This window comes from Marinactinospora rubrisoli (assembly GCF_042664915.1).
In the GTDB taxonomy this organism is placed as follows: Bacteria; Actinomycetota; Actinomycetes; order Streptosporangiales; family Streptosporangiaceae; genus Marinitenerispora; species Marinitenerispora rubrisoli.
On sequence record NZ_JBHTBH010000003.1, the window covers coordinates 115,344 to 229,181 of the forward strand.

The following is a 113,838-nucleotide window of genomic DNA, read 5'->3' on the forward strand; positions in this document are numbered from 1 at the left end:
GCCAGGCCGGTGATCTGCGGCCCGACGTGGTGCTGATGGACGTGCGGATGCCGCGCACCAGCGGGATCGACGCCTGCACCGGCATCAAGGACGCCGTGCCCAGCGCCAAGATCGTCATGCTCACCATCAGCGACGAAGAGGAGGACCTCTTCGAGGCCATCAAGGCCGGCGCCACCGGCTACCTGCTCAAGGAGATCGCGGTGGACGAGCTTCCCGAGGCCGTGCGCGCGGTCTCCGGCGGGCAGTCCTTCATCAACCCGTCCATGGCCACCAAGCTCATCGGGGAGTTCGCCACGCTCGCCCGCAAGGACAAGGGCCGGTCCCAGCAGGTCCCGGCGCCGCGGCTGACCGAGCGCGAGATGGAGGTGCTCCGGCTGGTCGCGCGCGGACTGAACAACCGCGACATCGGCCAGAAGCTGTACATCTCGGAGAACACCGTGAAGAACCACGTGCGCAACATCCTGGAGAAGCTCCAGCTGCACTCGCGCATGGAGGCCGTGGTCTACGCCGTGCGGGAGAAGATCCTGGACGTCGACTGACATCCGGAGCGGCGAGCCGCCGAGCGTCCGGAGCCGTCGGTGTCAATGGCCGAAGGCTCGATCGCGCCGGCGGTGGAGGGGAGCGAGGTGGGGAGCGCGACCGGAAACACCTGCGGCGAGCCGCCGAGCGTCCGGAGCCGTCGGTGTCAATGGCCGAAGGCTCGATCGCGCCGGCGGTGGAGGGGAGCGAGGTGGGGAGCGCGACCAGAGGCACGGAGTCGGTCACGCGTCGCCGGAGAGTTCCCGCTGCCGCTCCTTGATCTTGTGCAGCGGCGTCGAGTGCATCTCCTCCTCGTCGTAGCGGGGGTCATCGAGCACCACGTCGGTGAAGATGTCGGCCGCCAGGCACACCAGGCCGCCCAGCGCCATGGCGATCAGACCGGCGCCCATCAGCCACCAGTCGGGTCCGAGCGGCAGCGACACGGCGGCGAGCGTGAACCCCGTGATGATCAGCGCCACCGCGATCCACGAGCCGACCCTGCCGCGGTGGCTGGTGGTCGGCGCCCACATTCCTCCCTCGGTGACATATCCGCGGACGTAGCGCGTTCCGTGTCTGCTGTGCGCCATGATCGCCGCCCTCCGGGCCGACGGGGTTCGCCGTTCACCGCTTCTTCCCGAGGGGATAACCCACGCCAAACGCGCTAAACACCCGGCCGCGACGCCCCGGGCGCCGCGCGATATACACGTATGCCCGCTGAGGCAATAGGCTCGCCTACGATGGAACGCTGGGGGTAATGGACCGTCCCGCCTCCGGACGCGGGCAACGATCTGCGAGGAGCGGATAGGAAGTGCCAGGCATACTCGACAAGGTCCTCCGCGCGGGCGAGGGCAAGATCCTGCGCAAACTGAAGAAGCTGAAGGACCAGATCAACTCGATCGAGGATGACTACGTCGATCTGAGTGACGCTGAGCTGCGCGAACTGACCGACGAGTACCGGCAACGCCATGAGGACGGCGAGTCGCTGGACGACCTGCTGCCCGAGGCCTTCGCCACGGTGCGGGAGGCGGCCAAGCGCACGCTGGGCCAGCGGCACTTCGACGTCCAGCTGATGGGCGGTGCGGCGCTGCACCTGGGCAACATCGCCGAGATGAAGACCGGTGAGGGCAAGACCCTGACCTCCACGCTCGCGGTGTACCTGAACGCGCTGGCCGGGCGTGGCGTGCACGTCGTCACGACCAACGACTACCTGGCCCGCCGCGACGCCGAGAACATGGGCCGTATCTACCAGTTCCTCGGCCTCGAAGTCGGCGTGATCGTGCCCGAGATGAGCCAGGCCGACCGCCGCCGCGCGTACCAGGCCGACATCACCTACGGAACGAACAACGAGTTCGGCTTCGACTACCTGCGCGACAACATGGCGCTGTCGATCGACGACTGCGTCCAGCGCGAGCACTACTTCGCGATCGTGGACGAGGTGGACTCCATCCTCATCGACGAGGCGCGGACCCCGCTGATCATCAGCGGCCCGGCCGAGCAGAACTCCCGCTGGTACGCGGAGTTCGCCAAGATCGCCCCGCGGCTGCGGCGTGACGTCGACTACGAGGTCGACGAGAAGAAGCGCACCGTCGGCATCACCGAGTCGGGCGTGGAGAAGGTCGAGGACTGGCTGGGCATCGAGAACCTGTACGAGTCCGTCAACACCCCGCTGATCAGCTTCCTCAACAACTCGCTGAAGGCCAAGGAGCTGTACCGCCGCGACAAGGAGTACATCGTCAAGGACGGCGAAGTGCTCATCGTGGACGAGTTCACCGGGCGGGTGCTGCGCGGCCGCCGGTACAACGAGGGGATGCACCAGGCCATCGAGGCCAAAGAGAAGGTGCGGATCAAGGACGAGAACCAGACGCTCGCCAAGGTCACCCTGCAGAACTACTTCCGGCTGTACGAGAAGCTGGCCGGCATGACCGGTACCGCCTCCACCGAGGCGGCCGAGTTCAACCAGACGTACGACATCGGCGTCGTGCCGATCCCGACCAACAAGCCGATGATCCGCTCCGACGAGCGCGACGTGGTGTACAAGTCGGAGGACGCCAAGTTCGCGGCGGTCGTGGACGACATCGCCGAGTGCTACGAAAAGGGCCAGCCGGTGCTGGTCGGCACCACCAGCGTCGAGAAGTCCGAGCTGCTGTCCAAGCTGCTCAAGCGGCGCGGCGTGGCGCACCAGGTGCTCAACGCGAAGAACCACGCCCGTGAGGCCGCCATCGTGGCCCGCGCCGGCAAGCTGAAGGCCGTCACCGTGGCCACCAACATGGCCGGCCGCGGTACCGACATCATGCTCGGTGGCAACCCGGACTTCATCGCCGACGAGGAGCTGCAGGCGCGCGGCCTCTCCCCGCTGGAGACGCCCGAGGAGTACGAGAAGGCCTGGCCCGAGGCGCTGGAGAAGGCCCGCAAGGAGGTCGAGAACGAGCACGACCAGGTCGTCGAGGCCGGCGGGCTCTACGTGCTCGGGACCGAGCGGCACGAGTCGCGGCGCATCGACAACCAGCTCCGCGGCCGTTCCGGCCGGCAGGGCGACCCGGGGCAGTCCCGGTTCTACCTGTCCCTGCAGGACGACCTGATGCGGCTGTTCAACAGCGCCCGGGTCGAGATCATCATGGACCGGCTGAACATTCCGGACGACCAGCCCATCGAGTCGGGCGTGGTCAGCAAGGCCATTCAGTCCGCCCAGGGGCAGGTCGAGCAGCAGAACTTCGAGATCCGCAAGAACGTCCTCAAGTACGACGAGGTCCTCAACCGGCAGCGCAAGGTCGTCTACGCCGAGCGCCGCAAGGTGCTGGAGGGCGCGGACCTCAAGGAGCAGGTCCAGTCGATGATCGACGACGTGCTTGAGGGGTACGTGCGGGTGGCCACCGCCGAGGGCGACCCGGAGGACTGGGACCTCGACCGGCTGTGGAAGGCGTTCAAGCAGGTCTACCCGATCAGCTTCAGCTCCGACGACCTCATCGAGGAGAACGGCGGCGAGCTGGGCACGCTCACCCCGGACATCATCAACCAGCGGGTGAGCGAGGACGCGCAGGCGGCCTACGAGCGCCGGGAGGAGGAGCTCGGCGCCGACACCATGCGCGAGGTCGAGCGCCGCGTCATCCTCCAGGTCATGGACCGCAAGTGGCGTGAGCACCTGTACGAGATGGACTACCTCCAGGAGGGCATCGGCCTGCGTGCCATGGCGCAGCGCAACCCGCTGATCGAGTACCAGCGGGAGGGCTACGACATGTTCCAGGAGATGCTCGAAGGCATCAAGGAGGAGTCGGTCGGCTTCCTGTTCAACGTCGAGGTCCAGGTCAAGGGCCGCCCGGCCGCCGAGGCGGGCGCGCTCACCGCGGCCAGCGCGGCGGCCACCGCCACCGCGGTGCCGACGGAGGCCGCCCCGGCCGCGGCCGCCACCGTGGAGCCGGAGGAGGCGGTCCAGGAGCCCGAGGAGGTCGCCGAACCCGCCGAGGCCGAGCCGGTCGAGGCGGCGGAGCACCGGCCCGATGTCGTGGTGCCCGGGTTCGGCGCCGGCCGGCCCAGCCACCTCCAGTACTCGGCGCCCGCCGAGGACGGCACGGTGGAGCGGCACAGCGAGACGACCGACGATGAGTTCGGCGACGTCCCGCGCAACGCTCCGTGCCCGTGCGGCTCGGGCAAGAAGTTCAAGAAGTGCCACGGGGACCCGGCCAGCCGGTAGTCACCCGCCACGCACGCAGAGGGGCCCCGCACACGCGGGGCCCCTCGCGCTATCCCGGAATGCCCGGTTTCCGGCAGCGCCCCTCGCGCCGGACGGCACCGAGGAAGGCGGCCCACTCGCTGGAGTAGAGGGTGAGGTGGCCACGGTGCGGGTTCTTGGAGTCGTGGAGCGTGACGAAGGCGGGCGCACTCGACGCAGGCGGCCGCACCGCCGGGCTCAAGCCGCGGTGCCGGATTCGGGTTGGAGCGCAGGGCCGAGCAGCAGGCCGCCGTCCAGGACGAATTCCGAGCCCGTAGCGAAAGATGCGTCCTGGGAGGTGATGAAGAGCAATAGGCGGGTGATGTCAGAGGGTTCGGCGAGGCGGGGGATGGCGAAGGGATCGGGCGAGTAGACGTCGGCGATGGCCGGCTGGCCAGCGACGGCGGGTTCGTTGATCAGCGGTGTGGAGACGACGCCGGGGTGGATGGAGTTGACCCGGATGTTGTCCCGCCCCAGCTCCAGCGCGGCCGTCTTGGTCAGCCCGCGCACGGCCCACTTGCTGGCGGTGTAGGGGGCGTAGTAGGCCGTGCCGACGTGGGCCATGGTCGAGGCGATGTTGACGATGGTTCCGCCACCGCCCCTGCGCATCGACGGAGCCACGGCCCTGATGCCGAGGAACTGGCCGGTGACGTTGACGCTGAAGCTGTGCTCCCAGGTGCGGAGTTCGGTGTGCTCGATAGGGGCCGCCGGGTTCTGGACTCCCGCGTTGTTCACCAGGATGGTGACCGGCCCGAAGTGGCCTTCGACTTCTCGCACCAGTGCCGCCCAGTCGTCCTCGCTGGCGACATCCAGGCGAACGGACAGCGCCCGCTGACCGAGCTGAGCAGCGAGATCGCGGCCGGCGTCGTCGTCGAGGCCGGCGATGACGACGTTCGCCCCCTCGGCGTGGTAGCCCCGCACATGACTGCTGCCCATACCCCCGCTGCCGCCCGTGACGACGACGGTCTGACCCGCAAAGCGTTCCATGATGCATCCTTCCCGGCTCACATAGAGGTGAGCCGAGTGACTCACCTCTTCTCTCAAGGTATGAGCAGGGATAGAGGTGAGTCAAGTGACCCACCTCGCAGTAGGGGGCATACTGGGGGACATGACGGCACAGCCTTCCGAATACCACCGGCGGGTGGCAGCGCAGAAGCGGACGTCCATCATCGAGGCGGCGACGAAGCTGTTCCTCGACTCCGGCTACGACGGCACCTCGCTGGCCCGCATCGCCGAGGCGGCCGGAGTGTCCAGGGCAACGCTGTTCAAGCAGTTCACCACCAAGGCGGCCCTGTTCGAGGCGATCGTCACCGAATACTGGAAGGTCGACGACGAGGAGGCGCCCCTCCCCGAGCCAGGGAACCTCCGCGCGGGGCTTGAGGCCATCGGACGCCGATACGCGGCCCTTCTCACCCAGCCCGGCATGGCCGCCCTCTTCCGCATCGTCATCGCCGAGGTACCGCGCTTCCCCGAGCTCGGCGAGACCCAGTTCAAGCTCGGCAAGCTGCCCTACTTCGAATCCGTCCGCCGCTACCTGGCGGCGGAGAACGCCGCTGGTACAGCCCGGCTCGACGATGCGGAGATGGCGGCGACCCAATTCCTCGGGATGATCTCCAACTACGTGTTCTGGCCGCGGATGCTGCTCGCACACTGGGAGCCCGACGACACCGCCATCTCCAACGCGGTCGACCAAGCGGTGCTGACCATGCTCGCCCGATACGGCGCGCCGGGGACCCACGGCGCCTGAGACACCAGGCCCCGAACCCCGGGACAGGGCCGGACGCATGCCCGGAGGCGGGCCGGGGTGATCCGACCCGCCTCGCTGGACCCCGGGAGGTCAGGTCCGGTCGGAGTCACCGTCCTTGCCGGAGGCGGCGCCCTCCGCCGGGGCCGTACCGTCCGCGCCGGGCGTGCCCGCCGCGGCTCCCTCAGCCGCGGGCTGGTCGTCGCCGGGCTCACGGCCCGGAGTCGGCAGGTTCAAGCGGGTGATCAGCAGGTAGAACACCAGGTAGTACACGGCGAAGTAGACCACGCCGAGGCCGAGGATCCAGATCAGACCCGTGGTGTTGTCCTTGGTCGCGTTCAGCAGCAGGTCGATCAGCCCCGCCGAGAACCCGAAGCCCAGGTGCGCGTCCAGCGCGTTCAGCAGCGCCATGGATATGCCGGTCAGCACCACGTGCACGGCGAACAGCACCGGCGCGATGAAGATGAACGCGTATTCGATCGGCTCGGTGATCCCCGTGACGAACGCCGTGAGCGCCGCCGAGATCATGATGCCGCCCACCACCGTGCGCTGGCTCGGGTGCGCCGCCCGCCACATGGCGAGCGCCGCCGCCGGCAGGCCGAACATCAGCACCGGGAAGAAGCCGGACAGGAAGCCGCCGGCGGTCGGGTCGCCGGCCAGGTAGCGGTTGATCTCGCCGTGCACCACGCCGTTCGGCCCCTCGTAGGAGCCGAACACGAACCAGACCACCGAGTTGACGATGTGGTGCAGGCCGAACGGCAGCAGCAGCCGGTTGACCATGCCGTACACGCCCGCGCCGACCGCGCCGGAGCCGATGATCCAGGCGCCCAGGCTGTCGATGGCGGCGCCGACCGCCGGCCAGACGAAGCCGAACACCACGCCGAGCAGCAGGCCCGCCAGCGCGGTGAGAATCGGCACGAACCGCCGCCCGCCGAAGAAGCCCAGCCAGGTGGGCAGCTTGATCCGGTAGAAGCGCTGCCAGAGCAGCGCCGCCACCAGGCCGATGACGATGCCGCCCAGCACGTCCGTGGGGTTCTTGGCTCCCCAGTTGACGACCGCGCCGTCCACGGTCTCCAGGGTCACCCGCTCGCCGACCGTGCCGCCCAGGTCGAAGAAGATCGTCTTGGTCACCCGGTCGAACACGAGGTAGCCCACGAGCGCCGCGAGAGCGGTGGAGCCGTCGGCGCGGCGCGCGAACCCGATGGCGACGCCCACCGCGAACAGCAGCGGCAGGTTCTCGAAGAGGGCGTTACCGGCCTGGCCGACCACGTCGGCGACCGGGACCAGCCACGACATACCGGGCCAGCCGGCCGCACCGTCGCTGCCGAGCAGGTCCGGCTGGCCGAGGCGCAGCAGGATCGCGGCGGCCGGCAGGACGGCGATCGGCATCATGAGGCTGCGGCCGATGCGTTGTAGTACCGCCAGCAGCGAGGCGGTGGGGGATGGGCCGTTCGCGACGGCCGTTGGGGCGTTCACCGTGAAACCTCCCGATGGTGTGCCACCCGGGGTGGCTGGTGGGTGTTCGTTCCGGCCGCGGACCGGTGGGGCCGGACTCCGGGGACGGGGCGGGGTACCGTCACCCGGCTCCGCGGCGGAGCGGTTCGAGGGTGGAACGCAGCTGGTAGCGGTCGGCGCGGTAGGTGGAGATGGCGACCTCCACGCACGCGCCGGCGGCGAAGCTGCGCCGCTGCAGCAGCAGGACGGCACTGCCGGGGGGCAGCCCCAGCAGCCGGGCGTCGGCCGGGTCGCACAGGCCGGCCTCGATCGTCTGCTCGCCCGAGTCGAGCAGGACGCCGTACTCCTCCTCCAGCAGCTCGTACAGCGACCGCCCGGCCAGTGGCCGCCCGGCCAGGCCGGGGGCGACGGCGACCGGGATGTTGGACCGCTCGATCGCCATGGGTTCGCCGTCGGCGGTGCGCAGCCGCTCGATGTGGTGGACGGGCGCGCCCGGCTGGACGCCGAACAGCCGGGCCAGGTGGCCGCTCGCCGGATCGACCCGGCGAGCGAGGTCGCGGGAACCGGGGACGAAGCCGCGGGCGCGCATGTCCTCGGTGAAGGAGGCCAGCCGCAGCGACATCTCGATCTTGGGCCGGGCGACGAAGGTCCCCTTGCCGGGGACGCGGTACAGCTTGCCTTCCGCCACCAGATGGTCGATGGTCTGGCGGACGGTCATCCTGGACAGCCCGTAGCGGACGCCCAGCTCCCGCTCGGAGGGGATGGCGTCGTCCACCGCGAGCCCGGAATCCTCGATCCAGTCGAGAAGGATCTCCCGCAGCTGGGAGTACTTGGGTACGGGGCTCATGGGGTCGATCGTCATGGGGGAGACCTGTTCGATTCCGGACGTGTCGGATAGGGTGCCGCTGGTATAGGCCGGACTAGACCACGCTGGCTCCCCCCGTGTCAATGCCCTGACCGGTCGGACCCCGCCTCTCGCGCGGGAGGTGCGGCCGGGCGCGAGGTCGGCGGGAGAGCTGCGGGCGGCCGACGCGATCCGCGACCGGAAGGGGCCGGGATGACGAGTAGACCGAGCGTGATGAGCCGTGAGATCGCCGAACAGCCCGCGGCGATCCACGACACCCTGGCGGAGCTGCTGCCCCGCCTGACCGAGATCGCCGACCTCGCCCGCCCCACCCGCCAGGTGCTGTTCATCGCGCGGGGCTCCTCCGACAACGCGGCGGTGTACGGCGGGTACCTGGCGCAGACGCACGCGGCCCGGCTGGCCACGCTGGCGTCGCCCTCCGTCGCCACGGCCTACGGGACGCGGCTCGACCTCTCCGGCGTGCTCGCGGTGGCTCTCTCGCAGTCCGGCCGCACCGAGGAGATCGTCGAGACCATGAACTGGGCCGCCGAGTGCGGCGCGCGCACCGTCGGCATCACCAACGACGCGGACTCGCCCGTGGCACGGCTCGCCGACCTCGCCATGGTGACCCGCGCCGGTGACGAGGTGGCCGTCCCCGCCACCAAGACCTACACCACCCAGCTCACTGCGCTGGCCGTCCTCGCCCTCGCGCTCGGCGCCCCCCTGGACGCCGGCGAGCTGCGCGAGGTCCCCGCCGCGATCGAGCGGCTGCTCGCCGGCCCCTCGGAACCGCTGGACGCCATCGCCGACCGGCTGGTCGGGGTGCAGGGCGCGGTCGTCTCGGGGCGCGGACTGGCGTTCTCCACGGCCCTGGAGGCCGCTCTCAAACTCAAGGAGGCGTGCTACCTGCACGCCATGGGGCTCTCTTACGCCGACCTGCTGCACGGCCCCATCGCCGTCGTGGACGCCGACACGCCCGCCCTGCTGGTCGCCGCCGACTCCGGGCCCACGCTGTCCGGCACGGTCGCGCTCGCCGAACGCGTATCGGCCGCCGGCGCCCCCGTCTACGGAATCGGCGGCGGAGCGGCGCTCGCCGGGGCCTGCGACCTCGCGGTCCCCGGCCCCGACCTGCCCGAGTGGCTGGCCCCGATCGGCCTCATCGTGCCGGCCCAGCAGCTCACCGAGCGCCTCGCTCGCGGCCTCGGATACGACCCCGACCGGCCGCGGGGGCTCGGCAAGGTGACCCAGACGTCCTGACCGCCGCTCCCGGCCGCGCGACCGCCCCGTCGCCAATCGGGGGAGGCGGCGCGGCCGGATACGTGACCGAGATTAAGCTCGGCTGTGATCGGCATCGCGCGGCGGTATGGCACGATCCCGTAAGCCCGACCTGGAGGTAGCAGATGGCAGACAAAGCGACCGCGATCGTGGCGGGACTGGGGGGTGCGGCCAACATCAAGGAGATCGAGGCGTGCATCACCCGGCTGCGCACCGAGGTCGTCGACCCGGGACGGGTGGATCAGGCCGCGCTGAAGGCGGCCGGCGCGCACGGTGTGCTCGTCTCCGGGACGGTCGTGCAGGTCGTGGTCGGCCCGGAGGCCGACACTCTCAGCGACGACATCGCCGACCTGCTCGACTGACGGCGTCGCCGTGCCGCGGTACAGCGTCCCGTGGCGCTTGAACGGGGGATCCGCCTCCCGTGGCGCTTGAACGGGGACACGCCTCCCGTGGCGCTCGGACGGGACCGCACCGCGGCACCGGCCGCCACGCCGCCATCTCCGCCCGCGCCCGACCACAGCCCCCCGGCTCCCGTAAGGGAACGAGAAAGGAGTAGGGCTCGTGCTGTCTGTTCTCTCCCCCGTCGCCGGCACCGCGGTGGGGCTGTCCGAGGTGCCCGACCCCGTCTTCGCCCAGGCCATGGTCGGTCCGGGCACCGCGATACGCCCGCACCCCGGACCGCAGGAGGCGGTGGCCCCGGTCGGCGGCCTGCTGGTCAAACTGCACGCGCACGCGTTCGTCGTCCTCGCCGAGGGGGACCGCGGTGTGCTCGTCCACCTGGGCATCGACACCGTGAAGCTCGGCGGCGCGGGGTTCGAACGCCTGGTGGCCGAGAAGACGGAGGTGAGCGCCGGACAGCCGCTCATCCGCTGGGACCCCGCGGACGTCACCGCGCGCGGGCTGTCCCCCATCGTGCCGGTGGTCGCGCTGGACGCCGTGGGGGACGTCATCTCCCGCGCCGTCACCGGGGCGGTCGACCGGGGCGCACCACTGTTCCGCTGGGCCTGACGGGAGAACACCACACATGCCCGACCTGACCGCGACCGACGGCTTCCCGGTACCGCGGGCCGCGCTGTTCGACCTCGACGGAACGCTGATCAACAGCGAGCCGCGCAGCCTCGCCACCTGGGCCAAGCTGCTGGACGCGCACAACGTCCCCTATGACGACAAGCTGCTGCACCGCTTCATGGGGCGCCGCGGACAGGACGTCTTCGCCGAGTACCCGGACCTCATCCCCGATGTCACGCTGGACGTCATCGTCGCCGAGTTGCGGATGTACAGCGACGCCCCCGACCTCCCGCCGATCGAGCACCTGCCGAACTCCGTGGAGTTCGTCCACCGGCTGCACGCCGCGGACGTGCCGTTCGGGCTCGTCACCTCCGCCGGGCGTGACTGGGCCGAGGCGGCCCTCACCGCGCTCGGCGTGCGGGAGCTGTTCGGCCCGGTCGTGACCGCGGGCGACGTCACCCAGGGCAAGCCCCACCCGCAGGGGTACCTGCGCGGCGCCGAACTGCTCGGGCACGCCCCCGAGCACATCGTCGTGTTCGAGGACACTCCCGCCGGGATCGAGGCCGGCCGGAGCGCCGGGATGCGCGTCGTCGGCATCACCACCACGCACGAGCCGGCGACGCTGTACCGGGCGCACCGCGTCGTCGAGCACCTGACCGAGATCGACTGGCCGGACGTGCTGCGCTGACCCGCGCCGTCCCGTCCCCACGCAAGGAGCATGCACCGTGCCCCAGCGCCGCCTGACCGTCCGGACCGAGGTGGGACTGCACGCCCGGCCGGCCGCGCAGTTCGTGCGGGCGGCGGCCGAACACCCCGGCGACGTGACCGTCGCCCGGGGCGACGGCGATCCGGTGCCCGCCAAGAGCATCCTGGCCGTCCTCGCGTTGGGCGTCCGCCACGGGGACGAGATCACCGTGACCGCGGAGGGCGAACGGGCCGAGGCAGTCCTGGACGCCCTTGCGGCGATCGTGGAGGCGGACTGATCGGAGGGCGAACACGGAACGGCGAGCCGCCGAGCGTCTGGAGGCGTCGGCACCCCCTGGGCGTAGCCCCTCTTGTGTCGGCGGTGGAGGGGAGTGAGGTGGTGAGCGTGACCAGGGAGTTTGGGTGGCGAGCCGCCGAGCGTCTGGAGGCGTCGGCACCCCCTGGGCGTAGCCCCTCTTGTGTCGGCGGTGGAAGGGAGTGAGGTGGTGAGCGTGACCAGGGAGTTTGGGCGGCGAGCCGCCGAGCGTCTGGAGGCGTCGGCACCCCCTGGGCGAAGCCCCTCTTGTGTCGGCGGTGGAAGGGAACGAGGTGGCGAGCGCGACCAGAAATACCCGACAGGGATAACCGCAACAGAAAGAACACCGGGCCCTCCCGGTCCGGCGAATAACAAGGAGGACCACTTGTCGGAGACGCTGACCGGTGTCGGAGTGAGTGCCGGCGTCGGCTACGGGCGCACGCTCCGGCTGGCACGATCGGTGCCAGAGCCCCCCGCCGGTGCCCGCCACGACGGCGACGTCGAGGCCGAGACGCGGCGGGCGATGGCGGCGATCGAGGAGACCGCCATCGACCTCACCGAGCGCGGCGAACGCGCCGGAGGCGAGGCCAAGGACGTCCTCACGGCGCAGGCGCTGATGGCACGCGACCCTGCGCTGGCCAGTGACATCGAGAACCGCATCGGCGCCGGCACCTCGGCCGCGCGGGCGGTCTTCGAGGCGTTCACCCAGTACCGCGACATGCTCGCCAACGCGGGCGCCTACCTCGCCGCGCGGGTCGCCGACCTCGACGACGTGCGGGACCGCATCGTCGCGCGGCTGCTCGGCGTCCCGGTTCCGGGTATCCCCGAATCCGGCGACCCCTTCGTGCTGCTGGCCCAGGACCTGGCGCCGGCGGACACCGCGCTGCTCGACCCCGAGCGGGTGCTGGCCTTCGTGACCCGCGAAGGCGGCCCCACCAGCCACACCGCCATCCTGGCACGCGCCCTCGGCCTCCCGGCCGTGGTCGCCTGCGAGGGGGCCGAGGGGATCGCCGACGGCACCCAGGTGCTGGTCGACGGCGCCACCGGCGACGTCGTGATCAGCCCGGACGCCGACGTCGTCGCGAGCGCCAAGGCGCGCGCCGCGGCCCGTGCCAGCGCCGCGGAACGCAGCCGCGGCCCCGGCCGGACCGCCGACGGCCACCACGTGCCGCTGCTCGCCAACGTCGGCGGCCCCAAGGACCTGCCGGCCGCCCTGGAGAACGGCGCGGAGGGCGTGGGCCTGTACCGCACCGAGTTCCTCTTCCTGGACCGCTCCGACGCCCCCACGCACGAAGAGCAGGTGGCCGCCTACCGCGCCGTGCTGGAGGCGTTCCCCGGCGCCAAGGTCGTGGTGCGCACCCTTGACTCCGGGGCGGACAAGCCGCTGGCGTTCCTGCCGGCGCCGGCCGAGGAGCCCAACCCGGCGCTCGGCGAGCGCGGGCTGCGCATGATGCGGCGCTTCCCGGAGATGCTGGACGCCCAGCTCGCCGCCCTCGCGGAGGCGCACCGCGACACCGAGGCCGACCTGCAGGTCATGGCGCCGATGGTGACCGACGTCGAGGACACCGAGTGGTTCGCGGCCACCGCCGCGCGGGCCGGCATCGAGCAGGCCGGGATCATGGTCGAGGTCCCGGCGGCGGCCCTGCGCGCCGCGCACCTCGCCGAGGCGGCGGCCTTCTTCAGCATCGGCACGAACGACCTCACCCAGTACGCCTGCGCCGCCGATCGCGAGATCGGCACGCTGAGCCGGTTCCAGGACCCCTGGCAGCCGGGCGTGCTGGAGCTGGTCGCCCTCACCGCGTCGGCCGCGGCGGACGCCGGGCGGCCGTGCGGGGTGTGCGGGGAGGCCGCGGCCGACCCCGCGCTGGCGTGCGTGCTCGTCGGTCTGGGCGTGACGACGCTCTCGATGGGCGCCGCGGCGCTGCCGATGGTGCGGGCGGCCCTGGCCGCGCACACCCTGGAGCAGTGCCAGGCGGCGGCCGCGGCGGTGCGCGCCGCCCGCACGACCGCCGACGCCCGCCGCGCGGCGCGGGACGCGCTGCCCGGCCTGGCGGACCTGGGGCTCTGACGCGACGCCGGGCGGCGCACCCGCGGGTGCGCCGCCCGGCGCGAGCGGGCGGACAAGTGCCGCGGAAGGGCCTAAGGTGATGACGGGCCGTGAGTCGCCCGTTCCCGCCTTCTCCCCGATTCCGGAAGTGCTCGTGCGCATGTCCCTCCGTCGTTTCCTGGCCCCGCTGGCCGCCGGCCTGCTGCTGACCACCGCCTGCGGAGCCGCCGGCGGCGGCCAGAGCGACCCGGGTTCGCCGCGGCCCTCGGAGGCCGACGCGGCGGCGGCCGCCGCCGAACTGCTCGCCGACATGAGCGTGGAGGAGAAGGTCGGCCAGCTCCTCGTCCTCACGGCGGCCGGCACCACCGCCGAGGAGAACGCCGAGCTGATCAGCGAGTACCACCCCGGCGGCTTCATCTACTTCCCGGAGAACCTCACCGACGTCGAGCAGATCACCGCGCTGTCCAACGGGCTGCAGGAGCGCGCCGCCGACGACTCCGGCATCCCGCTGTTCCTCGGGGTCGACCAGGAACAGGGGCTGGTGGCCCGGCTCCCCGTGGGCGCGCGGTTCCCCGACGCGATGGCGGTGGGCGCCACCCGCGACCCCGAGGCCGCCGCCAGCCTCGCGAGCACCACCGCGGCCGAGCTCGCCGCGCTCGGCATCAACCTGGACTACGCGCCGGTCGCCGACGTCAACGTCAACCCCGACAACCCGGTCATCGGCATCCGTTCCTTCGGCTCCGACCCCGAACTCGTCGGCGAGATGGCCGCCGCCGAGGCCGCCGCCTTCGCCGAGGCCGGGGTCGTCCCCGTCATCAAGCACTTCCCCGGTCACGGTGACACCGACGTCGACAGCCACACCGGTCTGCCCACCGTCACCAAGTCGCGCGAGGAGTGGGAGCGCGTGGACCTGCCCCCATTCCAGGCCGCCGTCGAGGCGGGCGCCGACATGATCATGACGGCGCACGTCTTCATGCCCGAACTGGACGATTCCGGGGAACCCTCCACGCTGTCGGAGAACGTGATCACCGGCATCCTGCGCGACGAACTCGGCTACGACGGCGTCGTCACCACCGACGCCCTCAACATGGAGGGCGTGCGGCAGACCCACGACGACGGCGAGATCGCGGTCCGCGCCGTCCTCGCCGGGGCCGACCAGCTGCTCATGCCGCCGGACCCGCGGACCGCCTACGACGCGGTGCTGGCCGCCGTGCAGGAGGACCGGATCACCGAGGAGCGGCTGGACGAGTCGGTCCTGCGGGTCCTCGAACTCAAGCTGCGCCGCGGCCTCTTCGACGCCGGTCCCGCCGACGCCGGGCAGGCGGCGGAGGTGGTGGGCAGCGCCGACCACACGGCAGCGGCCCAGCAGGTCGCCGACGCCTCGGTGACGCTGCTGCGCAACGAGAACGGCGTCCTGCCGCTCCGTGAGGGCGCCGCGGTGCGGGTCACCGGCTCTGGCGCCGACGGAATCGCCGCTGCGCTGCGCGATCTCGGCTACCGGACCACCGACTCGGCCGCCGACGCGGACGTGACCGTGGTAGGAACCAACGGCGCACGCGGCGACGCCGAACAGCGGGCCGTGGTCTCCGACGCCCGGTCCGGTGGCACGCCGGTCGTGGTGGTGGCCCAAGGCACCCCGTACGACATCGCGGCGCTGCCCGGCCTCGACGGTTACCTGGCGGTCTACTCGTCCGTGGATGTCTCGCTCACCGCCGCCGCCCGTGTCCTGGCGGGCGAGGTGAACCCGTCCGGCCGGCTGCCGGTGGACATCCCGGACACGGACCTGGCGTTCGGGGACGGGCTGGGGTACTGAGTCAGGCGCGGCTGCCCGTGGTCTCGCGACCACCCAAGTGGCTGCGCCAGTCGCCATCGGCGAGCAGCCATCGGGGGACCATCCGCACGGGGAAGGGATGGTCGGTCTCGAAGACCTCGGTGCCGGCCGCGTGCCGCACCTCGTGATAGTCCTCTCCGCGTCGTCGCAACTCGGTGATCGCGGTTTCGCCGGAGGCGATGTCCACGATCCAGTACGCCGGAATCCCGAAGCGCGCGTACTCCAGCGTTTTGAACTCGTAGTCGCGGATGCTGCTCGCCGGCGAGACGATCTCGACGGCGAGCAACGGTGGGTGGGTGAGGTAGTGGTAACCGTACGGATCGGGGCTGACCGGCTCGTCGCGTTTGACGCAGACGTCCGGGATGCGGTGGTGCTCCCCGCCACGCTTGAGGACGAGGCCCGGACCCGTCTGGACCTCGAAGCCACCGGACGCGGCAGTGCAGAGCAGCCAACAGAGCCGGGTCTGCATGCGGACGTGCGGCAGGGGCGGCGCCGGCGACACGTCGAGCTGGCCGGCCACGAGTTCGTACCTCTCGCCGTTGTCCGCAACGTCGGCCAGGTCGTCCACGGTCAGCTGGTGCCGTGCCGGCCGCCGCGGTATGGGGCGAAGCGCGATCACGCGGATACCTCCGTCCGCCGAATGTGGGGACGTGTCTGCAAAGTCATGTGCTGCATGTCGGCCAGCTTGCCGAATTTTCGCCGCCTTCGAACGTGTATTCGAGTATCCAAATCTTATTCGCGTTCGCTCTCAGCGGAACGACCAGGTCAGTCCGGGTGTGCCGGTTCTGGTGCGACACCGACCTGGAATTCCAGGACGGTCGCGATCACACCCGTCACCGTGGCCCCAGAGGTTCGGTGACTTCCGGCCCCCTTCGGCCGAGCGGTCGGCCCGCTGTCTCAGGCGACCTCGTACAGCCCGGCCGGACTCGGAGGATTCGAATCTCGCCGTACGGGGAAAACTCTCCGCCCCACCGGTGGAACGGGCGCCGCTGGGGCGCGGGCCACCCCGTGAACGGTCACCCGGAGCGGATGGAGGCGATTCCGTGTCTGTGCCGTCAATGCCGTGCCGAGGCGTCATCACCGACTGGGGCGGCGTTCTCACCTCGCCGCTGCTGGAGACCATCGATGCCTGGCTGGAAGCCGACCGTATCGACCACGAGCGGTACCGCACCGTGATGCACACCTGGGTCAACGGCGCCTACGGCGGCGCCGGTGCGGCTCTGGCCAACCCCATCCACGCCCTGGAGCGGGGCGAGGTCGAGCCGAGCGTCTTCGAACGCCGGCTCGCCGCGGAGCTCCGCTTGGTCGATGGCGGAGCCGTCCCCCACGAAGGGCTCCTGGAGCGGATGTTCGCCGGTTTCCTCCCGGTCGAGGAGATGTACGCCGCCCTGCGCCAGGCACGCCGCCAGGGGGTGCGGACCGGCCTGCTGTCCAACTCCTGGGGCAACGGCTACCCACGCGACCGGTTCGCCGACACCTTCGACGCCGTCGTCATCTCCGGCGAGGTCGGCATGCGCAAGCCCGAGCCCGAGATCTTCCGGCACGCCCTCGACCTCATCGGACTGGCACCCGAGGAGTGCGTCTTCATCGACGACATCGAGCACAACGTGGCCGCCGCCGTCGAACTCGGCATGACCGGCATCCTGCACCGCGACCCGGAGGAGACCCGCGTCCGGCTGGAGGAGAGCTGCGGGATCTCGCTGGACCCGATGCCGTCCTGACCAGGCGGTGGCGCGCGGAGCCGGCCGACTTTTGGCACACTCGGCGTGACACCCGACGCCCACGCCCCGAATGAGTCGACCGATGCGCATCTACCTGCCCAGCACTCTCCCGGCCCTCGCCGCCGCCCTGGCCGAGGGCCGGTTCGAGCCGGCCCCGCTCTCGGGCTACGGGGTCACCCCCGCACTGCGCGCGCGGCTCGGCGACGACGAGGAGGAGCTGGAGTACGAGGCGATGCGCGCCGCGGCCGACGCCTCGCTGCGGCTCCTCGCCGCCGACCCGGCCGCCCCCCGTCGCCGCGTGGTGATCGCCGCCGAGGTCCCCGAGACCGCCGTCGACCCCGCCACCGAGTCCGGCGAACCCGCCGCGCTGACCGTCCACGGCGCCGTCCCGCTGAAGCGGGTGGCCTCGGCGCACGTCGATGATGAGGCGGCCATGACCGACGTCGCCACCGCGGTGACCGAGGACGATCCGGCCCGCGCGGACGAGCACGAGCTGCTGTGGTACGCGACGCAGGAGTTCCGCTATCTCGTGGAGTAGCGGGTCACCCGCGCTGAGCGATTTTTTTCGGGGGTGTTGGTGGTTCTGGCCACGGTCCCCTCGGCCGGGGTGACCGGCATGGCGGGCGGGTAGGGGATTCATGGCGGTTCCCGCTGCGTCGTGTTCGGAGGTGTCGCATGGACGCCGTGACCAACGTTCCCGTCCCCGTCAACGAGCCCGTCCTGAGCTACGCCCCCGGCAGTGGTGAGCGGGCCGCGCTCACCGCCGAGATTCAGCGGCTCGGGGTCGGCGGGGCGGAGCTCGCGCAGACGATCGGTGGCGAGTTGCGGTTCGGCGCGGGGGCGTCGATTCCGCTCGTTGTGCCGCACAACCGCTTCCATGTCCTCGGGCGGATGCCCAACGCGACGCATGAGGACGCCGCTGCGGCGGTGGCGGCGGCGAAGGCGGCGGCGCCGGCGTGGCGGGCGATGTCGTTCGATGACCGGGCGGCGATCCTGTTGCGGGCGGCGGATCTGCTGGCGGGGCCGTGGCGGCAGGCGCTGAACGCGGCCACCATGCTCGGGCAGTCGAAGTCGGTGCAGCAGGCGGAGATCGACGCGGTGTGCGAACTGGCCGACTTCTGGCGGTTCAACGTGCACTTCGCCCGGCGGCTGTACGCCGAGCAGCCGCAGTCCGCGCGCGGAGTGTGGAATCGGCAGGAGTACCGGCCCTTAGAAGGGTTCGTGCTGGCCATCACGCCGTTCAACTTCACGGCGATCGCCGGCAATCTCCCCACGGCACCCGCCCTCATGGGCAACGTCGTCGTGTGGAAGCCCGCGCCGACCCAGACGTTCGCGGCCTACTGGCTGATGCGGTTGCTGGAGGAGGCGGGGTTGCCGCCGGGGGTGATCAACATGGTCACCGGTGATGGGCGTGCGGTGTCGGAGGTGGCGCTGGCGGATCCGGATCTGGCCGGGGTGCATTTCACGGGTTCCACAAGGACGTTCCAGCATCTGTGGCGGTCGGTGGGCGAGCGGATCGGGGAGTACCGGTCCTATCCGCGGATCGTGGGGGAGACGGGCGGTAAGGATTTCGTGGTGGCGCACGCCTCGGCGGATCCTGACGTGCTGCGCACGGCGCTGGTGCGGGGGGCGTTCGAGTACCAGGGCCAGAAGTGCTCCGCCGCCTCCCGCGCCTACCTGCCGCGGTCGGTGTGGTCCGCCATGCGCGACGACTTCCTCGGCGAGGTGGAGGCGCTCACCGTCGGCGACGTCACCGGCGACCTCTCCACCTTCATGGGCGCCGTCATCGACGAGCGGGCGTTCGCCAAGAACGTGGCCGCGCTGGACCGGGCCAAGGCCACCGACTCCATCACCGTGCTCGCCGGTGGGATGGCCGATGACTCCGAGGGCTGGTTCGTCCGTCCCACCGTTCTGGAATGCGACGATCCCGAGGACGAGGTCTTCCGCACCGAGTACTTCGGCCCGATCCTGGCCGTGCACGTCTACGACGATGACCGCTACGATGCCGTGCTCGCCCAGGCCGCCGATGTCGCGCCCTACGCGCTCACCGGTGCGGTGATCGCGCGGGACCGCGCGGCCGTGGCACGTGCGACCGAGGCGCTGCGGTTCACCGCCGGCAACTTCTACGTCAACGACAAGCCCACCGGCTCGGTCGTCGGCCAGCAGCCCTTCGGCGGCGCCCGCGCCTCCGGCACCAACGACAAGGCCGGATCCATCTTCAACCTGATGCGGTGGGCGAGCCCGCGCACCATCAAGGAGGCGTTCACCGCCCCCACGGACTGGCGCTACCCGCACATGGCGTGATCCGCGGCCCGGCGCCGCCGGCGACTTCCCCGGCCGCGGCACGCGGGCGCTGTGGGTGCGGCAAGATAGAACGCGAAGGGCGGAGTTGCCCCTCCCGTCGCTTCGGTCCGGCTTGTGCCGCCTTCGTCCCGTCTCCGGGGCGACCGGTGAACGTACTGGTGCACGTACTAAGGAGCCTCCCATCAGCCGGCTGGTGTTGTGGAACATCGACCTCACCCTCGTGGACGTCGCCCGGGTGACGCGGGCCGCCTACGCCGAGGCCTTCGAAAAGGTCACCGGCCAGCCGCTCGTCTACCTGGCGACCACCGCGGGGCGGACCGACTCCGAGATCTTCTTCGAGTTCCTGGCGCGCAACGACGTCGACCTCGACTCCGACGACGACCCGCTCCCCGACTTCGCCGAGGCGCTCAGTGACGCGTTCGCCCGCCGCCGCGACCAGCTCGCGGCGCAGGGCCGGGCCATGCCCGGCGCCGAGGCCGCGCTCGCCGCGGTCGGCCGGATGGACGACACCGTGCAGAGCGTGGTGACCGGGTCCATCATGTCCAACGCCGTGGCCAAGCTCGCCGCGTTCGGCCTCGACGGGCACCTCGACCTCAGCATCGGCGGCTTCGGCTCCGAGCACTACCCCAAGGCGAGCCTCATCCAGTTCACCCGGATGCGCGCGGAGCAGGCCTACGGCCGGCGGTTCCCCGAGCAGGCGACCTTCTACATCACCGAATCCGTCCGCGACGTGGAGGCCGCCCGGATCGGCCACGCCGTCCCGATCGCGGTGGTCAGCGGATCGGCCACCGAGGCCCAGTTGCGCGCCGCCGGTGCGGAACAGGTGGTGCGCGACCTCACCGACCCGCAGGCGCTGCTCGCCGCGATCAGGTCCGGGGGCGCGGACGGCGCCGCCTCCTGACCGCTCGGCCCGGCGGCCGCGCCCGCGCATCGTCGCGCGGCGCAATGGCTGGCCACACGCGGCCCGGTCATGGTGCCGCGCCGCCCGTCCGCGTAACGTCACGGATGACCGCATGTGTACCGCACCCGAACGGAACTGGTGAAACGCACTCTTAACGGTGTTGATCACTGTGACGTCCGGGGAGAAGCAGTAGCCTAAGGGGCAGACCGGCAGGGACAACGAGGTCCCTGCGGTGACAAAGGACCTGTGCGCCACGACATGATCCGCCACGTCGGACCGACCGGACCGGCCGTTCCCGGCCGCCCGATCGGCGTCCTCGGCGCGCCCACAGGTCGACATCACCCGACGTCTGGGCCGACCCCAGACGCCTGGCGCAACCCCCGACGACTCACAAGGGAGTGAGATCGCACATGTCCGGGCAGTCAGACGCCGTAACGGATCAGCTTCTGCACGACGCCGTGACCCACTGGCCCGAACTCTCCGACCGGTCGCCCGACGACGGCGACGAGGTCGAACGGTTTCTACGGCTGTACTACCGACACGTCGCGCCCGAGGAACTCACCGAGCGCGCACCGGCCGAGATCTGCGGAGCCGCCGCGGCCCACCGCCAGCTCGCCGGATTCCGGTCGCCGGGCCGCGCCCGGGTCCGGGTCTACACGCCCACCCAGGCCGAACACGGCTGGGACGTCGGGCACTCCGTCGTGGAGATCGTCACCGACGACGCCCCCTTCCTCGTCAACTCCGTCACCATGGAGCTGAACCGGCAGGGCGTCGGCGTGCAACTCGTCATCCACCCCCAGCTGCGCGTGGAGCGCGACCTCACCGGCCGGCTCATGGCGATCGAACCGGACTCCTACACGCTGAAGCCGCTCGCCGAGTCGTGGATGCACATCGAGATCGACCGGCAGAGCGACCCCGCCGTGCTCCGCCAGTTGGAGACCGACCTCGAACGCGTGCTCACCGACGTGCGGCACGTGGACGAGGACGCGGCCAAGATGCGGCACCGCGCCGCGTCGCTCGCCGAAGAGGTCGCCGAGAACACCGCGACGCTGGTGCGCGGCGGCGTCGAGGAGCGCGAGATCCTGGAGAGCGTCGAGTTCCTGCGCTGGGCCGCCGACCGGCACTTCACCTTCATGGGCTACCGCGAGTACCTGCTCGTCGCCGACGAGGAGGGCCGCGAGGGGCTGCGTGCGCAGGCCGGCAGCGGGCTGGGCCTGCTCCGGCTGGACGGCGCGATGTCGTCCAGCTTCGCCGCACTGCCGCCCGAGGCGCGCGCCCGGGCCCGCGAGCCGCACGTGCTGGTGCTGACCAAGGCCAACTCCCGCGCCACCGTGCACCGCCCCCGCTACCTGGACTACATCGGCGTCAAGAAGTTCGACGAGCAGGGCAACGTCATCGGGGAGCGGCGCTTCCTCGGCCTCTTCACCTACGAGGCCGACACCGCCAGCATCTCCCAGATCCCCATCCTCAAGCGCAAGCTCGCCGAGGTCCTCGACCTCGCCGGATTCGACGAGGACAGCTACGACGGCAAGGACCTCGTCGAGATCCTGGAGGGCTTCCCCCGCGAGGAGCTGTTCCAGACCTCCGTGCCCGAGCTGCACCGCATCGTGCGCGGCGTGCTCCGGCTGCGTGAGCGCCGCGGCAGCAAGCTGTTCCTGCGCCGCGACGTCTACGGCCGCTACATGTCCTGCCTGGTCTACATGCCGCGGGACCGGTTCAACACCAACGTCCGGCTGGAGATCCAGCGGGTCCTCGACCGCGCCTTCCACGGGGCCACCATGGACCACAGCGTCATGGTCGGCTCCGCGCCGCTGGCCCGCGTGCACATCATGGTGCGCGCCCGGCGCGGCGAGGCGCTGCCCGAGGTCGACCACGACGCCCTCGAAGCCGAGGTCGCGGAGGCGGCGCGATCCTGGGACGACGACCTCATCGCCGCGCTGACCGACCGGTTCGGGCCCGACCGCGCCACCGAGCTGCTGCACCGCTACGGGCAGGCGCTGCCCGAGGGCTACAAGGCCGATACCGACGCCGCCACCGCCGTGGACGACATCTCCCGCCTGGACGTGCTCGGCGCCGACGAGCTCACGGTCAACCTGTACCGCCCGGCCAGGTCCGCCGGCGACCTGCGGTTCAAGGTGTACCGCAGCGGCGAGCCCATCTCGCTGTCCCGGGTGCTCCCGTTGCTGGAGCACATGGGCGTGGAGGTCGTGGACGAGCGCCCCTACCGGGTCGGGCAGGGGGAGCTGTGGCTGTACGACTTCGGGCTCGCCCCCGTGCAGACCGCCGACCTGCCGCCCGCACGTCTCAAGCAGCTGTTCGAGGACGCCTTCGTCGCGCTCTGGCACGGCCACGGCGAGTCCGACCGCTTCAACGCCCTGGTGCTGCGCTGCGGCATGACCTGGCGCGAACTCACCATCCTGCGCGCCTACGCCAAGTACCTGCGGCAGACCGGCAGCACCTTCTCCCCGGCCTACATCGCCGACGTGCTCGTCGCCAACGTGCACATCGCCAACCTGCTGGTGCGGCTCTTCGAGTCCCGGTTCGACCCGCGGCTGGGGACCGGCCGGGAGGAGCGCAGCGAGGCCATCGCCGAGGAGATCCGCGGCGAGCTCGACCTCGTCGCGAGCCTCGACCACGACCGGATCCTGCGCGCCTTCCTCGCGCTCATCGAGGGCACGCTGCGCACCAACTTCTTCCAGCGCGACCCCGACTCCACCGCGCCCGACGAGGGCCGGCCGTACCTGGTGTACAAGCTCGACCCCGAGAACATCCCGGACCTGCCGGCGCCCCGGCCCAAGCGTGAGATGTTCGTCTACTCGCCGCGGATGGAGGGCGTGCACCTGCGGTTCGGCTCGGTCGCCCGCGGCGGCCTGCGCTGGTCCGACCGGCCGGAGGACTTCCGCACGGAGGTGCTCGGCCTGGTCAAGGCGCAGATGGTGAAGAACGCCGTCATCGTGCCCACCGGGGCCAAGGGCGGCTTCGTGTGCAAGCAGCTGCCGGTCGGCGCCGATCGTGACGTCGTCCAGGCCGAGGTGGTGGCCTGCTACCAGCAGTTCATCAGCGGCCTGCTGGACGTCACCGACAACCTCGTCAACGGCGACGTCGAGCACCCCGCCGACGTCGTGCGCTACGACGGCGACGACTCCTACCTCGTGGTCGCCGCGGACAAGGGCACCGCGACCTTCTCCGACATCGCCAACCGGATCGCCGCCGAGCGCGGCTTCTGGCTCGGCGACGCGTTCGCCTCGGGCGGCTCCGTCGGCTACGACCACAAGGCCATGGGCATCACCGCCCGCGGCGCGTGGGAGTCGGTGCGCTTCCACTTCCGCGAGATGGGGGTGGACGTCCAGAACGAGGACTTCACCGTGGTCGGCATCGGCGACATGTCCGGTGACGTCTTCGGCAACGGCATGCTGCTGTCCCCGCACATCCGGCTGCTCGCGGCGTTCGACCACCGGCACATCTTCCTGGACCCCGACCCGGACCCGAAGATCTCCTTCGCCGAGCGCCGCCGGCTGTTCGAGCTGCCGCGCAGCTCCTGGGCCGACTACGACCCCTCCCTGATCTCCGCCGGTGGCGGCGTGCACGCGCGCACCGCCAAGGCCATCCAGATCACGCCGCAGGTCCGCGCGGCCCTCGGCATCGACGACGGCGTCACCTCGCTGACCCCGTTCGAGCTGATCCGGTGCGTGCTCAGGGCCCCGGCCGACCTGCTGTGGAACGGCGGCATCGGCACGTACGTGAAGGCCACCGGCGAGACCAACGCGACGGTCGGCGACAAGACGAACGACCCGGTCCGGATCGACGCGCCCGAACTGCGCGTCAAGGTGGTCGGCGAGGGCGGCAACCTGGGGCTGACCCAGCTCGCCCGCATCGAGTACGCGCTCGGCGGCGGCCGGATCAACACCGACTTCATCGACAACTCCGCCGGTGTGGACACCTCCGACCACGAGGTCAACATCAAGATCCTGCTGGACCGCGAGACCCGCGCCGGCCGGCTCACCCGGGAGGAGCGCGACGAGCTCTTCCTCAGCATGACCGACGAGGTCGCCGGTCTGGTGCTGCGCAACAACGACGACCAGAACGTGGCGCTCGCGGCCGCGCGCACGCAGGCACCCAGCATGCTGCACGTCCACGCCCGCTACGTGCGCCGGCTGGAGCGCGCCAAGAAGCTCAAGCGCAAGATCGAGTTCCTGCCCGACGACAAGACGATCGCGGCGCGGCGCTCGGCCGGCCAGGGGTTCACCGGCCCGGAGTTCGCCACGATGCTCGCCTACGCCAAGATCACCCTCGGCGAGGAGATCCTGGCCTCGGACCTGCCGAACGACCCGTACCTGCGCACCACGCTCACCGCGTACTTCCCCACGGCGCTGCGCGAGCGGTTCGCCGAGGCGATGCCGCGGCACCCGCTGAGCCGGGAGATCATCACCACCCAGGTGGTGAACGACATGGTGAACCGGTCCGGCAGCACGTTCGCCTTCCGGCTGAACGAGGAGACCGGCGCCGGAGCCGAGGACATCGCGCGGGCCTACCTCGTGGTCCGCGAGGTGTTCGGGATGCGCGACTTCTGGCGGCAGGTCGAGGAGCTCGACCACCAGGTCGACGTCGACACCCAGCTCAAGATGCTGCTGGAGGGGCGCAAGCTCACCGAGCGCGCCTCCCGCTGGCTGCTGCGGAACCGGTCGGCGCCCTTCGACCTGGGACAGGAGATCGCCTTCTTCCGCGAGGGCGTGGCGGCCATCCTCCCGCAGCTGCCCACCCTGCTGCGCGGCGGTGACCTGGAGGCGTTCTCCGATCGCCGCGCGCAGTACGTGGGGCGCGGGGTGCCCGAGGACCTCGCCGAGCAGGTCGCCGGCATGGTGGCGGCGTACTCGACCTTCGACCTGGTCGATGTGGCGCACCAGACGGGCCGGGCGCTCCGAGAGGTCGCCGAAGTGTACTTCCACCTCGCCGAGGAGCTGCAGATCAGCCGGCTGCGCGAGCGGATCGTCGCCCTGCCGCGTGACGACCGGTGGAGCACGATGGCGCGCTCGGCCGTGCGGGAGGACCTGTACGCCGCGCACTCCGAGCTGGCCCGCAACGTGCTGGTGTCCGGCCGCCCCGGTGAGACACCGGACGACCTGCGCGCCCACTGGATCGAGCAGAACGTCAGCGCCGTGGGGCGTGCCCGTCAGACGCTCTCCGAGATCTGGGAGAGCGAGCGCTTCGACCTGGCGACGCTCTCGGTGGCCTTGCGGGCGATCCGCTCGCTGGTGACGTCCAGCGCGAGCTGAGCCGTTCCGTCCCGGTGGCCGCGGTCTCTCCGGAGGCCGCGGCCACCGGCGTTCCGGCGCCGTGCCCGGCCCGGTCCGTCCCCGGGCGGCCCGCCGGCCTCAGCCGCCGGTGTCGAACCAGTCGCGCCCGGCCGCCCAATGCCGCACCCAGCCCAGCAGGCCCGGCCCGGCGGTGCTGAACGGGCCTGCCAGTGGTTGCGCGCCGTCCTCGCAGAACCACCACACCCGGCCGCGCTGCGGCCCGGTGATCACCAGCCGCCAGTCCATCCCGCAGCCGTCGGTGCCCAGCGGCAGCGTGCCGCTCGTCCACGCCTCGGCCACCAGCGGCTCGACCACGGCGTCCGGCCGTGGGTCGTCGCGCCACGCCCATGTCTCGGTGAGCGGGAACGGCCGGGTCAGATCGATCCCCTCCGCGCGGACCGAGCCGTCGCCCCCGGTGAGGCTGTCGTCCAGCCGCAGCAGGCCGTAGAACGGCGGCCCGCCGGGGCAGCCGTCACCGATCACCGCGACCAGGCTCCGGTACGGCTCGGGCAGCGTGACGCCGAACGCCTCCTCCCGTTCGCGCACCCCGGCCGGGCCGAGGGGCGGGCCGAGCGGGACGTGGCCGAACGCCGCGCGCAACGCCGCGGGTTCGGTGTCAGAGGCATCGGGCCACATGCCGCGAGAGACTACCGATTCAGCGTCGAGTGCGGAGGAACTTCCGACGCCGGGCATTGTCGGACCCGTCCCGGTCTGCTGCAATGTGGGGGTGAACTCGGGCGTGCGGTCGGCAGGCCGCGACGAACTTGCGGAGCGGGTGGCCGGCGCCTGGCACGACCCCGAACGGCTCCGCGCGCTGGTACTGGGCGCGCTGGACGACGGCCTCGGGCGGGAGGTGCTTCCCGCGGCCGAACGCCTTCGCGACATCGACGGCGACCCCGAGCGCGGGACGCTCGTCCTCGCGCTCGCGCTGCGCGGCTGCGCCGAACACCGCCGGGCCGAGGACGTGCTGGTCCGGCACATCCGCGCGCACGGCGGCAGCGCCGACACCTGGTTCGCCCTCGCGCCGCTGGCCTCGTGGCGGGGCAGTACCGCCGACGTCGACACCGCCCTGGACAACGCCCTGCGGTACGACCCGAACCACGCCGACGCGCTCGCGTGGGGGTACAAGCACCAGGCGCGCCGGCACGACGACGCGCACGCGCTGCGGTGGCTGGAACAGCGGGCGCGGGACAGCTGGCGGGCGACCGTCATGCTCGGCGAGCTGGCCCTGCACCGTGGCGACGTCGACGCCGCCGTGGAGCGGTTCGCCGCCGCGTGCGCCCTGCATCCGCGCCGCCCCGGGCCGCTCGACGCCGCGGCCCGGGCGCTCGCCGCCGCCGGGTACGACGACGCCTGCGCCCGGCTCGTCGTGGCGCACTGGACCGGATCCTGCGGCCCCTGGCCACTGATCGAGGCCGTGGAGGCGTGCCTGCGCCGCGGCCGGGCCGCCGACGCGGCGCTGGCCCTGGCCCGGCTGCGCGGCGTCGAGCTGTCCCCCGAGGCCGCGGAGTGGACCGCGGACCTATCGCTGCGGGTGGACGCGGCCTGCCTCGCCGCGGGCATCTGACCGGACGGCGCGCCCGGGCCGCCGCCCGCTGCGGACGGCACCCGCCCAACAGGCCCTAGACTTGCGAACGTGGCAGAACTGGACCCCGCGGAACAGATCAAGGAACTCTCGTCGACCCTGGCGAGTGTGGCCTCCGTGCTCGACCTTGACGGCAAGCGCACGGAGATCGAACAGCTGCGCGAGCAGTCTGCCGACCCCGAGCTGTGGAACGACCAGGACAACGCCCAGCGGGTGACCCGCCGGCTGTCGTACCTGGAGTCCGAGGTGACCCGGGTGGAGAGCATCCAGCGGCGGCTGGAGGACCTGAGCGTGCTGTTCGAGCTGGCGGCGGCCGAGGACGATGCCGACACGCTGGCCGAGGCCCAGGGCGAACTCGCCGCGCTGCGCAAGGACGTCGGCGACCTGGAGGTCCGCACGCTGCTCTCCGGCCCCTACGACGAGCGTGAGGCGCTGGTCACCATCAACGCCCAGGCCGGCGGCGTGGACGCGGCCGACTGGACCCAGATGCTGCAGCGCATGTACCTGCGCTGGGCCGAGCGGCACGGCTACCCGACGGAGATCTACGACACGTCCTACGCCGAGGAGGCGGGGATCAAGTCCACGACCTTCGCGGTGAAGGCGCCGTTCGCCTACGGCACGCTGCGCGGCGAGCACGGCACCCACCGGCTGGTGCGCATCTCCCCGTTCGACAACCAGAGCCGCCGGCAGACCTCGTTCGCCGGAGTCGACATCGTGCCCGTGGTGGAGCAGAGCGACCACATCGACATCGACGAGGGCGACCTCCGCATCGACGTCTACCGGTCCAGCGGCCCCGGCGGCCAGGGCGTGAACACCACCGACTCCGCGGTGCGCATCACCCACCTGCCCACCGGCATCGTCGTCTCCTGCCAGAACGAGCGGTCGCAGCTGCAGAACCGGGCCACCGCGATGTCGGTGCTCCAGGCCAAGCTGCTGGAGCGCAAGCGCCAGGAGGAGCGCGCGGCGCTCGCCGAGTTGCGCGGTGAGGCGGCCAGCAGCTGGGGCACCCAGATGCGCAACTACGTGCTGCACCCGTACCAGAACGTCAAGGACGTGCGCACCAACGTCGAGACCGGCAACACCGGCGCGGTCCTGGACGGCGAGATCGACGATTTCATCGACGCCGAGATCCGCTGGCTGCGCAACCAGGAGCGTGACGAGGAGTAGCGGAAACCCCTCGGAGCGGGGTGTGGCGGTGACGACGGGTATATGTGACCGTTATGACCGGTTGACGGTTCCGATATGCTCTACCCTGCTGAAGCAGCCACCGCCGGTGAACGGCGTGGGGCGGGAGGCGCCCGGCCGCCGGACACGGTGCGGCGGGCGCGGTGCCGGGTCGCGGTCGGACGCGACCACCGTGCCGGCCGCGGACCTCACGGTCAACGCGGTCGCACGGCGGACGTGATCGCCGATCCCGGCCCGGAGCGATCCGGGCCCTCGGCGCATGCCGATCTGGACATTCCGGGTTGCATTCCCCCCTACACTGTCGATTGGCCCAGTGGCCGTACCGGCCCCGCGCGGATCGGAAGCCGCCTGGGCACCCCTACCTCCGAGAACCTTGTGATGCTCCTGTGATACACCTCGAAAACGTCACGAAGGTCTACCCGACCCAGAAACGCCCGGCCCTCGACGGCGTTTCCATCGACGTCGACAAGGGAGAGTTCGTCTTCCTGGTCGGCCCGTCCGGCTCGGGTAAGTCAACGTTCCTGCGGCTTGTCCTCAAGGAGGAGAAGCCCACCAAGGGCAGGGTGCACGTCGCGGGCAAGGACCTCGCGCGCCTGTCCAACTGGAAGGTGCCGCACCTTCGGCGCCGCATCGGCTGCGTGTTCCAGGACTTCCGGCTGCTGCCCAACAAGAACGTGTTCGAGAACGTCGCGTTCGCGCTGGAGGTCATCGGCAAGCCCCGCCGGTTCATCCGCAAGGTCGTCCCGGAGGTCGTGGAGCTCGTGGGCCTGGAGGGCAAGTCGACCCGGATGCCGGGCGAGCTCTCCGGCGGTGAGCAGCAGCGCGTGGCCATCGCGCGGGCCTTCGTCAACCGGCCGCAGATCCTGCTGGCCGACGAGCCCACCGGAAACATCGACCCCGCCACGTCGATCGGCATCATGAAGGTGCTCGACCGCATCAACAGGACCGGAACGACCGTCGTCATGGCGACCCACGATGCCGCCATCGTCGACTCGATGCGCAAGCGCGTCATTGAGCTCGAAGAGGGCCAGGTCGTGCGGGACCAGACGCGTGGCGTCTACGGCCAGGCCTACTGACGGCCCGGTCGGCTGCGCGTTCCAGCGCTGACCGAGCAGCGCGGCGAAGCCCGACAAGGATGGACCCTTAACACATCATGCGAGCACAGTTCGTACTTTCAGAGATCTGGATCGGCCTACGCCGCAACCTCACGATGACCATCGCGGTGATCACCACGGTGGCCATCTCGCTCGCGCTCTTCGGCGCCGGCCTGCTCATCAACCAGCAGGTCACGGAAATGCGCAGGACGTGGGATTCACAGATCTCGCTCACGATCTACCTGTGCACCGACAACTCGCCGAGCACAGTCTGCGAGGAGAACGGCGCGGCCACCGACGACGATCGTGCGGCGATCCAGGCCGACCTGGAGCAGATGTCGGAGGTCGCCAGCGTCGAGTACGTGACCGCGGCCGACGCGTACGCCGACTTCCAGCAGCGCTTCTCCAACCAGGAGGCGCTCGTCGAGGCCACCCAGGAAGGCGACATCCCGGACAACTTCCGGGTGAAGCTGGCCACCCCGGACGACTACGAGGCGGTGCAGAGCGCGGTCGAGGGGCGTCCCGGCATCGACACCATCTCCAACGACCAGGGCGTGCTGGACCGCTTCTTCGGGCTGCTCGACGGCCTCAAGTGGGCGGCGCTCACCGTCGCCATGGTGCAGCTCGTCGCCGCGGCGCTGCTCATCGGCAACACGATCCGGCTGTCGGCCTACAGCCGCCGCCGCGAGACCGGCATCATGCGGCTGGTCGGCGCGTCCAACTTCTACATCCAGCTGCCGTTCCTGCTGGAGGGCGCCATCTCCGGCCTGATCGGCGGTATCTTCGCCTCCGGATTCATCTTCGCCACGAAGTACTTCCTGCTCGACCGGATCCAGTCCTGGTTCCAGTTCAACGTGACGCTCGGGCTGGGTTCCGTCTTCTACGTGATCGGTGTTTCGATAATCCTGGGCGTGCTGCTCTGTACCATCGCATCGTTCCTCACGTTGCGCCGCTACCTGCGCGTCTGAGCCCGCGGCGGCCCGCGCGCGTGCGGCAGGAAGGGGAGATCCAGTGCCACGGGAGAAGGGGCAGAAGCCCATCGCCCAGAACCGTCGGGCCCGGCACGACTACCACATCGACGACACCTACGAGGCGGGGCTGGTCCTCACCGGCACCGAGGTGAAGTCGCTGCGGGCCGGCCGCGCCTCGCTGGTGGACGGATTCGCCCTGGTGAAGGACGGCGAGGTGTGGCTGGAGAACGTCCACATCCCCGAGTACTCGCAGGGCACGTGGACCAACCACGCCGCGCGCCGGCCGCGCAAGCTCCTGCTTCACCGTGAAGAGATCGCCAGGCTGATCGGCAAGACCCAGGAGCCGGGCCGCACTCTGGTCCCGCTGTCGCTGTACTTCCGCGACGGCAGGGCCAAGGTCGAGCTCGCGCTGGCGCGCGGTAAGCGCTCGTACGACAAGCGCCAGGCCATCGCGGAACGTGAGGCGGCGCGCGAGGTCGAACGGGCGCTCCGCCGCCGGCGCTGAGCCGAGAGCCGCCGGGCGCCCGGCCGCGGCACCGCGGCCGGGCCGCATCCCGCGCCGCTCCGCCGGTGTCCCGGGGCGGTTCCGCGCTCCGCGGCCGTTCGGCACGGAGCCAACGACAAGCGCACAGGCGCTGTGAAAGGACCATCGAGGGTGTCCCCCCGTCACCTCCGTCGAATCCTCGCCGCCGGCGCGAGTGTCGCCATGGCGGCCACCGTGACCGCGTGCGCGGCAGAGCCCAGCCCCGAGGTCGCCGTCCGGACCTTCCTGCTGGACTGGCAGGCCGGTGACTACGAGGCCGCGGCCCGCCAGACCGACGGCGACGTCGAGGACGTCGCCCAGGCGCTGCGGCAGGCGCGCGACCAGCTCGACATGGCCGCGCTGAGACTGGGCCTCGGTCCCATCTCCCGGGAGGGCGACTCCGCCACGGCCACCTTCGAGGTCCAGGCCGACCTGGGCATCGGGGACCCGGTGTGGAGCTACGAGGGCAGCATGCCGCTCGCCCGCAGCGGCTCCGGGTGGGCCATCCAGTGGTCGCCGGCGGTGATCCACCCCCGTCTGGGCGAGGGCGAGCGCCTTGCCGTCACCTATGACGTGCCCGACCGGGGCCAGATCTACGACCGGAACGAGAACCCGCTGGTGGGCGGCACCGACGTCGTGGCGTTCGGAGTCCGGCCGGCCCGGCTCGACGACGTGAGCGAGGGCGTCACCGCGCTCGCCGAGCTGCTGGACGAGGACCCCGAACCGCTGCTCAACCGGGTCCGCTCGGCGCCCCCGGAGGAGTTCCAGCCGCTGGTGCTGATGCGCGCGAACGACGTCGCGCCGTCGCTGCTCACCCGGGCCGGGCGCATCGCCGGTGTGGAGACCGCCGAGCTGACCATGCCGCTCAACCCGACGATGGCCGCCGGGGTGATCGGCGACGTCGCCGGGACCGCCGAGCACAAGGTCTCCTCGCGCGTCTCCGGGCCGTACCAGGCCGGCGACACCGTGGGGCTGGGCGGCCTGCAGAGCGTCTTCCAGCAGCAGCTCGCCGGCACCGCCACCACCAAGATCGTCACCCTCGACCAGCAGGGCCGGCAGACCGAGGTCCTGGAGGAGTGGCCGGGCGAGTCGAGCGGCTCGCTGACCACCACGCTGGACAGCGTGGTGCAGGAGGCCGCCGAAGGCTCCCTGGCCGGCATCAGCGCGATCGTGCGCAACGCCGCGGTCGTCGCGGTGGACGCGCGCACCGGCGAGGTCCTGGCCGCCGCCGACCAGCCGGACACCACCGACCACGCCGGCACCTTCACCAGCGAGTATCTGCCGGGCGAGGCGTTCACCATCGTCTCCGCCGCGGCGCTGCTCGGCACGGGGGAGGTCACGGCCGACACCCCCGTCGCGTGCGACCCGGAGCTGAACGTCGGTGACCGCACGTTCAGCAACGCGGGCGGCCAGCTGTGGGGGCAGCCGACCCTGACGCAGAACTTCGCCAACGCCTGCACCACCGCGTTCGCCGGCCTGGGCGAGCGGGTCGGCCCGGACCGGCTCGCCGAGACCGCGGCCGACTTCGGGATCGGCGGTGACTGGGGCCTCACGGTCCCCACGTACCCCGGCGAGATCTCCGTGGCCGATGGCGCCGCCGGGACGGCCGCCGCCCTGGTGGGCGCCGAGGGAGTCCGGGTGAGCCCGCTGACCATGGCGCTGGCGGCCGGCGCGGTCGCCGACGGCTCGTGGCACCCGCCGCGGCTGGTCACCGGCGACGAGGAGCCCGAGGAGACCACGCCGGGGGTCGAACTCGACCCGGACACCGTGCAGGCCCTGCGCGCCATGATGCGCGCCACCGTGCAGGAAGGCGCCGGGACGGGCGCCAACATCGGCACGGTGCCGGTGCACGGCCAGACCGGGACCGCGCCGCAGCAGGTCGACGGCGAGGACGTCGTCGTCCAGTGGTTCGTCGGTTTCCAGGGCCAGATCGCCTTCGCGGCGGCCATCGAGGTCACCCCGGACGCGGGCGGCTACTCCTACGCCGTCGGCGCGATCGCGGACTTCCTGCAGCGCCTCCCCTACGACTACGTCGAGGACATCGGTGCGTCGGAGGAGGCCCAGGCCGCCGGCACCGGCGCCGCCGCGGGCGCCGGCCCGGCGTACTGAACCGGGGCGGCCCCGGCGATGACGACCGCCCCGCGCGACCGGGCAACCATCCGGGCCGCGCGGGGCGTCTTTCTCTATGACTGGCCCACAGAGGGGGCTGTGCGGACCAGTCATGAATAGCAGGACCTCATCTCGGGGGAGGCCCTGTGGTTCGAGGCCGGCCTGACCCTGCCGGCCGCCCTCGCGGGCAGCGTTGATGGATCCCGTCCGCGCCCGCGGGGGTTTCTCGCGTCCTGAGGGAATCGACTTGGACCGCGCGGCGTTGGAACGGTAGCGTATGAGGGTACGGCGGCCACGGCCGCACGTGCGCGCGGGTCCCAGGATCCGTTGAAAATTCCACAGGGGGTGATCGGTTTCGACTTCGGTAGACGCTTCAGGGGAAGCGGGCCGAGGGTTGCGGTTGTGACCTCGTTAATCCTGCGATCGCACCAACAACAAGTGCCAATTCCAAGCGCACTGAGTTCGCTCTCGCTGCCTAAGCGATAGCGTCTCTGTCGGTCTGGGTTCGTCTCCGGCCCAGGGTCCGGCATCGTTCAGGAGACTTACCGGTCGGGTCAGGCCACGGGGCCTGGCCGGGAAATTCACGTGGCTGGGCTCGTCAGCGACTTGTCTGCGTGAGCGCTGGAGCCGAGTAGAACGGTGAGCAGACTGCGCCCGGAGAAGCCCTGTCTCGGTACTGAAGGACGCGGGTTCGATTCCCGCCACCTCCACCTTTGCGGTCGCCGCATCGAATCGCGGCGACCGCTTCGAAGAGGCTGTGACCCTGGTTCCGCCAGGGGCGCGGCCTCTTCGTCGTTCCCGGAGCCCATGCCGGGCCGGCCATGTCAGACCTCATCGGTGGCCGGCGCGGGCGCGGTCCTGCGGAGCCGCTTGCTGGCGCGGCGGAAGGCCCAGAAGACCGCCAGCCCGGCCAGCACCGTCAGCGGGGTCCCCGTGACGACGTCCATGGTGGCCAGCCAGCCGGTGGAGTCGGCGAGGTAGGCCCACTGCTGGGCACCGAAGCGGGCGGCGAACATCGCCGTCACCGCGAGAGTGGCGAGATCGTGTGCGAGCAGGGTCGGCCGGTCCTCGCGCCAGGCGTGCCCGCCGCCGTGCACCGCGTTCCAGATCACTCCGGTCAGCGGCCGGCGCGCGACGAGTGAGACGAGTGCGGCGACGGCCCCGAGCAGGGCCGCCCAGATGCCGATGAGGAAGAAGTCGTTGGCCGACCCGGTCCAGGCCGAGACGCCCCCGGCGGCCGCGACGCCGATGACGCCGCCCAGGGCGTTCATCACGGTCTCTCCGCGTAGGAGTTGCAGCACGCCGATCGCCAGAGCGACGGCGATCGCGATGCCGATCGCGACGGGCAGCGAGACGAAGGCGACGACCGTGGCGAACACCACGACGGGCACGGCCGCGTACATCATCGTCGTCAGGACGCTCTGCTTCGCGGGCGCTGCCTGTACGGCGGTCTCGCCGGGGTGGTCCTGGGCGAGGCTGGGGTCGGTCATGGTCTTCGTCCTCCCTGCTGCTGGGAATGCGCTCGGCGGCGCGGAAACGGCGGTCAGGTCCTCGTCGGGGTCATGCCGATCCTCGTCTTCGGGCTCGGTCACGTGGTCCGTGCCGTGCTCAAGGAAAGGCCGTGCCGTAACGGCACACTCAAGTTCCGGTGACTGTGACGTGAGCCACGAGCGATGAGACACGTGGCCGTCACGGCGCGCTCGCTCCCTGAACCGAGTGACGCGCGCCACTTTCCGGGGGGTTGAGCGGGCCTGCGGTTGACCGTGCCGCAACGGCATGGTTTCGACTGGTGCGTGGCGGCGCGCCGGCCGGCGCGGGGCATCATCGGGAGAAGGGACGGTCATGGCGTGGAGTACCCGTGAGCTCGCCGAACTCGCCGGCACCAGCCTGCGGGCCGTGCGGCACTATCACGAGGTCGGGCTCCTCGACGAGCCCGAACGGCGGGCCAACGGCTACAAGCAGTACGGAGTCGCGCATCTCGTCCGGGTGCTGCGGATCAAACGTTTGACCGACCTCGGGTTCTCCCTGTCCCAGATCGCCGACATGGGAGAGGCCGACCACCATCCGGAGGAAGCCTTGCGCACTCTCGACGCCGAACTCGCCGCCACCATCGAACGGCTGCAGCGGGTCCGCCTCGAACTCGCCCTGATCCTGCGCAAGTCCGCGCCCACCGACCTGCCCCCCGAGATCGGCCCGGTCGCCACTCAGGCCGACCTCTCCGACGCCGATCGCGCACTCGTCGTCGTCATGTCCCGCGTCCTCGGCCCGCGGGGGCTGCAGACCTACAGCGACCTGCTCCAGGACATTCCGCGGGACCCCACGGACGCCGAGTTCGATGCCCTGCCCGCCGACGCCGACGAAGCGACCCGCCAGGACCTGGCCGAACGCATGGTCCCCTACCTCCGCGAGCTGTTCGCGGAGAATCCCGGACTCGACGATGTGCACAGTGACGCCCCGAAGGGGCCGCGCTTCGCCCTGGAGACGGTCGGCAAGGCGCTATGGGAGCTTTACAACCCCGCCCAGCTCGACGTCATGAGGCGTGTCCGCGACCTGACGCACGGGGAAGGGCGCGCCTGACCGAGGGGCCGAGGCCGGCGGGCCGGAGTCAGCCGTCGGCGGCGCCGATCAGCCAGGCCGTCCGGTACGCCGTGAGGGCGATGGTCTCGCTGGTGCCGAGTTGCACCCGGAAGGTCGTGAAGAACGCGTAGTCGTGCTCGCGGCGCTCGCAGGTGACGTCCTCGGTGGCGCAGCTCGACGTCGGATTGCTCACCCGAAGGAACGGCACGCCGTCCTCGATCACTCTCGCCCACACCCCGTAGGGGGTCAGCGCCGCGGCCAGCTCCGAGAGGTGGCGGCGCTCGGCCGAGTGCGCCAGCGGCGGTGTGGTGGGGCGGGCGTGTTTGGGGAAGGCCATGGTGGTGTCCTCGCAGCAGTCGACAGACCCTTCACTCAGTGTGACGGTAGGGTCGCCGATGTGCGCGGAACGTGACCGCGACACGCCGTGCGTGCGTCGTCGCAGGTCAGCGCGTCGCGCGCAGTGCCTCGGCCGCGCGGTCCACGTCCTCCTCGGTGGTGTAGAGGTGGCAGGCGACCCGGAGCCGGCCATCGCGCTCGGACGTCCAGATGCCCGCAGCGGCCAGCCGGTCGGACGTGCCGGGCGGTGCGTCGACCGAGACGATCGCGGACTCGCCGGGCGGCAGGTCCAGCCCGGCCAGGAACCGGTTGGCCAGCGCCACGTTGTGCGCGTGGACGCGCTCCACCCCCACGTCGGCCAGCACCCGGATCGACGCGGCGGCCCCGACCGCCGCGAACCAGGCCGGTGAGATGTCGAACCGCGACGCGCCTTCGGCCAGCTGCATGTCGGGGCCGTAGAACGCGCCCATCGGGTCCGCGGCGGCCATGGGCCCGGCATTGTGGGGGCGCATGACGGAGCGCAGCCGCGGCGAGAGGTACCCGAACGCGATCCCGCGCGGCGCCATCAGCCACTTGTAGCAGGAGCAGACCACGGCGTCGAAGTCGGTCGCGTTGAGCGGCAGCCAGCCCACCCCCTGAGTCGCGTCGACACTGACCAGGGTGCCGTGCCGCCGCGCCGCCGCGAGGACGTCGGCGACCGGCGCGATCTCGCCGCCGGCCGACTGCACCAGGCTGAACGCCACCAGCCAGGTCCGGTGGTCGATCGCGTCGGCCAGTTTCGCCAGGGGCACGGTGACCACCTCGACCCCGCGGTCGGCCTGCGCCAGCCACGGATACAGGTTCGACGTGAACTCGACCTCGGGGACGACCACCCGCGCGCCGTCCGGGACCGCCGCCGCGATCGTCCCCAGGATCTGGGAGGTGGCCGACCCGTGCACGACGTCCTCCCGGTCGGCGCCCACCAGCTCGGCGAACGCCGCGCGCGCCGTCTCGGTGGCCGCACCCCACGCGCCCGGACCGCCCGTCCCGTGCCGCCAGGTGTCCACCGCCGCCTGCAGCGCCTCGTGGGCCGGCCGGGGCGGGATCCCGTACTGCGCGGTGTTCAGCCAGGCCGAACGGACGTCCCAGAGCCGCTGTGCCGATGCGAGGTCCATGCGGTCCAGAATCTCAGACCGGCCGGCGGCACACGCGTGGGGCGCCCGGTTTCGCGGGCCCTACCCGAAGGCGCGGCCGACGCCCGACGCGCTGAGCTGGACGGTGTGGGTCAGCCTCATCCCGCCGGTGCCGCTGATCGTGCTGTCCCTGGTCTTCGAGGACCCCGCCGCCGACCTGGCGGCGCTGCGCTCGATCGGCCTCGCCGGGCTCGGTGCGATCGGCTTCGCCGCCTGCGACCGCTTCGGGTTCGGCGCCTGGGGCTTTCTGCTCCGCCGCTACGACGCCTCGATGGTCGCCCCGTTCTCGCTGCTCGTCCCGGTATTCGGAATGGGCTCGGCGGCGCTGTTCCTCGGCGAGGACATCAGCGGGCCGGGCATGGTCGCGGCGGTGCTCCTGGTCGGCGGAAACGCGATCACTTCCTTCGGCGGCCCGGAAGCGGGCCCCTGGCCCGTCACGCCCGGCCCGCTCGCCGCCGCCTCTCCGCCAGGAAGCCGGGATCGACGCAGTTGTCCCACCCGTCGGCGCTGCGGTGCTCCCAGTTCCACTCGTCCATCAACTCGTGGTACTCGTGCTGGACGCGGTGCACCACGCGTTGCCGCCAGCGGAACTCCACCCGCTGCGCGGAGGGCTTGACGGACGCGGATCCCTGCCCGGTGAGGACGCCGAGTTCCGGCGGGAACAGGGACGCGAAGGAGCTGTCGTCATACGCCGGTGTCGTCGGGGTGACCAGCCCGCCGGGACGGACGTCGGTGACCGGCGCGTTCCACACGACCTCGTGGAGGACCGGCCCGGTCTCCATGTCCGACCGGTCGTTGCCGGTCACGTAGTGCCCGTCCACCGCCAGCCGCCATACGCCGTCCGTGAGGCGTTCCCATGACGGGGCCGGCCCCTGGCCGGGTGGGCGCAGGCCCGGGAGCGCCCCCACAGGGGCGGTGACCCGGACCTCGTCGAAGCCGTACCGGCAGGGGCGTGACTCCGCGTCGTCGGATCCCGGGTCGGGGCCACGAACAGAGTCGACGCTTCCGTCACCGTCGTTGTGCGTGCGCTCCCATATGCCGCCGTACCGGCCGGCGTGGTCGTGGATGAAGTCCCAGCCCGCGCCCTTGCCACTCCCGTACTGCAGGTCGACCCGGCGGCCGTCAGGGAAGAGCCGCACCACGACCGGAACCCAGTACGACCCCCGGTCGGCCAGCACCTGTTCGGTGATCCACTCGGCCTCCGCCCGGTCGATCACCTGCCCAGGTCGGGCGTGGATCCGCAGATACGTGGTGAAGATGTTCGACATCGCGTCCTCGCGTGCGATGGTGCCGCCGAAGTTCGGTCAAGATCGGGGACCGCGCGCCCGTTCGTTCCCCGATGGTGAATTGCCCCGAAAAACGGCACGATGGCGGCGTGATCGCCACTTTCTATCGCGGATCAGGGCCCTACTGCTATTCGAATTGCCTGACCATGGTGCTCGGCGCCGACGCGCCCGATACCGCCGTCATCGAAACGGTCACCGGCAGCCCCTTCGGGATGCAGCTGATCGGCGGCTCGGTGCCGTTCTTCGACCCGTACGGCTGGAATCCGGACCTCGGCATCGATGACGCGCTGGCCGTCCTCGGCTGGACCGCGGAGACCACCAGCGAGGAGGACGCCGACGCCGCCCTCGACCGCCTCCGCGCCCGCCTGGCCGACGGACCGGTCCTCGCCGGACCGGTCGAGATGGGGCTCCTGAGGTACCAGCCCGGCAAGACCGGGCCGATCGGCGCCGACCACTACCTCATCGTGCTCGCCGTGGACGACGAGCACGTCACCGTGCACGACCCGCAGGGGTACCCCTACGCGCGGTCGCCGCTGGCCGACTTCGCCGCGGCATGGCGTGCCGACACGATCGACTACGGCAGGCCGCACACCATGCGCGCGAACTTCACCCGCCGCACCCGGGTCGAGCCCACGGACGCCATCGCCGCGTCCGTTCCCCGGGCCATCAGCTGGCTCGCCGGAGAGGGCGCCCGCCACGCGCCGCCGGGCGGCCTCGGCAACGGGGACGCGGCATTGGCGCTCGCGGAGCGTGTCGAATCCGGTTGCGACGACGCGCTCCGCGAGCATCTCGTCCACTTCGCGGTCCGGGTCGGCGCGCGGCGGCTGTCCGACGCCGCCGCCTGCCTGCACCTCGCCGGGTACACCCGCGCGGCCGGCATCGCGGCCGAGCAGGCGCGGCTGATCGGCGCGGTCCAATACCCGCTGGTCACCGGCGACGACCGCTCCGCCGCCGCGACGCTGCGCACACTCGCCCCGACCTACGGCGAACTCCGGGCGGCCCTCACCCGGCACCCGCGATAGCGCGGCCGGGCACACCGGCCGCCTCGGTACGGCCCGCACCGGATCCGCGCGGGGCATCGGCGGCCGGTTCCGGCCACCCGACGCGCCCACGCGGCCATCGGGGCCGCCGAACGACCGGAATCCGCGCACCGGCCCGGTCGGCGGCATCGGCGTCAGCCCGGCCGTACCGCCCACTCGCCGCCGGCCAGCACGCCGGCCGTGGCCAGATCCTCGTCCAGCACGAGCAGGTCCGCTCGGTACCCCGCGCGCAGCTCGCCCACGCCGGGCAGGCCGAGCGCGCGGGCCGGGACGGTGGACGCCGCGCGCGCCGCCGCCTCCACCGGCACGCCGACCTCGGCCACCGCCCGGCGGATCGCGTCCGGGAGCACGATGGTGCTGCTGGCGATCGCGCCCGTCTCCACCACGATCGCCCGCCCGCCGGCCACCCGGACGCGCAGTCGGCCCAGCGTGTACTCGCCGTCGCCCAGCCCCGTGGCCGCCATCGCGTCGGTGACCAGCGCGACGCGCTCCGGACCGGCCGCCCGGAACGCCATGCGGACGGCGGCCGGGTGCACGTGGACGCCGTCGTTGATCAGCTCCACCGTGACCCGCTCGTCGCCCAGCGCCGCGGCGATCGGGCCCGGCTCGCGGTGGTGCAGCGGGCGCATCGCGTTGAACAGGTGGGTGGCGACCGTGGCCCCGGCGTCGAACGCGGCCCGCGCCGTGTCGTACTCCGCGTCGGTGTGGCCGACAGCGGCCACCACCCCCTGTCCGGTCGCGGCCCGGATCAGCTCCAGCGCGCCCGGCAGCTCCGGCGCCACGGTGATCATGCGGACGTGCCCGCGCCCCGCCTTGAGCATGCGGTCGAACTCCCGCAGGTCCGGCTCCCGCAGCAGCGCCGGATCGTGGGCGCCGCACCTGGAGCGCGCGATGAACGGCCCTTCCAGGTAGATCCCGGCCAGCTCCCCGGAGTCGGCCAGCTCGGCCAGCGCGGCGATCTGCCGCAGCGTGTCCTCCGGGGTGGCCGCCACCAGGCCGCCCACGACCGACGTGACCCCGTTCCGCCGGTTGAACTCCACGATCCCGCGCGCCAGCTCCGGGTCGGCGTCGGTGAAGGCGGCGCCCGCGCCGCCGTGCACGTGGATGTCCACCCCGCCGGGCAACACCCACCGCCCGCCCAGGTCGGTGCCACCGGCGCCGTCCGGTGGCGCACCGGCGCCGAGCGCCGCGATCCGGCCGCGCTCCGCGCGCAACCAGCCGTCCTGCACGCCGTCGGGAGTCACCAGCCGTGCGTTCGTCACCAAGACCATCTGCCGCCTCCTGTGCCGGATACCACACATCATGCGGCGCCGCGCCGACCGGTCCAACAGGTGGGTCGGGGAACCCCGGCAGAACCCCCGTGGCGTGCGCCGATTCCCCGACCGGCGTCCCCGCCCCCGTGACCGGCATCGGCCCGGCGGCGCCGACAAAACCGCCCGCCGCGCATTGACGATAGCGGCGGCGCCCGCTCATGATGGTGCAATGACCGCCGGTGAGCTGCTCGTCCAGCGCCTGCACGTCGATCTCCGACAGCAGGCCAGCGCCCTCTGTCGTAGCTGAGCGCACGTGACAGGGCCGTGTGCCCTGTACCGCCCAGGACTCCCGCGGCGCTCGATCTCCCGGCCACCGGCCTCGGTCCATGTGATCCCTGGCGTCGGCCTCCCGTCATCGGGGCCGATGGGAACGTCCTGCCCTTTCGACCAGCGTTCCGTCCCCCGGCGCGTCCCGCGCGCCCGGCGCCCCCGGCCGCGAACACCGGAGTTCCCGGCCTCGTCGACCCTCTGCGCTACGTTCCGCCTGGCCCCGCGCCGTTCTCACCAGGAGATCATCATGACCCGCTTCACCGTGCTCGTCGCCGCCCCTGACGCCCGCTCGGCGGTGCGCACCGCGGCCCTGCACGCCGCCGACACCATCGCCGCCGCAACGGACATCGACGCCGCCGTGGAGGTGATCGACCTCGCCGAGCTGGGACCGGCGCTGCTCGCTCCCGACGCGGGCAGCGACGTGCGCGACGCGCTGCGCCGGGCCGCCGCCAGCGACGTCCTGCTCGTGGCCTCGCCGCAGGCGCACGGCAGCTACACCGGCCTGCTCAAGGTGTTCGTGGACCGGCTGCCGGAACTGGCGCTCGCCCACACGGTGGCCGTTCCGGTGGCCGTGGTGGACGACCTCCGCAACGGGCGCACCGTTGAGGAGGACCTGCGGCTGCTGCTCTCCGACCTGGGCGCGTGGGTCGCCGAGCCCGGCCTGCTGCTGGCCCGGAGCGAGCTGGCCGAGCCGGGCGAGGTCGTCGCCGCCTGGGCGGAGGTCGCGGCCCCGGCGCTGCGCCAGGCGTTCGCGGTCAGCGTCTGAGCATTCCGCCACTGAGCATTCCGCCACGAGACGCCCCTCCGCCCGCGCGGCCTGCTGGACGGCCGCGCGGGCGGACCGCGGCCGGGCGACCGGCCGGACGCCGTGACCGGCCCACGCCACCCGGCGTGCGGCTCGGCATGGCAGGCTGAGCGGCATGCGCGGCGTGGGTGGGCGATCGGCGCACCCGGAACTCTGGGCGTACCTGGAGTCACTGCACGAGGGCCGCGTCCTCTCCGGCGCCGTCGCGGCGATCGAACGCTTCGGCGTGTTCGTGGCGCTGGACGACGGCCCCCGGCACCCGGTCTTCCCCGGTGCCGGGTTCGTGACCATCCCCGAGTTGTCGTGGTCGCGCATCGAGGCGGCCTCGGACGTCGTTCGGGTCGGTCAGCGAGTCTCGGGCCGATTCCTCTGGTTCGACACCTGGAACCTGGAGGCCCGGCTGTCCCTGCGGGCGATGCGACCGGATCCGTTCCGCGGGTTCGCCGACCGCGTGGCGGTGGGCCGGGAGCTACCGGGACGGGTCACCAGGGTGGTCCCGTTCGGCGTCTTCGTACGCGTCGCCGACGGGGTCGAGGGGCTGGTGCCCGTGCGGGAACTCCCGCGCACGTCCGTGGCGGACCGGCCGGACGCCGTCCGGGTCGGCGACGAGATCACCGTCGTCGTCACCGGGATCGACCGGGCGGGCCGCAGGCTGACCTTGTCCCGGCGGCGGTAGCCGTCACCGGGCCGTATCCTCCGCTCGTGGGAGGTAGGGGCGGACGTAGGAGGCCGGCTCGAAGGCCGACAGCGCGAAGCCAAGGATCTCCACGTCGTCGCTGGCCAGCGTGATCTCGCAGGTCCGGTGCCGGGCCCGGTAGGGGACCGGCTCGCCCTCGTGGTGGGTGACCTCCCAGCGGGCGTGGTGCCGGGCGGCCACGGCGGCGAACGCCGGATAATCGGCGAACCGGCCGGGCACGCCGGGCAGATACGCCCGGACACGCGCTCCAGGCCGCGCCACCGCGCTCACCGCGGGCCCCGGACGGCCGCGAGGATGCGCTGGACGTCGGCCAGCCGCCAACGGGTGTGGACGATGCCGTCCGGCGTGCGGACGGTGTACTCCCAGCCGTCGGGGACGGAGCGCCGTTCCAGGTGATAGCCGGTGGGGAAAGCGGCGGCGATCGCGAGGAAAGCGGCATAATGCGCATCCTGGGTCGCGGATTCGGGGTGGGGTGTCGGGAAGGTACCATTCTGCATGTCTGCACCTCGGCATAGGTGGAGGCCGTGCCCTCGGACGGTGGCGACCCGTCGCGAGGGTCTATTTCTTGGCATTCACCTTGCGGGCACAGCCAGCGAGAACTCCAGTGATGACACGGATTTGCGGATTTCCTGAGAGAACCTAGAAAATTGTGTCAACCGCGTGTCACCATGAAGAAATGGTGGACAAGGTCGACGCGCTATGGGTGCGTTGGGGTGCGGAACTCATGCGGCTTCGTTCGCTGTCTGGCAGGACGCAGACCGATGTGGGAAAGAGTGCCCTGCTTTCCAAATCAACCGTCAGTTCATTCGAGCGGGGCACAAGGCTGCCAAAGCGGCATCATGCGGAAGCTTTGGACACAGCCCTTTCTACAGGTGGCAGCCTCACCCGCCTATGGCAGGAGCTCAAGCAGCAGCGGGAGGTTCCGGAGTGGTTTCGCGACAGTCTGCTCATGGAGCGCAAGGCGACGGAGATCAAGGAGTACCACTCCATCCTCGTTCCAGGGCTGCTGCAGACGGCCGAGTACGCGCGGGTGCTGATATCAGCGAGGCAGGTCGGGGCCTCGAAAGAACACATCGACCACACCGTGAAGGTGCGGACCGAGCGGCTCCCCACCCTGCTCGTGAACCGGCCGACGCTCTGGTTCGTCGTGGACGAGATCGTGCTCACCCGCGTGGTCGGCGACGAGCAGGTCATGCGGGGGCAACTGGAACACATTGTGTCCCTCGCGGACAACGGTACGATCCGATTTCAGGTCATCCCCGGTGATGTTCGTCGCCACTGCGGTCTTTGTGCGCCGTTCCGGGAGATGGTCACGAGTGCTGGTCAGGCTGTGGTGCGCATGGAGCATACGTTTGGCGGGACGAACTTCGGTGAACCTGACAAGGTACGTCAGATGCAGGGGTTGTTCGGCGCTCTTCAGGCGGAGGCGTTGTCGCCGATCCGCTCCATCGACCTTGTTCGAAAGATCATGGGGAACCTGCTATGAGCGAGTGGCACAAGTCCAGTTACAGCGATGGAGGCGGCGGCGACTGTGTTGAAGTTGCCGAGGGCCGCATCACCAAGGTTCGAGACACCCGGCATCGCCATCTCGGCCATCTCGACTTCCCTTCCGCCGAGTGGATCGCTTTCCTCACACAGATCAAGTCGGACAGAGCCTGAGCGTGGGAGGAACACCGACATGAACGACTGGCACAAATCCAGCTACAGCCAGGGGCACGGCGGCAACTGCGTCGAGGTCGCCGAGGGCCGTACCACCATGGTCCGCGACACACAACACCGTCACCTCGGCCATCTGGACTTCCCCGCCCCCGAATGGTCCGCCTTCCTCACCACCCTGAAGGCGGACCGCCTCTGACGTTCATGCGGTCGTGGCGCCGCGCCGTCGGGCGGTCTGCGCCGCCGCCTGCCCTGCCTGCCCCCGGACCAGCGCCACCACGAGCAGCGTCAATCCCAGTCCGGTCAGGCGCAGGGTGAGGGGAAGCGGCTCGGTGGGGAGCGTCTCGGCGAAGACGAGCGTGCCGAACAGCACCGTGACCACGTTGCCGACCACGTTCGCCACGGGGGTGGTGACCGTGGCGCGTGTCCGCTGCATGGCGGTCTGGAACAGCGCGATCCCCACCGCCCAGCCCAGCGCGTACAGGTAGGGGAACGGGGAGAGCAGTGCGGGCAGGACCGCGCCGATCGGGCCATGGTCGGCCAGCAGGCCGCCGAGTCCCTTGCCCTGGAGCCCGGCCGTTGCCTGGGCCAGGCCCGCGGCTGCCGCCAGCAGGACCGCGGACATGGCGGCGGAGGTGCGCCGGGCGCCCGCGAGCAGGGCGATGGCCATGGCGGCGGGCAGCGAACCCAGGCTGACCGCGAGCAGCAGAGCGTGGTCGGCGGTGCGGCCGGGTTCGCCGCTCGCTTCGCCGCTGGACAGGGCGAGGAGCAGCAGCGCGAGCGGCATCACGCCCAGTGCCAGCCGCTCGCCCGGGGTGATCGGTTCGCCGGACAGCAGGGCCGCCACCAGCAGGCCGGTCGCGACGCCGCCCGCGAACGCGGGCTGGACCACCGACACCGGCGCCAGACCCAGCGATACGATCAGGCCCACGCTGCCGATCGCGGCGAGCGCGCAACCGGCCAGCCACCGCCGGTCGCCGAGCAGCGTCCGGGCCAGCCGTCCCGGACGGCGGGGACTGAGGTCGGGAGCGCGGTGCAGGGCGCGCTGCTCCATGACGAGTCCGCAGGTGTAGATCGCGGCGGAGCACAGCGCCGTGACCAGACCGATCACGTCGAGCCGCCTTTCCGCGGGGATACGCCCGTTCACGGTATGGGGACGGGGGTGGTCGCGCATTCGGTGTCCGGGCGCATCCCCTGAAGTAGAACCTGTTACGTTCCGGGAAATCTGTCAAGGGCGACCGCGAACGCCGTTGACTCGGCGCCTGGTGACCAGGCGGATACGGTGGTGCGGCGGAACGGCGTCCACGACGGCGTGCTGGAACGAGTTCTTGCGGGGAGGGCGGCGTGCGGTGGATCGGGGCGCGCGCGGCGGCCACGGCCGCGCGGCTGTCGCCGGCCGCGCTCGGCGCGGCGGCCGGTGTGCTGGCCCTTGGGCCGACACTCGGCGCCGGTTACGTCCTCCGCTACGACATGGTGTTCGTGCCCGACCCGCCGCTGTCCCCGGCGGTGCTCGGCGCCGGGGACGGATTCCCGCGTGCGGTCCCCAGCGACGCCGCCGTGGCGCTGCTCGCCCGGCTGCTCCCGGACGTGGTGGTGCAGCCGCTCGTGCTGCTCACCGTCTTCGCTCTCGGCGCGGCCGGTGCGGCGCGGCTGGTGCCGGGTCCCTACCTGGTGCCCCGGCTCGCCGCCGCGCTGTACTACGTCTGGAACGGCTACCTCGCCGAGCGTCTGCTCCTGGGACAGTGGGCGCTGTTGCTCGGCTATGCCGGGCTGCCCTGGGTGCTGGCCGCCGCCGCGCGGCTGGAGCGGATCCGTGACCTGCCGCGGATGCTCGGCGCGCTGCTGCCGGCGGCGGTGGGCGGATTCTCCTCGGTACTGCTGTCGGCGCTGGTGGCCGTTCCGGCGTCGGTCCTCGGTCCGTGCCCCGGCCCGTGGCGGCGACGCGTTGCGGCGGCCCTCCGCCGGGCCGTGCTGCTCGCCGTGGCCCTGGTCGCGGTGAGCCTGCCGTGGCTGGTTCCGGCCCTGTCGGCGGTGGCGGCCGACGTCCGGACCGACCCGGCCGCGGTGGCGCTGTTCGCGGCCCGCGCCGACACCCCGTTCGGCGTGGCCGGCTCGCTGCTCGCCCTCGGCGGGATCTGGAACGCCCACGCGGTGCCGGCCGGTCACGGCCATCCGTTCCTCGCGGCCTCCCGGCTGCTCCTCGCCGTGGCGGCCGTCGTGGGCTGGGCGTGGTGGGCGTGGACCCGCCGCCTCCCGGTCCCGCTGACGCGCGGGCTGCCGTTCGCGGCCGGAGCCGGTTTCGCGGTGGCCGTGGCGGGGACCACGGAGCCCGGCCGGGCGATCCTCATCGCCCTGATCGGCGCCTGGCCAGGGTTCGGACCGCTGCGCGACGGCCAGCTCTACGTGGCGCCGGTCGCGCTCCTCCAGGCGGTCGGCTGCGCCGCGCTGGCGCACGCCCTCTGGCACCCGGGACCGGGGGGCGGGCCCGCCGTCCCCCGCCGCCGGGTCCGGCCGCCGCGCCCGGACCCGGGGCGGGTCGCCGGGCCGGTGGCGGCCGTGCTGCTCTTGGTGCTCCCGGTGGCGCTGGTCCCCGGGCTGGCGTGGGGCGCGGCCGGACGGCTGGTAGCGGTCGAATACCCCGCCGAGTGGGCACGGGTTCGCGCGATCGTGGACGGCGACCCGGCGCCCGGGGCGGTGCTCACGCTGCCCTGGAGCGCCTACCGGGGGCTGGACCGGGCGGGGGACGACCGGACCATCGTGGCGCTCGATCCGGCCACCAAGGTGTTCGCGCGGCAGGTGGTGTGGAACGACGCCCTGCGGGTGGCGGCCGACGGCCGGGTCCACGAGATCGCCGGTGAGGACCCGGCCGCCCGCACCGTGGCCCCGCTGGTCGCCGGGGGCTGGCCCGCGCGTGCCGCCCCCGATGTTCCCCGCCGCCTGGGCGCGCTCGGCATCCGCTACGTGCTGATCGACCGGACGGCGCTGGCCCGGGCGGCGGAGGCCGCCCCGAGGACCGCGTGGCCCGACCCGGGTCCGGAGGTCCGAGTGGTCCACGACGGGCCTCGGCTCGTGCTGCTCCGTATCGCGGACCCGCACGTGACGGCGGCGCCGGTCCGGCTGCCATGGTCGGTGACGGCCGGATGGGCGGTCACCGGCGGCACGCTGCTCTGGGCGGGGGCGGCGGCCGGGTGGGCGGCGATCCGGCGGCGTACGCCCACCTGATCCGGGGAACCGGTCCGAGCGGTTGTGCGTCCGCCGGCCACCGCCACCGAGGAGGGCCGGGACCCTTCCTCGATGAGCGGCGCCTCGACCGACGGCTCCTATCGTTCGCTGCCGACCTGACGACCCGGCCTCACTTCAGGTGCCGGGCGAAGAACCGGTTCCCGTCGTCTTCCTCGAACCGCGGGACGCCGGTGTGCCCGCCCATATTGGCGTGCAGCGTCTTCTCCTTGGAGCCGAAGGCATCGAACAGGTCCAGGGCCGCCTGCCGGTCGTTTCCCTCGTCGTCCCACTGCAGCAGGACCTGCAGCGGGATGGTGACCTGCCGGGCCTCCTCGAACAGCGCGCGAGGGACGAAACTCCCGGCGAACAGAAGGGCGGCCGAGATGCGCGGCTCGACCACCGCCAGCCGGAGGCCGATGGCGATCACCCCTCCCGCGTACCCGACCGGGCCGCCGATCTCAGGCAGCGACATGAGGGCGTCCAAGGTGCCCCGCCATTCCGGGACCGCCTTTTCGACCAGAGGGAGGACGAGCCGGTCGACGATCTCATCATTGACCGGCTCGCCTGCCTTCAGCGCCCGGTGCAGGTCGGCGCGGGCCTGCTCGGCGGCGGCGGAACGGGGCCGGTCACCGCTTCCGGGCAGCTCGATGGTGGCCGCGGCGAAGCCCTCCGCCGCGGAGTTCCGGGCCCGGGCCACCAATCGGGGGTACATCTTGCGCAGTCCGCCGGGGTGACCGAGCAGGACCAGTGGTGCCGGTGCGGATGCGGATCCGGGCGTCCACAGAAGGCCCGGGATCTCCCCGAGGGTGAATTCGCGTTCGAGGACACCGTCGTCGAGGCGCCGTTCGGAAGTGAATCGCATGGTCGTGCCTTTCGGGAGTGCTCATGAACGGCGCTCCCGGACGACCTATCGCCCGACCGTGACCCCGGAGGGGAGCACCCATGTCGATACGTTCACGGCTACCACCTCCTCGGTCTCTCGCACGGCCTCCGGAAAAGTAACAGTGGTCGCCGTGGTCCGCCAACAGGTTTGCGCGAAGGCTCCAAGGCCCGCCGCGAACGCGATCACCTCAGCGGGACCGGCCCAACGGGTCACAACGGCTTGCACGTCAAGTGCGGAGAAGCCATCGCCACCAGCGCAGCAGATCGTCGGCGTGGCTGCGAAGGCCGCCGCTGCCGCAGATCGAAGCGCGGCCGAAGGAGTACGGTCCCGGCCCCATGGTCGGGCGGCACGGAGGACCGCGGCCGCTGTGCCGCCCACTGGCCACGACGTCAGCGTGTCCGGCGAAGACACGCACGGATGGACCCCTTCCGCCCATCCGCCGGGCCGGTACGAGAACGCGTTACTCCTCCACGTCGACGGCATCCGCTCCGCGTGCGGCGACCCGCGACCGCTGCTGCTCAGAGGTGAGGGCGTCCATGTGGTAGCCGACCGCGCTCGGTTCTCCAGCGGGACGGTCACCGGACGAACCGTCACGGTTGGGGCACTCCTCTGGCCAATCGCTGTATCAAGTTCTAGTCTCGTTGCACCGCCCGCGCCCGCGCGGGGCGGGCGCGGAAGGAGGACACCCGGTGATCAAGCTCATCGCCGCCTGCGCCATCGGCGCGGCTCTGGCGGGCGCACTCACCTTCGTCAGCACCACGCTCATCACCAACGCCTCCTCCACCACGGAGCCGGTGACCGAACCGCTGTACAACTACGGCGAGCGCTGACCCGCGTCGGCCGGGCGGCCGTCGCGCCCCGTCAGGCGCCCGCGGCGGCGCCGTGCCGCCGCCCCGGCCGGAGCCGCCCACGCGACGACGGGGTCCCCGGGCCGAACAGGGAGGGCATGTGGTCGTCCAGCGGACCCGCGCCACAGCGCACCCGCCGACCGCCGGCACCCGCCGTCCGCCGCGGCCACGGCACGACCCGTCCGGCCCGCGCGCCCGGACCGGCCCCCGGCTGGACGGCGTGCGCGTCGCGGTGATCAACTGGCGCGACCCCTGGCAGGCGGCGGCCGGTGGCGCCGAGGAATACGCGTGGCGGGTCAGCCGGCACCTCGTCGCCTGCGGCGCGACCGTGACCTTCGTGACCAGCCGCGAGCCCGGCCAGGCGCGGGCCGAGACCCGCGACGGCGTGCGGTTCCGCCGCATGGGCACGGCGCTCACCGTCTATCCACTGGTGATGCTGTGGCTGCTGCGCTCGCGGTGGCGCTTCGACGTGGCGCTGGACTGCATGAACGGCGTCCCCTTCTTCGCCCCGCTGGTGCTGTCCCGCCGCACCCGGGTCATCAGCCTGGTGCACCACGTGCACGACGCCCAGTTCGACGCCTACCTCCGCCGTCCGCTGGCGTGGTTCGGCCGGTTCGTGGAGAGCAGGGTCGCGAGCCGCGTCTACCGCTCCTGTCCCACGGTCACGGTGTCGGAGTCGTCGCGCCGCGCCATGCGCGCCAAACTGCGCTGGCGCGCCCCCATCACCGTCATCCACAACGGCGGGTGGGAGCCGAGTCCGCCGCTCGCCCCCGCCGGGCCGCCCGCCGCCCCCGGCGCGCCCGCACTGGTCAGCCTGGGTCGGCTCGTCTCGCAGAAGCGCGTGGCCCGCGTGGTCGACGCCGTCGGCCGCCTCCGGCGCGACTGGCCCGGCCTGCGGCTGCACGTCGTGGGACGCGGTCCCGAGGCCGCCGCACTCGCCGCCCAGGTCGACCGGCAGGACCTGGCCGACCGGGTGCGGCTGCACGGCTTCCTCCCCGAGGCGGACCGGAACGCCGTCCTCGCAGCGGCGCGGCTGCACGTCACCGCGTCCCGGTTCGAGGGATGGGGCCTCACCGTGATCGAGGCCGCCGCGTTCGGGGTGCCCACCGTCGCCTATGACGTCGACGGGCTCCGCGACTCGGTGCGGGACGGCCGGACCGGCTGGCTGGTCCGCGACGGCCAGACGCTCGCCGACGTGCTGCACCGCGCCCTGGCCGAGCTGAGCGATCCTGCCCGCGCAGCCGAGATCAGCCGCGCCTGCCGGGAGTGGGCGTCCCGGTTCACCTGGGAGCGCACCGGAGCCGCCATGGCCGGACTGATCGCGGCCGAGATCAGCCCGCGGCGCGTCCGGCGGCCACGGCTACGGTGGAGGACGCGCCGCGGGGCGCCCCGGTGACGTCCCCCGCCCCCGTCTCCCCGGAGCAGGGCGGATCCGCCACGGCCGGACCGCCCGGCCCGCCCGCCCCCGCCATCCGGCCGGTCGACCGCGCGCTGGTCCGGCGAACCGAACTGCTCGCGGTGTGCCTGCTGCTCACCGCGCTCGCCCTCAGCACCGACCCGGGCCGCATCGTCGGCGACACCAAGATCGACCTCACCGTCGACCCGCTGGGGTTCCTCGCCCGTGCCCTGCACCTCTGGGACCCCGCCTACTTCGGCCAGGTGCAGAACCAGGCGTACGGCTACCTGTTCCCCAACGGCCCGTTCCACGCGCTCCTCATCACCACCGGCATGCCGGAATGGCTGGTGCAGCGCTGCTGGATGGCGCTGCTGCTGTGCGCGGCGTTCCTCGGCACCGTCCGGCTGGCCCGCGAGTTCGGGATCGGGTCCGCGCGGGCCCGCATCGTCGCGGGACTCGGCTACGCCCTTGCGCCGCGGGTCCTCACCCTCCTCTCCTACAACTCCGCGGAGCTGCAGCCGACGCTGCTGCTGCCGTGGATCCTGCTGCCCCTGGTCCAGGGCGCGCGCACCGGCCGCAGCCCGCTGCGCGCGGCGGCGCTCTCGGCGACGGCGTTCCTCTGCTGTGGCGGCACCAACGCCGCGGCGGAACTCGCGGTCCTCACCGTCCCGCTGCTCTACCTGCTCACCCGGTCCCCCGGCCCGCGACGGCGGCGGCTGCTCGGCTGGTGGCTGGCCGCCATCGGCCTGGTGTCGATGTGGTGGCTGGTGCCGCTGCTGCTCATGGGGCGGTACGTCTTCTCGTTCATGCCGTTCACCGAGGACGCCGCGACCACGACGAGCGTCACCACGCTGGCCAACGCACTGCGCGGCACCTCCAACTGGATGGGGTACCTGCCGACGACCTCGCTGCCGGCCGGTGCCGAACTGGCCGGCGAACCGTGGCTGGTCGCCGCCACGGCGGTGGTCGCCGCCCTCGGGCTGGCCGGCCTGCTGCACCACGGAACACCGGAGCGGACCTTCCTGCTGGTGTCGCTGCTGACCGGCACCGCCGTGGTCGTCGCCGGGCACACCGGCGACCTCACCGGGCCGGCCGCGCCGGCGGTCCGCGAAGCGCTGGACGGTGCGCTCGGCCCGTTCCGCAATATCCACAAGTTCGACGCCCTCATCCGGCTGCCGCTCGCCCTCGGCCTGGCCCGGCTGCCCGCCGCGGTGGCCGCCGTGCGCGCCGCCCGCCGTCCGGGCGGCGCACCGGCGCTCATGGCCGTGCGGCGGTACACGACCGGCCTGTGCGCGGTCGCGGTGCTCGCCACCCTCACCCCGGCCGCCACGGTCGGGCTGGCGGCGCCCGGCGGGTTCGAGGAGATCCCGGTGTACTGGCGCGAGGCGGCCGAGTGGATCGACGCCCGCGGCGGCACCGGGGTGACCATGGCCGTCCCGGGCTCCGCGCGCGGCGAGTACCTGTGGGGACGTCCCATGGACGAGCCCATGCAGCCGCTCATGGAGAGCGCCTGGACGAACCACCAGATCATCCCGTGGGGATCGGCGGGGGTGTCCCGGATGCTGCACGAGATCGACCAGCGGCTCACCTCCGGCCGTGGCTCCCCGGGCCTCGCGGACGCCCTCGCCCGCATGGGGGTCGGGCACCTGCTCGTCCGCAACGACCTCCAGCGTGCCGGCAACAACGGTGGCTGGCCGGCCCGGGTGCACCAGGCGCTCGCGGACTCGCCCGGGATCGAGTACGCGCGCGGCTTCGGCCCGGTCGTCGGCACCCTGGACGCGGTTCCGGCGTCCGCGTGGTACGACCAGCCGTACCAGGCCGTCGAGGTCTACACCGTGAACGGGACGGCGCCCCGGATCGGCACCGTGCCCCGCGACGGCGCGCTACGGGTCACCGGCGGGCCCGAGGCGCTGCTCGCGCTCGCCGAGCAGGGGCTGCTGGAAGGCGACCGGCCGGTCATCGTCGGCGACGACGCGGGCGGTGACGCCGCCGGGATCACGCCCGAGAACACCGTGGTGACCGACACCGTGCGCCGCCGCGAGGTGCTCTACTCCGACGTGCGCCGCAACACCACCGCCACGCTCACCGCGACCGAACCGCTGGAACGCGGCGCGCCCGCCCCCGACATCGCCGACCCCGCCTGGGACCCCTACACGGCGGTGGCGGTGATCGACGACGCCTCCGTGGCCGGGAACGGGGAACACGCCTCCGTGGCCGGGAACGGAGAACACACCTCCGTGGCTGGGAACGGGCAACACGCTTCCGTGGCCGGGAACGGACGATTCGCGGCGGTGACCGCCTCCTCCTCGGCCGCCGGTGCCGGGGCGCCGGCCGCCGAACGCGACCCGGGACGGCTGCCGTTCGCCGCGGTGGACGGCGACCCGGACACCGCGTGGCGGCCCGCCACGACCGACGGGGCCGAGGGCGCATGGCTGCGTGTGGCGTTCACCGGGCCGCGGGACGTCTCGGGGCTCACGGTGGCGTTCGAGGAGATCCCGGGCGAGCCGCCGCCGGCCGAGGTCACCGTCGTCACCGACACCGGGCGCCGGACCGTACCGGTCACGGCCGGGCCGGAGCCCCAGGAGATCGCCGTCCCGCCCGGCCGCACCTCCCGGCTGGAACTGCGGATGGGCGAACCGGCCTGGGATGCCGGACGGCCGGTCCGGATCGGTGTCAGCGAGCTGACGCTGCCCGGCCTTTCGGCCTCCCGGTACCTCGACGTGCCCGGTGCGGCGGACGCCGGAGCCGTGCTGTTCACCGGGTCGGTCGGCAGCGCGCCGGGGTGCCTCGCCGGATCGCGGGTGTGGGCCTGCCACCCCGACCTCGCGATCGAGGGAGAGGACGCGGCGGTCCTGGACCGCTCGGTCGCCCTCTCCGCGGCGGCGGCCGACCGCCTCGACACCGTCAGCGGCCACGTGGTCGTGGCCGACCCGGCCGCGCTGGAGCGGGCCGCCAACGCCGAGGGCGGGCATCCGAGGGTGACGTCGTCCAGCACCTCCGTCGACCATCCGGCCGCGCTGGGGCGGGCGGCCTTCGACGACGACCCCGCGACCGTCTGGTACCCGGACCCGGCCGACGACGCGCCGTCGTTGCGGGTCGAACTCGGGGAACGCACTGAACTGGACGCGATCCGGGTCGGCTTCCCGCGCGCCGACACCGTGACCGCGCCGGTGCGCGTCACCGTGGAGGGCGGCACCGCGGTGCGGTCGGGGTGGCTGGACGGCGATGGGCGGCTGGACTTCGCGGCCTTGACCGCCGACGAGGTGACGATCACCTTCGAGCCACCGCCCGGCCAGCCGCTGGAGGTCGCGTCGATCACGCTGCCCGGCGTGCCGCCGCTGCCCGACGTGCCGGACGCGGCCCTCGCCGCTGCCTGCGGTGCCGGGCCGCGGGTCCGGGTCAACGGGGAGGACGTGCCGACCCGGCTGACCGGCGACGCGCTGCGGGACGCGCTGGCCGGCCGGCCGGTCCGGTACGAGAGCTGCGGCGAGGTGCCGCTGAGGGCCGGGGCGAACCGCGTCACCGTCGACGGCGCCGACGTGGACGAGGGCCGGTACCACGTGCGGTCGGCGCTCGTGAGCGCCGCGGCGGCGGACGCCCGCCCGCCCGTGCGGACGGAACCGGTGCGGTCGACGGAGCTTTGGACGCCGACCGAACGCCGGGTCACGGTCGACGCCGACGACGCCGCGTACCTGGTGGTGAACGAGAACTTCAACGCCGGATGGCGGGCGAGCGTCGGGGGACGGACGCTCACCCCGGTCCGGCTGGACGGCTGGAAGCAGGCGTGGGAGCTGCCCGCCGGTACCAGTGGGACGGTCACCCTGCGGTACGCGCCGGACACCGCCTACCGCGCGGCGCTGGGCGTGGGGGCGGTCCTGGCGCTCGGTGTGGTGGCGGTGGCGTTCGCCCGGCAGGGGCCGGCCGCGGCGCGTGCCGGCCGTGGCCGGATCCGGGCGCCGCGGCCGGTAGTCCGGCTGCTGACCCGGGGGGCGGCGCTGCCGGCGGCGGGAGCCGCCCGCCCGCGAGGGGAGTGGATGCTCGCGCCGGCACTGCTGTACGGCGTGTGGGTGGGCGGCGGCACGGGCCTCGCCGTCGTCGGAGCGGTGCTGGCCACCGCGTGGTGGCGAGCCGGACGGCGGGAGGAGGCGGCCGGGCTCCCGGCCGTGGTCCCGGTGGACGCCGGGCCGCTGACCGAGGCGGCTGACGGATCGTCGGCGCGACGCGAGCCCGCCCGACGGCCGGGGCGCGACCGGCTACGCACGGCGGGCCACCGCGGCGGCCAGGCGGTCCGCCGTGCGACGCGCGGCGCCGCCACGGTGGCGGCCCACCCGTGGCTCGCCGCCGTGCTGCTCGCCGCGGCCGGTCTGGCCATCGCCGGAGGCGCCGTCGTGGCCGCCGCCAGCCCGGGCGCCGCACTCGCCGCGGCGCTGCGCGGCTGGGTACCGCAGTTGCTGTGCTTGACGGCCCTGGCCCGGGTGCTCGTCGTCCTGACCGGTCCGGAGGCGGTGCGGGACGAGCGGGCAACGGCCGGGTCAGGGCCGCCTGACGAGAGCGGGCGGGCGTCGCAGGACGCTCGGGACACCAGGGCCGAGGTCTCCGCGTGACCGCGCCGCACGAGACGGGCCGCTGCGCCACGGGACATGGGCGCGGGACGTCCCCAACGGGCGGGCCAGAGGGAACGTATCGCCCGGCCGCTCATGGCCGTCTGTGCCGCTGGTCACGCCGTGTCGTTCGGGGCGGGATCGGTGCCGCCACCGCTCATGGCGGCCTCGGGCGTAGCGGAGTTGCGTGGCCCAGGCCGGAGAAGGCTCAGGCGGAGGGGGCGGACCGGATGACGAGCGGCCGGGGCGGGACGTTCCGGGACGAGTGCGCCCGCCGAAGGCGGCGCGGTGCGACGACGCCCCGCGTTCGCAGGGGTTCGGCCGCGACGGTCATCGCGTTGCGCGGAGGGGACGACGCGGCCGTCATGTCGTCACGGGGTCGACCTGATGGACTCCTGCGGTATCGCGCCCACTCACGGTGGGCCGCTCGCGCCTCCGGACGCCCGGCCGATGGGAACGGAACGGGCACGCGGGGGTGGTCGCTGTCGGGGCCGTCCGTCGCGGGGGGTGGTTCGGGGGCGGGGCGTTGCGTGAGGGCGGGGCTGTCGGTGCGGGATGGGGATCGGGGGCCGGTCTCAGGCGGTTCCGGTCGGCCGGTCCATGGTGAGGGTGTGTGAACGTGTCGTCTTCGCAGGACGAATCCGCAGCGGGGCCGAAGGCTGCCGCCGACGCCGGGACCACCGGTGCGGCCACCGGCTCCGCCCGGCGGGCCGATGTTCCCGCGCTGCTGGTGGCGGCCGGGGCGTTCCTGGTCACCCTGGCGCTCCTGTTGCGCTTCCCGGTGCACGGCCAACTGGCCCGGCTCCCCGACGGCGGGCACCTGACGTGGCGGCTGGAGGCGGCGTCCGCGCGGTACCTGGACACCACCACGTGGCGGACCCGCGAGGACGCCGAGCTGGTGCGGCGGATCGACGCCGTCGGTGCACCGGTACCGGGCGCGGCCGACCGTGCCGCGTGGAACGTGAGCGCGACGACGTCCGGGCCGGACGGAACGCTCGGCCATCTGGCGTGGCGGGTGACGGTCGACCGGGAGTCGGGGGAGACGGTGGCGTGCTGCGGCGGGCATGTCGGCGGCGATCACTCCGTCCGGCCGGGCGGTCTCGGCCCGTGGTGGCCGCCCGGTGGCGGGGAGGTGGAACGCCCGGTGTTCGACCCGGACCTGCGCACCGCCGTGCCCGCCGCGCCGGGCGGCGCCGACGTGATCGCGGGCGTGCCGACCGAGCGCTATGTGCAGACCGTCGGGCCGGCCGTCGTTCCGGAGCCGGCGCGTCCGGTTCCCGCGAGCCTGTTCGGCTCCGACGCGCGCGGCACGGTGGGCGCGGCCCGCTGGGTGGCCGCCGAACGCGTCTACTGGGTGGAGCCGGTGACCGGCCGGGTCGTCCAGATGCGGGAGCGGCGCACGGAGACGCTGCGTCCCGTGGACGGCGAGATCGAGGGGGACGCACCGGAGCGGGTGCTACTGGCGGCCGACTTCCGGACCCCGTTGAGCGACGCGACCGCGAACGCCACGGCGGCCGGCCGCCGAGCCGATCTGCTGACCTCGACCCGGACCGCGCTGCCGGCCGGGCTCGCGGGCATCGGGGCGCTGCTGATACTGGCCGGATTCGTCCGCCGGGCCGCTGCGGGACGGACGGCCGATGGGAAACCCAGTGCATCCGGTCGGCGGACCGACGCGGTGCGGCGGCGCGCGGGATGAAGTGAGCCGGATGAGGGCACGGTCGTACCGGGTGCCCACCGCGCAGTACTTTCGCCGCATGCCACATGCCGACGACAACGTCGATATCGTCTGGAACCGGCTCTCAGAGTCGCGAATGACTCCCTACCTGGTGAAGGCGAACGGGGACCGGCGCGATGCTCTCGCGATGTACGAATGGAGCACGCGCATGGCCGCGACCGCCTTCGAGGACGTCGGTCACCTCGAAGTCCTGCTTCGCAACGCCCTCGACTCCTGCCTGCGCGCCCACTTCGACGAGGACGGCCGCGGCATCCCGTGGTTCCTCATGCCGATCCCCGGCGGCGACTTCGCCGACCAGGTGCAGAACGTGCGTGAGCGCCTTCGCGAGCAGGGGAAGGAGACCCGGGACCAGATCGTCGCCGGGTTGACCTTCGGATTCTGGTCGGGATTCCTGCGGGACCCGTACCAGGAACTGTGGCGTCCGTGCCTGCGCCGGGCCTTCCCTAACGCGCCGGGCCGCCGCGAGGAGGTGTTCGCCGTGCTGGACGGGGTCCGTCAGTTCCGGAACCGGATCGCCCACCATGACTCGATGCTCGGCATCGACATTCCGTCCGAATCCCGGCGGATCTTCACGGCGGCCCGGTACATCGACCACGATGTGGCGGACTGGCTGGAACGCCGGAGCCGGGTGCTGGAGGTGTACGCGGAACGCCCGATCACGATCGTGGCCGCGGCGGCGGCGGCAGAGGGCGCCGGAGGAGTGGCGGAGCGGTACCGCGCGAGCGCCGCACGGGTGGGCCGGGGCGTCCGGGAGGCCACGGGTCGCCTGGTGCGCCGGCTCGGCGGCTCGTAGCTCTTCGGTCGGGTGTGGCCACGGTGTGTTGCTCGCTCACGATCTGGAGAAGGAACACCGCCGGGCACGCCAGGCCGGGTCGTATCGGGCGCGGCCTCCCGGCCGGCGGCGAGATTCCACCGGACCACCCACCTCGCACCCACCGCCATAGCGCTGCGCCCCGGGCAGGTCAGCCGTCCGGCGGCCGTTTCCGCAGTACCAGGAGCAGGTTCCAGGTGACGATCTCGCGGAGGAGCGGCACATGGACCACCGAGGCCGCGGCGTCCGGCAGGTAACGGGGACGCGCGGCCAGGACGTCCACGGCTCCGGTACGGCGCGCGCGGGACGTCCAGCGCAGCATGCGCGCCGCCGATACGGCGAACATCGTGCGGCCGAAGTCGTTCTTCGGGCGGTGACCGGTGCGGCGGGTGTACCGCTCCGCCGCACGGTGGCCGCCCAGGTAGTGCCAGGGGGAGGTCTCGTGGCCGCCCCACGGGGAGAGCCACACCGTGTAGGACAGGAAGACGAGGCCGCCCGGGCGGGTCGCGCGGAGCATCTCATCGGCCATCCGCTCCGGTGCGGGGACGTGCTCCAGGACGTTGGACGAGAAGCAGATGTCGGCGGCGCCGGCGCGGAACGGCAGCGCGAGCGCGCTGCCGAGGACCGCGGTGTCCGGGACGCGGCCGTCGCGGAGCCGGAGTTCGCCGGCGTCGGCGTCCACGCAGACCGGGTGCGCCCCCGCGGCGCGGAGTTCGTCGGAGAAGTAGCCGGGGCCGCCGCCCACGTCCAGCACCCGGGCACCGGACAGCCCGGCCCGCCCACCCGGGAGGTAGTGGGCGAGTTGCGCCACGGTGTCGCGTGCCAGGATGCCGTAGAAGTGGTCGGGATCGGTCTGCTCTCGCCGGAACGCGCGGAACAGCCGCACCGACCGGGCCGCCGTGGCGCGGAACGGCGCCGGGGCCCCGGACTCCCGGGACGGGCGCGCGGTCACGGCGCCGCTCCCGGGCCGGAAGGCGCGTCGACGGTGGCGAAGTAGCGCAGGTGCCGCCAGTGGTCGCCCGCCCAGTACTCCTCGACCGTCCGGACGTGGGCGCCGTGGCCCGCCAGTACGCCCCGCACGTCCCGCTCGGGCACCGGGTGCATGCGCATGGGGGCCGGGTAACGCAGCACCAGCCGCTGCCCGAGGCGGATCACCGGCCACGGGGCGTACCGGAACAGCAGGCCCTTCGCCGTGCGGCGCTCCCGGTCGGGGACGCCGACCACCACCGCGCCGCCGGGCCGGACGACCCGGGCGAACTCGGCGAGGTAGCCGCGGGCCAGCGCCGGTGGGACGTGCTGGAGCACCAGGTCGCAGTAGACGAGGTCGAACCCGGCATCGGGGAAGCCGCCGAGGTCGGGGGAGTCGTGCAGCCGGAACTCGATCCGCCCGCCGCTGCGGTCCAGCCGCCGGGCCGCCGCGAGCATGGGTGCGGAGATGTCGAGGCCGACGACGGAGTCGAAGTGCGCGGCCAGCGCGTTGGACAGCCGGCCGGCCCCGCACCCGAAGTCGAGCGCCCGCCCGCTTCCGGGCGTCGCACCGGCCTCGGCCAGCCGCCGCAGCGCCGCGTCGACCTCGCGGCGCCCGGAGGCGAGGAACTCCTCGTCGTCCCAGCCGGTGTCGCGCTTCGCGGGGTCCACGCACACCGCCCACAGCGGCGCTTCGGCGCCGAGCCGGGTCCAGTCCCGCCGGACCTCGTCGAGTCCGGTACGGGTCCGTGACCGGCCGCCCGCGAGCACGGCGAATGCGCCGCGGACGGCCCCGTCCGTCCGCCGAGCCGCATGGTCACCGGGCGCAGAGTGCACCGGGGCCTCCTCGTCTCGCCGTGGGATGTGTTCCTGTGCCGCGTTCGCCGCCACCGGGACGGTCCCGTGTCGGCGGATTCGGGACGGTGGAACGCGTTTCATTCTGGCGGTCGGCCGGGGGGAGGTGTCAAGGCGCGACCGTCCGTCGCGGTGAGCCGCCTTGCCCAGGAGCCGGGGCGTTCCTATCATTGATTGACCGATCAGTTAATTAATCGAGGTGCATCGTGGCTCGCACGGCAGACCCCGACCGCACGGCCCAGCGACGCGAGGCGATTCTGCTCGCCGCCGGACGGCTGTTCGGCGAGCGCGGGTACGAGCGGACGACGGTCGCCCACATCGCCGAGGCCGCCGGGCTGAGCGCGGCCAGCGTCTTCTACTACTTCGCGGACAAGCCGGCGGTGTTCCGCGCGGTGTTCGAGCGGGATCTTCCGCTGGCGGAGGCGCTCATCGACCGGCACGCCGATGCGGCCGATCCCGTCGCCGCGATTCTCGACGTGCTCTCGGACCAGGCGCGGGACGCGGCGGACCCGGGGGCGGCCGGGATGGTGGTCGAGCTGCTGCGCCGTGTCGAGCACGACCCCGACCTGCTGTCCGTCGTCACGCGCACCGCACGGGTCGTCCGGGACGGCCTGGCCGGGCTCATCGCCCGTGGTATCGAGGACGGCGCCGTCGATCCCGACCTCGATCCGGCCGAGGCGGCCAGCTGGCTGCAGGCGATCGTCGACGCCACCTATCTGAACGCCAGGCCCGGCCATTCGCCCGTCGCCGCGCTGCGCCGCACGGCCCTGGCCTATCTGGCCCCGAACCAGCCGGGAGGGACGCACCATCATGAGTGAGCCCGAAGCCCGCGAGGTCACCGTGCGGATTCCCACGGCCTGGCGGTGCCTCGTACTCTCGGCCGGGGCCGTGCTCGGCTTCGGCGCCGCCTTCATCGTCGGCCCCGTCGTGGACGGGCTGGTCCGGCTCGCCGACGGCGCCCCCGCTCCGCTGCGGCTCGCCGCCGAGTTGCCGCTGGCATGGGCGGTGCCCGTGCTGACCGCCACCGGGCTCGTCCTCGGTGCGTGGCTCCTCAGAGAGTGGGAGCGGGAGAACCCCGTCGTGACGGTGAGCGGCGAGGAGGTGGTCGTGCGCCGCGCCGGTGTCGGCCTCCGCGTCGCCCGTGACCTCGTCGACGGAGTGTGCGCCGACGGCCACGACCTGGTGCTGGTGGACCGGGAGACCGTGGAGCTGGTGCGCGTGCCCGCGGACCGGGTCCTCGTCGGCGGGCTGCGGCGCGCGTTCCAGCGGTTCGGCTACCCCTGGCGGGGGCAGACCGATCCGCACGAATCCGCCTTCGCCGCGTGGGTGGACGGTGATCCGGACCTTGGGGAACGGGCGCACGCGCTGCTGCGCGCGCGGCACCGGGCACTGGCCGACAAGCGGACCGGCGCCGCCGAGGACGCCCGGGACGCGCTCCGTGATCTCGGTATCGCCATCCGGGACCGCCGAGGAGGGCAGCAGTACCGCCGGACATCGCGCCACCGGGCGGGTGATCCCGGGCACGGCTGATCGCCCGAAGAAAGGGCGCCCGGGTGGCCGGTCCGTTGCACGACCGGCGTGGTGAGACACGGGGAGCGGATCGAAGCGGCCTGCGCCCGGTCCGTGCGGACGGATCCGTCGCGCGGCGTACAGCCGCGATGCCGACGGCACCCGCTCCGATTACGGGAAGGGGCACCCTTCAAGGACGACGCGAGGGGCGACGCCGAGTGGAGCACCGGCGCTGACCGCTCCATGGTCCGCGCCCATCAGCGCGCGGGCGGAACTCGGTGATCGCCGAATCGGGCGGGCGCTGGGCGTGTCCGATCGGCGGATATCACCACGACGACGCGTCCGGTGCCCGCGGCGATCGTCGCGGCCACACGAAACCGTCCGGCGGCGCGGCCGGGGGCGCCGCACCCGAGCGGGCACCGGCCGCCGCATCGCGTTCCTGTTCGGTCCCCTCCGTGCCGGTGGGGTCCGCGCGCGGTTCCGGACAGTACGTAGAACGAGTTTTCCTTCGGCGCCGTGCTCGTTGCGGCCTCACTCGTGCTCCGCGGGTACGTTCTGCGGCACGCTTACTTCGCTGAGGACGATCTCGTCCTCATCGGGCGGGCGGCGGCGCCGCTGACCGTCGGCCACCTCACCGGCCCTTCCCAGGGCGGGTTCGCGCCTGGGCGATGCCGCTGGGGTACGCGCTGACCGCCGTCGCGCCCTACCACTGGCCCCTGGCAGCGGGGCCGGTGCCGGTGCTGCAGGCCGTGAAACCGTCCGGTGGCCCGCACCGCCCGGCGGCCCGGCCAGTACCGACCGCACGGACCGTCGAACTCCGGCGCGGACTCCGTCGGGCGCTGGGCGTCGGCCCGCACGGCGTCCCCGCCGGGCACGAGCGGGCCGACGTTCGGCACGGGATCGCGCCGGGGCCGCCCCCGCCGCCGAACGCCGCATCGCGTTGCTGTTCCGTATCCTCCACGGCGATGGCAGTCCGTGCGCCGCGCACGGCACTATGTAGAACGTGTTTTACTTCGGCGCCATCGCGGGCGCGCGTACCCGAGTGGGAGTCCTGGGCCGGGCGCTCGGACGGCGTGCCGGCGGGGCCGCGCGTCGGCTGCCCGCCGGGTTCGACGGGCCGTTCGTCGCCGGTGTCCTGCTCGTCGCGGCCTCACTCGTGCTCCGCGGGTACGTTCTGCGGCACGCTTACTTCGCTGAGGACGATCTCGTCCTCATCGGGCGGGCGGCCGCGGCGACCCTGACCGTCGACCATCTCACCGGCCCCTACCACGGCGGGTTCGCGCCCGGGGCGATGCTGCTGGTGTACGCGCTGACCGCCGTCGCGCCTTACCACTGGCCCCTGGCAGCGGGGTCGGTGCTGGTGCTGCAGGGGCTGGCGGGCCTGGCCATGTTCCGGCTGCTCCGGGTGCTCGCGGGGCGGCGGTGGGCGACGCTGCCGCCGTTGACGGTCTTCCTGGCGGCGCCGCTCGCCCTGCCGAGTGTGGCCTGGTGGTCGGCGGCGCTGAGTGCGGTGCCGTACCAGATCGCCATGGTGCTCGCCCTCTTGTGGACGGTGCGTCTCCACCGCGACGGCGAGCCGCGGTACGCCTGGTGGGCGGCCGGTGCGCTGCTGGTGGGGCTCGCGTTCTCCGAACGTGCGGCGCTGCTGCCGCTGCTGCTCGTGGCGGTGCTGCTCGTCGCCCGCCCGGCCGGGGGACCGCACGGGGGAGTGCGTGCGCTGCTGGCGGAGCGGCCAGGGTTCTGGACCGGGCTGGCCGCGCTGGCGATCGGGCAGGTCGCGCTGCGGCTCTCCGTCCAGGGGGCGCCGGTGGACCTGGGCGCGGTCGACCTCGGCGCGGCGGCGGCGATCGTCGCGCGGCTGCTCGGCGTCGTCTTCGCGACCGGTGTGGTGGGCGGTCCGCTGGAGTGGGGGCCGGCCGCGCCGGCAGGTGGACTGCCGGACCCGGCACCGGCGACGGTCGCGGTGGCCTGGACGGTACTGGGCGCCCTGGTGCTGGCGGGTCTGCGGTACCGGCGCCGGTCCTGGCGGGTGTGGGCGGTCCTCGCCGGATACCTGCTGGTGGCGGACGCGCTGCCGACGGCTCTCGGCTACGCCGCCTTCGGTTCCGCCGCGGGCGGCGACCCACGGCACCTGGCCGGCGCCGTCCCGGTCGCCGCCGTGTGCCTGGCCCTCGCCTTCCGGCCCTCCTCCCCGCCACGCGCCGGGACCGGCCACGCCCCGGCGCCGGCACCCCCGTCCCCCGCCCGGTACCGGGTTCTCGCGGCCGGGGCGGCCGTGGCGTTCCTCACCGCTTCCGTGTGGTCGACGCACACCTACGTCGCGACGCTCGCCGACGACCGGGTCCGCTCCTACCTGGGCACCGCCCGGTCGGCGCTGCGATCGGTCCCGGAGGAGGCCGGCGTCTACCCCCGCCCGGTGCCGGACGACATCGTGCACCCCTGGAACGGCTCGGCCCGGCTCAGCTCCGTCCTCCTCAGTCCGCTCGCCCCCGACGGAGTCGCCGCGCGGGTCGCCGATCCCCGCCCGGCGGCGGCCGCGCTGGTCTTCGACGACTCCGGCCGGCTGGTTCCGGCCGGCCCGGCGCCGGGCGGCATGTACGTCGGCCCGCCGGAGGACGAGGACTGCGTGGCGACCGTCGACGGCCGGGCCCTCTGGCCGGTGGAGACGACGGGCGGTCCCACCGTGGTGGCGACGCTCGCCTACACGGCCGACTCCGACACCCAGGTCACGCTCGGGGTCGGCGGCGCCCTGCTGCGCACCGCGCTGCCCGCCGCGCCGGAGGGCGGTACCCGCTACGTGCCGCTCGGCGGCTCCGGTGACCGGCTGCTGCTGGAGGTCGCCGACGACGAGGTGTGCCTGCACGCCGTCACGCTGGGGGAGCTGGCGCCGGTGGGCGGCTAGGTGTGTGGTGAAGCCGGATCCGGGAATCGCCCTGGCCGACGGCGCCGCCTCCGGGGCGGCCTCGGCAGCCGGACATGGACGAGGCTGCGGGCACCGCTGGATCCGGTGCTCGCTCGCACCCCGCCTACGGCGCCGGCGGCGGATCGGCCGTCCGGCGGCGCCGCGCCCCCCATCGCCGGACCGGCTCCTCCACCCAGCGGTGCGTGGCGGCGGCGAGCAGCAGCGTGCCGGCGGTCACCGGCACGAGATCCAGCCAGAACGACCCGGTGAAGATCTCCTGCCCGGTGAACTCCCGCCACAGGTACAGCACGACGAACTGCCACAGGAAGATCCCGTAGGAGACGCGGCCGAGGTAGCCGGCCACCGGATGCCGGAGCAGCGCGGGCAGCCACCGGCCCTCCGCCGGGACCGCGACGGCGGGGTCGGGCAGCAGGGCGGCCGGGGCGATGACGAAGAACGCGAAGAGCATGGAGGTGGCCATGTCCACCAGCGCGACCCAGAAGCCGTCCACGCCGACGAACCTCGGGCCGGTCGCCGGGGTGGCGGCCACCAGGTAGCAGGCGCCGGCGGTCAGCCAGCACAGCGTCGCCGACCGCGGCAGCGTGCGGCACAGCCGCCGCACCGGCCCGTCCGGTCCGGGCTCCCGCCGCGCCCATTCCGCGAGCACCGCCAGCGCCATTCCCACCGCGAACATTCCCAGGGTGCGGGGCAGCCAGGCGTGCAGCTGCGGCCGGGGCTCCGGATAGAACTGCAGCAGTGTGGCCAGCACCGCGAGCCCGGCGAGCGCGGCCAGCCCGGCGAGCAGCCGCCGGGCCCGCCCACCGACGCCGTCGGCCGGGGCGGAACGGGCCGCGTGGCGGGCCAGCAGGGCGGCCAGCACCGGCAGCGCCAGGTAGAAGGCGGCCTCCACGCACAGGCTCCACATCTGCCCCAGCCCCGGGGGACCGGTGCCGACCCACCAGGGGCCGGGATCGTAAACGAAGGTGAGGGTGAGCACCTCGGCCCAGGCCGGGACCGAGGCGATCCGGTCCCGTGACCACAGCAGCATCGCGGTGACGGCCACGATCCAGTAGGCGGGCAGGACCCGCAGCGCGCGCCGCCACAGGTAGCCGCGCGCCCGCGGGCCACGGACGCCGTCGAGGGCCGCGCTCGCCCAGGGGCGGTACAGCAGGAAGCCGGACAGCGCGAAGAACAGCGGCACGCCCATCTCACCGCGCGCGAGCAGTGCCCCGGGCACGCCGGGCGCCAGCGCGGCTCCGGTCTCCATCGCCACGTGGAACACCAGCACCATCAGCGCCGCCAGGGCCCGGACGCCCTCCAGCGCGGTCAGGCGGCCGTGCGCCTGCGGAAGGCCGGCCGGTGCGGGCGATGGGGTGGAGGGGACGGTGGGAGAGCCGGGGGAGGAGGTCACGGGCGGGCTCCTCCTCGGTGCGCGGGAGGGCAATAGAACTTGTTATAAAGAATGCGGCACACCCCGGTGACGTAGCTCACGGGGCGAACTACGATACCTCAAACTGAAGCACGTTCCAGATCGGGATCCCCGGCCCGGGAGGGGTCATGCGCCGTACCCTCGCGCTCGTCTGTGTCACTCTCGGAGTCTTCAGCCTGGCGCTGGCCCCGATGCTGCGGTTCTGGGTGGCCCCCGCACTGATGCGCACGCCCATGGACTACTACAACGAGGTCGTGAACCACGGCGAGAACGTCAGCTACTTCAGCGCCGAGGACCTGGAGTCGGTCGAGGGCGCGACCGTCGAGGCGTACTCCACCTTCCGCGCCGACGTACCGGCGAGCGACTCCGACGTCGTGGTGTGGGACCAGTTCACCTGGGTCACCGACGTCGACCGCGACTATCCGATCCAGTCCACCACCCGCCGCGCCGGGCATGACCGGTTCACCGGCCAGGCCGTCGACTGCTGCGATCCGTCGGTGAACGGTGAGCGAGCGGAGCAGAGCGGCCAGGTGTTCAAGTTCCCGTTCCTGACCGAGCGCCGCGACTACGAGTTCTTCGACACCACCACGCGGCGCACGTGGCCGATCGAGTTCCGCGGCGAGGAGACGGTGCACGGTGTGCCCACCTACCGGTTCGTGCAGGTGATCGAGCCGACGCGGGTCGGCGAGCGCACCATGCCCCGGAGTCTGCTCGGCATGGACGGCGAGGGCGACGTCACCGCCGACGAGATGTTCTCCCTCACCCGCACGTACTGGATCGAGCCGACCACCGGCATCCCCATCGACCTGGAGGAGCGCCACCACCGCGCGGCGAGCGTGGACGGCGAGGAGCGGCTCGTGCTGTTCGACGGCGTGCTGCGCTTCACCGAGGAGACCACCGAGGGCTACATCGAGTCGGCCACTCCGGGCATGACCCGGCTGCCGCTGGTGCGCGAGACGCTGCCCATCACGCTGGCGGGAGCGGGCGCGGCGCTGGTCGTGGTCGGGCTGCTGCTGCCGGTGCTGCGCCGCCGCACGTGAGGGCGGCGGACGCGCGAGGGTGGATCCGGCGGTCCGGTCCACCCCGCACGCCCGTAACCGCCGGACGTCAGGACCGGTCCGCGGCCGGCGGCACCGCCTGGCCCGGGGCGGGGACGCGTGCGCCGGTCTCGGCGACCTCCACGGTGGCGAGGTCGTGCGGCACCGGGCAGCCCTTGGGGAACGTGCCGATCCGGTTGGGGTCGAACCCGTCGGGGTAGCTCTTGATGTTCGGGCTCATCCGGGCCCACTGCGGCTTATCCCGCGGCGGCAGGAACCGGACGACGCGCGCCCGCGCCTTCAGGGACGCGTGCGCCGCCGCCCGCCAGAACCGGGACGGCTCGTCGTACCGGAAGGCGCGGACCAGCCGGTCGTCCAGCAGCCCCATCATGAACGGCCGCATGATCGGACGCTGCCACTTCGGGTAGAACTCGATCATCAGCTTCAGCGTGGAGTCGGCGACGGCACGCCCGCCCTCGGAGTAGCCGAAGTTGGCCTGTTCGTAGGACTCGAACAGGTCGAGGAACTCGGCGTAGGTCTCCGGGATCTCCTTGATCGCCATGTGCCGGCCGAGCCGCCGGTAGTAATTGGTGTTGGCGGCGATCTCGTGATCGGAGAGCCGCCGCCAGCCGAACCCCCAGTCGTTGATCCAGCGCACCGGCATGACCACGAAGGTGCTCAGCACGTACTGGTAGTCCTCGTTGCTGATGTCGTAGGACCGGTGCATCTGGTTCATCCGGCGCAGCGAATCGCGCCCGGGGCCCGGTTCGAAGCCGTGCTCCAGGATCTGGTCGAGGATGATGGCGGTGTCGTCGTACCGGTACTGGGTACGCGTCGTGAACTCGCGGGTCTCGCCGAGCAGTTCGCCGATGCTCGGCGCGGCGTAGGTCCGGTACAGGGCCAGGCCCAGGGCCTGCATGATGTCCCAGGGGAACTCGTGTGCGCTGAGAATCTGCGCGATCCGCCGGCAGTCGGCTTCGGCGTCGAGTCGATGGATCTCGTTGTACCAGTCGTACCGTTTCATGCACGCTCTTTCGATCTCGACGGATGCTCCGCGGTACGCGAAATGACCGTTGTCACATCTGCGACCGGATACCGGGACGTAGCGTAATCGCGGCGAGCCCGGACCGCAGCGGACCAACGGCCTTTTAGGGAGAGTTGTCGGATTTGTGATGCCGGGCGAGGGACGGCTAGGCCACGGGCGCCATCGTCGCCACGACGTGCTCGACGAGCGCGACCAGCACCTGCTTGCTCGACTCACGCAGCCGTGCGTCGCAGAGCACGATCGGGATCCCGTCGGCGATGCTGAGCGCCTCCCGCACCTCCTGAGCCTCGTACCGGTGCGCGCCGTCGAAGCAGTTCACCGCCACGACGAACGGGATCCCACGCCGCTCGAAGAAGTCCACCGATGGGAAACAGGTGTCCAGCCGCCGGGTGTCGGCGAGCACCACCGCGCCCAGCGAGCCGAGCGCCAGCTCGTCCCACATGAACCAGAACCGCTGCTGGCCCGGGGTGCCGAACAGGTACAGCACCAGCTCGTCGCTGATGGTGATGCGGCCGAAGTCGAGGGCGACCGTCGTGGTCGTCTTCTCTTCGACCCCTTCCAGGTCGTCGACACCGAGGCTGGCCTCGGTCATCAGCTCCTCGGTGCTCAGCGGCGAGATCTCGCTGACCGATCCCACCATCGTCGTCTTGCCGGCACCGAAGCCACCGGCCACCAGGATCTTGACCGCCGAGGGGATCACGCCGGCCGCCGCGCTGTCAGAGTCGTTGGATGCCATCGAGAACCGCCTGAAGTATGTCCCGGCTCACCGGGCTCTCCGTCGTGTAGGGGGCGCGGGCGAGGACGTATCCCCGGCCGATGAGGTCGCTGAGCAGCACCTTGACCACGGCCACCGGGACGTCCAGGTGCGCGGAGACCTCGGCGACCGACAGCGGGCGCCGGCAGAGGGACAGGATGTCCACCTGCTCGGGCTCCAGGGACATCTCGTCGACGTCGGCCCGGGCAGCGATCACCACGCTGATCATGTCCAGCTGAACGGTGTCGGAGCGTTGCCGTCCCCAGGTCATGACGTACGGCCTGACCAGGGGGCCCGCCTCTTCCGGAGTGGGCCCCGACGAGTGCTCGTCCGGCATTGGGTCCTCCCGCTACCGTGCCGTGCTTCCTGACACCTGCCCGCCGGAGGACGACGGCCGCTCGCCGTGCCGGGGAGCGGCGTCCAGGGAGCCGCCGACCTGTTCGACCAGCACGTTCATCTCGTAGGCGATCAGGCCGACGTCGGACTCCTCACCGGCGAGGACGGCGAGGCAGGCGCCGCTGCCCGCTCCCGTGACGAAGAGGTAGGCATGCTCCATCTCCACCACGGTCTGCAGCACCCGGCCGCCGCCGAACTGCCGGCCGGTGCCGCGCGCCAGGCTCTGGAACGCGGAGGCCACCGCCGACAGGTGCTCGGCGTCGGCCTGGCTGAGGGCTCCGGACTTGCCGATGGGCAGGCCGTCCGCGGACAACACGATCGCGGACCTCGCGCCCACCGCCCGTTCCACGAGCTCGTCCAGTAGCCAGTCCAGGTCTCTGGGGACGTTGTTCGTCACGGTCACGTATCCTTCTCCGTCTTGTTCTGTTGCTGCCGGCCGTCCGCGCGTCCCCGCCGCGTGCCCTGCTGAAAGGCGGACATGCTCTGGCGCAGCCGCTGGGACCGCTCCGGGTCCTCCGCGGGGGACGGATCGGCAGCCGAGGTCGGACCGGAGTCGTAGAGCTGGGGGGCGAGGTTCGCCTGTGGCCGGCGCTTCGGCAGCCGCGGCCGGGCGTCCGCCGCCGGGGCGTCCTCGGCGGACCGCTCCTCGGGTGCGGCCCGGCCCTCGGAGGGCGTGGTCACGTCGGCCGTACCGCCACCGTCCGGGGCGTGGTGCGAGCCGTTCGGGCCCGTGGACCACACGGTGCTCGCTGAGGGCAGGGTGGCGCCTGGGACCCGGCGCGGGCGGGACGGCCGCGGCGGTTCGGGCTCGCCGGGGCCGCTCAGCACGTCGCCGTCCGGAGCGGCGTGCGCGCCGCGCTCGGCGTGCCGGGGAACGACGTCGCGTGCGCCGTTCTCCGCCGTGCGGCCGGCCGCGTGCTCCTCGCCCGACTCGGCGGTGCCGTTGCCGGGCCGGCTCCGGTCGGCGGGGGCGGTGTCACCGGAGGCCGGACGGGCGGCGGGCGGCTGGTCCGTGGAGACCAGCGAACCGGGCAGCAGCACGATGGCCTGCACGCCGCCGTACGGCGACGCGCGCAGCCGGACCTTGATGCCGTGCCGCTGGGCCAGTCGCGAGACCACGAACAGGCCGAGGCGCATCTTCTCGTTCAGCCGCATGACGTCGAACTCCGGCGGGTTGGCCAGGAGTTCGTTGGCCGAGGTGAACTCCTCGTCCTTCATGCCGAGACCGCGGTCCTCGATCTCGATGGTCACGCCGTTGGGCACCTGCTCGCTGCGCAGGTGCACGCTGGTGTGCGGCGGGGAGAACGCGGTCGCGTTGTCCACGAGCTCGGCCACCAGGTGGATCACGTCCGCGACGGCCGGGCCGTTCAGCCAGACCCGCGCGATCCGCTGCCGCTTCACCCGCGTGTAGTCGCCGGACTCGGAGATGGCGCTGCGCAGCACGTCGATCAGCGGCATGGGCCGGTGCCAGGTGCGCCCCGGGGTCTCGCCGCCCAGGATGAGCAGGTTCTCGGCGTTGCGCCGCGAGCGGGTGGCGAGGTGGTCCAGCTTGAACAGCTCGGTCAGCTGCTCCGGGTCCTCCTGCTCGCGCTCCATCTTGTCCAGCAGCCGTAGCTGGCGGTGCACCAGCGTCTGGCTGCGGTGCGCGATGTTGAGGAACACCTTGTTGACGCCCTCGCGCAGCTCGGCCTGCTGGACGGCCGCGGCGACGGCGGTGCGCTGTGCCGCGTTGAACGAGCGGGCCACCTGGCCGATCTCGTCGTCGCTGTGCGACAGCTCGGGCACCTCGCGGGCGACGTCGACGGGCTCGTTGCGGCCGAGCCGCTCGACGATGCCGGGCAGCCGGCGGTCGGCGAGCTCCTGAGTGTCATCGCGCAGCCGGTTCAGCCGGTCGCTCAGGGTTCGGGAGGCGCGTAGGGCGAACCGGAAGGTCAGGACGGAGATCGCCGCCACGCCGAGCGCCGCGACGAGGAAGGTGGTGATGGCGCGCGCGGCGTTGCCGAGCTGCACGTCGCCGGCGTACATCGCCTGGGAGGCGCCCAGGTCGACCAGCTGCTCCTTGACGGGGGTGTACGCCTCGCGCCACTCCTGCTCGGAGATGGGAATGGCGAGGTTCTCGGTCTGCGCGCCCGTGACGGGGTCGGTCTCGATCTCGATCTGCCGCGCGGTGACCTGGTCCTCCAGCTCGGCCAGCGCGGCCCACTCCGGGCTGCGGTCGAGTTCGGTGAGCGCGCGGCTCTGCTCGGGTCCCACGAAGTCGCGAATGGAGTCCAGTGTCCGGTGGTAGGCGCCGACCAGGCGGGTGAACTCCTGCTGGTCCGCGGCGCTCAGTTCACCGGTGGCGAATGCGCGGGTGAGGTGGGAGTCGGCCTGCGCGAGCATGTCGACCGTGCGGAAGGTGTAGGTGGCGCTCATCCCGATGCCCACGACGTTGGCGGCCGGGATCTCCCGCGACTGCAGGTCGAACAGGTCGGCGCCGTTCTTCATGAGCGCGTTGTAGAACTCCAGCACGTCGGCGCGGGTGGCCTGGCCGCCGTCCACCTGGGCGCGGATCTCCGGGATGGTGTCGAACCGGCCGCGCAGGCTGATGATGAGGTCCTGCACCTCGGGGGAGGAGAGGGCCAGCGCGCCCTCGAACCGGGTGAGGGCGTCCTCCATGAGCACGTCGGAGTCGGCGCGGGCCTCGCGCAGCGCGTCCTCGTACTCGGCCGGCTCCTCCAGGTAGGCGACCGTGAACGAACGCTCGTCCATGACCGCGGTCAGTGCGACCGCGGCGGGGGTCAGCATGTCCTGGGTGCCCTTCGCGACCATGTACTGCAGGAGCGCGTTGTAGGCCAGGTAGCTGCTGGCCACCAGCCACAACGCCACCAGCGCCGCGGTCGGAACGAGGATGATCCGCCGGAGGCGGGTCCGGATGTTGGGATCTCGCTTCTGCTTCGCTGCCTGCACTGCTCTCCTCTGAGCCGTGGATCGCGGAGCGCACCACAGCACGGGGTGGGATCGGCTGGGGGCCGCGACGCGCGAACCACCGCACCTGGACGGAGGTGGATGCCCGGCCGGCACGGTATTTGACCGCCCGTGAGAGGAAACGGTCCCTGCGCCGTTACGCGGTCATAACTCCACCAAAGGGGGAATCCGGCCATCGGATCGTACCTTGCTGCATCTCGCCGGGAACGCCCTCGCACAGCGTGAAACAGGGGGTTTTCGGGGGCAAGATCCTGCAGGTCGTGCCAGCGGCGATCTGTCCCGCCAATCGCCATATCAGGGCGAAACGGGCGAGTGGTGCCAGTGTGGCGGTAGCGAAAATTATCAAAAAGTTACCGAACGCGTTGGCCGGGTCACGCGATCGTCCGAAGCGGGCCGGCTTTCGCGATTCGCCTGCGTGGACCTGGGGAGATGGTTAGCCTTCGGAGCCATGGGGGGAGTAGTCGCGCAATCACCGGCAGTGTCCGGCATTCCGGTCGACGTTCCGGTCGGCAGCACGGCGGGCCTCGCGGTGCCGGCGGCGGTCCTGGCCGTGCTGCTCGTCGTCGCGGGCTTTCTCGCCCACCAGCACCGCCGCTACGGACGGTTCGGTGGCTGGAGCGGCCAGGTGGGCACCGCCGTGCCGGCCACCGGATGCGGCCTGGCCGGTTACGCCGTATGGCCGCTCCCCGCCGGCACGGTCTGCGCCGCGGGTGCCGCCGCACCCGTCGGCGGGATCGGCCGGACCGTCCTGCCGCCCGACCCCGACACGCTGCTGCGCGCCGCGGTCATCGCCGCGGTGTTCCTGCCGGTCGGGCTGCTCGCCCGGCACCGCTACCGCAGCGGATGGGTCCGCGCGATCGCCCTCGGGCTGGCGCTGGCGGCCGTGGTCGAGGTGGTCCAGTACAGCGGGGTGTTCGGCCTCGCGCCGTGCGCCTACCGCGTGGCCGCCCTGGACGACGTCCTGCTGGCCGGGCTCGGCACCCTGCTCGGCTGGTCCGCCGCGCGGCTGCCGGAGCGGTGGCTGCCCCGCGGCTGGCCGGCGGCCGTGCCGGATCTGCTGCCGCCCGGCGGCTACCGCCGACTGCTCGGGCACACCCTCGACGTGGCGCTGTGCTGGTCCGGCGGTGCCCTGCTGGCCGCGATGTCGTCGGCCGTCGGCCTGATTCCGGAGGCGGACGCCGAGGCCCTGCGGCCGGCGATGTTCGGCGGACTGCTGGTGGCGGTCGGCGTGCTCGTGCCGCTGCTGCGCCGGGACCGCTGCACGCCGGGGCGGGCCGCCGTGCACCTGGCGCTGTCCGACTCGGGGCCGCCCCGCCCGGCCGCGCGCCGCCGGGTGCTCGCCCGGGCCCTGCCCTGCTACCTGCCGGCCGCCGCCCTCGTCGCTCTCGGCCAGGTGTGGTGGGCGCTGCTCCTGCCGGCCGCGCACGCCTGCTGCGCGCTGGTCCGCCCGGACCGGGCGGGCCTGCTGGACCTGCTCGCCGGTACCCGCGTCGTCACCCGCACCATGGTGGCCGGAGGCGGGCTGCCCGCCGCCCAGGTTCGCCACGTTCCGCCGCGCCCGCCCGCCGATCCCGGCGCGCCCGAGGCGGCCGGCCGCGGGTAGCGCCGGTTCCGGGAGGTCTCAGGACCAGGCGAGCACGCCCAGCAGCGCGCCCACCAGGGTGCAGCAGGCCCCCAGCGCGCCCCACAGCACCGGGACGCCGCGGCTCAGCCACGGGGCGGTCACGATCCGCGCGCGGTCCGGGCGGTCCGGATCGTAGGCCACGGTGACCGTGTCGCCATGCCGCGCCGCGGCCCAGCCCGTGCTGACGTGCGCGGCGAGCACCTCGTTCCCTTCGTCGGTGTGGAAACGCACCATGATCCGCGACGATCCGGCGCTCTCGTGGTAGCCCACCACCTCGGCGTTCGTGCGGGCGCCGCGGCCGGCCAGGACCGCCGATCGCCAGGAGGCGACGAACAGCCAGCCGAGGATCACCGCTCCGGCCGCGAGCGGCACCAGCGGGTACAGCGCCATGTCGTGATCCCCCGTTCCGTGGGCACGGCGATGGATTTCCTCTCCCCCGGAGGACGTGGTGGCCGCCGGATTCGTTCCGTACGCCGGATCACGCACCCGGCTGCGCCCGGCACCGTACGCGGCGTCCGCCGCGAGGATGACCGCGCCATCCTCCATGAGCAGTTGCCGGGATACGCCGAGCGGCCGATGTGCCGCCGGACCGGCGCCCCTAGCGTGGCACCGTGGCCGCCACGACACGGTGAAGTAAGGGGGTGTCGCGGCCGGTCACGGTTGACGGGGCTCGGGCAGGGCACGCGCCGGACCCCGCGCGGCGGCGGGCTCGGACGGTCGGTATCCGGTGCGTCCCGGGCCCGCCGGGCACCGCGGTCACGGTGCCCGGGTTCGGTGGCCGCCTGCGGCCCTTGGTGGCGCGGGTTACCAGCTCGTGGGGACGGGCTGTCCCTCGCTGTAGCCGGCCGCGCTCTGCAGACCGACCACGGCCCGTTCGTGGAACTCGGCGAGCGTGCCCGCCCCCGCGTAGGTCATGGAGCTACGCACGCCGGCCACGATTCCGTCCAGCAGGTCCTCCACGCTGGGGCGGTCGGGGTCCAGGTACATGCGCCCGGTGGAGATGCCCTCCTCGAACAGCGCCTTACGGGCGCGGTCGAACGGCGAGTCCTCGGCGGTGCGCAGCCGCACCGCGCGGGCCGACGCCATGCCGAAGCTCTCCTTGTACAGCCGGCCCTGCGCGTCGCGCATCACGTCGCCGGGCGACTCGTAGGTGCCGGCGAACCAGGAACCGATCATCACGTTGCTGGCCCCGGCGGCCAAGGCCAGCGCCACGTCGCGGGGATGCCGGACCCCGCCGTCGGCCCACACGGACCGGCCCAGTTCGTGGGCCGCCGCGGCGCACTCCAGCACCGCGGAGAACTGTGGCCGGCCCACGGCCGTCATCATCCGGGTGGTGCACATGGCGCCGGGGCCCACGCCGACCTTCACGATGTCGGCACCGGCCTCGATGAGGTCGCGGGTCCCCTCGGCGGTGACGACGTTGCCGGCCACCAGCGGCACCTTCGGGTCCAGCGCGCGCACCGTGCGCAGGGCGCCGATCATCTTCTCCTGGTGGCCGTGCGCGGTGTCGATCACCAGCGTGTCGGCGCCCGCGGCCAGCAGCGCGGCCGCCTTGCCGGCGACGTCGCCGTTCACGCCCACGGCGGCCGCGACCCGCAGCCGGCCGTCGGCGTCCAGCGCCGGCCGGTAGAGGGTGGCGCGCAGCGCTCCCGTGCGGGTGAGCACCCCGACGAGCGCGCCCTCGGCGTCCACCACGGGGGCGAGCCGGTGCCGGAAGTCGTGCAGAGTCGCGAACGCCTCCTTGGGGTCCGTCCCCGCCGCGACCGTGAGCAGGTCGGTGGACATGACCTCGCGGAGCTGGGTGAAGCGGTCGACACCGGTGCAGTCCGCCTCGGTGACGACGCCGACCGGGCGGCGCTTGTCGTCGACGACCATGACCGCGTTGTGCGCGCGCTTGGGCAGCAGGTTGAGCGCGTCGCCCACGGTGTCGTCCGGGTTCAGGGTGATCGGTGTGTCGTGCACCAGGTCGCGCTGCTTGGTCCACCGGATGACGTCGGCGACCACCTCGATCGGGATGTCCTGTGGGATGACCACGAGTCCGCCCCGGCGGGCGACGGTCTCGGCCATGCGGCGCCCGGCCACCGCGGTCATGTTCGCCACTACGATGGGGACGGTGGTCCCCGAGCCGTCGTGCGATGTGAGATCCACGTCGAGCCTGGACCCCACGGCCGAACGCCGGGGGACCATGAACACGTCGCTGTAGGTCAGGTCGTGGTCGGGAACCTGGTTGTTCAGAAAGCGCACGCCGCTACCTCGGTCGTTACCCCCGGGGCCCGGCGCGGAGATCCGGACGGACCCGCTCGAAACCCCCCTTACGTGTTCATTATGACCGCGCCGATTACGCCCACCGCCAACCGTCTGGAATGATCTTCCGGCTGAAACCCACCCTCCCCTCCCGCCCGGAGCGTGATGTCGCACGCTCTGCTGGTAGCAGAAGGCACGGTCTGCTGGTAGCAGGAGACACGGTCTGCTGGTAGCAGAGGACACCGTCTGCTGGTAGCAGAAGACACGGCGCCCCGACCCCTCGACGCCGGCCGGGAGCCCCGCAGGAGATGAGATGACGAGCTTCACACTCGCGGACGTCCGCGAGCGCACCTACAAGAAGCGCGACGCCTGGTGGACGGTCTTTCTCGTCGACCCGCTCGCCGCGCGGCTGGTCGTCTGGACCGCCAACCGCACGAACATCACCCCGAACCAGATCACCTTCGGTGCGGGCGTGCTCGGCCTCGGCTCGGCGGTCTGCTTCGCGCTCGGCAGCTGGCCGTGGCTGGTCGCCGGCGCCGTGCTCTTCCACCTCAGCTTCGTGCTGGACTGCATGGACGGCAAGATCGCCCGGCTGAAGAACAACGGCTCGGTGTTCGGCGCGTGGGTCGACTTCGTCTTCGACCGCATCAGGTTCTTCGGCTGCATGCTCGCGCTGCTGATCGGCCAGTGGGCGGTGACCGGCGACATCGTCTACCTGCTCCTCGCCCCGGTCGTCACGTTCCTGGACCTGCTGCGCTACCTCAACGGCTCGCAGGTGGCCAAGACCCGGCAGAGCATGCGGGAGAAGCTGCGCGCGGCGGCGCTCGGGGACGTGACGGCGGCGGACGCCGGGTCGGACGACCCCGAGAGCACCGAGACCGCGGAGCCGGCCGCCGCACAGCGGCCGGCCGATGTGGCGGCGCCGGTGGTGTTCATGGAGGAGGTGTTGCGCGAGAACCCCGGGGTGGCCGCGGAGCAGGTGCGCACCGGCGCCTACCCGGCGGGAGCCCGGGTCATCGACGTGCACCAGGGGTTCAGCGCGCGGTTCGGCTGGTACGAGCGGGTCCGGGACCGGCTGTTGCGCAGCCGGGTGCGCCCGCACCTGTTCTCCGGCATCGAGTTCGAGATGTTCGTGTGCGTCGTCGCGCCGCTCACCGCCGTGGTGGCGCTGTTCACGCCGTGGCCCAGCCTGGTGGTGCCGGTGCTGGTGCTGTCGTGCGCCGCGCTGCTGTTCTTCGAGGTCGTCATCGTGTACAAGCTGTGGCTCGCCACCCGGGACTTCACCCGGGAACTCGACCGGCTGCGGAGCTGATCCCGTAGGCAGGGAAACGGGAACGGGGCGGTGGTTCGCGAACCACCGCCCCGTTCCCGTTCCGGCTCCCGCCGGTCAGGCGCGCGACTTGTCCCGCCGCAGGATCCAGTCCATACGCGGCTCGACCGCCCACTTCGTGGCGCGGCGGACCCACGGCGAACACAGCAGGAACGTCAGCCCCAGGGCGACGGCCGTGTTCACCGCCAGCCCCAGGTAGCCGGTGGTCAGCTCGTACCAGCCGAGCGAGTCGGCGATCCGGATCGGCAGGCCGTGCAGCAGGAACACGTACATCGTGAACGCGCCGAGCCCCGTGAACCAGGTGGTGCGGCGCGGGGTGAGCGACAGCAGCGCCGCCGTCAGCGAGGCCGCCAGGACCATGAACACGATGCGGGCGGGGATGCCGATCGGAAGCTCGACGTCCCGGTCGGTCAGGCTCTCCCGCCAGAAGACCCACTCCAGGCTGAGCTGCTCCAGGTACACGAAGCACATCACCGCGGTGATGAGCACGACGCCCACCGACCAGACGCGGACCCAGCGGTTGCGGAGGAACTCGAAGTGGCGGGGCTCCAGCATGAGGCCGGTGACGAAGAACGGCAGCAGGCTCAGCACCCGCGACATCTCCAGCACGTCGCCGACGGACCCCAGGCCGGCGGCCAGCGACACCACGATCGCCACCGGGATCGGCCAGCGCACGCGCTTCCACAACGGCACCGAAAGCCGCCACACGAACAGCGCGGCGAGGAACCAGGTGAGCCAGAGCGGCTGGAGCGGGGTGTCCGGCAGCGAGCGGCCGACACTGAGCGACTGCAGCGCGTAGATGCCCCAGAAGATGAGGTAGGGCGCGACGACCGTGGTGAGCAGCTTGTCCACGCGGCGCGCCGACCCGTCGAAGGACTTCGACAGGTAGCCGCAGATGAGGACGAACGCCGGCATGTGGAACAGGTAGATCCAGAAGTAGATCGCGCTCGCCAGCCGGGTGTCGCTCGCCGGCGAGATGACATGCCCGATCACCACGAGCACGATGAGCAGGAACTTCGCGTTGTCCAGCAGCGCGTCGCGGCGCTTCGCGGGCGCGCCGCCGGGCGGGCCGCCGCCGGTGTTCGCGGCGGCGGACGCGGCGGCCTGGTCACCGTCGGGGTGTGACTGGTTCTGCAGGGCTGTGGTGGTTGAGGCCACGGGATCTCCGAGTCACGGTTTCGGGATATGGGCACGGATGGTGCTGGTCACGCCATGCATCCGCGCCGGCGCGCTGCGTGGCGCCGTCCCTCGACACGGGACCCCGGCTTCCAGGGAACTGAGCCCTAGCGGATGCGGCTGGGAATTCTCTGAGAGGGCAGACTATCGGCCCAGTCCAAATCCGACCATTCCCGGGGGTGCCCGCGCGTGTGCGGTGGGTGGGCGTCGTCACATCGGCGCCCGCCCGTTCGGATTCGCCCACTACATTGGCGTGGCGGGCGCCCACCCCGGCGCGCGCCCGGGTCCGCCGGTGGCGGCGGACATCGCGAGTGTTGTGGGCGGGATGCCGGAAAGATTGCGAGTTCCTGGGGCAGCCGTTTGAGATTCGTTATCTCGAACGAGAGAATCGGCCAGGTGAGGGCGGCGGTGCCCTGCCCCGGGCCGTCCCGTGACGCGTGATCGGGAGGCCGGGCAGACCCGCACACCGGCTACCCCCTGGCCGCCCGCCGATGCTGGACCGGCGCCGTGACCACGGCGCGGGCCCTCCGGACCGAGGAATGAAGGTGGAAGCAGTGCCTCAGGCGGTCGATCCGCAGCGCGTCGCGCAGTCCGGGAGTGCGGTGATGGCGCTCGTCGACGAGATCTTTCCGCTCGTCGAGGGCTTCTACGTCGACCTGCACCGCAACCCGGAGCTGTCGCACCAGGAGCACCGCACCGCGCGTGCGGTCGCCGAGTGGCTGTCCCGCGCCGGCTTCGAAGTCGCCACCGGCGTCGGTGGGACGGGTGTCGTCGGCGTGCTGCGCAACGGCGACGGCCCCACGGTGCTGCTGCGCGGCGACATGGACGCGCTGCCGGTGGAGGAGCGCACCGGGCTGCCGTACGCGAGCACCGCGCGGGGGGTGGACGCCGACGGCAACGAGGTCCCGATCATGCACGCGTGCGGCCACGACCTGCACACCGCGTGCCTGGTCGGCGCCGCCGACCTGCTCGCCGGGGCCCGGGAACAGTGGAGCGGCACGCTGATGGTCGTGGCCCAGCCCGCGGAGGAGACGATCGATGGCGCGGCCGGGATGCTGCGCGACGGCGTCTACCGGCGTTTCGGCCGGCCGGACGTCGCGCTGGCCCAGCATGTCGGCCCGCAACCGGCCGGGATGATCGGGCACCGCGCCGGCGTCATCCTCGGCGCCGGCAGCACTCTGCAGGTGCGGGTCTTCGGCACCGGCGGGCACGGCTCGCGGCCGCACACCACGGTCGACCCGGTCGTGATCGCGGCGAACATCGTCAACCGGCTGCAGACCGTCGTCTCGCGCGAGGTCGACCCCAAGGAGATGGCGGTCGTCACGGTCGGCGTGCTGCGGGCCGGCACCAAGGCCAACGTCATCCCCGACGAGGCCTACCTGGAGGTCAACACCCGATCCCTCAACGAGCGGGTGGGCCGGCAACTGCACAGCGCGATCGAGCGGATCGTGCGCGCCGAGGCCGCGGCGTCGGGCGCCCCGCGCGAGCCCGAGATCACCCTCGCGCAGGAGACCGGGGTCACCGCCAACGACCCGGCGCAGACGAGCGCGCTGGCGGCGGCGCACCGTGCCTACTTCGGTGACGCCTACGTGGTGGACCTCCCCGAGCCGTTCTCGGGCAGCGAGGACTTCGGCGCGTTCGGCCTGCCCGGCGACGACCACCCGATCCCCTACGTGTTCTGGTTCCTCGGCGGAACACCGCATGACGTGTGGGCGGAGGCGCCGGGGGAGAGCCCCTACGAGAAGCTCGGGGCGCTGCCGAGCAACCACTCGCCGTTCTTCGCACCGGACCGCGAGCCCACCCTGCGCGCCGGGCTCGCCGCGCTGACCGTCGGAGCGCTCACCTACCTCGCCCGGCCCGTCGCGGCCGTCCCGGCGGCGCCCGAGGCACCGGTCGCGTTCGGCGCCGACGGCGGCACGCCCGCCGAGTCGGCGCCGACCGCCGTGCACCCGGAGCCGGACCGGGTTCCGGAGCCGCTGCCCGACGAGCAGGGCGGCTCCACTCAGCGGGCCGACATGGCGGCGCTGCTGGACGACGACGAGCCCGCACCGGCCCCCGATCGTGTCGGCCGGCACGCCGTCGGCGGTGGCGACCTGCTCGACCCTCCTCCGCCGCCGCGCGGGCCCGTGCACGGTACCGAGACCGGGCCCTCCGAGCCGTTCGGCCGCCCCGAACCGCCTGCGGGTCCGGCCTTCCCGGCTCCCGCGCCGCAGGGTCCGCCGATCTCGGCGCCGCCTCCGCCGCCGGGGGCGACTCCCTACCGGCCGGAGTCGGACCGTGAGCTGGGGCTGGACGAGCCGCCGCAGGGGCCGCCGGTCTCCGCGCCGCCTCCGCCGCCGGGGGCGTCCCCCTACCGGCCGGAGTCGGACCGTGAGCTGGGGCTGGACGAGCCGCCGCAGGGGCCGCCGATCTCGGCGCCGCCTCCGCCGCCGGGGGCGTCCCCCTACCGGCCGGAGTCCGACCGCGACCCGGGTCCGGACGAACCGCCGTACCGCCTCTAGGACGCGGCCGGGGTTCCGGTCGGCGGGCCGGTGACCGATATCGCCGGTTTCCCCCGACGCTCGCCGGCGGCGTTGCAGAATGAGCCGCATGCCCATCATGTACTGGGGGAGCCGGCGCCGACGGCGGGCGATGCGGCACCCCCAGGAGAACCTGCTGCTCCTGGTCTGCCTGGGGGTCAGTGCGCTGGCCGCGCTCGGCGCGGTCAACCGGGCGATCCAGGGCGAGACCACCGAGCCGCTGCTGCTCCTGAGCATCCCCGGCGTGGTGTTCTTCGTCCGGGGGCAGTTGTACGCGCGGCAGCGGGTCAACGGGGTGCGGCTCAGCGAGCGGCAGTTCCCCGAGGCGTACCGCATGGTGGTGGACGCCGCGCGGGCCTTCGACCTGCCCGAGGTGCCGGACGCCTACGTCGTGCTCGGCAACGGCCAGATCAACGCCTTCGCCTCCGGACACGGATTCCGGCGGTACGTGGCCATCAACAGCGACCTGTTCGAACTCGGCGACAAGCACGGCGACCAGGACACCCTGCGGTTCGTCATCGGCCACGAGGTCGGGCACATCGCCGCCGGGCACAGCTCCTTCTGGCGCCAGCTCGGGGTCTCGATCGCCAACATCATCCCCGGTATCGGCAGCTCCCTCAGCCGCGCGCAGGAGTACACGGCCGACAACCACGCCTACGCGTTCTGCCCACAGGGCGCGCACGGCCTGCGCGTGCTCGTGGCCGGCAAGTACCTCTACCGTGCGGTCGACTTCGACGGCATCGCGGCGCGCGCCCGCACCGACCAGGGCTTCTTCGTGCTACTGGTGAACCTGCTGTCCAGCCACCCCATCAGCACCTGGCGGTTCGAGGCGCTGCGGGACCGCTCGCGGCCGGGCAGGGTGCTGTGACGCCCGGGGCCTACAGCGCGGCGAGCAGGTCGGGGGCGAAGTTCGCGCCGGTGAGGACGGTGCCCACCCGGGCACCGGGGATCTGGTGGTGGGCGAGCGCGGCGACGCCCACCGCGGCGGCCGGCTCGACGATCATCCCCAGCTCGTCCCGCAGCATCCGCAGCGCCGCGAGGATCTGGGCGTCGTCCACCAGCACCATGTCGTCCACGACCTCGGTCATCCACGCCACGGCGGCCGGGACCGGCACCCGGACGGCGAGACCGTCGGCGATCGTGCGCACCGCCGAGGTGGAGACCGGACGCCCCGACCGCCAGCTGTGCGCCATGGCGGGCGCGCCCGCCGCGCACACCCCGACGATCCGGGTCTCGGGGGAGTCGGCCTTCAGCCAGGCGCCGACACCCGAGACGAGCGCGCCGTTGCCGACCGGAACGAGCAGGGTGTCCAGCCGCAGCGACGACAGCTCCACCCCGATGGTGCCGGCGCCCTCGGCGAGCAGCGGCTCATGCCCGTCCTCGACGAAGACGCAGTCGGCGCGCCCCCGCGCGTAGTCGAGCGCCGCCTGCTTGGCGCCGTCGAAGTCGTCTCCCCCGACGACGACCCGCGCGCCCAGCTCGCGCATGCGGGCGATCTTCGCCCGGTTGGCGCCGGCCGCGGCGAACACCCGCACGGTCAGCCCCCGCTGCCGCGCCGTGTAGGCCACGGCCTGCCCGAAGTTGCCCGCCGAGGCGCACACGATCGCACGGGTCTCGCCGGTCTGGCGGAGCAGGAAGTCCGCGCCGCGGCCCTTGAACGAGCGGATCGGGTTGAGGGTTTCGATCTTCAGGAAGGTCTCGCGGCCGAGGCGCCGCGACAGGGACTCGTCCGCGAACTGCGGCGTGTCGCGGAACGCCGGGTCGACGAGGTGGGCGGCGGCTTCGATTCGGTCCAGGCTCAGGGGGGTGCGGATCGCCATGTGCGCATCGTAGGTGGCACGGCCCCCTCCCCATAGTGGCGTTCGGCCCGTCCGCCGGAGTTCGGCGCGGCCGGATGCGGCAGAGTGGCGGGAGCCCTGTTACCCCCGAACGCCGTGGAGTGCGCATGTCGACCCCGATCCCCTGGCCGGTACCCGAGCCGGAGCTGCCCGCCGACGTCCATCCCGCGCTGGCCGCGGTGGCCCGCGCGGCCCACCGCGCCTACGGCGAGGCGCGCCGCCGGCACACGCGCGCCGAACTCGGCACCGAGACCGCCATGGGCGCCGACGGCACCCCGACGATGCTGGTGGACCGGCTGGTCGAGGACGCCGTCGCCGAGGCGGCCCGCGCCGCCGGTGCCAACCTGCTCAGCGAGGAGGCCGGCTTCCTCGACAACGGCTCGGCCGTCACCCTGGTCGTGGACCCGGTGGACGGCTCGGCCAACGCCGCCGCCGGCGTGCCACTGTCGTGCATCGCCGCCGTGGTCAGCGTCGACGGTACGGCCACCGAGGCGCTGACCTGCTGGTTCGACACCGGGCGCAGCTGGCACGCCGTCGCCGGGCGGCCGACCCCGTACCGCACGTCCGGGCGCACCCGGCTGGACGGCGCCGCCCTCAACGTGCTGCGCCCGAGGCCCGCCGGGCGGGACGCCTGGCACCGGCTGACCGACCGCGCCGCCCGGATCCGTATCCTGTCCACCACCTGTCTGGAGGGCGCGCTGGTGGCCGAAGGCTCCATCGACGCGTTCGCCGACGCCGGCGGCGACGTGCACCGCATCATGGATCTCGCCGCCGCGATGGTGACGGTCCCGGCCGCCGGCGGCGCGGTCATCGACGCCTTCGGCCGCCCGCTGGAGATCGACCCCGATCTCACCCGGCGCTGGTCGGGCATCATCGCGGCCACCCCACGACTCGCCGAGGAGATCGCGGCGGCGGTGACCGCCGGGTGACGGGCGTCCGGTGGTGCCCGGGCCGGTCGTTCCGGTACGCCGCAGCATGCCGAGGCGGCCCGCCACCGGACCGCCCCGGCCATGCGCCGCCACGCGTGCCGCCGAACACGCCCTAACCCTGCCGCGCCGCCACATGGCTCTTGGCGAGGTGCTCCGGCAGCGGCTCGTGCCGCAGGTACCGGCGGCTGAACGTGCCGGTGCCGTGCGCCACCGACCGCAGGTCGATCGCGTAACGCACGATCTCCAGCTGGGGCACCTCGGCGCGGATCAGCGTGCGGCCGGGCGGCACCGGTTCGGTGCCCACCACCCGGCCGCGGCGGGCCGAGAGGTCGCTCATCACCGCGCCCATGTAGGCGTCGGCGACCAGGACGGTCAGTTCGTCCACCGGTTCCAGCATGGCCACCGCGGCGTGCTCGGCGGCATCGCGCAGGGCGAGCCGCCCGGCCTTCTGGAAGGCCATGTCGGAGGAGTCGACCGAGTGCGCCTTGCCGTCGTAGAGCGTGACCCGGATGTCCACGAGCGGGTACCCGGAGGCGACGCCGTGCTCCATCTGGGTGCGGATCCCCTTCTCCACCGACGGGATGTACTGGCGCGGCACCACCCCGCCGACGATCTTGTCGATGAACTCCAGCCCCGTTCCCGACGGCAGCGGCTCGACCCGGATGTGGCAGATCCCGTACTCGCCGTGTCCGCCGCTCTGCTTGACGTTGCGCCCGGTGCCCTGGGCGGGCACGGCGAACGTCTCGCGCAGCGGAATCCGCATCTCCTCGGTGAGCACATGGACGCCGTACCGGTTGGCCAGCCGGTCCAGCGCCACGTCCTGGTGCGCCTCGCCCATGCACCACAGCACCATCTGGTGCGTCTCGGGGTTGACCTCGACCCGCAGGGTGATGTCCTCTGCGGACAGCCGAGCCACCGCCTGGGCGAGCCGGTCCTCGTCGGACTTGGACGCGGCCCGCACCGCCACCGGCAGCAGCGGTTCCGGGAAGGTCCACGGCCGCATGAGCAGCGGGCGTTCCGGATCGGACAGCGTGTCGCCGGTCTCGGCCCGGCTCAGCTTGGCGACCGCGCAGATGTCGCCGGCGACCACCTGGCCCACGGGCCGCGACTCCTTGCCGAGCGGGACGGACAGGCCGCCGACCCGCTCGGCCACATCGTGGTCCTCGTGCCCGCGGTCGTGCAGACCGTGCCCGCTGACGTGCACCATGGTGTCCGGGCGCAGCGTCCCGGAGAACACCCGCACCAGGCTGACGCGTCCGACGTAGGGGTCGCTCACCGTCTTGACCACCTCGGCCAGCAGCGGGCCGTCCGGGTCGCAGGTCAGATCGGGGACCGGTGCGCCGTCAGGCGTGGTCACCGGTGGAACCGGCCGCTCCTGGGGGCCGGGGCAGGCGCGCGGCAGTTCGGTGAGCAGCTCGCCGACGCCCACGCCGGTGGTGGTCGAGACGGCGAGCACCGGGTAGAAGGTGCCGCGCGCGACCGCCGCCTCCAGGTCGGCGACCAGCATCGCGGGGTCGAGTTCCTGGCCCGCCATGTAGCGGTCCATGAGGGTCTCGTCCTCGCTCTCCTGGATCACCCCCTCGATCAGCGCCGCCCGCATCGACTCGACCTGGCCGGCCACCTCTTCCGGCGGCGCCGCCTCGACGGGCCGCCCGGTCGAGTAGTCGTGGTACCGGCGGGTGAGCAGCCCCATCAGCCCGCGCACGGTGCGGTGCGCGCCCTCACCGGCGGTCACGGGGAGGTAGGCCGGCAGTACGTTGGCGCCGAACGCCTCCTGGCACTGCCGCACCGTGTCCGCGAAGTCGGCGCGCGGGTGGTCGACCCGGGTGATCGCGACGGCGCGCGGCATGTCGAGGGCCGCGCACTCGTCCCACAGCATCCGGGTCTGCTCGTCGATGCCGTCGGTCGCCGACAGCACGAACAGCGCAGCGTCCGCGGCGCGCAGCCCGGCGCGCAGGTCGCCGACGAAGTCGGCGTAGCCGGGCGTGTCCAGCAGGTTGACCTTGATCGGGCCGCCCTCTCCGTCAACGATGACCGGCTCGACGGTGAGGTTGATCGAGCGCTGCTGCCGGATCTCGGCCTCGTCGTAGTCGCTTACGGTGGAGCCGTCCTCGACCCGGCCGGCGCGGTTGACCGCTCCTGCGGCCTGGAGCAGCGCCTCGACCAGGGTGGTCTTTCCCGTCCCGGAATGGCCGACCAGCACCACGTTACGGATGTCCGCGGGCTTGTCGGCCGCGGGCGCCCTGCCGGTGGTCGCCGGACCGGATTTCTCCGCCATGCTCATCAGCTCCCCACGGGTGACGTCGATGTCCCGTTCCGGATGTGACGCGGGACACTTCTACCGTCGCCCGGCGAGCCGGATATCACAAGGTCTGTACCGGGATGGACGAGGGCGGACCGGATTGACCTGGCATGGTGACGCCGCCGGTGGAAGGCATCGCCGAAGGTGAGCGGAGGTTTCCGTCAAGTCCGGCGAATCTTCTCCTAGGCTGTGCCCCGTGCCGTGGTCCGAAAGCATTCCTCAGTTCAGCTCCACCGCCACCCTCCTCGCCTTCGTCCTGGTGGGGTACGCGGCGATCGGGGAGCCGCTCCTCGGCTGGCCCGCGTTCGCCTGGCTGCGCCGCCGGCGCTCGTCCGTGCGCTGGGCGCTCGGCGCCTTCTATGCGCTGACCATCGCCATCCAGGTGACCTGGGTCGTGATCGTGGCCGCGATCCTGCTGCTGTCGCCCGGGCTGCACCCCGGGGACCTCGGCCTGCGAGCGCCGCACGCGCTGCTGCCGCTGCTCACGGGGGCGGGCACGGCCGTCGCGGTGCTGGTGGCCTGGTGGCTGGCCGGCGGCGTCCGCCGCCGGTTCGGGCGGTCCCGCGCCCGTGCGCCGCGGCAGGAGGAACCGGCCGGGCGGCAGCGGACCGCACCGGGCGCGCACGTCATGGCCGTTCTCGCGCCGCGCTCCCGGCGGGAGCGCCGGCTGGCGGTGGCGGTGTCGGTCACCGCCGGTGTGTGCGAGGAGGTGCTCTACCGCGGGCTGTTCATCGCCTTCGGCGTCTCCCTGGGGCTGCCGGTCTGGGCCGCGGCGGTGCTGTCTTGCCTGCTGTTCGCGGTGGCGCACGTGTACCAGGGCTGGTGGGGGCTCGTCGGGCCGGGGCTGCTCGGTGTGCTGTTCACGCTCACCTACCTCGGTACCGGCAGCCTGATCGTCCCCATCCTGCTGCACCTGGCGATCGACCTGGGCGGACTGCTGTTCACCGGCTCCGGCCGCCGGCGCCGCGTCGCCGTGGCCTGACGTTCCGCCGGAGCAACCCCCGCCGCGGGTGACCCGTCTGACGTTGCCGCGTCGATTTGTACGGCCGTACAGTGATGTACGTCCGTACAAGTTCACCCCTCCGAGGAGAGTGCCGTGGCGTGGGTCCTCGTCATCGTGGCCGGAATGCTGGAGACCGTCTTCGCGGTCTCCCTCAAGCAGAGCGCCGGATTCAGCCGCCTCTGGCCCAGCGTGCTGTTCGTCGTCGCCGCGGCGGGGTCGTTCACCCTCCTGGCATTGGCGTTGCGCACCCTGCCGGTGGGCAGCGCCTACGCTGTGTGGACCGGGATCGGGGCCGCGGGCACCGCCGTATTCGGCATGCTGTTCCTCGGCGATCCCGTCCAAGTACTGCGCATCGTCTCGATCGTGCTGATCGTCGCCGGAGTCGTCGGCCTGCAGCTTGCGGGCGGTGGGCACTGACCGACACTCACCCGATGGACAGCGAGAGGGCCGCGAGGGAGGAGACGCGATGCCGGACCTGACGACCCGGGGGGAGCGGCGCCGGGAGCAGCTCGTGGCGGCCGCCGCCGACATCCTCGCCGAGGAGGGGTTCGCCGGTGTGAGCCACCGGACCGTGGCCGGCCGGGCCGGCGTGCCGCTCGGCTCCACGACCTACTACTTCGAGTCGCTGGAGGATCTGACCCGCCAGGCGCTGGAACGCATGGGGGAGCGCTACCTCGCGCGGGCGCGGACGCTGCTCACCGAGTTCCGTGCCCGGCCGGCACCCGACGGTTTCCGGCCGCTGGCCCGCCTGGTGGTCGACATGCTCGGCTGGTCCGACGGCGCCCCCGGCCTCCCGCTGTTCTACGAGAGCTACGTGCAGGCCGGCCGCAACCCCTGTTACGCGGCGGCGGTCCGCGAGTGGAACGCCGGGCTGGTCCGGCTGCTGCCGCCCGCCTTCGAGCACACCGGACGCGGTCTCGGCCCGGAGGACGCCCGGCTGCTGCTCGCGCTCAGCGACGGCCTGCTCGTCACCGCCCTCGCGGAGGACACCCCCGACCCCGCCGACAGCGCCGCGCGTGCCCTCGCCGCCGCGCTTCCCCGGCTGTTCCCCGCCTGAGGCCGGCCCGCCCTGCCGGGGTGGTGCCGGACCGACCCCGCCGGGCGGGACGGCACCCGTGCCGTCCGCCGGCGCGTCGGGCACGATGGAGAGGTGCCCGACTCCGCTGACCGCCGCCCCGCCCCGCATCCGCTACCGCCCGCACATCGTGACCGCGTCGTCACCAGCGACGGCGTCCATCTCGACACCGTGCTGCTGCGCGGCCACCGGCGCACCGACCGCGCCATCGTCCTCGCCAACGGCTTCACCGGCAGCTGGCGCAGCCCGCACACCCGCATGATCGCGCGGCGGCTGCTCGCGGCCGGCGACGTGCTCGCCTTCGACTTCCGCGGCCACCACGGCTCCACCGGGCTGTGCACGGTCGGCGACAGCGAGGTGCACGACCTGGAGGCCGTCGTGGCGCATCTGCGCGGGCTCGGCTACACCCGTTTCGCCACCGTCGGCTTCTCCATGGGGGCCGCGGTGGCCATCCGGCACGCCGCCTCCTTCGGCGGTCCCGAGGCCGTGGTGGCGGTCAGCGGACCGAGCCGCTGGTACTACCGGGGGACCGCGCGGATGCGGCTGCTGCACTTCGGGGTGGAGCGCCCGGCCGGGCGGCTGTTCCTGCGCCTGGTCCGCCGCGTGCGGGTCATCGACCGCCACTGGGACCCGGTGCCGCCGGACCCGACTGAGAGCGCCGCCCTGGTGGCGCCCGCCGCGCTGCTGGTCGTGCACGGCGACGCCGACGCCTACTTTCCCACCGAGCACGCGCACCGCGTTCACGAGGCCGCGCGCGAGCCGCGCGAATTGTGGATCGAACCGGGCATGGGGCACGCCGAGCGTGCCGTCACGCCGGAACTCGCCGAGCGCCTCACCAGGTGGCTCGCCGCCCGGCTGGACGGCGGCCGGCCCGCCGGCCAGGCGACGGGCGAGGCCGCGCCCGGAACGGGAGGCGCGCGGCCCGGCGCGGCGAGCCTTCCCCCCGCCCTCGCGGACGGGGTGGAGACGGGATAGAACAGGGAGATGCCGCGAGCCACCGCACAGCCGGACCCGTCCCGCGCCGGTCGTCCCATCGTCGGAAGTCCGGACCGCTACGGGCTGCGCGGCCGGGCCTTCCGGCTGCTCGTCCTGGCCACGGTCGCGAGCTTCGCCGGCTACTGCCTGCTGCTGCCGGTCGTGCCGCTGTGGGCCGCGCGCGGTGGCGCGGGGGCGGTGGGCGCCGGCGCCACCACCTCGGTGTTCATGCTCACGACGGTGCTCACCCAGGTGGCGATGCCGTGGCTGCTGGACCGGGGCGGATACCGGTGGACGTTCCCGGCCGGCGCCCTGCTGCTGGGGCTGCCCACGCCGTTGTACCTGCTGACCGCCGACCTCGGCCCGCTGATCGCGGTCTCGGCGGTGCGCGGGGTGGGATTCGGGATGGTCAGTGTCGTCGGCGCGGCCCTGGCCGCCCGGATGGTGACCCCGGACCAGGTGGGACGGGCCGTCGGTGGCTACGGGCTCGCCGTCGGGCTGCCCAACCTGGTGCTGCTGGCCTCGGGGGTGGGGCTGGCGCTCAACGCGGGGTTCGCGGCGGTGTTCTGGGCCGCCGCCCTCGCGCCGCTGCTCGGCGCCGTGGCCGCGGTGGCCCTGTGGCGGGTCGGCGGCGACGGCATGCCGGACGCGACCGAGCCGCCCGCCCGGCCGGGGCACGGCGCCGGGCGCACGGCCGGCCGCCGGACGGCCGCGGGCCTCGCCGCGCCGCTGGCCGTCATGCTCGCGATGGCGATCGCCTCCAGCGGCGTCGTCACGTTCCTCGCCATCCCGCTGGAACGGACCCCGGGCCTGGCGACGACGGCGCTGCTCGCCTACAGCGTCGCCCTGCTGGTGGCGCGCGGTGCGGCCGGCGCGTTCGCCGACCGGTGCGGCCGCCCGCTCTTCCTGCTTCCCGGTCTGGTGGGGGCGGTGGCCGGGCTCGCTCTGACGTCGTGGGCGCTGTGGCCGCTCGGCGATTCGGGCGGCGCGCCCGGTGCGGCGGGCGCCGCCGCGGTGGTGGCCGGTGCGGCGCTGTTCGGCGCCGGGTTCGGCGGCGCGCAGAACGACACGCTGGTGGTGATGTTCCGCCGGGCCGGGCCGCGCGGACCGGGCACGGCGAGTGCCGCGTGGAACATCGGCTACGACGCCGGAACCGGCGCGGGTGCGCTCGTCCTGGGGATCGCGGTGCGCGACCTCGGCTACGGGCCCGCGTTCGCCGTGGCCGGCGCGGTGGTCGCCGCCGCGCTCGCGCTGCCGGTCAGAACGACGACACGTGCACGTGATCGTAGTGGTTCTGCGTGATGCTGCCGCGGTCCTCCATCTGCCGCCACCCGGCCCCCGGGTTGCGGGAGTCCCAGATCCGCTGCTCCCAGATGACGTACATGACGCCCAGCCGGTCGGCGTTCGCCCGCGCGTACTCGGCGATCTGGTCGCCCAGCTCCTGGTTGGCCGAGGAGGGGGAGGCGCCGGCGGCGCTCATCATGAAGTCGCAGGCGCGGCCGGAGCCGTGCTCGCCGGGGTCGCCCGGGCGCAGGCAGCCCACCTCGTAGGGGGCGCCGAACGTCATGATGATCTCGTCGCGGATCGCCGCCATGCGCGGCGTGGCGCCGTCGAAGCCCCAGCCCTTGGCGCTCTCGGGCACCGTGCCGTTCCCGGCGCCGGCGGCGGGCTCGGGAACCTGTTCCCGCTCGTAGCGCTCGATCCGCGCCAGGATCTCGTCGCGCTGCTCCTCCAGGTCGCCGACCAGCTCCCGGGCCTCCGCCAGTGCGGCGTCGGCCTCCTCGCTGGCCTGCTCGCGCTCCTCGCGCAGCTCCGTCAGTGCGAGCACTCGCGAACTGTTGGAATGGGAGAGCTGCCCGAGGACCGCCGCGTCCTGCAGCATGTTCTCGGGTGAGCTGCTCAGCGCGAGTTCGATGGCCGGGTCGAGGCCGGTGCCCTGGTACTGCGTGGCCGCGAACCGCCCGACGCTGTCGCGGGCCTGCGCCAGTTGCTCGTCGACCTCGGTGAGGCGCGCCTCGGCCTCCTCGGCCGTTTCGCGGGCGTCGGTGTACTGCCGGAGCTCGCCGTTGTACTCGGTCTCCAGCTCCTCGGCCCGCTCGTTCAGCTCCTCAAGGCTGAGTTCGTCCTCGGGGTCCGCGTAGGCCGTTCCCGGCAGGACGAACACGAGCGCCGAGAGCAGGCCGGCGAACGCGGCGGCACGCCGCGCGGTGCGGGAGGCGGGAAACAGGAGAGTGTGCATGAGAGTCACCGGGGGTCGCCATCACGGTCTGCTGGTAGCAGGGAACACGGTCTGCTGGTAGCAGGGAACACGGTCTGCTGGTAGCAGGGGACGCGGTCTGCTGGTAAGTGCGTACAGGCGTGGCACGGGAACGGGGGCCGGGGGCCACGTGATGCTGGGGCAGACCTTATGAGATACGGCCGTTACCTGCCTAGTACTTGTCCGAAATTGATGATGAAAGCGACATGAGGGGTGCTACGCGCCATATGACGGTGTTGCGAAGATCGTGGTGGTCCGTCGCAGGTCACCGGAGGCCCCCGAAGGCACTGGGCAGCCCGCCGGATTCGGCGGCGGCACCGCGCGCGGGCTCCCGCTCCCGCAGGAACCACGCCGATCGCCGCACCTCCCGCATGGCGGCCCGCCGGTCGTCCCGGTCCAGCCGGTCGAGGTACAGCGTCCCGTCCAGGTGGTCGGTCTCGTGCTGCAGGCAGCGCGCCATCAGGCCGGAGCCGCGCAGCGTGACGGGCTCGTTCCGCAGGTCGACCCCGGTGACCACCGCGTGCTGCGCGCGTCTCGTCGGGTACCAGAGGCCCGGCACCGACAGGCAGCCCTCGCCGTCGTCCTGGATCTCCTCGGAAAGCTCGACGATCTCGGGGTTGATGACGTAGCCGATCTCGCCCTCGGCGTTGTAGCTGAACACCCGCAGCCCGACCCCGATCTGGGTGGCGGCCACCCCGGCCCGCCCGGGGAGGTCGACGGTGTCGAGCAGGTCACGGACCAGCGCCTCGGTGTGCCGGTCGAAGGTCGTGACGGGGGTCGTCGGGGCGGTCAGCACGGGGTCGCCGAAGTACACGATCGGGCGCATGGTCATGCCCGTCAGCCTAGCCGCCGCGCCGCAGGCGCCCGGCCGGGTCCGCCAGGCTAGGCCGGTGCCGGCCGCAGGGCGTCGTCCAGCACCATCTCGATGTAGTCCAGGGCGGCGCGGCGGCGCTCCAGGGTACTGCGGTAGAGCGACGGCAGCCGGGAATCGCGCCGGATGCGCAGGCACTCGTTGACGATGCGGTCCCAGCGTTCCGGGAACGCGTGCAGCGCGTAGACCCCGGCGCCCGACTTGGAGGTGATCTCGCCGGTGCGCAGCGTGAAGTGCAGCCGGCTGACGCTGAGCACGCCCCAGGACGGGGCGAGCGAGCCGAGCGCCGCCAGGCCGCGCGGGGTGACCAGCCGCCCGGCCTTGGCCCGCCATCGCCGCCAGTGCTCGTCCAGGTTGCCCAGTGACCACGCGCGAAGTCCGTCACGCTCGTCCCACACGTCCAGCTCCACCGGGTGCGGGCCGCGCACCCGGACGCCCTTCTCGGCCAGCACGTGCCAGGTGACCGGGTTCACGTCCGCGCCGGCCCGGGCGCGGAACCGGCCGCCGATGACGGAGGCCACCGGCCCACAGGCGTTGGGGTCGTCGACGAGATCGTCCCAGGTGACGTGGATGCCGTTGAACTGCGGACGGGGGTGACGCGAGCGGACCCGGGCGTGCACCCGGCGCAGTGCCAGGCGGTCGGCGTCGGTGAGCGGGCGGTCGGTGACCACCACGAAGTCGACGTCGCTGGAGTGCGGACGGAAGTCGCCCAGGGCCACCGAGCCGGTGAGGTAGAGGCCCTCCACCAGCCCTGGCGCTTCGGTATCCGCCTCGTGCAGGAATGTCGTCGTCACGGCCCGCACCTGCGGATGGACTGCCATCTGTTCTCCAGTCTGGTCCGCGCGCGGACTCGAATCGGTCTTGGTCGGCTTGCCGGGCGGTGCGGCCCGTGGCGGCGATGCCCACCCGGTGGCCGGGCGAGCGATGCCGCCGCGTGCGGTTCGCGGCCCGGTCCCGGCTCCGCGTGGCCGCCAGGGGCGGGCGGCGCCGGCGGCGCCGCGCCCCCGTGTCCCCAAGTTTGGAAGCTCCGCACCGTCCAAGGCAAGTGAAGCGCGACGACCTTCATCCTGTCTCCCCACGTCATGGGCGGTGGGATGTGGGCGCATGGTGGTGCCTGCACCCTTGACACCGCCGCCTCCCGAACGGCGGCTCAGCAGCCCCGGGGCCGAGGCTCAGGGCGTGTTCGGGGGCGCGCCAGGGTCCGCCCCGGACGCCGGCCGGGCCGCGCGGGCGCCAGCATGAAAGGCGACGGGGGTCACACCGTGGCGACCGGAACGTTCCCGGCGCCGGCCCCGTTGGGGGAGTGAGGTTCCCGCGGCCGTCCGGCCGCGGGGGCGTGGAGCGGGTGGGCCCGTTCCCGGCCACGGAGCGGGTCGTCCGTTCCCGGCCACGGAGCGGGTCGTCCGTTCCCGGCCACGGAGCGGGTGGTCCGTTCCCGGCCACGGAGGCGACCGGTGCCCCCGCCCTCCGTACACACGCGGGCGCTGGGGCGGGGACCACCGGTCGTCCCAAGGAGCGCCCGGCGTCCCGGCGGGCCGGTCAGTCGCCCGAAAGCACGTGGGGCCCGGTACCGGCCTCGGCCATGGTCTCAGCCGCCGCCAGCAGTCCCGCCGTCAGCTCCGGCCAGTGCGCTTCCCGGCGGCGGAACGGCAGCACCGCGCGGCGCAGCAGCGCACCGGCCGTGCGCGCCGCGAGAGCCCCGCGCACGGCGGCCGCGCCGTCGGCCGGCGCGGCCGACAGGTAGCCGTCGAGCAAGGGGCCGAGGACGCGTTCGGGGGCGTCCGCCGCGGACCGTCCGGCCGCGATCTCCCCGGCGGCGAACTCGGCCAGGTCCTCGGCGGGGTGCGCGACGCGGACCCGGTCCAGGCCCAGCGGCACCGGGCGCTCACCGGCCGCGATGTGATCGGCGGTGCAGGCGCCGAGCGACAGCACCATGAGGTCTCCGGTGCGTCCGCCGTGCCGGGCGGCCGCGTCGCACGCGGCGGCCACCGCCGTCGCCCGCTCCGTCAGGCCCGGCAGCAGCGCGGCGATCGCGCGCGCGGCCGCCCCGGCGGTCGGCGGCGCGTCCGATTCGGGCAGCTCCCGCGGCGGCGGGACCGCGTGGATCCGGGCCAGCAGCTCCCCGGTGGCGGCGAGGGCGTCGCCCACCGCGGGATCGGCGGCGGCCAGCAGAGCGCCGAGCGTCCCGCCGGGCACCCAGCGGGTGGCGAGCACTCCGAACCGGCTGACCCGCTGCAGGTCGGGTACGGGCACCCCGGCGGCGGCGAGGGCCAGATGCGCGGCCACGTTGACGCCATCGGCGCGGCACCGCACCGTGTACCGCGGCTGCCCGGCGGCGTCCTCGACCCGGCCGCTCCACCGCCGGCCGGGCTCGTGCCGCAGTGTGCGGACCCGCCCGCCGGGCAGCGGCGCGAAGCGCTCCGGCCCGGCGGTGAAGTGCCGCAGCGCCGGCAGGCCCGGATCGTCGGCCGCCGCGGTGACGACCAAGCCGTGCTCCCGGTCGGCCAGGACGCCGGGCCACCCCGGGTCGGTGAGCTCGGTGACGTCCACCACGCCGGCGCCGGGCCGGCCGGCAGGGGACCAGGAACGGTCCGGCCCTGGGCCGCCGTCGCCGGGACGGTGCGCCGTGACGGTCACTCGCCGGGTCCGGTCGGCGTACTCCAGCACCGCGCCCGCGCGGGCGGAGCCGCCTGCGGGGCGATAGTCGAGCCGGTCGATCCGGACGCTCCGGGGGAGTTCGGCAGCGGCGGGCAGCAGCGCCGCGATCCGGTCGCGCAACTCCTCCGGCGCGAGCAGCGCGCGCAACGCGGGCAGCCCCGGATCGCGGTCGGTCAGGTCAGCGTCGGCGGTCGGCAGCACCGGGTCCCCTCCTCGTCCGGGCGCACCCTACCTACCCGCTGGAATCCGCAGGGAATCCGGGGACCGGCGGGCGGCGTTCCGGGCAGTGGGAGCGGAGGCGTTCAGCGGAAACGGAGAAAAATTCCGCACGGCGTCGCGCGAACGGTGATTCCTGTCGACAGTGCGTTATTTCAGTACGGAATCCGGGTATTTTCGAGTCCCCGGCAAGGGTCGAGGAATTATCGAATTCCCCGGGCGGATCTCTCTAGGGAAGTTGGGAATAGTGTGTCGCGTCTCCTGGCGGCGTTCGCGGTACCGGTCCGGAACGGCCACAGCTCCCGCCGCTGGGCCGATTCGAGTGACCGTGATAACAGCGGGGCGCTGTGGCGGGGAAGAAGCGCGCCCGGATACAATTGGCCCGGTAAAGGCGTAGGGGCCGGGCATGTCGATGACGATTTCCCCCCATCCGCCTGTGGCGCCGACGAGGCGATCTTTGCCGGAGTTTTTCCCGGCATGGCCGGTACGATCGGCCGCTGTTTTCACGTGTGTAACACGAGGTCATTGCCGTGAAACGCGTGATCATTACGCTGCCTTGATCCGGGCAGACGCTCAGGCGACTCTAAGGAGACGGACATGGTCCCCACGATGATGCTCGTAGCCGACAGTTCGCGCGATGCCCACCGCAGGGAGGCGCTGTGCGACCTCGCCGACGCGGTCGCCCGCCGGGGGGAGGCGCCGGTCGTCTCGTCCTTCGGCACGTCCGACGAACTGGAGTCCGCCGTCGCGTCGGTCGACGGGCCGCTCGTCGTCGTCCCCGCCTTCCTGGCCGGCAGTGACCGCGTCAGCGCGGAACTGCTCGCCGGACTCGACCTCGACCAGCGGTTCGACGCCTGCGCCACGCCCCCGCTGGGCGCGGTACCGTCCATCGTCGGCAGCCTGGCCCGCCGCCTCGGCCAGGCCGGTTGGCGGCCCGGCGACGGCGTGGTCCTCGCCGCCGACGGGGCCTTCGACCAGGACGAACGCCAGCAGCTCACCTCGGTGGCGCGGATGCTCAGCCGCCGGGTGCAGTCGCCGGTGCAGGTCGGCTATCTCGACGCCTGGGCACCCTCGGTCGGCGACGCCGTGGAGCGGCTGCGCCGCCGCGGGCAGCGCCGGGTCTGCGTCGCGTCCTGGCAGCTGGTCGACGGCGCCGGGCATGAGCGGCTGCGGGAGCTGGACGCCACGGCCGTCACCGCTCCGCTGTGGCCGGCCGGTGTGGTGGTCGACACGCTGCTGTCCCAGCACCGCGCGGCCACCGCGCGGCTGGCGGCCTAGACCCTCGCCGGATCCGGTCCCGCCCGCGCCTCAGCCCTGGACGAGGGACGCCGGGGTGGGCAGGTCGGCGAGGAGTTCGTCGGACGCCGACAGCCGCCACGCCTCCAGCACGAGTTCGCTGAGTTCGTCCAGTTCTATCCCGTCCAGGTGCACCACGACCCAGCCGAAGCCGCCCGCGGTGAACTGCACCTCGAAGACCTCCGGCCGCTCGGCGACGAGGGCGCGCTGTTCGGACAGCGTCTGCTTCAGGCCCACGGTCCTGGTACGCGGCCACAGGTAGCCGAACTTCTTGCCGTGCACGCTGAACGCCGTGTACCGGTCCGTCTCCTCGTGCTCGGCGTCCGGCAGCGCGTCCACCAGCCGGAGGAACCGCGTGATCTCAACACCCATGAGGTGAGATAACCACATATCGGCCGATCTGTGGCGCGCGGGCCGCGCTCGCCGCCCGGCCGGCCCACGGTCCCCGCCGCCGCGCGGTCGCCGGACCGTGGCGCGGTGCGGGCACCGGCGTTCGGCCGGCGCCCGCACCGTCCGGGATCAGTGGCCGCCGTGGCCGCCGTCGCCGGTGTCGGCCGACGGCGACGGGCTGCCGCCCAGCATCGCGGTCATCTGCTCGATCTCGGACTCCTGGGCCGAGACGACCTGCTCGGCGAGCGCGATGGCGTCGGCGTTCGCGCCCTCGTCGATCTCCGTCTGCGCCATCTCGATCGCGCCCTCGTGGTGGGCGATCATCATCTCCAGGAACCGCTCGTCGAATTCGTCGCCGCTGGCCGACTCCAGCGCGGCCATGTCGTCCTCGGACATCATGCCGGGCATGCCATGGTCCATGGAGCCGCCCTCGGGCTCCTCGCCCCACGACTCCAGCATCGCGGTGAGCTGCTCGATCTCCGGCCCCTGAGCGGCCTCGATCTCCGTGGCGAGCTCCCGGACCTCCTCGCCGGCCCGCTCCTCGGCGAGCCCGGCCATCTGCACGGCCTGCTCATGGTGCGGGATCATCATCTGGGCGAACATCACATCGGCGTCGTTGTGCTCGGCGCCGCTCTGCTCCTCGGTGGCCGGGGTCGGCTCCGCGGCCGGAGCCTCGTCGCCGGTACCGCAGCCGGCCAGGAACACGGCGGTGACGAGCGCCACGGGGGCCAGCAGCCGGGCACGGCCGAACGCGGGCATGGTGAACACGGACAAGGGACTCTCCCTTACGTTTCTCAATTGCACAGGTGGTATCCGCGCCGGACGGTGCCGGGGCGGAGGGATCGGTCGCCGAAGCGGGGCGCGGGCACGGACGTGCGCCGGCGCCTCCTGGGGCATCTAGATCCGCAGCACCTGAAGGAGGGAGAGCGTGGGCGGCCGTGGCGGCGGCGCGCCGGACGGGCGATGACGGCGCCCCTGCGCGCGGGTGCGGACCACCGTGCCGGGCCAGCGGGGGAACGCCCCGGCGGCCAGGCCGAGCAGTACGACCACCAGCCCGCCGATGGCCAGGCACACCGAGGTGGGGTCCAGCGGCGGCGGAGCGTCGTGCCCGTCGCCGTCGACCGGAGATCCGGCCATGGCGCCCATGCCGCTGTCGGCGGCACCGTCCATGGCGCCGTGCGCGGCACCGTCCGCCGGTGCGGAGGCCGACGTCTCGGGGGCCGGGTGTTCGCCGGAGTGCAGGTGACCGAGCGTGTGCATGCCCGCCAGACCGGTCAGTACGCACAACAGCAGCAGCGCGTGCGCCCACGCACGGGGAGTCCAGTTCTCCCACATGCCGGGGGCGGCGCGTCGCCGCGTGCGTACCGGGAAGGTCACATCCCTAGGGTAAATGCCCCCGGCGGGTATAGAAACGCGCCCCCCTCGGGTAGGGGAAGGGCGTCATCTTCGCAACCGGACTTGCGGTGCGGGTTCCCGTCGAGCGCTCCCGGGCGTGGCGTCCGCGACCGGACGCCCGCCGGCGGTCGGCTCCGGTGCCGTACGCGAGCCGGTATGCGAGGGCAACGCGGCGTGAGGAGAACGTGTGAAGCATCGGCGAGAACTGTCGCGGCGATGGCGGGAGCCGAGTCGCGGATCCGGCGGCCCGGCCCGGAGGCGCAGGGTGATCACATGAGCGGCGTCATGACGGAATTGGCCGACGACGTCCAGCGCGACCGGCTGGTGCGGCGCTTCGGGGCCAAGGCGCGGAGCTGGCTGGCCGGGCTCCCCGCCCTCGTGGACGAACTGGCCGGCGAGTGGAAACTCAGCATCATCGGCCGGGCGCCGCACGGGCAGACGTCGGTGGTGCTGTTCGCGCGGCGCGTCGACGGCAGCGCCGCGGTGCTCAAGATGAGCCCCGACCCCGCGCTCCTCGCGACAGAGGCGTGCACGCTGGGGCTGTGGCGGGAGACCGGCCGGGTCCCCGCCGTGTGGGAGGTGGACGAGCAGCGTGGCGGCTTACTCCTGGAGGCGGTCGAACCGGGTGAGCACGTCGCCGACATGACGACCTGGCCGCCGCTGGAGGAGATCGCCCGGCTCATCCGGGACCTGCACACGGCGCGGGTCCCCGAGGACAAGGTGTCGCGGCTGCGCCCCCTGCAGAGCCGCGTCAACTTCGTGTACCACCTGTGGGAGCAGCGCCGCGTCCAGGGCCGTGCGGCCGACCTCGTCCCACCGGTGCTGCTCCACCACGGCCACGCGCGCGCCCGCGCCCTCACGGCCAACCAGGACAACGTCGTGGCGCTGCACGGCGACCTGCACCCCCACAACGTCCTGAACGGCGGACCGCGGCGCGGCCTCGTCGCGATCGACCCGCGGGCCTGCGTGGGCGATGCCGCGGTGGACGCCATGAACTGGGCCCTGTGGGGGGTCGCCTCCCGTGAGGAGGTCGACCGCCGCATCTCGGTGCTGGCGCCGGCCATCGGCAGTTCGCAGGAGCGGCTGCTGGGCTGGTGCCGGGCGATCGCCCCGATCCTCGCCATCTCGCGCGCCAACCGCGGCGAGGCGCACCTGCCCGAGTTCGAGGTGCTGATGAGCCTGTCGGCCTGCTGAGGCCGCTGCCCCACACGCGGCACGGGCGCGGCCGGCTCCGGCCGGCCGCTCCCGCGCCGCTCGCCCGATTCCAGCCGCCGACCCATGACGAGCGAGGAACCCATGACCGTCGCCCTGGTCACCGGAGCCAGCCGCGGCATCGGCCGCGCCACCGCGGTTCAGCTGGCCCGTGAGGGACACGACATCGCCATCGGCTACGGCCGCGACGCCACGGCCGCCGAACGCGTGGCCGAGGAGGTCCGCGCCCTCGGGCGGCGGGCCGCCGTCGCCGGGGGCGACCTCGCCCACCCCGAGACGTCCGGCGCCCTGGTCGACGCCGCCGAGCGGCAACTCGGCCCGGTGGACGTCCTGGTGGCCAACGCCGGAATCGCCGGCCGTCCGGCGGCCCTGGCCGACATCGGCGTGGCCGACTGGGACCGCATGCAGGCGATCAACCTGCGCGCCCCGTTCCTGCTCGCCCAGCGCGTGCTGCCCGGCATGGTCGAGCGGGGCTTCGGGCGCACCGTGCTGGTCTCCTCGATCGCGGCCTACACCGGCGGGGTCGTCGGCGCGCACTACGCCGCCTCCAAGGCCGGCCTGCACGGCCTGGCGCACAGCCTGTCCCGGCAGGGCGCCGGGCACGGCGTGACGGTCAACGTGGTCGCCCCCGCGGCGATCGACAGCGACATGCTCTCCGACGAGCAGACCCGCGCCCGGCTGCTCGCCGCCACCCCGCTCGGCCGGCTCGGCACGGCCGAGGAGGTCGCCGACGTCATCGCGGCCGTCGTCCGCAACGGCTACCTGACCGGCCAGTCCCTCCTGCTGGACGGCGGCCGGTACCCAACTTGAGAGGCGCGTGCAGCGACGAACCGGCCTCCTCCCGTGATCTCTAAGGGAACGTTGCTGTCCTGGTCGATCTCGGCGGGACCCTTCATCGTGCTCCCAGACGGCGTGCGCGGCCAGTGGCAGGGTGTCGAATCCGACGTCGACCCCGACAGCTCGGTCGACACCTGGGGCGACTCGTCGGCTTCGCCGACTCCGGCCACATCTTCGTCCGGCTCGATCCGCTTCGGCGGATCTGACACGGGCGCGGCGGCCCGTCAGGGCTGCCGCGGCCCCGTCTCGAAGCGGTAGCCCATCCCCGCCTCGGTGATGAGGTACACCGGGTGCGCCGGGTCGGGTTCCAGCTTGCGGCGCAGCTGGGCCAGGTACACCCGCAGGTAGTTGGTCTCGCTCTGGTAGGCGGGGCCCCACACGTCGTGCAGCAGCTGCCGCTGGCTGACCAGACGGCCGGCGTTGCGGACCAGGATCTCCAGGATGTGCCACTCGGTGGGGGTGAGCCGGACCTCGACACCGTCGCGGGAGACCCGCTTGGCGCCCAGATCCACCGTGAACGCCGGGGTGCGCACCACCGGCGCCTCCTCCGCCCGGACCGCGCGGCGGGCGGCGGCGCGCAGGCGGGCCAGCAGTTCGTCCATGCCGAACGGCTTGGTGACGTAGTCGTCGGCGCCGGCGTCCAGCGCCTGCACCTTCTCCGTCGAGGAGTGCCGGGCGGAGAGCACGATGATGGGCACCGCCGACCAGCCGCGCAGGCCCTCGATCACCTCGACGCCCTCCATGTCCGGCAGGCCGAGATCGAGCAGCACCATGTCGGGGGAGCGCTTGGCCGCCGCCGCCAGCGCCGACGCGCCGTCCGGAGCGGTGTCCACCTCGTATCCGCGCGCCCGCAGGTTGATCCGCATGGCGCGCAGGATCTGCGCGTCGTCGTCAACGACCAGTATCCGCATCCGCCACCCCGGTCTCGACCCGGTCCCGGCCGTTCACGCCGCGCAGCCGGAACACCATCATCAGTCCGCCGCCGGGCGTGTCCTCCGCCGTCAGCGTGCCGCCCATCGCCTCGGTGAACCCGCGCGCCACCGCGAGTCCCAGGCCGATGCCGGTGCCGCGCGGGGCGTCGCCGAGCCGCTGGAACGCCTCGAAGATCCGCTCCTTGGACTCGTCGGGCACCCCGGGCCCGTGGTCCGCCACCCGTAGTTCTACCGTTTCGCCGAGCGAGCTGGCCGCCACCCGCACCGGAGGGGCGTCCGGCGGATTGTGACGGACGGCGTTCTCGACGACGTTGGCCACCGCGCGTTCCAGCAGCCCGCGGTCGATGTGCACCCGTGGCAGGCCCTCGGGGACGTCGACGGCGACCCGGCCGGGGATGCCGATGAGTGTGGCCGGGACCACCTCCTCCAGCCCGACGGGGCGCAGGATCGGCCGCACGGCGTCGGTCTGCAGCCGGCTCATGTCGAGCAGATTGTCCACCAGGCCGTTCAGGCGGTCGGTGGCGTCCTCGATGTTCTCCAGCAGCTCCTTGCGATCGGTCTCGGACAGCTCGATGTCGGTGGCGCGCAGGCTCCCGACGCTGGCCTTGATGGAGGTGAGCGGAGTGCGCAGGTCGTGCGAGACCGCGGCGAGCAGCGCGGTGCGGATCTTGTTGCCGGCGGCCTGCCGGCGCGCCTCGGCGGCGTCCTTCGCCAGCCGCTGGCGTTCCATCGCGATGCCGAGGTGGGTGGCGAACGCCCCGAGCACCCGCCGGTCCCCGGCCCGCAGGACGTGCCCGCGCATGGCCAGCGCGAGCGAGTCGCTGACCGATACCAGGGCGTCGGCCTCGCCGGGATCGGCGCACGGCGCGTGCCCCACGCCCTCGACCAGCCGCCACCGGCCGTCGTCGCCCTGTTCCAGCAGCGCGGCCGAGCGCTGGCCGAACGTCTCGCGCAGCCGCCGCAGCAGGGCCGGGACCGGTTCGTGGCCGCCGAGCACACTGGTGGCCAGCAGGCTGAGCGTGCTCGCCTCCGCGCGGGCGCGCGCGGCCTGCTTGGACCGGCGGACCGCGAGATCGACGACCACCGCCACCGCGATGCCCACCAGGATGGAGACGATGAGCGCGATGATGTTGTCCACCCGGTAGACCCGCAGCCCGTACAGCGGTTCGGTGAAGTAGAAGTTCACCAGCATGCTGCCCCACACCGCCGCGAGCATCGCCGGCCACAGGCCGCCGACCAGCGCGACCAGCACGGTGACCGACACGAAGAACAGCACGTCGGTGGTGAGCCCGAGATCGTCCAGCCACGGCATGTGCAGGGCGCCGGTGAGCGCGACCGGGGCGAGCACGCCCAGGAGCCATCCCCACGCCCGGCGGCCCGCGCCGAGACCACCCGGCGTGAGCGGCGGCAGCAGCCCACGGCCGCGGCCGACCTCCTCGTGCGTGACGATGTGCACGTCGATGTCGCCGGACTCCCGCGCCACGGTCGCGCCGACACCCGGACCGAACACGTACTGCCAGGCGGGCCGGCGGGACGAGCCCAGGACGATCTGCGTGGCGTTCACACCGCGCGCGAACTCCAGCAGCGCGGTCGCCACGTCATCGCCCAGCACCTGGTGGTAGGTGCCACCGAGCTCGGCGAGCAGCCGCCGCTGGCGGGCGATCGCGTCGGGGGCCGCCGAGGTCAGGCCGTCACTGGAGACCACGTGCACCGCCATGAGCTGGCTCGGCTGCGGCTGGCCGCCGCGCGAGCGCGCGGCGATGCGCGCGGCGCGGCGGATCAGCGTCTCGCCCTCGGGGCCGCCGGTGAGCGCCACGACCACGCGCTCGCGCGCCTCCCAGGTCGCGCGGATCTTGTGCTCTCCCCGGTACCGGGCCAGCCCCTCGTCCACCCGGTCGGCCACCCACAGCAGCGCCAGCTCGCGCAGCGCGGTCAGGTTGCCCTCACGGAAGTAGTTGGACAGCGCGGCGTCGATCTTCTCGGCCGGGTAGATGTTGCCGTGCGACATCCGGCGGCGCAGCCCGTAAGGGGACATGTCGCACAGCTCGATCTGGTCGGCCCGGCGTACGACGTCGTCAGGGATGGTCTCGCGCTGCCGGACGCCGGTGATCTGCTCCACCACGTCGTTCAGCGACTCCAGGTGCTGCACGTTCAGGGTGGAGATGACGTCCACTCCAGCGGCCAGCAGCTCCTCGACGTCCTGCCACCGCTTGGCGTTTCGCGAGCCGGGAACGTTGGTGTGCGCGAGCTCGTCGACCACCGCGACCTGCGGGGCGCGCTCCAGCAGGGCGTCGATGTCGAGCTCCTCCAGGCGGGCGCCCCGGTGGGTGCGCGCCGCCCGGGGCAGGATCTCCAGCCCGTCCAGCAGCGCGGCGGTCTTCGGGCGGCCGTACGTCTCGACGTACCCCACGACGATGTCGGCGCCGCGCTCCTGGCGGCGCTGCGCCTCGCTCAGGGCCGCGTACGTCTTGCCGACCCCGGGGGCCGCCCCGAGATAGACCCGCAGCCGTCCGCGTCTCGCGCCGCTCATGGTGCCGCCGTCGCCGTTCGAGGAAGCGGTGCGCCGTCCGGTCCCGCGCCGGGCGGCGGGCCGGATGCGGACTCCGGCAGCCGGCCCGGTTCCAGCTTATGGCGGCGGCCGGCCGCCGGGCGAGCGGCCCACCGGCCCGCGCGCGGGCTCACCGGGCCTGCTCCAGCGCCAGGTTGAGCTCCAGCACGTTGACGCCCGGTGCGCCGAGAACGCCGAGCGGGCGGCCCGCGGTGTGCTCGGCCACGAGCGCCCGCACGGTGTCCGGCGGCAGGCCGCGCGCGTGCGCCACCCGGTCCACCTGGATCGCGGCGTAGGCCGGCGAGATATGCGGGTCGAGGCCGCTGCCGCTCGCGGTGACGGCGTCCGGCGGGACGGCGCTCTCGGGCACCCCGTTCTCGGCGGCCACCGCCGCGCGGCGCTCCTCGACCAGGGCGCGCAGCTCCGGGCTGTTCGGCCCGAGATTGGACGCGCCGCTGGCCGCGCCGTCGTAGCCGTCCGCTCCGGCGGCGGACGGCCGCGGGTGGAACCACTCGGGTCCGGTGAAGTTCTGGCCGATCAGGGCCGAGCCGACGATCCGGCCGTCCGCACGGACCGGCGAACCGTTCGCCTGGTGGGGGAACACCAGCTGGGCCAGCCCGGTGACCGCGAGCGGGTAGCCGACGCCGAGCAGCACCGTCATGACGAGCAGGAAACGGACGGCCGCGTTGTAAGGGCGCAGCCACTGCGGTAGAGGTCCCATGTCACACCAGTCCTGGGATGCGGGAGACGACCAGGTCGATCAGCGCGATGCCGGCGAACGGGGTGACGAGACCGCCGACCCCGTACACCAGCAGGTTGCGGCGCAGCATGCGGGCGGCGCCCATCGCCCGGTAGGCGACGCCGCGCAGCGCCAGCGGGATCAGCGCCACGATGATCAGCGCGTTGAAGATCACCGCTGAGAGGATCGCCGACTCCGGGCCGGCCAGCCCCATGATGTTCAGGTGGGCCAGCCCCTCGTAGCCGGCGATGCCCGCGAACATCGCCGGAATGATCGCGAAGTACTTGGCGACGTCGTTGGCCACCGAGAACGTGGTCAGTGCGCCCCGGGTGATGAGCAGCTGCTTGCCGATCTCGACGATCTCGATGAGCTTGGTCGGGTCGGAGTCGAGGTCGACCATGTTGCCGGCCTCCTTGGCCGCGCTGGTCCCCGAGTTCATGGCGACGCCGACGTCGGCCTGGGCGAGGGCCGGGGCGTCGTTCGTGCCGTCGCCGGTCATCGCCACCAGCCGGCCGCCCTCCTGTTCCCGACGGATCAGGTCGAGCTTGTCCTGCGGGGTCGCCTCGGCGAGGAAGTCGTCCACGCCGGCCTCCTCGGCGATGGCGCGCGCGGTGCGCGGGTTGTCGCCGGTGATCATCACCGTGCGGATGCCCATCGTCCGCAGCCGTTCGAACCGCTCCCGCAGCCCCGGCTTGACGACGTCCTTCAGGTGAATGACGCCGAGCACGCGCGCCGTCGCGCCGTCGGCCTCGGCGACCACCAGCGGGGTGCCGCCATTCTCCGAGACGGTGTCGACCAGGGCCGTCACCGCTGCGTCGTAGCGTCCCCCGTTACGTTCGACCCAGCGTTTCACCGCCGACCCGGCGCCCTTGCGGATGCGCCGTCCGCCGGCCAGGTCCATGCCGCTCATCCGGGTCTCGGCACTGAACGGCACCGGGGTGCCTTCGACGCCGTCCAGGGTCGCCACGGCTGCGGCGACCGGTTCGGCGGGCGAGCCGGCGGGCAGCCGCCGGGCGCGGCAGAACGCGCCGATGCTGCGGCCCTCAGGAGTGTCGTCGGCCGAGCTGGCCAGCAGCGCGGCCGTCGCCAGCTCCGGCTCGTCCACCCCGTCCACCGGCAGCAGCTCGTGGGCCTGCCGATTGCCGAGCGTGATGGTGCCGGTCTTGTCCAGCAGCAGGGTGTCGATGTTGCCGGCGGCCTCCACGGCCCGGCCGGACATGGCGAGCACGTTGCGGCGCACCAGGCGATCCATCCCGGCGATCCCGATGGCCGACAGCAGCGCGCCGATGGTGGTGGGGATGAGACAGACCAATAGCGCCACCAGCACAAGGATCGACTGCGGCCGGCCCGCGTAGCCGGCGAAGGGCTGCAGGGTGACGACCGCGAGCAGGAAGACGATGGTCAGCGACGCCAGCAACGTGCTCAGGGCGATCTCATTGGGGGTCTTCTGCCGGTCGGCGCCCTCGACCAGGGCGATCATCCGGTCCAGGAAGGTGGCGCCCGGCTCGGCGGTGATCCGCACGACGATCCGGTCGCTGAGGACCCGGGTGCCGCCGGTGACGGCGCACCGGTCGCCGCCGGACTCGCGGATGACCGGCGCGGACTCGCCGGTCACCGCCGACTCGTCCACGCTGGCGACCCCCTCCACGACGTCGCCGTCGCTGGGGATGGTGTCGCCCGCCTCGCACACCACGAGGTCGCCGACGGCCAGCCGGGTCGCCAGAACGACCGTCTCCGCGCCGTCGCGGAGCAGCCGTGCGGTGGTCTCGGTACGGGCGCGCCGCAGCGTGTCGGCCTGCGCCTTGCCGCGTCCCTCGGCGACGGCTTCGGCCAGGTTGGCGAACAGCACGGTCGCCCACAGCCACAGCGTGGTGACCCACGCGAACACGCTCGGCTGCACGGCGGCGAACACCGTGGTGAGCGCCGCACCGACCAGTACGACGAACATGACCGGTGCGTGGATCATCGTGCGCGGGTCGAGCTTGCGCAGCGCCGAGGGGAGCTGGGCCGCCAGCGCCCGCGGGTCGAAGAGCCCGGGCAGCGGGCGCGGGTGGGCCTCGGACGGTCGCGGCCGGCCCTCGGGACGCGGTGGTGTGGTCGTTTCGGACATCTAACTCAGTCCTTCGGCGATGGGGCCCAGCGCGAGCGCCGGGAAGAAGGTGAGCCCGGTGACGATGAGGATCGTGGCGGTGAGCATGCCCACGAACAGCGGCCGGTCGGTCGGCAGCGTGCCGGAGGTCACCGGGGCGGGTCGCTGCCGGGCGAGGGCACCGGCCAGCGTGATGACGAAGACGATGGGCAGGAACCGGCCGAAGAGCATCGCCAGCCCTACCGTGGTGCTGAGGAACGGCGTGGCGGCGTTGAGCCCGCCGAACGCGCTGCCGTTGTTGTTGGCCCCGGAGGCGAAGGCGTACAGCACTTCGGTGAAGCCGTGGATGCCGCCGTTGGTCATGGCGTCGCGGGTGGCCGGCACGGCCATGGCGATGCCGGTGAACACCAGGACCAGCGCGGGCGTGGTGAGGATGTAGAGCGCGATGAGCTTGATCTCGCGCCCGCCGATCCGCTTGCCGAGGTATTCGGGGGTGCGGCCGATCATCAGCCCGCCGAGGAAGACGGTGAGCATCGCCAGGACGAGGATGCCGTAGAGTCCGGAGCCCACGCCGCCCGGGACGATCTCGCCGAGGAGCATGTTGAAGAGCGCGAGCCCGCCGCCGAACGCGGTGAAAGAGTCGTGCATGGAGTTCACCGCTCCCGTGGAGGTGGCAGTGGTGGCCGCGGCGAACAGCGCGGACGCCCATTCGCCGAACCGGACCTCCTTGCCCTCCATGGCCGCGCCGGCCGTCTGCGTGGCGATGCCGTGGCCTGCCACCTCGGCGGCCGTGAGACCGGCCAGCACCAGACCGAAGATGACGCCCATGGCGGCGAGCAGGGCGAGTCCGTGCCGCCGGCTTCCGGACCCCGAGCGTGCCAGCATGGTGCCGAACGTGCGGGTGAGGCAGACCGGGATGAGCAGCAGGAGCAGGACCTCCAGCAGGTTGGTCCAGGCGGTGGGGTTCTCGAAGGGATGCGCCGAGTTCGCGTTGTAGGGCCCGCCCCCGTTCGTGCCGAGTTCCTTGATCGCCTCCTGGGAGGCGATGGGACCGCCCGGCAGAGTCTGGGTACCGCCCGCCAGCGTGGCGTGCTCGGTGAGCCCGGACAGGTTCTGCACGGCCCCGCCCGCGACCAGCAGCAGTGCCGCGACGAACGAGAGGGGCAGCAGCACCCGCACCACGGTTCGTGTCAGGTCCACCCACACGTTGCCGAGCTGTTCGCTGCGCCGCCGGACGAGCCCGCGGACCAGCGCCACCGCCACCGCCATGCCCACCGCGGCGGACAGGAAGTTCTGCACGGCGAGGCCGGCCATCTGGGTGAGGTGTCCCATGGTGGACTCGCCGGCGTAGGTCTGCCAGTTCGTGTTCGTCACGAACGAGACCGCGGTGTTCCACGCGGTCGCGGGGTCGACCGGAGCCATGCCGACGGCGAGCGGCAGCCGGTTCTGGAGACGCTGCAATGCGTAGAGGACGAGCACGGAGAGCAGCGAGAACGCCAGTACGCCGCGCAGGTAACCGGCGGCGGTCTGCTCCCGGTGCGGATCGACCCCGCAGAGGCGGTAGACGAAGCGTTCGGGGGCGAGGTGACGGGATGTGGTGTAGACGTGCGCCAGGTAGTCGCCGACGGGGACGTAGAGGGCGGCGAGCAGGGCGAGGAGGAGGCCGATCTGCGCTAGCCCGGCGGGGGTGTCGGACACGGATTCAGAACCTCTCGGGCCGGAGCAGGGCGATCACCAGGTAGACCAGCAGGCCGACGGCGGTGACCAGGCCGACGATGTCGAAGACGGTGGCGGTCACGGGCGGGACACCCCTCTGGCGGCGAGCCCGACGATCGCGAAGCACACGAGCGTCAGGGCGAGATAGCCGACGTCGAGCACGGGTCGCTCCCTTCCACCGGCCTGGTGGCAGCGTCGGTCGCTGGCTCGGGTCCCGAGTCCGGTCATTCGGGATTCAACCCCGCGATTGCCCACGTATCAGGCGCCTTAATGGCCCTCTGACGCCCCACGGGGGCGTTTTTGACGCTCCCTTAACATTCGCCCGGTATCCGGCGGCGGACCGGAGACCGGTGGACGCGCGGCACGGAACCGCCCGCACCCCGGGAGCCGGTGCCGGATAGGCTGCCCGTGCCCCCGAGTGAGGAGTGACGCATGCCACGACCCAAGGTCGGCTTCACCTTCCCGTGCCGGCTTCCGTTGTCCGGCCTGCCGCCGATCGCGCGGGAGGTGGAACGGGCCGGGTTCGACGAGTTGTGGGTCGTCGAGGACTGTTTCCTGGCCGGCGGCATCGCGACGACGGCGACCGCGCTCGCCGTCACCGAACGCATCACGGTGGGACTCGGCATCCTGCCGGCCGTCGCCCGCAACGCGGCCTTCACCGCGATGGAGCTCGCCGCGCTCGCCGAGGCCCACCCCGGCCGGCTCATCGCCGGTCTCGGGCACGGCGTCCCCGCCTGGATGCGGCAGATCGGCGCCGCACCCGCGTCGCCGCTCACCGCGCTCGCCGAGCACCTCGACGCGGTGCGCCGGCTGCTCGCCGGGGAGACCGTGACCACGCAGGGCAGATACGTGCGGCTGGACGGGGTCGCGCTGGACTTCCCGCCCGCCGTGCCGCCGCCGGTGGTGGCCGGCGTGCGCGGGCCGAAGTCGCTGCGGGTGTCCGGCCGGTACGCCGACGGCACCCACCTGGCCGAGCCGGCCTCGCCCGAGTACATCGCCGCCGCGCGGCGGTCGATCGAGACGGGCCGGACCGGCCAGGAGCGGCCGCACCGGATCGACGTCAACGCCTGGCTGCACGTGGACGACGACGCCGACCGGGCCCGCGCGGCGCTGCGCCCGACCGTCGCCGCGGCCGTCACCGACCCGGCACTGGCCGCGCACATCGAGGCGCTCGACTTCGCCGCCGACGCCCGCGAGCTGGCGCGGCTCCCCGAGGCCGAGCGTGTGGCCGCCGTCCCGGACGCCTGGGTGGACGCTCTCGCGGTCGTGGGCACGCCGCGGGACTGCGCCCGCCGCATCACCGAACTCCACGAGGCGGGCGCCGAGAGCGTCATCCTCTACCCACCCGGCGACGTGACGGAGCAGCTGTCCCGGGCGGCCGGGCAGGTGCTGCCGCTGCTGCGGGGCTGAGGCCGGAAGCGGTGCGCGCCCGCCGCCGTGCCGGGCGGGATCAGCGCGCGACGAGCGGGGCGATACCGAGGCGGTCGCGCACGGCGGCCGTGGTGGCGCGGAGTTCGGCGCTGGTGCCGCCCGGGTGCGCGAGCAGCGGGCGGGTGTCGTGCAGACCGGCGCGTTCGACCAGGCGCTTCTCGTTGAGCACCCACTCCCGGCGCGCGGCGAGACGGGCGTGCGCCGCGCTGAGCACCGCGTCCACGAGCATCCCGGCGCACGCGACGGGGTCGCCGGCCTCCGCGTAGCCCCCGGCGAACATCAGCGACGTGCTCGCACGGCCGGTCCAGTGGCCGGACGCGGCGGCGGCCAGCGCCTCGGAGAACTCCGGCCGCGGCACCGTCCCCGATATGGGGCGGCCGATCGCGAGTTCGCCCACGGGCAGGTAGGTCGGCGCGCCCACGACGTAGCCGCCCTGGGTCAGCACCTCGAACTCCCCGCGCCCGGCGTCGGCGGCCCATCCCTCGATCCGGTCGAGGTCGCGGAACAGCACGTCGACCGGCGTGCCCTCGACCGACAGCCAGGCGCCGCCGTGCACGATCGGCCCCCACTCGCCGAGCGCGGACACGTAACCGGGGTGGCCGAGCCGCCGGACGTCCTCGGGATCGACCGCCCTCTCGGAGGAGCGGTAGTACACGCCGAGGTCCCAGTCGCTGTCCGGCCGGTGCGTCCCGGCGGCGCGCGAACCGCCGAGCACCACCGCCACCGCTCCGGGCAGCGTGGCGAGCCGGTCGGCGAGTGCGGCGACGTGCGGGGGAAGATCCGGGGGCTGTGGGCTCATGGCGACCAGGCTAGAGGACCGGGCGGCGCTGGTGCGGCACCGGCGGCGGACGGTCCGGTGTCGGTGGTGCGGCCTACGATCGGCCGGCACCACGGAGGGCCGTCACAACGGAGTCGAGAGGATACGGGATGTCGAGGAACACTGAGACTGTCGAGACCTACCTTGCGGGATTCCGCCGGAACGATCACGCGCAGATCCTGTCCTGCCTGACCGACGACATCGAGTGGACCGTCTTCGGGCACTTCCACCTGGTCGGCAAGCGCGCCTACGAAGCGGCGATCGAGGGCCCCGGCTTCGCCGGGCCACCGCGCCTGGAGGTGGTGCGCATGGTGGAGCAGGACGACGTCGTGATGGCGGAGCTGACGGGTTCGGCCACGCGTGACACCGGCGAGGAGATGCGAATGTCCATGGCCGAGGTGTTCGTCATGCGCGACGGGAAGATCGCCGAGCGCCGCGCATGGGTGATCGAGCTGACGGAGAACGACCACCGGTGAGCGCCGCCCGGATCAGGCCAGGCCGCGGCGTACCGCCGCGGGCGGGCGGCGGCCCTGGATCGAGGCGACCATGTCGAGCGCCTGACGCACCTGCCGGGGATGGTCGGTGACGAAGTACCGCGCGCCCAGCCACGCGTAGACCGCGGCCAGCGCGACGGCCTCGGCCGGGTCGGCCGCCCGGCCCGGCTCGGGGAGACAGCGCACGAGAACCGGCCGGGACCGCCCGGCGAGCGCGCGCACCAGGTCGGCCGGTGGGCGATCACCGGCGTCGGTCACGCCGTCCGGCACCTCGTCCGGCGGGACGATGTGGAAGGGAGCGTCGTCGGGCACGCCCCGAGTGTCGCACGCGCCTCGGCCGCGCACGCGCCGTGTCGGAACCTGCCCGGTCCAGCCCGAGCGGCTGCGAAGCGGGAATATGGCACGATCGAGGCGTGAACCAAGCCATCCTGATCCTGACCGCCCTGGCCGCCGTGGCGGTGCTGGCCGGTGTGGCGTTCGCGGTCATGGGGCGCGGCGGCCAGCTGGCGCGATTCCCGGCGGACCACCCTCCGCTCGACCTTCCCGACGACCGGCCGGTGGCCGGCGCGGACGTCGCCCGTGTCGAACTTCCGCTGGCGCTGTGGGGCTACCACGTGCGCGCGGTGGACGAGGTGCTGCGCCGCGTGGCGGTGGCCCTTCGGGAGCGCGATGAGCGCATCGCCGAACTGGAGCAGCGGCTCGCCGAGGCGCGCACGTCCACGGGCCCGGCAACGTGGTATCCGCGGTCGCCCGGCGACGCCGCCGAGCCCGCCGCCCCCGGCGAACCGGACTCGGCGGAGCGCACCCGGCCGGATGTCCTGGTCGAGGACCCCGCGTACGGCGAGCGGTCGGTGTCCGCCGGCGCCCGGCGGGGCGGTGACCTTTCCCACGACGATGAGGACCCGCGGAGCGAGTGAGCGCGCGGCGCCGCCTGCCGTACCCGTCCGTCGGTCGCCGAGCGGCGAGGTGCTGAGCGTCCGGAGCCGTCGACGCTCGTGGGCGGAGCTGTTTTCGCGTTGGCGGTGCAGGGGAGTGAGACGCCCGCCGACCGCGTGTGCGGCTGCTCACCGCCTGGCGCCACGAGCGGTGGATGCCGCTCACCCGGGCGCGCGGCTGCCACGAGGCGGGCGGGCGCATCGACGCGGTCACCGGGCCCGATCGTGCGGGGCCGCTTCGAGGTCGTTCCGCTGCCGGGCGGGCGGAGCCGGGTGCTGTGGACCGAGCGGATCGATCCACCGCTGGGGACGCTCGTGCGGCTGATGTGGCCGCTGGCCCGCGTTCCGCTGGTCGCTGCGCGCCCTGGGGCGCCTGGCACGCGATGCGGCGTGAGGGCGGGGTGAGTCGGCGCCGGCCGGTGGACACCGTGCCGTGCGACCGCTCTCCCGGTCGCGTGGCGTGTGTCGTTCGTCACGTTGAATGTCCTGATGGTCGTCGTTCGGGTGGCTTATTCTCTGTCGCTGAACCCCGCGGGTCGGCCGATGTGCCCGCCCGCCTTGGAGGAAGCGATGTTCTGTTCGTCCCATCCCGACCCGGGCCCATCCCGCCCGACCGCGGACCTCCGGTGAGTCCCGTGCCGACGCGACCGGAGCGGCCGGAGCCGGAACACGCCGGAACGGCCGAGCCGCCCTCACCGATCCGGCGGATGTCCCTGTGGCCGCCGCCCAGGTCCGCCCGGCACAACGGCCGCCGCCGGCGCGCCGTGGTGGTGGGCGCCGCCGCGGCCGCGGTGCTCCTGGCCGCCGGTGGCGCCGCCGCGTGGCTGTTCCTCCGCCCGTCGTCCGGTGACGACGGGACCGGCGTGCCCGAGAGCTTCGCCGGCGCCTGGTCCGGTGAGATGGCGCAGACCGACGAATCGGGGGCGCACGTGGTCGACTGGGGCGCGACCGTCCGGCTCACCGCGGGATCGGACACCGGCAGCGCCGAGTGGTTCACCCTCAACTGCCGGGGCAGCCTCACCCTCGCCGAGCGCGCCGAGGACCGGCTGGTGTTCGACTACGTCGAGACCTACGACCCCGAGCAGCGCTGCATCGACGAGGTCGAGCTGACGCTGGAACCCGGCGTCCGGGCCGGGAGCCTGGAGGCCCGGTGGGTGGCCGTCTCCCACGACGGCACCACCATGACGTCCACCGGCTCGCTGCGCTGAGGTCCCCGCGCCGGAGCGCGCGGCGGCACCGGCCCCGGCGGATCGTTCGGTCTGACGGCTCCGCGGGTTAGGGTCGGCTGGTGAGGCGCGCAGCCGTGCGCCGTGCGTGGGAGGTGTTATGGCGGGCATCGGGCCGCTGAACGACGACGACCCGCGGCAGGTGGGGGAGTACCGGCTCACCAGGCGGCTCGGCCGTGGCGGCCAGGGGGTCGTCTACCTCGCCGAGTCCGCCGACGGCACCGAGGTCGCGGTGAAGATGCTGCACGCCGACGCTCTCAACCTGGCCGGACTCCGCCGCCAGCTCGCCGACGAGGTCGCCACCGCCCGCCGGGTCGCCCGGTTCTGCACGGCCCAGGTGCTCGACGCCGACATCGACGCGGAACCGCCGTACGTCGTCAGCGAGTACGTCGAGGGGCCCTCGCTCAGGGACCTGGTGCGGCGCGACGGGCCGCTGCGCGGTGCCGCCCTGGAGCGGCTCGCGGTGGGCACCATCACCGCGCTGGCGGCGATCCACCAGGCGGGGATCGTGCACCGCGACTTCAAACCGGCCAACGTGCTCATGGCGGCGGACGGCCCCCGGGTGATCGACTTCGGGATCGCGCGGGTTCTGGAGGGCACCGCCATCCTGACCAGCAGCATCACCGGTACCCCCTCCTACATGGCGCCGGAGCAGATCACCGGCGGGCCGCTCGGCCCGGCGGTGGACATGTTCGCCTGGGGCGCGACCATCGTGCACGCGGCCACCGGGAGCGGGCCGTTCGGGCACGGTTCGCTGCGCGAGGTGGTGAACCGGGTCGTCAACGAGCCGCCCGAACTCGGCGACCTCGACGGCCCGCTTCGGGAGATCGTCACCCGCTGCCTGTCCAAGGAGGCGGCGCAGCGGCCGGGCGCGGCCGAGACGCTGCTCCGCGTGCTCGGGGTGACCGGCGGCGCGAGCGATGCCGCCGAGACCTCCGGAGCCGAGGCGGCCACCGGCGACCTTCCGGTGCAGACGCTGCGGGCCGGCGCGATCGCCGCCGCGGGAGCCCCCACCGAACCGCCGTCGGCGCCCGGTGCGCCCCGGCCCGGGGCGCACCGGGCACCCGAACCGGCGGCGAACGGCGGCACTGGTCCCGGCCGCCCGATTCGTGCGGGCACGGCTCCCGGGCCGCTGTCCGG

101 protein-coding genes, 1 other RNA gene and 1 pseudogene (2 of these 103 running past the window's edge) are annotated in these 113,838 nt (G+C 73.0%); 58 read left to right on the forward strand and 45 right to left on the reverse strand.

The genetic code is table 11. The annotated features are described in order from the left end of the window. Positions 1-539, forward strand: partial view of a response regulator gene (locus ACFQRF_RS07305; RefSeq protein WP_379869917.1) — the 3' portion only. Its footprint begins 151 nt before the window's first position; the window shows 539 of its 690 coding nt (coding positions 152-690); its start codon lies beyond the left edge, outside the window; the stop codon is at positions 537-539. Positions 540-761: 222 nt separating this feature from the next. On the opposite strand, the gene ACFQRF_RS07310 is transcribed toward ACFQRF_RS07305, so the two are convergent. Continuing rightward, positions 762-1,106: a hypothetical protein gene (locus ACFQRF_RS07310; RefSeq protein WP_379869919.1), complete on the reverse strand. Its 345-nt coding sequence runs from the start codon at positions 1,104-1,106 to the stop codon at positions 762-764. Between the two features lie 221 nt (positions 1,107-1,327). Here ACFQRF_RS07310 and secA point away from each other — a divergent pair, with 221 nt between their 5' ends. Then, the gene (gene secA, locus ACFQRF_RS07315; RefSeq protein WP_379869920.1) at positions 1,328-4,207 is read left to right on the forward strand and encodes a preprotein translocase subunit SecA; all 2,880 of its coding nucleotides are present in this window, start codon (positions 1,328-1,330) and stop codon (positions 4,205-4,207) included. 49 nt (positions 4,208-4,256) lie between these two features. Here the strand turns inward: secA and ACFQRF_RS07320 are convergent, their stop codons facing one another. After that, positions 4,257-4,415, reverse strand: a complete 159-nt coding sequence (locus tag ACFQRF_RS07320) for a DUF397 domain-containing protein (RefSeq protein ID WP_379869922.1) — start codon at positions 4,413-4,415, stop codon at positions 4,257-4,259. Positions 4,416-4,423: 8 nt separating this feature from the next. Continuing rightward, complete coding sequence (locus ACFQRF_RS07325; protein ID WP_379869923.1) at positions 4,424-5,212, reverse strand: SDR family NAD(P)-dependent oxidoreductase; 789 nt, start codon at positions 5,210-5,212, stop codon at positions 4,424-4,426. 121 nt (positions 5,213-5,333) lie between these two features. On the opposite strand from ACFQRF_RS07325, the gene ACFQRF_RS07330 reads away from it, so the two are divergent. Then, entirely contained in the window at positions 5,334-5,972 is a 639-nt protein-coding gene (locus ACFQRF_RS07330; RefSeq protein WP_379869924.1) for a TetR/AcrR family transcriptional regulator, read from the forward strand. 90 nt (positions 5,973-6,062) lie between these two features. Here the strand turns inward: ACFQRF_RS07330 and ACFQRF_RS07335 are convergent, their stop codons facing one another. Both ACFQRF_RS07335 and ACFQRF_RS07340 read right to left on the reverse strand, forming a co-directional pair. Then, positions 6,063-7,445 (reverse strand): PTS transporter subunit EIIC, encoded by a 1,383-nt coding sequence (locus ACFQRF_RS07335; RefSeq protein WP_379869925.1) that lies wholly within the window; start codon positions 7,443-7,445, stop codon positions 6,063-6,065. A 100-nt stretch (positions 7,446-7,545) separates the two neighbouring features. Beyond that, positions 7,546-8,286: a GntR family transcriptional regulator gene (locus tag ACFQRF_RS07340; protein WP_379869927.1), complete on the reverse strand. Its 741-nt coding sequence runs from the start codon at positions 8,284-8,286 to the stop codon at positions 7,546-7,548. 195 nt (positions 8,287-8,481) lie between these two features. Here ACFQRF_RS07340 and ACFQRF_RS07345 point away from each other — a divergent pair, with 195 nt between their 5' ends. The 7 genes from ACFQRF_RS07345 to ACFQRF_RS07375 all read left to right on the forward strand — a co-directional run bounded on the left by ACFQRF_RS07345 (position 8,482) and on the right by ACFQRF_RS07375 (position 15,411). Next, positions 8,482-9,525, forward strand: coding sequence for an SIS domain-containing protein (locus ACFQRF_RS07345; RefSeq protein WP_379869928.1), 1,044 nt, complete (start codon positions 8,482-8,484; stop codon positions 9,523-9,525). A gap of 143 nt (positions 9,526-9,668) precedes the next feature. Further along, positions 9,669-9,905 carry a PTS sugar transporter subunit IIB gene (locus ACFQRF_RS07350; RefSeq protein WP_379869929.1) on the forward strand — a complete coding sequence of 79 codons (237 nt, stop codon included), beginning with the start codon at positions 9,669-9,671 and terminating at the stop codon, positions 9,903-9,905. Between the two features lie 199 nt (positions 9,906-10,104). Further along, complete coding sequence (locus ACFQRF_RS07355; protein WP_379869930.1) at positions 10,105-10,551, forward strand: PTS sugar transporter subunit IIA; 447 nt, start codon at positions 10,105-10,107, stop codon at positions 10,549-10,551. 16 nt (positions 10,552-10,567) lie between these two features. Further along, on the forward strand, positions 10,568-11,239 hold the full coding sequence (locus ACFQRF_RS07360; RefSeq protein WP_379869931.1) for an HAD family hydrolase: 672 nt from the start codon (positions 10,568-10,570) through the stop codon (positions 11,237-11,239). 37 nt (positions 11,240-11,276) lie between these two features. Beyond that, on the forward strand, positions 11,277-11,534 hold the full coding sequence (locus ACFQRF_RS07365; protein WP_379869932.1) for an HPr family phosphocarrier protein: 258 nt from the start codon (positions 11,277-11,279) through the stop codon (positions 11,532-11,534). A 402-nt stretch (positions 11,535-11,936) separates the two neighbouring features. Then, positions 11,937-13,619 (forward strand): phosphoenolpyruvate--protein phosphotransferase, encoded by a 1,683-nt coding sequence (gene ptsP, locus ACFQRF_RS07370; protein WP_379869934.1) that lies wholly within the window; start codon positions 11,937-11,939, stop codon positions 13,617-13,619. Between the two features lie 139 nt (positions 13,620-13,758). Next, positions 13,759-15,411 (forward strand): glycoside hydrolase family 3 protein, encoded by a 1,653-nt coding sequence (locus ACFQRF_RS07375; protein WP_379869935.1) that lies wholly within the window; start codon positions 13,759-13,761, stop codon positions 15,409-15,411. A gap of 1 nt (position 15,412) precedes the next feature. On the opposite strand, the gene ACFQRF_RS07380 is transcribed toward ACFQRF_RS07375, so the two are convergent. Then, positions 15,413-16,048 carry a Uma2 family endonuclease gene (locus ACFQRF_RS07380; RefSeq protein WP_379869936.1) on the reverse strand — a complete coding sequence of 212 codons (636 nt, stop codon included), beginning with the start codon at positions 16,046-16,048 and terminating at the stop codon, positions 15,413-15,415. A gap of 439 nt (positions 16,049-16,487) precedes the next feature. On the opposite strand from ACFQRF_RS07380, the gene ACFQRF_RS07385 reads away from it, so the two are divergent. The 5 genes from ACFQRF_RS07385 to ACFQRF_RS07405 all read left to right on the forward strand — a co-directional run bounded on the left by ACFQRF_RS07385 (position 16,488) and on the right by ACFQRF_RS07405 (position 25,628). Continuing rightward, complete coding sequence (locus ACFQRF_RS07385) at positions 16,488-17,150, forward strand: HAD family hydrolase (protein ID WP_379870414.1); 663 nt, start codon at positions 16,488-16,490, stop codon at positions 17,148-17,150. An 82-nt stretch (positions 17,151-17,232) separates the two neighbouring features. Continuing rightward, a complete protein-coding gene (locus ACFQRF_RS07390) occupies positions 17,233-17,688 on the forward strand; it encodes a DUF6912 family protein (RefSeq protein WP_379869937.1) in 456 nt (151 codons plus the stop codon). 137 nt (positions 17,689-17,825) lie between these two features. Continuing rightward, a complete protein-coding gene (pruA, locus tag ACFQRF_RS07395; RefSeq protein WP_379869938.1) occupies positions 17,826-19,454 on the forward strand; it encodes an L-glutamate gamma-semialdehyde dehydrogenase in 1,629 nt (542 codons plus the stop codon). A 196-nt stretch (positions 19,455-19,650) separates the two neighbouring features. Then, positions 19,651-20,355, forward strand: a complete 705-nt coding sequence (locus tag ACFQRF_RS07400; RefSeq protein ID WP_379870416.1) for an HAD family hydrolase — start codon at positions 19,651-19,653, stop codon at positions 20,353-20,355. 410 nt (positions 20,356-20,765) lie between these two features. Then, positions 20,766-25,628: an NAD-glutamate dehydrogenase gene (locus tag ACFQRF_RS07405; protein WP_379869939.1), complete on the forward strand. Its 4,863-nt coding sequence runs from the start codon at positions 20,766-20,768 to the stop codon at positions 25,626-25,628. Between the two features lie 99 nt (positions 25,629-25,727). Here ACFQRF_RS07405 and ACFQRF_RS07410 read toward each other — a convergent pair whose 3' ends face one another. Continuing rightward, the gene (locus ACFQRF_RS07410; RefSeq protein WP_379869941.1) at positions 25,728-26,285 is read right to left on the reverse strand and encodes an SMI1/KNR4 family protein; all 558 of its coding nucleotides are present in this window, start codon (positions 26,283-26,285) and stop codon (positions 25,728-25,730) included. 103 nt (positions 26,286-26,388) lie between these two features. Here ACFQRF_RS07410 and ACFQRF_RS07415 point away from each other — a divergent pair, with 103 nt between their 5' ends. The 7 genes from ACFQRF_RS07415 (at position 26,389) to ssrA (ending at position 33,829) form a co-directional block, all read left to right on the forward strand. Next, entirely contained in the window at positions 26,389-27,216 is an 828-nt protein-coding gene (locus tag ACFQRF_RS07415; RefSeq protein ID WP_379869942.1) for a tetratricopeptide repeat protein, read from the forward strand. A 69-nt stretch (positions 27,217-27,285) separates the two neighbouring features. Then, positions 27,286-28,401, forward strand: coding sequence for a peptide chain release factor 2 (gene prfB, locus ACFQRF_RS07420; protein WP_379869943.1), 1,116 nt, complete (start codon positions 27,286-27,288; stop codon positions 28,399-28,401). A gap of 404 nt (positions 28,402-28,805) precedes the next feature. Next, positions 28,806-29,495 (forward strand): cell division ATP-binding protein FtsE, encoded by a 690-nt coding sequence (ftsE, locus tag ACFQRF_RS07425; protein ID WP_379869945.1) that lies wholly within the window; start codon positions 28,806-28,808, stop codon positions 29,493-29,495. A gap of 77 nt (positions 29,496-29,572) precedes the next feature. Continuing rightward, the gene (gene ftsX, locus ACFQRF_RS07430; protein ID WP_379869946.1) at positions 29,573-30,481 is read left to right on the forward strand and encodes a permease-like cell division protein FtsX; all 909 of its coding nucleotides are present in this window, start codon (positions 29,573-29,575) and stop codon (positions 30,479-30,481) included. Positions 30,482-30,524: 43 nt separating this feature from the next. Then, entirely contained in the window at positions 30,525-30,989 is a 465-nt protein-coding gene (gene smpB / locus ACFQRF_RS07435) for an SsrA-binding protein SmpB (RefSeq protein ID WP_379869947.1), read from the forward strand. 150 nt (positions 30,990-31,139) lie between these two features. Continuing rightward, entirely contained in the window at positions 31,140-33,116 is a 1,977-nt protein-coding gene (locus ACFQRF_RS07440) for a penicillin-binding transpeptidase domain-containing protein (RefSeq protein WP_379869948.1), read from the forward strand. A gap of 341 nt (positions 33,117-33,457) precedes the next feature. Then, positions 33,458-33,829, forward strand: a transfer-messenger RNA (tmRNA) gene (gene ssrA, locus ACFQRF_RS07445). A 111-nt stretch (positions 33,830-33,940) separates the two neighbouring features. Here ssrA and ACFQRF_RS07450 read toward each other — a convergent pair. Beyond that, positions 33,941-34,606, reverse strand: coding sequence for a DUF3159 domain-containing protein (locus tag ACFQRF_RS07450; protein ID WP_379869950.1), 666 nt, complete (start codon positions 34,604-34,606; stop codon positions 33,941-33,943). Positions 34,607-34,958: 352 nt separating this feature from the next. Between ACFQRF_RS07450 and ACFQRF_RS07455 the strand changes: the two genes are divergently transcribed. Then, positions 34,959-35,693 carry a MerR family transcriptional regulator gene (locus ACFQRF_RS07455; RefSeq protein WP_379869951.1) on the forward strand — a complete coding sequence of 245 codons (735 nt, stop codon included), beginning with the start codon at positions 34,959-34,961 and terminating at the stop codon, positions 35,691-35,693. 28 nt (positions 35,694-35,721) lie between these two features. Here the strand turns inward: ACFQRF_RS07455 and ACFQRF_RS07460 are convergent, their stop codons facing one another. Both ACFQRF_RS07460 and ACFQRF_RS07465 read right to left on the reverse strand, forming a co-directional pair. Further along, positions 35,722-36,030, reverse strand: coding sequence for a hypothetical protein (locus ACFQRF_RS07460; RefSeq protein ID WP_379869953.1), 309 nt, complete (start codon positions 36,028-36,030; stop codon positions 35,722-35,724). A 106-nt stretch (positions 36,031-36,136) separates the two neighbouring features. Then, on the reverse strand, positions 36,137-37,183 hold the full coding sequence (locus ACFQRF_RS07465; protein WP_379869955.1) for an aminotransferase class V-fold PLP-dependent enzyme: 1,047 nt from the start codon (positions 37,181-37,183) through the stop codon (positions 36,137-36,139). On the opposite strand from ACFQRF_RS07465, the pseudogene ACFQRF_RS07470 reads away from it, so the two are divergent. Beyond that, a pseudogene (locus tag ACFQRF_RS07470) lies at positions 37,182-37,592 on the forward strand (EamA family transporter); the annotation flags it as partial. The gene ACFQRF_RS07465 and the pseudogene ACFQRF_RS07470 overlap by 2 nt on opposite strands. 43 nt (positions 37,593-37,635) lie before the next feature. Here the strand turns inward: ACFQRF_RS07470 and ACFQRF_RS07475 are convergent. Next, the gene (locus tag ACFQRF_RS07475) at positions 37,636-38,469 is read right to left on the reverse strand and encodes a hypothetical protein (RefSeq protein WP_379869957.1); all 834 of its coding nucleotides are present in this window, start codon (positions 38,467-38,469) and stop codon (positions 37,636-37,638) included. A 107-nt stretch (positions 38,470-38,576) separates the two neighbouring features. Here ACFQRF_RS07475 and ACFQRF_RS07480 point away from each other — a divergent pair, with 107 nt between their 5' ends. Continuing rightward, on the forward strand, positions 38,577-39,509 hold the full coding sequence (locus ACFQRF_RS07480) for a hypothetical protein (RefSeq protein ID WP_379869958.1): 933 nt from the start codon (positions 38,577-38,579) through the stop codon (positions 39,507-39,509). 152 nt (positions 39,510-39,661) lie between these two features. Here the strand turns inward: ACFQRF_RS07480 and nagA are convergent, their stop codons facing one another. Further along, positions 39,662-40,798 carry an N-acetylglucosamine-6-phosphate deacetylase gene (gene nagA / locus ACFQRF_RS07485; protein ID WP_379869960.1) on the reverse strand — a complete coding sequence of 379 codons (1,137 nt, stop codon included), beginning with the start codon at positions 40,796-40,798 and terminating at the stop codon, positions 39,662-39,664. Between the two features lie 559 nt (positions 40,799-41,357). Here nagA and ACFQRF_RS07490 point away from each other — a divergent pair. Then, positions 41,358-41,876, forward strand: coding sequence for an NADPH-dependent FMN reductase (locus ACFQRF_RS07490; protein ID WP_379869962.1), 519 nt, complete (start codon positions 41,358-41,360; stop codon positions 41,874-41,876). A 154-nt stretch (positions 41,877-42,030) separates the two neighbouring features. Beyond that, positions 42,031-42,591 carry a S1 RNA-binding domain-containing protein gene (locus ACFQRF_RS07495; protein ID WP_379869963.1) on the forward strand — a complete coding sequence of 187 codons (561 nt, stop codon included), beginning with the start codon at positions 42,031-42,033 and terminating at the stop codon, positions 42,589-42,591. Positions 42,592-42,594: 3 nt separating this feature from the next. On the opposite strand, the gene ACFQRF_RS07500 is transcribed toward ACFQRF_RS07495, so the two are convergent. Together ACFQRF_RS07500 and ACFQRF_RS07505 are read right to left on the reverse strand one after the other, a co-directional pair. Next, positions 42,595-42,873, reverse strand: coding sequence for a hypothetical protein (locus ACFQRF_RS07500; RefSeq protein ID WP_379869965.1), 279 nt, complete (start codon positions 42,871-42,873; stop codon positions 42,595-42,597). A 5-nt stretch (positions 42,874-42,878) separates the two neighbouring features. Further along, positions 42,879-43,109, reverse strand: coding sequence for a hypothetical protein (locus tag ACFQRF_RS07505; protein ID WP_379869966.1), 231 nt, complete (start codon positions 43,107-43,109; stop codon positions 42,879-42,881). A 179-nt stretch (positions 43,110-43,288) separates the two neighbouring features. Here ACFQRF_RS07505 and ACFQRF_RS07510 point away from each other — a divergent pair, with 179 nt between their 5' ends. Genes ACFQRF_RS07510 through ACFQRF_RS07520 form a run of 3 tightly spaced genes read left to right on the forward strand, consistent with a single transcriptional unit; the run spans position 43,289 to position 44,467 of the window. After that, positions 43,289-44,098, forward strand: coding sequence for a helix-turn-helix domain-containing protein (locus ACFQRF_RS07510; RefSeq protein WP_379869967.1), 810 nt, complete (start codon positions 43,289-43,291; stop codon positions 44,096-44,098). Continuing rightward, positions 44,095-44,271, forward strand: a complete 177-nt coding sequence (locus tag ACFQRF_RS07515; RefSeq protein ID WP_379869968.1) for a DUF397 domain-containing protein — start codon at positions 44,095-44,097, stop codon at positions 44,269-44,271. The genes ACFQRF_RS07510 and ACFQRF_RS07515 overlap by 4 nt, the downstream gene beginning before the upstream one ends. 19 nt (positions 44,272-44,290) lie before the next feature. Further along, on the forward strand, positions 44,291-44,467 hold the full coding sequence (locus tag ACFQRF_RS07520) for a DUF397 domain-containing protein (RefSeq protein ID WP_379869969.1): 177 nt from the start codon (positions 44,291-44,293) through the stop codon (positions 44,465-44,467). A gap of 3 nt (positions 44,468-44,470) precedes the next feature. On the opposite strand, the gene ACFQRF_RS07525 is transcribed toward ACFQRF_RS07520, so the two are convergent. Next, positions 44,471-45,379 carry a DMT family protein gene (locus ACFQRF_RS07525; RefSeq protein ID WP_379869971.1) on the reverse strand — a complete coding sequence of 303 codons (909 nt, stop codon included), beginning with the start codon at positions 45,377-45,379 and terminating at the stop codon, positions 44,471-44,473. 233 nt (positions 45,380-45,612) lie between these two features. On the opposite strand from ACFQRF_RS07525, the gene ACFQRF_RS07530 reads away from it, so the two are divergent. After that, positions 45,613-47,490, forward strand: a complete 1,878-nt coding sequence (locus ACFQRF_RS07530; RefSeq protein WP_379869972.1) for an MmpA family trehalose lipid delivery protein — start codon at positions 45,613-45,615, stop codon at positions 47,488-47,490. 130 nt (positions 47,491-47,620) lie between these two features. On the opposite strand, the gene ACFQRF_RS07535 is transcribed toward ACFQRF_RS07530, so the two are convergent. Then, positions 47,621-48,352 (reverse strand): alpha/beta hydrolase, encoded by a 732-nt coding sequence (locus ACFQRF_RS07535; protein WP_379869973.1) that lies wholly within the window; start codon positions 48,350-48,352, stop codon positions 47,621-47,623. A gap of 710 nt (positions 48,353-49,062) precedes the next feature. Here ACFQRF_RS07535 and ACFQRF_RS07540 point away from each other — a divergent pair. The 5 genes from ACFQRF_RS07540 to ACFQRF_RS07560 all read left to right on the forward strand — a co-directional run bounded on the left by ACFQRF_RS07540 (position 49,063) and on the right by ACFQRF_RS07560 (position 57,746). Further along, positions 49,063-49,203 (forward strand): hypothetical protein, encoded by a 141-nt coding sequence (locus ACFQRF_RS07540; protein WP_379869975.1) that lies wholly within the window; start codon positions 49,063-49,065, stop codon positions 49,201-49,203. A gap of 118 nt (positions 49,204-49,321) precedes the next feature. Further along, positions 49,322-50,617, forward strand: coding sequence for a glycosyltransferase family 4 protein (locus ACFQRF_RS07545; protein ID WP_379869976.1), 1,296 nt, complete (start codon positions 49,322-49,324; stop codon positions 50,615-50,617). After that, positions 50,614-55,221, forward strand: a complete 4,608-nt coding sequence (locus ACFQRF_RS07550; protein ID WP_379869978.1) for an alpha-(1->3)-arabinofuranosyltransferase domain-containing protein — start codon at positions 50,614-50,616, stop codon at positions 55,219-55,221. Before ACFQRF_RS07545 ends, ACFQRF_RS07550 begins: the two co-directional genes overlap by 4 nt. A 616-nt stretch (positions 55,222-55,837) precedes the next feature. After that, entirely contained in the window at positions 55,838-56,914 is a 1,077-nt protein-coding gene (gene pgfA, locus ACFQRF_RS07555) for a cell envelope lipid trafficking protein PgfA (RefSeq protein ID WP_379869980.1), read from the forward strand. Between the two features lie 58 nt (positions 56,915-56,972). Then, complete coding sequence (locus ACFQRF_RS07560; protein ID WP_379869981.1) at positions 56,973-57,746, forward strand: hypothetical protein; 774 nt, start codon at positions 56,973-56,975, stop codon at positions 57,744-57,746. A gap of 169 nt (positions 57,747-57,915) precedes the next feature. On the opposite strand, the gene ACFQRF_RS07565 is transcribed toward ACFQRF_RS07560, so the two are convergent. Continuing rightward, entirely contained in the window at positions 57,916-58,716 is an 801-nt protein-coding gene (locus ACFQRF_RS07565; protein WP_379869982.1) for a class I SAM-dependent methyltransferase, read from the reverse strand. Then, a complete protein-coding gene (locus tag ACFQRF_RS07570) occupies positions 58,713-59,567 on the reverse strand; it encodes a class I SAM-dependent methyltransferase (RefSeq protein ID WP_379869984.1) in 855 nt (284 codons plus the stop codon). Before ACFQRF_RS07570 ends, ACFQRF_RS07565 begins: the two co-directional genes overlap by 4 nt. A gap of 224 nt (positions 59,568-59,791) precedes the next feature. Here ACFQRF_RS07570 and ACFQRF_RS07575 point away from each other — a divergent pair, with 224 nt between their 5' ends. The 3 genes from ACFQRF_RS07575 (at position 59,792) to ACFQRF_RS07585 (ending at position 63,996) form a co-directional block, all read left to right on the forward strand. Next, positions 59,792-60,403 carry a TetR/AcrR family transcriptional regulator gene (locus tag ACFQRF_RS07575; RefSeq protein ID WP_379869986.1) on the forward strand — a complete coding sequence of 204 codons (612 nt, stop codon included), beginning with the start codon at positions 59,792-59,794 and terminating at the stop codon, positions 60,401-60,403. After that, complete coding sequence (locus ACFQRF_RS07580) at positions 60,396-61,115, forward strand: YqeB family protein (protein ID WP_379869987.1); 720 nt, start codon at positions 60,396-60,398, stop codon at positions 61,113-61,115. The genes ACFQRF_RS07575 and ACFQRF_RS07580 overlap by 8 nt, the downstream gene beginning before the upstream one ends. Before the next feature lie 982 nt (positions 61,116-62,097). Further along, on the forward strand, positions 62,098-63,996 hold the full coding sequence (locus ACFQRF_RS07585) for a hypothetical protein (protein WP_379869989.1): 1,899 nt from the start codon (positions 62,098-62,100) through the stop codon (positions 63,994-63,996). A 124-nt stretch (positions 63,997-64,120) separates the two neighbouring features. Here ACFQRF_RS07585 and ACFQRF_RS07590 read toward each other — a convergent pair whose 3' ends face one another. Further along, positions 64,121-65,407 (reverse strand): acyltransferase family protein, encoded by a 1,287-nt coding sequence (locus ACFQRF_RS07590; RefSeq protein ID WP_379869990.1) that lies wholly within the window; start codon positions 65,405-65,407, stop codon positions 64,121-64,123. Positions 65,408-65,553: 146 nt separating this feature from the next. Here ACFQRF_RS07590 and pgfA (ACFQRF_RS07595) point away from each other — a divergent pair, with 146 nt between their 5' ends. Then, positions 65,554-66,465, forward strand: a complete 912-nt coding sequence (gene pgfA / locus ACFQRF_RS07595) for a cell envelope lipid trafficking protein PgfA (protein WP_379869992.1) — start codon at positions 65,554-65,556, stop codon at positions 66,463-66,465. A gap of 67 nt (positions 66,466-66,532) precedes the next feature. On the opposite strand, the gene ACFQRF_RS07600 is transcribed toward pgfA (ACFQRF_RS07595), so the two are convergent. The 5 genes from ACFQRF_RS07600 to ACFQRF_RS07620 all read right to left on the reverse strand — a co-directional run bounded on the left by ACFQRF_RS07600 (position 66,533) and on the right by ACFQRF_RS07620 (position 71,606). Further along, complete coding sequence (locus ACFQRF_RS07600) at positions 66,533-67,486, reverse strand: oxygenase MpaB family protein (protein ID WP_379869993.1); 954 nt, start codon at positions 67,484-67,486, stop codon at positions 66,533-66,535. 166 nt (positions 67,487-67,652) lie between these two features. Beyond that, positions 67,653-68,243, reverse strand: a complete 591-nt coding sequence (locus ACFQRF_RS07605) for a GTP-binding protein (protein WP_379869994.1) — start codon at positions 68,241-68,243, stop codon at positions 67,653-67,655. Beyond that, positions 68,224-68,598, reverse strand: coding sequence for a DUF742 domain-containing protein (locus ACFQRF_RS07610; protein WP_379869996.1), 375 nt, complete (start codon positions 68,596-68,598; stop codon positions 68,224-68,226). Before ACFQRF_RS07610 ends, ACFQRF_RS07605 begins: the two co-directional genes overlap by 20 nt. Before the next feature lie 12 nt (positions 68,599-68,610). Then, positions 68,611-69,054, reverse strand: a complete 444-nt coding sequence (locus ACFQRF_RS07615; RefSeq protein WP_379869997.1) for a roadblock/LC7 domain-containing protein — start codon at positions 69,052-69,054, stop codon at positions 68,611-68,613. 2 nt (positions 69,055-69,056) lie between these two features. Next, positions 69,057-71,606, reverse strand: a complete 2,550-nt coding sequence (locus tag ACFQRF_RS07620) for a sensor histidine kinase (RefSeq protein ID WP_379869998.1) — start codon at positions 71,604-71,606, stop codon at positions 69,057-69,059. A 496-nt stretch (positions 71,607-72,102) separates the two neighbouring features. Here ACFQRF_RS07620 and ACFQRF_RS07625 point away from each other — a divergent pair, with 496 nt between their 5' ends. After that, entirely contained in the window at positions 72,103-73,227 is a 1,125-nt protein-coding gene (locus ACFQRF_RS07625; RefSeq protein WP_379870000.1) for a VanZ family protein, read from the forward strand. 18 nt (positions 73,228-73,245) lie between these two features. On the opposite strand, the gene ACFQRF_RS07630 is transcribed toward ACFQRF_RS07625, so the two are convergent. Together ACFQRF_RS07630 and ACFQRF_RS07635 are read right to left on the reverse strand one after the other, a co-directional pair. Then, positions 73,246-73,638, reverse strand: coding sequence for a DUF3592 domain-containing protein (locus ACFQRF_RS07630; protein WP_379870002.1), 393 nt, complete (start codon positions 73,636-73,638; stop codon positions 73,246-73,248). Positions 73,639-74,052: 414 nt separating this feature from the next. Continuing rightward, a complete protein-coding gene (locus tag ACFQRF_RS07635; RefSeq protein WP_379870003.1) occupies positions 74,053-75,492 on the reverse strand; it encodes a GuaB1 family IMP dehydrogenase-related protein in 1,440 nt (479 codons plus the stop codon). A gap of 313 nt (positions 75,493-75,805) precedes the next feature. Here ACFQRF_RS07635 and ACFQRF_RS07640 point away from each other — a divergent pair, with 313 nt between their 5' ends. Next, a complete protein-coding gene (locus tag ACFQRF_RS07640; protein WP_379870005.1) occupies positions 75,806-76,804 on the forward strand; it encodes a CDP-alcohol phosphatidyltransferase family protein in 999 nt (332 codons plus the stop codon). A gap of 75 nt (positions 76,805-76,879) precedes the next feature. Here the strand turns inward: ACFQRF_RS07640 and ACFQRF_RS07645 are convergent, their stop codons facing one another. Further along, complete coding sequence (locus ACFQRF_RS07645; RefSeq protein WP_379870007.1) at positions 76,880-77,980, reverse strand: acyltransferase family protein; 1,101 nt, start codon at positions 77,978-77,980, stop codon at positions 76,880-76,882. A gap of 563 nt (positions 77,981-78,543) precedes the next feature. On the opposite strand from ACFQRF_RS07645, the gene ACFQRF_RS07650 reads away from it, so the two are divergent. Both ACFQRF_RS07650 and ACFQRF_RS07655 read left to right on the forward strand, forming a co-directional pair. Then, positions 78,544-80,499, forward strand: coding sequence for an amidohydrolase (locus ACFQRF_RS07650; protein ID WP_379870008.1), 1,956 nt, complete (start codon positions 78,544-78,546; stop codon positions 80,497-80,499). An 88-nt stretch (positions 80,500-80,587) separates the two neighbouring features. Further along, complete coding sequence (locus ACFQRF_RS07655) at positions 80,588-81,385, forward strand: M48 family metallopeptidase (protein WP_379870010.1); 798 nt, start codon at positions 80,588-80,590, stop codon at positions 81,383-81,385. Between the two features lie 10 nt (positions 81,386-81,395). Here ACFQRF_RS07655 and ACFQRF_RS07660 read toward each other — a convergent pair whose 3' ends face one another. Continuing rightward, entirely contained in the window at positions 81,396-82,337 is a 942-nt protein-coding gene (locus ACFQRF_RS07660; protein ID WP_379870012.1) for a threonine ammonia-lyase, read from the reverse strand. Between the two features lie 125 nt (positions 82,338-82,462). On the opposite strand from ACFQRF_RS07660, the gene ACFQRF_RS07665 reads away from it, so the two are divergent. Next, positions 82,463-83,284, forward strand: a complete 822-nt coding sequence (locus tag ACFQRF_RS07665) for an inositol monophosphatase family protein (protein WP_379870014.1) — start codon at positions 82,463-82,465, stop codon at positions 83,282-83,284. Between the two features lie 112 nt (positions 83,285-83,396). Here the strand turns inward: ACFQRF_RS07665 and ACFQRF_RS07670 are convergent, their stop codons facing one another. Continuing rightward, positions 83,397-85,562, reverse strand: a complete 2,166-nt coding sequence (locus tag ACFQRF_RS07670) for an elongation factor G-like protein EF-G2 (RefSeq protein WP_379870015.1) — start codon at positions 85,560-85,562, stop codon at positions 83,397-83,399. A 220-nt stretch (positions 85,563-85,782) separates the two neighbouring features. Between ACFQRF_RS07670 and ACFQRF_RS07675 the strand changes: the two genes are divergently transcribed. The 5 genes from ACFQRF_RS07675 to ACFQRF_RS07695 all read left to right on the forward strand — a co-directional run bounded on the left by ACFQRF_RS07675 (position 85,783) and on the right by ACFQRF_RS07695 (position 89,941). After that, positions 85,783-86,568, forward strand: a complete 786-nt coding sequence (locus ACFQRF_RS07675; protein WP_379870017.1) for a CPBP family intramembrane glutamic endopeptidase — start codon at positions 85,783-85,785, stop codon at positions 86,566-86,568. Between the two features lie 114 nt (positions 86,569-86,682). Then, on the forward strand, positions 86,683-87,006 hold the full coding sequence (locus ACFQRF_RS07680; protein WP_379870019.1) for a DMT family transporter: 324 nt from the start codon (positions 86,683-86,685) through the stop codon (positions 87,004-87,006). A gap of 49 nt (positions 87,007-87,055) precedes the next feature. Continuing rightward, complete coding sequence (locus tag ACFQRF_RS07685) at positions 87,056-87,646, forward strand: TetR/AcrR family transcriptional regulator (protein WP_379870021.1); 591 nt, start codon at positions 87,056-87,058, stop codon at positions 87,644-87,646. A gap of 93 nt (positions 87,647-87,739) precedes the next feature. Further along, on the forward strand, positions 87,740-88,639 hold the full coding sequence (locus tag ACFQRF_RS07690; protein ID WP_379870023.1) for an alpha/beta hydrolase: 900 nt from the start codon (positions 87,740-87,742) through the stop codon (positions 88,637-88,639). Positions 88,640-88,648: 9 nt separating this feature from the next. Beyond that, a complete protein-coding gene (locus ACFQRF_RS07695; protein WP_379870024.1) occupies positions 88,649-89,941 on the forward strand; it encodes an MFS transporter in 1,293 nt (430 codons plus the stop codon). Here ACFQRF_RS07695 and ACFQRF_RS07700 read toward each other — a convergent pair. The 4 genes from ACFQRF_RS07700 to ACFQRF_RS07715 form a co-directional block, all read right to left on the reverse strand. Next, positions 89,898-90,878, reverse strand: coding sequence for a coiled-coil domain-containing protein (locus ACFQRF_RS07700; RefSeq protein ID WP_379870026.1), 981 nt, complete (start codon positions 90,876-90,878; stop codon positions 89,898-89,900). The two genes, ACFQRF_RS07695 and ACFQRF_RS07700, sit on opposite strands and share 44 nt — an antisense overlap. 283 nt (positions 90,879-91,161) lie before the next feature. Further along, positions 91,162-91,728, reverse strand: a complete 567-nt coding sequence (gene def / locus ACFQRF_RS07705; RefSeq protein ID WP_379870028.1) for a peptide deformylase — start codon at positions 91,726-91,728, stop codon at positions 91,162-91,164. Positions 91,729-91,778: 50 nt separating this feature from the next. Beyond that, positions 91,779-92,588, reverse strand: a complete 810-nt coding sequence (locus ACFQRF_RS07710) for a nucleotidyltransferase domain-containing protein (RefSeq protein WP_379870029.1) — start codon at positions 92,586-92,588, stop codon at positions 91,779-91,781. A 718-nt stretch (positions 92,589-93,306) separates the two neighbouring features. Continuing rightward, on the reverse strand, positions 93,307-94,626 hold the full coding sequence (locus ACFQRF_RS07715) for a hypothetical protein (RefSeq protein ID WP_379870031.1): 1,320 nt from the start codon (positions 94,624-94,626) through the stop codon (positions 93,307-93,309). A gap of 612 nt (positions 94,627-95,238) precedes the next feature. Here ACFQRF_RS07715 and ACFQRF_RS07720 point away from each other — a divergent pair. Further along, entirely contained in the window at positions 95,239-95,919 is a 681-nt protein-coding gene (locus ACFQRF_RS07720) for a sirohydrochlorin chelatase (protein WP_379870032.1), read from the forward strand. A gap of 30 nt (positions 95,920-95,949) precedes the next feature. On the opposite strand, the gene ACFQRF_RS07725 is transcribed toward ACFQRF_RS07720, so the two are convergent. The 3 genes from ACFQRF_RS07725 to ACFQRF_RS07735 all read right to left on the reverse strand — a co-directional run bounded on the left by ACFQRF_RS07725 (position 95,950) and on the right by ACFQRF_RS07735 (position 97,704). Then, on the reverse strand, positions 95,950-96,309 hold the full coding sequence (locus ACFQRF_RS07725; protein ID WP_379870034.1) for an MmcQ/YjbR family DNA-binding protein: 360 nt from the start codon (positions 96,307-96,309) through the stop codon (positions 95,950-95,952). A 147-nt stretch (positions 96,310-96,456) separates the two neighbouring features. Beyond that, entirely contained in the window at positions 96,457-97,095 is a 639-nt protein-coding gene (locus ACFQRF_RS07730; RefSeq protein ID WP_379870417.1) for a DUF305 domain-containing protein, read from the reverse strand. A gap of 129 nt (positions 97,096-97,224) precedes the next feature. Then, positions 97,225-97,704 (reverse strand): DUF6153 family protein, encoded by a 480-nt coding sequence (locus tag ACFQRF_RS07735; RefSeq protein ID WP_379870036.1) that lies wholly within the window; start codon positions 97,702-97,704, stop codon positions 97,225-97,227. A gap of 291 nt (positions 97,705-97,995) precedes the next feature. Between ACFQRF_RS07735 and ACFQRF_RS07740 the strand changes: the two genes are divergently transcribed. Both ACFQRF_RS07740 and ACFQRF_RS07745 read left to right on the forward strand, forming a co-directional pair. Then, a complete protein-coding gene (locus ACFQRF_RS07740) occupies positions 97,996-98,916 on the forward strand; it encodes an aminoglycoside phosphotransferase family protein (RefSeq protein WP_379870037.1) in 921 nt (306 codons plus the stop codon). An 84-nt stretch (positions 98,917-99,000) separates the two neighbouring features. After that, positions 99,001-99,744: an SDR family NAD(P)-dependent oxidoreductase gene (locus ACFQRF_RS07745; protein ID WP_379870039.1), complete on the forward strand. Its 744-nt coding sequence runs from the start codon at positions 99,001-99,003 to the stop codon at positions 99,742-99,744. Between the two features lie 251 nt (positions 99,745-99,995). Here ACFQRF_RS07745 and ACFQRF_RS07750 read toward each other — a convergent pair whose 3' ends face one another. The 7 genes from ACFQRF_RS07750 to ACFQRF_RS07780 all read right to left on the reverse strand — a co-directional run bounded on the left by ACFQRF_RS07750 (position 99,996) and on the right by ACFQRF_RS07780 (position 108,023). Further along, positions 99,996-100,682: a response regulator gene (locus tag ACFQRF_RS07750; RefSeq protein WP_379870041.1), complete on the reverse strand. Its 687-nt coding sequence runs from the start codon at positions 100,680-100,682 to the stop codon at positions 99,996-99,998. Then, positions 100,663-103,233: an ATP-binding protein gene (locus tag ACFQRF_RS07755; protein WP_379870043.1), complete on the reverse strand. Its 2,571-nt coding sequence runs from the start codon at positions 103,231-103,233 to the stop codon at positions 100,663-100,665. The genes ACFQRF_RS07750 and ACFQRF_RS07755 overlap by 20 nt, the downstream gene beginning before the upstream one ends. Positions 103,234-103,381: 148 nt before the next feature. After that, positions 103,382-103,972, reverse strand: a complete 591-nt coding sequence (kdpC, locus tag ACFQRF_RS07760; protein ID WP_379870044.1) for a potassium-transporting ATPase subunit KdpC — start codon at positions 103,970-103,972, stop codon at positions 103,382-103,384. A gap of 1 nt (position 103,973) precedes the next feature. Beyond that, the gene (gene kdpB / locus ACFQRF_RS07765; protein ID WP_379870046.1) at positions 103,974-106,100 is read right to left on the reverse strand and encodes a potassium-transporting ATPase subunit KdpB; all 2,127 of its coding nucleotides are present in this window, start codon (positions 106,098-106,100) and stop codon (positions 103,974-103,976) included. Then, positions 106,101-107,777, reverse strand: coding sequence for a potassium-transporting ATPase subunit KdpA (kdpA, locus tag ACFQRF_RS07770; protein WP_379870048.1), 1,677 nt, complete (start codon positions 107,775-107,777; stop codon positions 106,101-106,103). 4 nt (positions 107,778-107,781) lie between these two features. Further along, a complete protein-coding gene (kdpF, locus tag ACFQRF_RS07775) occupies positions 107,782-107,877 on the reverse strand; it encodes a K(+)-transporting ATPase subunit F (RefSeq protein WP_379870049.1) in 96 nt (31 codons plus the stop codon). Next, positions 107,874-108,023, reverse strand: coding sequence for a hypothetical protein (locus ACFQRF_RS07780; RefSeq protein WP_379870051.1), 150 nt, complete (start codon positions 108,021-108,023; stop codon positions 107,874-107,876). Before ACFQRF_RS07780 ends, kdpF begins: the two co-directional genes overlap by 4 nt. 204 nt (positions 108,024-108,227) lie before the next feature. Between ACFQRF_RS07780 and ACFQRF_RS07785 the strand changes: the two genes are divergently transcribed. After that, complete coding sequence (locus ACFQRF_RS07785; protein WP_379870052.1) at positions 108,228-109,205, forward strand: LLM class flavin-dependent oxidoreductase; 978 nt, start codon at positions 108,228-108,230, stop codon at positions 109,203-109,205. A gap of 40 nt (positions 109,206-109,245) precedes the next feature. On the opposite strand, the gene ACFQRF_RS07790 is transcribed toward ACFQRF_RS07785, so the two are convergent. Beyond that, positions 109,246-110,025, reverse strand: a complete 780-nt coding sequence (locus tag ACFQRF_RS07790; protein WP_379870053.1) for a nucleotidyltransferase domain-containing protein — start codon at positions 110,023-110,025, stop codon at positions 109,246-109,248. A gap of 128 nt (positions 110,026-110,153) precedes the next feature. On the opposite strand from ACFQRF_RS07790, the gene ACFQRF_RS07795 reads away from it, so the two are divergent. Continuing rightward, on the forward strand, positions 110,154-110,519 hold the full coding sequence (locus ACFQRF_RS07795) for a nuclear transport factor 2 family protein (protein WP_379870054.1): 366 nt from the start codon (positions 110,154-110,156) through the stop codon (positions 110,517-110,519). Positions 110,520-110,531: 12 nt separating this feature from the next. Here ACFQRF_RS07795 and ACFQRF_RS07800 read toward each other — a convergent pair whose 3' ends face one another. Then, positions 110,532-110,849, reverse strand: a complete 318-nt coding sequence (locus ACFQRF_RS07800) for a hypothetical protein (RefSeq protein ID WP_379870056.1) — start codon at positions 110,847-110,849, stop codon at positions 110,532-110,534. A gap of 146 nt (positions 110,850-110,995) precedes the next feature. Here ACFQRF_RS07800 and ACFQRF_RS07805 point away from each other — a divergent pair, with 146 nt between their 5' ends. The 3 genes from ACFQRF_RS07805 to ACFQRF_RS07815 form a co-directional block, all read left to right on the forward strand. Further along, positions 110,996-111,454 carry a hypothetical protein gene (locus tag ACFQRF_RS07805; protein WP_379870419.1) on the forward strand — a complete coding sequence of 153 codons (459 nt, stop codon included), beginning with the start codon at positions 110,996-110,998 and terminating at the stop codon, positions 111,452-111,454. Positions 111,455-112,107: 653 nt separating this feature from the next. Beyond that, the gene (locus ACFQRF_RS07810) at positions 112,108-112,680 is read left to right on the forward strand and encodes a hypothetical protein (protein WP_379870058.1); all 573 of its coding nucleotides are present in this window, start codon (positions 112,108-112,110) and stop codon (positions 112,678-112,680) included. Between the two features lie 118 nt (positions 112,681-112,798). Next, on the forward strand, positions 112,799-113,838 hold the 5' portion of the coding sequence (locus tag ACFQRF_RS07815; RefSeq protein WP_379870059.1) for a serine/threonine-protein kinase. It continues 427 nt past the right edge of the window; only the first 1,040 of its 1,467 coding nucleotides appear in the window; the start codon lies at positions 112,799-112,801; its stop codon lies off the right edge, out of view.

Excerpts from the sequence above, each read along its gene's own strand:
- ACFQRF_RS07385 (WP_379870414.1), top strand. The coding sequence starts at position 16,488 with ATGCCGTGCCGAGGCGTCATCACCGACTGGGGCGGCGTTCTCACCTCG.
- ACFQRF_RS07465 (WP_379869955.1), bottom strand. The coding sequence starts at position 37,183 with ATGGACCTCGCATCGGCACAGCGGCTCTGGGACGTCCGTTCGGCCTGG.
- ACFQRF_RS07630 (WP_379870002.1), bottom strand. The coding sequence starts at position 73,638 with ATGGCGCTGTACCCGCTGGTGCCGCTCGCGGCCGGAGCGGTGATCCTC.
- ACFQRF_RS07655 (WP_379870010.1), top strand. The coding sequence starts at position 80,588 with ATGCCCATCATGTACTGGGGGAGCCGGCGCCGACGGCGGGCGATGCGG.
- kdpC (WP_379870044.1), bottom strand. The coding sequence starts at position 103,972 with ATGGGACCTCTACCGCAGTGGCTGCGCCCTTACAACGCGGCCGTCCGT.
- ACFQRF_RS07390 (WP_379869937.1), top strand. The coding sequence starts at position 17,233 with ATGCGCATCTACCTGCCCAGCACTCTCCCGGCCCTCGCCGCCGCCCTG.
- ACFQRF_RS07755 (WP_379870043.1), bottom strand. The coding sequence starts at position 103,233 with ATGAGCGGCGCGAGACGCGGACGGCTGCGGGTCTATCTCGGGGCGGCC.
- ACFQRF_RS07410 (WP_379869941.1), bottom strand. The coding sequence starts at position 26,285 with ATGTGGCCCGATGCCTCTGACACCGAACCCGCGGCGTTGCGCGCGGCG.
- pruA (WP_379869938.1), top strand. The coding sequence starts at position 17,826 with ATGGACGCCGTGACCAACGTTCCCGTCCCCGTCAACGAGCCCGTCCTG.
- ACFQRF_RS07605 (WP_379869994.1), bottom strand. The coding sequence starts at position 68,243 with ATGGCATCCAACGACTCTGACAGCGCGGCGGCCGGCGTGATCCCCTCG.
- ACFQRF_RS07710 (WP_379870029.1), bottom strand. The coding sequence starts at position 92,588 with ATGGCAGTCCATCCGCAGGTGCGGGCCGTGACGACGACATTCCTGCAC.
- ACFQRF_RS07520 (WP_379869969.1), top strand. The coding sequence starts at position 44,291 with ATGAACGACTGGCACAAATCCAGCTACAGCCAGGGGCACGGCGGCAAC.
- ACFQRF_RS07535 (WP_379869973.1), bottom strand. The coding sequence starts at position 48,352 with ATGCGATTCACTTCCGAACGGCGCCTCGACGACGGTGTCCTCGAACGC.
- ACFQRF_RS07345 (WP_379869928.1), top strand. The coding sequence starts at position 8,482 with ATGACGAGTAGACCGAGCGTGATGAGCCGTGAGATCGCCGAACAGCCC.
- ACFQRF_RS07495 (WP_379869963.1), top strand. The coding sequence starts at position 42,031 with ATGCGCGGCGTGGGTGGGCGATCGGCGCACCCGGAACTCTGGGCGTAC.
- ACFQRF_RS07350 (WP_379869929.1), top strand. The coding sequence starts at position 9,669 with ATGGCAGACAAAGCGACCGCGATCGTGGCGGGACTGGGGGGTGCGGCC.
- ACFQRF_RS07330 (WP_379869924.1), top strand. The coding sequence starts at position 5,334 with ATGACGGCACAGCCTTCCGAATACCACCGGCGGGTGGCAGCGCAGAAG.
- ACFQRF_RS07660 (WP_379870012.1), bottom strand. The coding sequence starts at position 82,337 with ATGGCGATCCGCACCCCCCTGAGCCTGGACCGAATCGAAGCCGCCGCC.
- ACFQRF_RS07725 (WP_379870034.1), bottom strand. The coding sequence starts at position 96,309 with ATGGGTGTTGAGATCACGCGGTTCCTCCGGCTGGTGGACGCGCTGCCG.
- ACFQRF_RS07510 (WP_379869967.1), top strand. The coding sequence starts at position 43,289 with ATGGTGGACAAGGTCGACGCGCTATGGGTGCGTTGGGGTGCGGAACTC.
- ACFQRF_RS07610 (WP_379869996.1), bottom strand. The coding sequence starts at position 68,598 with ATGCCGGACGAGCACTCGTCGGGGCCCACTCCGGAAGAGGCGGGCCCC.
- ACFQRF_RS07455 (WP_379869951.1), top strand. The coding sequence starts at position 34,959 with ATGGCGTGGAGTACCCGTGAGCTCGCCGAACTCGCCGGCACCAGCCTG.
- ACFQRF_RS07750 (WP_379870041.1), bottom strand. The coding sequence starts at position 100,682 with ATGCGGATACTGGTCGTTGACGACGACGCGCAGATCCTGCGCGCCATG.
- ACFQRF_RS07790 (WP_379870053.1), bottom strand. The coding sequence starts at position 110,025 with ATGAGCCCACAGCCCCCGGATCTTCCCCCGCACGTCGCCGCACTCGCC.
- nagA (WP_379869960.1), bottom strand. The coding sequence starts at position 40,798 with ATGGTCTTGGTGACGAACGCACGGCTGGTGACTCCCGACGGCGTGCAG.
- ACFQRF_RS07640 (WP_379870005.1), top strand. The coding sequence starts at position 75,806 with ATGACGAGCTTCACACTCGCGGACGTCCGCGAGCGCACCTACAAGAAG.
- ACFQRF_RS07670 (WP_379870015.1), bottom strand. The coding sequence starts at position 85,562 with ATGGCGGAGAAATCCGGTCCGGCGACCACCGGCAGGGCGCCCGCGGCC.
- ACFQRF_RS07460 (WP_379869953.1), bottom strand. The coding sequence starts at position 36,030 with ATGGCCTTCCCCAAACACGCCCGCCCCACCACACCGCCGCTGGCGCAC.
- ACFQRF_RS07505 (WP_379869966.1), bottom strand. The coding sequence starts at position 43,109 with ATGCAGAATGGTACCTTCCCGACACCCCACCCCGAATCCGCGACCCAG.
- ACFQRF_RS07745 (WP_379870039.1), top strand. The coding sequence starts at position 99,001 with ATGACGAGCGAGGAACCCATGACCGTCGCCCTGGTCACCGGAGCCAGC.
- ACFQRF_RS07665 (WP_379870014.1), top strand. The coding sequence starts at position 82,463 with ATGTCGACCCCGATCCCCTGGCCGGTACCCGAGCCGGAGCTGCCCGCC.
- ACFQRF_RS07695 (WP_379870024.1), top strand. The coding sequence starts at position 88,649 with ATGCCGCGAGCCACCGCACAGCCGGACCCGTCCCGCGCCGGTCGTCCC.
- ACFQRF_RS07405 (WP_379869939.1), top strand. The coding sequence starts at position 20,766 with ATGTCCGGGCAGTCAGACGCCGTAACGGATCAGCTTCTGCACGACGCC.
- ftsX (WP_379869946.1), top strand. The coding sequence starts at position 29,573 with ATGCGAGCACAGTTCGTACTTTCAGAGATCTGGATCGGCCTACGCCGC.
- ACFQRF_RS07360 (WP_379869931.1), top strand. The coding sequence starts at position 10,568 with ATGCCCGACCTGACCGCGACCGACGGCTTCCCGGTACCGCGGGCCGCG.
- ACFQRF_RS07780 (WP_379870051.1), bottom strand. The coding sequence starts at position 108,023 with ATGACCGGACTCGGGACCCGAGCCAGCGACCGACGCTGCCACCAGGCC.
- ACFQRF_RS07560 (WP_379869981.1), top strand. The coding sequence starts at position 56,973 with ATGCCACATGCCGACGACAACGTCGATATCGTCTGGAACCGGCTCTCA.
- ACFQRF_RS07685 (WP_379870021.1), top strand. The coding sequence starts at position 87,056 with ATGCCGGACCTGACGACCCGGGGGGAGCGGCGCCGGGAGCAGCTCGTG.
- ACFQRF_RS07580 (WP_379869987.1), top strand. The coding sequence starts at position 60,396 with ATGAGTGAGCCCGAAGCCCGCGAGGTCACCGTGCGGATTCCCACGGCC.
- ACFQRF_RS07700 (WP_379870026.1), bottom strand. The coding sequence starts at position 90,878 with ATGCACACTCTCCTGTTTCCCGCCTCCCGCACCGCGCGGCGTGCCGCC.
- def (WP_379870028.1), bottom strand. The coding sequence starts at position 91,728 with ATGACCATGCGCCCGATCGTGTACTTCGGCGACCCCGTGCTGACCGCC.
- pgfA (WP_379869992.1), top strand. The coding sequence starts at position 65,554 with ATGCGCCGTACCCTCGCGCTCGTCTGTGTCACTCTCGGAGTCTTCAGC.
- ACFQRF_RS07720 (WP_379870032.1), top strand. The coding sequence starts at position 95,239 with ATGGTCCCCACGATGATGCTCGTAGCCGACAGTTCGCGCGATGCCCAC.
- ACFQRF_RS07325 (WP_379869923.1), bottom strand. The coding sequence starts at position 5,212 with ATGGAACGCTTTGCGGGTCAGACCGTCGTCGTCACGGGCGGCAGCGGG.
- ACFQRF_RS07740 (WP_379870037.1), top strand. The coding sequence starts at position 97,996 with ATGAGCGGCGTCATGACGGAATTGGCCGACGACGTCCAGCGCGACCGG.
- ACFQRF_RS07450 (WP_379869950.1), bottom strand. The coding sequence starts at position 34,606 with ATGACCGACCCCAGCCTCGCCCAGGACCACCCCGGCGAGACCGCCGTA.
- ACFQRF_RS07795 (WP_379870054.1), top strand. The coding sequence starts at position 110,154 with ATGTCGAGGAACACTGAGACTGTCGAGACCTACCTTGCGGGATTCCGC.
- ACFQRF_RS07515 (WP_379869968.1), top strand. The coding sequence starts at position 44,095 with ATGAGCGAGTGGCACAAGTCCAGTTACAGCGATGGAGGCGGCGGCGAC.
- ACFQRF_RS07490 (WP_379869962.1), top strand. The coding sequence starts at position 41,358 with ATGACCCGCTTCACCGTGCTCGTCGCCGCCCCTGACGCCCGCTCGGCG.
- ACFQRF_RS07375 (WP_379869935.1), top strand. The coding sequence starts at position 13,759 with ATGTCCCTCCGTCGTTTCCTGGCCCCGCTGGCCGCCGGCCTGCTGCTG.
- ACFQRF_RS07310 (WP_379869919.1), bottom strand. The coding sequence starts at position 1,106 with ATGGCGCACAGCAGACACGGAACGCGCTACGTCCGCGGATATGTCACC.
- ACFQRF_RS07600 (WP_379869993.1), bottom strand. The coding sequence starts at position 67,486 with ATGAAACGGTACGACTGGTACAACGAGATCCATCGACTCGACGCCGAA.
- ACFQRF_RS07475 (WP_379869957.1), bottom strand. The coding sequence starts at position 38,469 with ATGTCGAACATCTTCACCACGTATCTGCGGATCCACGCCCGACCTGGG.
- kdpB (WP_379870046.1), bottom strand. The coding sequence starts at position 106,100 with ATGTCCGAAACGACCACACCACCGCGTCCCGAGGGCCGGCCGCGACCG.
- ACFQRF_RS07340 (WP_379869927.1), bottom strand. The coding sequence starts at position 8,286 with ATGACGATCGACCCCATGAGCCCCGTACCCAAGTACTCCCAGCTGCGG.
- ACFQRF_RS07785 (WP_379870052.1), top strand. The coding sequence starts at position 108,228 with ATGCCACGACCCAAGGTCGGCTTCACCTTCCCGTGCCGGCTTCCGTTG.